Origin of the sequence: Streptomyces sp. IBSBF 3136 (assembly GCF_036815105.1) — a bacterium.
GTDB lineage: Bacteria > Actinomycetota > Actinomycetes > Streptomycetales > Streptomycetaceae > Streptomyces.
The window spans coordinates 1-96570 of record NZ_JAJSZC010000002.1 but is presented as its reverse complement, the minus strand read 5'-3'; the positions used below and the strand labels follow the sequence as shown (position 1 = coordinate 96570).

The 96570-nt window shown below is 72.2% G+C and carries 90 protein-coding genes; 45 read left to right on the top strand and 45 right to left on the bottom strand.

All coding sequences use genetic code 11. The annotated features are described in order from the left end of the window. Positions 1-44: 44 nt before the first annotated feature. Entirely contained in the window at positions 45-818 is a 774-nt protein-coding gene (locus tag V7E45_RS00955) for a SigE family RNA polymerase sigma factor (RefSeq protein WP_333772054.1), read from the bottom strand. Positions 819-1047: 229 nt separating this feature from the next. Here V7E45_RS00955 and afsQ1 (V7E45_RS00950) point away from each other — a divergent pair, with 229 nt between their 5' ends. The 5 genes from afsQ1 (V7E45_RS00950) to V7E45_RS00930 all read left to right on the top strand — a co-directional run bounded on the left by afsQ1 (V7E45_RS00950) (position 1048) and on the right by V7E45_RS00930 (position 4870). Then, the gene (gene afsQ1 / locus V7E45_RS00950) at positions 1048-1725 is read left to right on the top strand and encodes a two-component system response regulator AfsQ1 (protein ID WP_020941848.1); all 678 of its coding nucleotides are present in this window, start codon (positions 1048-1050) and stop codon (positions 1723-1725) included. Beyond that, positions 1722-3323, top strand: a complete 1602-nt coding sequence (locus V7E45_RS00945) for a HAMP domain-containing sensor histidine kinase (RefSeq protein WP_333772055.1) — start codon at positions 1722-1724, stop codon at positions 3321-3323. Before afsQ1 (V7E45_RS00950) ends, V7E45_RS00945 begins: the two co-directional genes overlap by 4 nt. Beyond that, positions 3320-3931, top strand: a complete 612-nt coding sequence (locus tag V7E45_RS00940) for a hypothetical protein (protein ID WP_333772056.1) — start codon at positions 3320-3322, stop codon at positions 3929-3931. The genes V7E45_RS00945 and V7E45_RS00940 overlap by 4 nt, the downstream gene beginning before the upstream one ends. Before the next feature lie 82 nt (positions 3932-4013). Then, positions 4014-4574, top strand: a complete 561-nt coding sequence (locus tag V7E45_RS00935) for a VanZ family protein (RefSeq protein WP_333772057.1) — start codon at positions 4014-4016, stop codon at positions 4572-4574. Between the two features lie 92 nt (positions 4575-4666). Continuing rightward, a complete protein-coding gene (locus tag V7E45_RS00930) occupies positions 4667-4870 on the top strand; it encodes a PspC domain-containing protein (RefSeq protein ID WP_020941844.1) in 204 nt (67 codons plus the stop codon). A gap of 77 nt (positions 4871-4947) precedes the next feature. On the opposite strand, the gene V7E45_RS00925 is transcribed toward V7E45_RS00930, so the two are convergent. Continuing rightward, positions 4948-5310: an ATP-binding protein gene (locus V7E45_RS00925; RefSeq protein ID WP_333772058.1), complete on the bottom strand. Its 363-nt coding sequence runs from the start codon at positions 5308-5310 to the stop codon at positions 4948-4950. Between the two features lie 152 nt (positions 5311-5462). Next, a complete protein-coding gene (locus V7E45_RS00920) occupies positions 5463-6638 on the bottom strand; it encodes an adenosine deaminase (protein ID WP_333772059.1) in 1176 nt (391 codons plus the stop codon). Positions 6639-6759: 121 nt separating this feature from the next. On the opposite strand from V7E45_RS00920, the gene V7E45_RS00915 reads away from it, so the two are divergent. Beyond that, entirely contained in the window at positions 6760-7521 is a 762-nt protein-coding gene (locus V7E45_RS00915) for an alpha/beta hydrolase (protein ID WP_333772060.1), read from the top strand. A 68-nt stretch (positions 7522-7589) separates the two neighbouring features. Here the strand turns inward: V7E45_RS00915 and V7E45_RS00910 are convergent, their stop codons facing one another. Then, positions 7590-8549, bottom strand: a complete 960-nt coding sequence (locus V7E45_RS00910) for a LysR family transcriptional regulator (RefSeq protein WP_333772061.1) — start codon at positions 8547-8549, stop codon at positions 7590-7592. A 63-nt stretch (positions 8550-8612) separates the two neighbouring features. Between V7E45_RS00910 and V7E45_RS00905 the strand changes: the two genes are divergently transcribed. Further along, positions 8613-9890, top strand: a complete 1278-nt coding sequence (locus tag V7E45_RS00905) for an MFS transporter (RefSeq protein WP_333772062.1) — start codon at positions 8613-8615, stop codon at positions 9888-9890. A gap of 144 nt (positions 9891-10034) precedes the next feature. Beyond that, positions 10035-11048, top strand: a complete 1014-nt coding sequence (locus V7E45_RS00900; protein WP_333772063.1) for a sigma-70 family RNA polymerase sigma factor — start codon at positions 10035-10037, stop codon at positions 11046-11048. Here V7E45_RS00900 and V7E45_RS00895 read toward each other — a convergent pair. Next, positions 10932-11318 (bottom strand): STAS domain-containing protein, encoded by a 387-nt coding sequence (locus V7E45_RS00895; RefSeq protein ID WP_333772064.1) that lies wholly within the window; start codon positions 11316-11318, stop codon positions 10932-10934. The genes V7E45_RS00900 and V7E45_RS00895 overlap by 117 nt on opposite strands. 76 nt (positions 11319-11394) lie before the next feature. On the opposite strand from V7E45_RS00895, the gene V7E45_RS00890 reads away from it, so the two are divergent. After that, entirely contained in the window at positions 11395-12315 is a 921-nt protein-coding gene (locus tag V7E45_RS00890) for an AEC family transporter (protein WP_333772065.1), read from the top strand. Between the two features lie 138 nt (positions 12316-12453). Here the strand turns inward: V7E45_RS00890 and V7E45_RS00885 are convergent, their stop codons facing one another. The 12 genes from V7E45_RS00885 to V7E45_RS00830 form a co-directional block, all read right to left on the bottom strand. Next, entirely contained in the window at positions 12454-13737 is a 1284-nt protein-coding gene (locus V7E45_RS00885) for a thymidine phosphorylase (RefSeq protein ID WP_333772066.1), read from the bottom strand. Positions 13738-13803: 66 nt separating this feature from the next. Then, positions 13804-14208, bottom strand: coding sequence for a cytidine deaminase (locus tag V7E45_RS00880; protein ID WP_333772068.1), 405 nt, complete (start codon positions 14206-14208; stop codon positions 13804-13806). Further along, a complete protein-coding gene (locus V7E45_RS00875) occupies positions 14205-15467 on the bottom strand; it encodes an ABC transporter permease (RefSeq protein ID WP_333772069.1) in 1263 nt (420 codons plus the stop codon). The genes V7E45_RS00880 and V7E45_RS00875 overlap by 4 nt, the downstream gene beginning before the upstream one ends. After that, the gene (locus tag V7E45_RS00870) at positions 15467-16588 is read right to left on the bottom strand and encodes an ABC transporter permease (RefSeq protein ID WP_319147889.1); all 1122 of its coding nucleotides are present in this window, start codon (positions 16586-16588) and stop codon (positions 15467-15469) included. The genes V7E45_RS00875 and V7E45_RS00870 overlap by 1 nt, the downstream gene beginning before the upstream one ends. Continuing rightward, positions 16585-18258 carry an ABC transporter ATP-binding protein gene (locus V7E45_RS00865; RefSeq protein ID WP_333772095.1) on the bottom strand — a complete coding sequence of 558 codons (1674 nt, stop codon included), beginning with the start codon at positions 18256-18258 and terminating at the stop codon, positions 16585-16587. The genes V7E45_RS00870 and V7E45_RS00865 overlap by 4 nt, the downstream gene beginning before the upstream one ends. A 235-nt stretch (positions 18259-18493) precedes the next feature. Beyond that, the gene (locus V7E45_RS00860; protein ID WP_333772070.1) at positions 18494-19540 is read right to left on the bottom strand and encodes a BMP family lipoprotein; all 1047 of its coding nucleotides are present in this window, start codon (positions 19538-19540) and stop codon (positions 18494-18496) included. 215 nt (positions 19541-19755) lie between these two features. Beyond that, a complete protein-coding gene (locus tag V7E45_RS00855) occupies positions 19756-20817 on the bottom strand; it encodes a BMP family lipoprotein (protein WP_333772096.1) in 1062 nt (353 codons plus the stop codon). 273 nt (positions 20818-21090) lie between these two features. Further along, complete coding sequence (locus V7E45_RS00850) at positions 21091-22314, bottom strand: amidohydrolase (protein WP_333772071.1); 1224 nt, start codon at positions 22312-22314, stop codon at positions 21091-21093. Positions 22315-22540: 226 nt separating this feature from the next. Continuing rightward, positions 22541-23887, bottom strand: coding sequence for a hypothetical protein (locus tag V7E45_RS00845; protein WP_333772072.1), 1347 nt, complete (start codon positions 23885-23887; stop codon positions 22541-22543). 49 nt (positions 23888-23936) lie between these two features. Continuing rightward, complete coding sequence (locus V7E45_RS00840) at positions 23937-24875, bottom strand: N-acetylneuraminate synthase family protein (protein ID WP_333772073.1); 939 nt, start codon at positions 24873-24875, stop codon at positions 23937-23939. A 12-nt stretch (positions 24876-24887) separates the two neighbouring features. Next, complete coding sequence (locus tag V7E45_RS00835; RefSeq protein ID WP_333772074.1) at positions 24888-26210, bottom strand: N-acylneuraminate cytidylyltransferase; 1323 nt, start codon at positions 26208-26210, stop codon at positions 24888-24890. A gap of 32 nt (positions 26211-26242) precedes the next feature. Next, positions 26243-27562: a DUF6716 putative glycosyltransferase gene (locus V7E45_RS00830; protein WP_333772075.1), complete on the bottom strand. Its 1320-nt coding sequence runs from the start codon at positions 27560-27562 to the stop codon at positions 26243-26245. Between the two features lie 198 nt (positions 27563-27760). On the opposite strand from V7E45_RS00830, the gene V7E45_RS00825 reads away from it, so the two are divergent. Together V7E45_RS00825 and V7E45_RS00820 are read left to right on the top strand one after the other, a co-directional pair. Continuing rightward, positions 27761-28738, top strand: a complete 978-nt coding sequence (locus V7E45_RS00825; RefSeq protein ID WP_333772076.1) for a glycosyltransferase family 2 protein — start codon at positions 27761-27763, stop codon at positions 28736-28738. Beyond that, positions 28735-30069: an alpha-2,8-polysialyltransferase family protein gene (locus V7E45_RS00820; protein ID WP_333772077.1), complete on the top strand. Its 1335-nt coding sequence runs from the start codon at positions 28735-28737 to the stop codon at positions 30067-30069. The genes V7E45_RS00825 and V7E45_RS00820 overlap by 4 nt, the downstream gene beginning before the upstream one ends. 49 nt (positions 30070-30118) lie before the next feature. On the opposite strand, the gene V7E45_RS00815 is transcribed toward V7E45_RS00820, so the two are convergent. Next, positions 30119-32437 (bottom strand): glycosyltransferase, encoded by a 2319-nt coding sequence (locus tag V7E45_RS00815; RefSeq protein ID WP_333772078.1) that lies wholly within the window; start codon positions 32435-32437, stop codon positions 30119-30121. Next, positions 32434-33897 carry a glycosyltransferase family 29 protein gene (locus V7E45_RS00810; RefSeq protein WP_333772079.1) on the bottom strand — a complete coding sequence of 488 codons (1464 nt, stop codon included), beginning with the start codon at positions 33895-33897 and terminating at the stop codon, positions 32434-32436. The genes V7E45_RS00815 and V7E45_RS00810 overlap by 4 nt, the downstream gene beginning before the upstream one ends. A gap of 262 nt (positions 33898-34159) precedes the next feature. Here V7E45_RS00810 and V7E45_RS00805 point away from each other — a divergent pair, with 262 nt between their 5' ends. Then, positions 34160-35377: an acyltransferase family protein gene (locus V7E45_RS00805; RefSeq protein WP_333772080.1), complete on the top strand. Its 1218-nt coding sequence runs from the start codon at positions 34160-34162 to the stop codon at positions 35375-35377. 1 nt (position 35378) lies between these two features. Here the strand turns inward: V7E45_RS00805 and V7E45_RS00800 are convergent, their stop codons facing one another. After that, positions 35379-36029 (bottom strand): TetR/AcrR family transcriptional regulator C-terminal domain-containing protein, encoded by a 651-nt coding sequence (locus V7E45_RS00800; protein ID WP_333772081.1) that lies wholly within the window; start codon positions 36027-36029, stop codon positions 35379-35381. Positions 36030-36098: 69 nt separating this feature from the next. On the opposite strand from V7E45_RS00800, the gene V7E45_RS00795 reads away from it, so the two are divergent. Further along, positions 36099-37475 (top strand): FAD-dependent monooxygenase, encoded by a 1377-nt coding sequence (locus V7E45_RS00795; RefSeq protein WP_443055887.1) that lies wholly within the window; start codon positions 36099-36101, stop codon positions 37473-37475. A 62-nt stretch (positions 37476-37537) separates the two neighbouring features. On the opposite strand, the gene leuE (V7E45_RS00790) is transcribed toward V7E45_RS00795, so the two are convergent. Further along, positions 37538-38197, bottom strand: a complete 660-nt coding sequence (gene leuE / locus V7E45_RS00790; RefSeq protein ID WP_333772082.1) for a leucine efflux protein LeuE — start codon at positions 38195-38197, stop codon at positions 37538-37540. Between the two features lie 72 nt (positions 38198-38269). Then, on the bottom strand, positions 38270-39850 hold the full coding sequence (locus tag V7E45_RS00785; RefSeq protein WP_333772083.1) for an acyl-CoA mutase large subunit family protein: 1581 nt from the start codon (positions 39848-39850) through the stop codon (positions 38270-38272). An 82-nt stretch (positions 39851-39932) separates the two neighbouring features. Between V7E45_RS00785 and V7E45_RS00780 the strand changes: the two genes are divergently transcribed. Continuing rightward, the gene (locus tag V7E45_RS00780; protein ID WP_333772084.1) at positions 39933-40763 is read left to right on the top strand and encodes a L,D-transpeptidase family protein; all 831 of its coding nucleotides are present in this window, start codon (positions 39933-39935) and stop codon (positions 40761-40763) included. Positions 40764-41055: 292 nt separating this feature from the next. On the opposite strand, the gene V7E45_RS00775 is transcribed toward V7E45_RS00780, so the two are convergent. From V7E45_RS00775 to V7E45_RS00735, 9 genes are all read right to left on the bottom strand, one after another. Further along, positions 41056-42165 (bottom strand): hypothetical protein, encoded by a 1110-nt coding sequence (locus V7E45_RS00775; RefSeq protein WP_333772085.1) that lies wholly within the window; start codon positions 42163-42165, stop codon positions 41056-41058. Then, a complete protein-coding gene (locus V7E45_RS00770) occupies positions 42165-42827 on the bottom strand; it encodes an RNA polymerase sigma factor (RefSeq protein ID WP_333772086.1) in 663 nt (220 codons plus the stop codon). The genes V7E45_RS00775 and V7E45_RS00770 overlap by 1 nt, the downstream gene beginning before the upstream one ends. Before the next feature lie 294 nt (positions 42828-43121). Next, positions 43122-43940, bottom strand: coding sequence for a hypothetical protein (locus V7E45_RS00765; RefSeq protein WP_333772087.1), 819 nt, complete (start codon positions 43938-43940; stop codon positions 43122-43124). A gap of 102 nt (positions 43941-44042) precedes the next feature. Beyond that, positions 44043-44675 (bottom strand): RNA polymerase sigma factor, encoded by a 633-nt coding sequence (locus tag V7E45_RS00760; protein ID WP_333772088.1) that lies wholly within the window; start codon positions 44673-44675, stop codon positions 44043-44045. Positions 44676-44837: 162 nt separating this feature from the next. Continuing rightward, entirely contained in the window at positions 44838-45734 is an 897-nt protein-coding gene (locus V7E45_RS00755; protein ID WP_333772089.1) for a L,D-transpeptidase family protein, read from the bottom strand. A gap of 179 nt (positions 45735-45913) precedes the next feature. After that, a complete protein-coding gene (locus V7E45_RS00750) occupies positions 45914-46339 on the bottom strand; it encodes a hypothetical protein (RefSeq protein WP_333772090.1) in 426 nt (141 codons plus the stop codon). Next, positions 46336-46731, bottom strand: a complete 396-nt coding sequence (locus tag V7E45_RS00745; protein ID WP_443055889.1) for a hypothetical protein — start codon at positions 46729-46731, stop codon at positions 46336-46338. Before V7E45_RS00745 ends, V7E45_RS00750 begins: the two co-directional genes overlap by 4 nt. A gap of 216 nt (positions 46732-46947) precedes the next feature. Next, a complete protein-coding gene (locus V7E45_RS00740) occupies positions 46948-47529 on the bottom strand; it encodes a hypothetical protein (protein WP_333772092.1) in 582 nt (193 codons plus the stop codon). A 73-nt stretch (positions 47530-47602) separates the two neighbouring features. Continuing rightward, positions 47603-47926 (bottom strand): hypothetical protein, encoded by a 324-nt coding sequence (locus V7E45_RS00735; protein ID WP_333772094.1) that lies wholly within the window; start codon positions 47924-47926, stop codon positions 47603-47605. A 718-nt stretch (positions 47927-48644) separates the two neighbouring features. Here V7E45_RS00735 and V7E45_RS00730 point away from each other — a divergent pair. The 9 genes from V7E45_RS00730 (at position 48645) to V7E45_RS00690 (ending at position 55515) form a co-directional block, all read left to right on the top strand. Further along, positions 48645-48968 carry a hypothetical protein gene (locus V7E45_RS00730; RefSeq protein ID WP_333772094.1) on the top strand — a complete coding sequence of 108 codons (324 nt, stop codon included), beginning with the start codon at positions 48645-48647 and terminating at the stop codon, positions 48966-48968. A 73-nt stretch (positions 48969-49041) separates the two neighbouring features. Beyond that, positions 49042-49623 (top strand): hypothetical protein, encoded by a 582-nt coding sequence (locus tag V7E45_RS00725; RefSeq protein ID WP_333772092.1) that lies wholly within the window; start codon positions 49042-49044, stop codon positions 49621-49623. A gap of 216 nt (positions 49624-49839) precedes the next feature. Beyond that, the gene (locus tag V7E45_RS00720) at positions 49840-50235 is read left to right on the top strand and encodes a hypothetical protein (RefSeq protein WP_443055889.1); all 396 of its coding nucleotides are present in this window, start codon (positions 49840-49842) and stop codon (positions 50233-50235) included. Then, positions 50232-50657, top strand: a complete 426-nt coding sequence (locus tag V7E45_RS00715; protein ID WP_333772090.1) for a hypothetical protein — start codon at positions 50232-50234, stop codon at positions 50655-50657. The genes V7E45_RS00720 and V7E45_RS00715 overlap by 4 nt, the downstream gene beginning before the upstream one ends. A gap of 179 nt (positions 50658-50836) precedes the next feature. Continuing rightward, positions 50837-51733 (top strand): L,D-transpeptidase family protein, encoded by an 897-nt coding sequence (locus V7E45_RS00710; protein WP_333772089.1) that lies wholly within the window; start codon positions 50837-50839, stop codon positions 51731-51733. 162 nt (positions 51734-51895) lie between these two features. Continuing rightward, positions 51896-52528 carry an RNA polymerase sigma factor gene (locus V7E45_RS00705; RefSeq protein ID WP_333772088.1) on the top strand — a complete coding sequence of 211 codons (633 nt, stop codon included), beginning with the start codon at positions 51896-51898 and terminating at the stop codon, positions 52526-52528. 102 nt (positions 52529-52630) lie between these two features. Beyond that, the gene (locus V7E45_RS00700; protein ID WP_333772087.1) at positions 52631-53449 is read left to right on the top strand and encodes a hypothetical protein; all 819 of its coding nucleotides are present in this window, start codon (positions 52631-52633) and stop codon (positions 53447-53449) included. Positions 53450-53743: 294 nt separating this feature from the next. Further along, a complete protein-coding gene (locus V7E45_RS00695) occupies positions 53744-54406 on the top strand; it encodes an RNA polymerase sigma factor (RefSeq protein WP_333772086.1) in 663 nt (220 codons plus the stop codon). Then, a complete protein-coding gene (locus tag V7E45_RS00690) occupies positions 54406-55515 on the top strand; it encodes a hypothetical protein (RefSeq protein WP_333772085.1) in 1110 nt (369 codons plus the stop codon). The genes V7E45_RS00695 and V7E45_RS00690 overlap by 1 nt, the downstream gene beginning before the upstream one ends. Before the next feature lie 292 nt (positions 55516-55807). Here the strand turns inward: V7E45_RS00690 and V7E45_RS00685 are convergent, their stop codons facing one another. Next, complete coding sequence (locus V7E45_RS00685; RefSeq protein ID WP_333772084.1) at positions 55808-56638, bottom strand: L,D-transpeptidase family protein; 831 nt, start codon at positions 56636-56638, stop codon at positions 55808-55810. Between the two features lie 82 nt (positions 56639-56720). Here V7E45_RS00685 and V7E45_RS00680 point away from each other — a divergent pair, with 82 nt between their 5' ends. Both V7E45_RS00680 and leuE (V7E45_RS00675) read left to right on the top strand, forming a co-directional pair. Further along, positions 56721-58301, top strand: a complete 1581-nt coding sequence (locus V7E45_RS00680) for an acyl-CoA mutase large subunit family protein (RefSeq protein WP_333772083.1) — start codon at positions 56721-56723, stop codon at positions 58299-58301. A 72-nt stretch (positions 58302-58373) separates the two neighbouring features. Next, entirely contained in the window at positions 58374-59033 is a 660-nt protein-coding gene (gene leuE / locus V7E45_RS00675; protein WP_333772082.1) for a leucine efflux protein LeuE, read from the top strand. A gap of 62 nt (positions 59034-59095) precedes the next feature. Here leuE (V7E45_RS00675) and V7E45_RS00670 read toward each other — a convergent pair whose 3' ends face one another. Beyond that, positions 59096-60472: an FAD-dependent monooxygenase gene (locus V7E45_RS00670; protein WP_443055887.1), complete on the bottom strand. Its 1377-nt coding sequence runs from the start codon at positions 60470-60472 to the stop codon at positions 59096-59098. Between the two features lie 69 nt (positions 60473-60541). Here V7E45_RS00670 and V7E45_RS00665 point away from each other — a divergent pair, with 69 nt between their 5' ends. Next, positions 60542-61192, top strand: a complete 651-nt coding sequence (locus tag V7E45_RS00665; protein ID WP_333772081.1) for a TetR/AcrR family transcriptional regulator C-terminal domain-containing protein — start codon at positions 60542-60544, stop codon at positions 61190-61192. 1 nt (position 61193) lies between these two features. Here the strand turns inward: V7E45_RS00665 and V7E45_RS00660 are convergent, their stop codons facing one another. After that, positions 61194-62411 carry an acyltransferase family protein gene (locus tag V7E45_RS00660; protein ID WP_333772080.1) on the bottom strand — a complete coding sequence of 406 codons (1218 nt, stop codon included), beginning with the start codon at positions 62409-62411 and terminating at the stop codon, positions 61194-61196. Between the two features lie 262 nt (positions 62412-62673). On the opposite strand from V7E45_RS00660, the gene V7E45_RS00655 reads away from it, so the two are divergent. Both V7E45_RS00655 and V7E45_RS00650 read left to right on the top strand, forming a co-directional pair. Further along, positions 62674-64137: a glycosyltransferase family 29 protein gene (locus V7E45_RS00655; protein WP_333772079.1), complete on the top strand. Its 1464-nt coding sequence runs from the start codon at positions 62674-62676 to the stop codon at positions 64135-64137. Next, positions 64134-66452, top strand: a complete 2319-nt coding sequence (locus V7E45_RS00650; RefSeq protein WP_333772078.1) for a glycosyltransferase — start codon at positions 64134-64136, stop codon at positions 66450-66452. The genes V7E45_RS00655 and V7E45_RS00650 overlap by 4 nt, the downstream gene beginning before the upstream one ends. Positions 66453-66501: 49 nt before the next feature. Here the strand turns inward: V7E45_RS00650 and V7E45_RS00645 are convergent, their stop codons facing one another. Both V7E45_RS00645 and V7E45_RS00640 read right to left on the bottom strand, forming a co-directional pair. After that, positions 66502-67836, bottom strand: a complete 1335-nt coding sequence (locus V7E45_RS00645; RefSeq protein WP_333772077.1) for an alpha-2,8-polysialyltransferase family protein — start codon at positions 67834-67836, stop codon at positions 66502-66504. Continuing rightward, positions 67833-68810, bottom strand: a complete 978-nt coding sequence (locus V7E45_RS00640) for a glycosyltransferase family 2 protein (protein WP_333772076.1) — start codon at positions 68808-68810, stop codon at positions 67833-67835. The genes V7E45_RS00645 and V7E45_RS00640 overlap by 4 nt, the downstream gene beginning before the upstream one ends. A 198-nt stretch (positions 68811-69008) precedes the next feature. Here V7E45_RS00640 and V7E45_RS00635 point away from each other — a divergent pair, with 198 nt between their 5' ends. The 12 genes from V7E45_RS00635 (at position 69009) to V7E45_RS00580 (ending at position 84117) form a co-directional block, all read left to right on the top strand. Beyond that, positions 69009-70328: a DUF6716 putative glycosyltransferase gene (locus V7E45_RS00635; RefSeq protein WP_333772075.1), complete on the top strand. Its 1320-nt coding sequence runs from the start codon at positions 69009-69011 to the stop codon at positions 70326-70328. Positions 70329-70360: 32 nt separating this feature from the next. Next, positions 70361-71683 (top strand): N-acylneuraminate cytidylyltransferase, encoded by a 1323-nt coding sequence (locus tag V7E45_RS00630; RefSeq protein ID WP_333772074.1) that lies wholly within the window; start codon positions 70361-70363, stop codon positions 71681-71683. 12 nt (positions 71684-71695) lie between these two features. Beyond that, positions 71696-72634 carry an N-acetylneuraminate synthase family protein gene (locus V7E45_RS00625; protein ID WP_333772073.1) on the top strand — a complete coding sequence of 313 codons (939 nt, stop codon included), beginning with the start codon at positions 71696-71698 and terminating at the stop codon, positions 72632-72634. Positions 72635-72683: 49 nt separating this feature from the next. Further along, positions 72684-74030 (top strand): hypothetical protein, encoded by a 1347-nt coding sequence (locus V7E45_RS00620; RefSeq protein WP_333772072.1) that lies wholly within the window; start codon positions 72684-72686, stop codon positions 74028-74030. Between the two features lie 226 nt (positions 74031-74256). Next, positions 74257-75480, top strand: a complete 1224-nt coding sequence (locus tag V7E45_RS00615; protein ID WP_333772071.1) for an amidohydrolase — start codon at positions 74257-74259, stop codon at positions 75478-75480. A 273-nt stretch (positions 75481-75753) separates the two neighbouring features. After that, positions 75754-76815, top strand: coding sequence for a BMP family lipoprotein (locus V7E45_RS00610; RefSeq protein WP_333772096.1), 1062 nt, complete (start codon positions 75754-75756; stop codon positions 76813-76815). Positions 76816-77030: 215 nt separating this feature from the next. Continuing rightward, positions 77031-78077 carry a BMP family lipoprotein gene (locus V7E45_RS00605; protein ID WP_333772070.1) on the top strand — a complete coding sequence of 349 codons (1047 nt, stop codon included), beginning with the start codon at positions 77031-77033 and terminating at the stop codon, positions 78075-78077. Positions 78078-78312: 235 nt separating this feature from the next. Continuing rightward, on the top strand, positions 78313-79986 hold the full coding sequence (locus V7E45_RS00600) for an ABC transporter ATP-binding protein (protein WP_333772095.1): 1674 nt from the start codon (positions 78313-78315) through the stop codon (positions 79984-79986). Continuing rightward, complete coding sequence (locus V7E45_RS00595; protein WP_319147889.1) at positions 79983-81104, top strand: ABC transporter permease; 1122 nt, start codon at positions 79983-79985, stop codon at positions 81102-81104. The genes V7E45_RS00600 and V7E45_RS00595 overlap by 4 nt, the downstream gene beginning before the upstream one ends. Then, positions 81104-82366, top strand: a complete 1263-nt coding sequence (locus V7E45_RS00590; protein WP_333772069.1) for an ABC transporter permease — start codon at positions 81104-81106, stop codon at positions 82364-82366. The genes V7E45_RS00595 and V7E45_RS00590 overlap by 1 nt, the downstream gene beginning before the upstream one ends. Beyond that, positions 82363-82767 (top strand): cytidine deaminase, encoded by a 405-nt coding sequence (locus V7E45_RS00585; RefSeq protein ID WP_333772068.1) that lies wholly within the window; start codon positions 82363-82365, stop codon positions 82765-82767. Before V7E45_RS00590 ends, V7E45_RS00585 begins: the two co-directional genes overlap by 4 nt. A 66-nt stretch (positions 82768-82833) precedes the next feature. After that, positions 82834-84117, top strand: a complete 1284-nt coding sequence (locus V7E45_RS00580) for a thymidine phosphorylase (RefSeq protein ID WP_333772066.1) — start codon at positions 82834-82836, stop codon at positions 84115-84117. Between the two features lie 138 nt (positions 84118-84255). Here V7E45_RS00580 and V7E45_RS00575 read toward each other — a convergent pair whose 3' ends face one another. After that, positions 84256-85176 (bottom strand): AEC family transporter, encoded by a 921-nt coding sequence (locus V7E45_RS00575; protein WP_333772065.1) that lies wholly within the window; start codon positions 85174-85176, stop codon positions 84256-84258. A 76-nt stretch (positions 85177-85252) separates the two neighbouring features. Here V7E45_RS00575 and V7E45_RS00570 point away from each other — a divergent pair, with 76 nt between their 5' ends. Further along, positions 85253-85639 carry an STAS domain-containing protein gene (locus V7E45_RS00570; RefSeq protein WP_333772064.1) on the top strand — a complete coding sequence of 129 codons (387 nt, stop codon included), beginning with the start codon at positions 85253-85255 and terminating at the stop codon, positions 85637-85639. On the opposite strand, the gene V7E45_RS00565 is transcribed toward V7E45_RS00570, so the two are convergent. Both V7E45_RS00565 and V7E45_RS00560 read right to left on the bottom strand, forming a co-directional pair. After that, positions 85523-86536 (bottom strand): sigma-70 family RNA polymerase sigma factor, encoded by a 1014-nt coding sequence (locus V7E45_RS00565; RefSeq protein WP_333772063.1) that lies wholly within the window; start codon positions 86534-86536, stop codon positions 85523-85525. The two genes, V7E45_RS00570 and V7E45_RS00565, sit on opposite strands and share 117 nt — an antisense overlap. 144 nt (positions 86537-86680) lie before the next feature. Then, positions 86681-87958, bottom strand: a complete 1278-nt coding sequence (locus V7E45_RS00560) for an MFS transporter (protein ID WP_333772062.1) — start codon at positions 87956-87958, stop codon at positions 86681-86683. 63 nt (positions 87959-88021) lie between these two features. Here V7E45_RS00560 and V7E45_RS00555 point away from each other — a divergent pair, with 63 nt between their 5' ends. Beyond that, positions 88022-88981, top strand: coding sequence for a LysR family transcriptional regulator (locus V7E45_RS00555; protein WP_333772061.1), 960 nt, complete (start codon positions 88022-88024; stop codon positions 88979-88981). Positions 88982-89049: 68 nt separating this feature from the next. Here V7E45_RS00555 and V7E45_RS00550 read toward each other — a convergent pair whose 3' ends face one another. Then, entirely contained in the window at positions 89050-89811 is a 762-nt protein-coding gene (locus tag V7E45_RS00550) for an alpha/beta hydrolase (protein WP_333772060.1), read from the bottom strand. Between the two features lie 121 nt (positions 89812-89932). On the opposite strand from V7E45_RS00550, the gene V7E45_RS00545 reads away from it, so the two are divergent. Further along, on the top strand, positions 89933-91108 hold the full coding sequence (locus V7E45_RS00545; RefSeq protein ID WP_333772059.1) for an adenosine deaminase: 1176 nt from the start codon (positions 89933-89935) through the stop codon (positions 91106-91108). 152 nt (positions 91109-91260) lie between these two features. Next, a complete protein-coding gene (locus V7E45_RS00540) occupies positions 91261-91623 on the top strand; it encodes an ATP-binding protein (protein ID WP_333772058.1) in 363 nt (120 codons plus the stop codon). A 77-nt stretch (positions 91624-91700) separates the two neighbouring features. On the opposite strand, the gene V7E45_RS00535 is transcribed toward V7E45_RS00540, so the two are convergent. The 5 genes from V7E45_RS00535 to afsQ1 (V7E45_RS00515) all read right to left on the bottom strand — a co-directional run bounded on the left by V7E45_RS00535 (position 91701) and on the right by afsQ1 (V7E45_RS00515) (position 95523). Continuing rightward, positions 91701-91904 (bottom strand): PspC domain-containing protein, encoded by a 204-nt coding sequence (locus V7E45_RS00535; protein ID WP_020941844.1) that lies wholly within the window; start codon positions 91902-91904, stop codon positions 91701-91703. A 92-nt stretch (positions 91905-91996) separates the two neighbouring features. Continuing rightward, on the bottom strand, positions 91997-92557 hold the full coding sequence (locus V7E45_RS00530; RefSeq protein WP_333772057.1) for a VanZ family protein: 561 nt from the start codon (positions 92555-92557) through the stop codon (positions 91997-91999). 82 nt (positions 92558-92639) lie between these two features. Continuing rightward, complete coding sequence (locus tag V7E45_RS00525; RefSeq protein ID WP_333772056.1) at positions 92640-93251, bottom strand: hypothetical protein; 612 nt, start codon at positions 93249-93251, stop codon at positions 92640-92642. After that, on the bottom strand, positions 93248-94849 hold the full coding sequence (locus V7E45_RS00520; RefSeq protein WP_333772055.1) for a HAMP domain-containing sensor histidine kinase: 1602 nt from the start codon (positions 94847-94849) through the stop codon (positions 93248-93250). Before V7E45_RS00520 ends, V7E45_RS00525 begins: the two co-directional genes overlap by 4 nt. Next, the gene (gene afsQ1, locus V7E45_RS00515; protein ID WP_020941848.1) at positions 94846-95523 is read right to left on the bottom strand and encodes a two-component system response regulator AfsQ1; all 678 of its coding nucleotides are present in this window, start codon (positions 95521-95523) and stop codon (positions 94846-94848) included. Before afsQ1 (V7E45_RS00515) ends, V7E45_RS00520 begins: the two co-directional genes overlap by 4 nt. Before the next feature lie 229 nt (positions 95524-95752). Between afsQ1 (V7E45_RS00515) and V7E45_RS00510 the strand changes: the two genes are divergently transcribed. After that, positions 95753-96526: a SigE family RNA polymerase sigma factor gene (locus tag V7E45_RS00510; RefSeq protein ID WP_333772054.1), complete on the top strand. Its 774-nt coding sequence runs from the start codon at positions 95753-95755 to the stop codon at positions 96524-96526. The last annotated feature ends 44 nt before the right edge of the window (positions 96527-96570 follow it).

Sequence of the window (96570 nt, the reverse complement as noted above, 5' to 3'; positions counted from 1 at the left end):
CCCCGGTGGTCCCCCGTGTCTCCCCCGTTGTTTCCCCCGAACCTTCAGGCGACCAACTCGCCGAAGGCGTCCTCCTCGTCACGGCCGAAGCTGAGGACCTCGTCGTCGCGCAGCCGGCGGAGCGACCGCCAGATGCTGGACTTGACCGTGCCGACACTGATGTCGAGGATCTCCGCGATCTCCGGGTCCGTGCGGCCCTCGTAGTAGCGCAGGACCAGCATGGTGCGCTGGAGTTCGGGCAGCCGGGCCAGCGCCTGCCACAGGACCGCGCGCAGCTCGGTGCCGCGCATCGCGTCCGTCTCGCCGGGCGTCTCCGGCAGTTCCTCGGTCGGGTACTCGTTGAGCTTGCGGCGCCGCCAGGCGCTGATGTGCAGGTTGGTCATGGTGCGGCGCAGGTAGCCGCCGACCGCCGCCTTGTCGCTGATCCGCTCCCACGCCCGGTACGTCGAGAACAGCGCGCTCTGCAGCAGGTCCTCGGCCTCGAAGCGGTCGCCGGTCAGGTGGTAGGCGGTGGCGTACAGGGAGGCGCGGCGCTCCTGGACGTAGGCGGTGAACTCCGCCTCCGTCAGCGAACGGCGCTCCCCCGAGTCCTCCCTGTACGCGGATCCCCCGTGCGTCTCCCCCGTGTGAGCGTCAACCACCGTCATGTAACCGGTGTGCTGACGCCCGGTGCCGCGAGCGCACCCCCGCCCTCCCCCACGCTCGAATCCGCTCGCGCGGGAGGGCCCCCCATCGGCACCGGACTTCTCGGAACCCCGGTGCACGTCGTGCAGACGCGTGACCACTGCGCTGGTGCTCATCCCGTGCAGCGTGTTCATCTCGCGCTCCCCCGTCGTGGACTTCCGGTGTCCGGCTTGCCGGTGTTGCTTCCTTGCCTGTGCCGAGAAGCTTGCCGAGCGACCTTCATGGACGTGTCAGCCGACTGTCACAGACCTGTCACAGGGGTCCCTCACAAGGTCGTCACGGAGTGCGCACAGCCGGTGGCGCTGGGGACGGCATGGTGTCGGCAGGTCGTACGAGAGCCCGTCCATGGGCCAGAATGAGCGCGTGCCTTCCCTGTTGCTGATCGAGGACGACGACGCCATCCGTACGGCCCTGGAGCTGTCCCTGACGCGCCAGGGACACCGGGTGGCCACCGCTGCCAGTGGTGAGGACGGTCTGAAACTGCTGCGCGAGCAGCGGCCGGACCTGATCGTGCTGGACGTGATGCTGCCCGGCATCGACGGGTTCGAGGTGTGCCGGCGCATCCGGCGCACCGACCAGTTGCCGATCATCCTGCTGACCGCGCGGAGTGACGACATCGACGTGGTCGTCGGGCTGGAGTCCGGCGCCGACGACTACGTGGTCAAGCCCGTGCAGGGCCGGGTGCTGGACGCCCGCATCCGGGCGGTGCTGCGGCGCGGGGAGCGTGAGTCCAGCGACTCGGCCACGTTCGGCAGCGTCGTCATCGACCGCTCGGCGATGACCGTGACCAAGAACGGCGAGGACCTCCAGCTCACGCCGACCGAGCTGCGGCTGCTGCTGGAGCTGAGCCGGCGGCCCGGCCAGGCGCTGTCCCGGCAGCAGTTGCTGCGCCTGGTCTGGGAGCACGACTACCTGGGCGACTCCCGCCTGGTGGACGCGTGTGTGCAGCGGCTGCGCGCCAAGGTGGAGGACGTGCCCTCCTCCCCGACCCTGATCCGCACCGTCCGTGGTGTCGGCTACCGCCTGGACGTTCCTCAGTGACCGACACGCAGGGGGGGCTGCGCGGCTGGGCCGCGCGGCGCAGGGGAAGTCTGTCGCGACTGCGGTTCACCAGCCTCCGGCTGCGGCTGGTCGTGGTGTTCGGCCTGGTCGCGCTCACCGCCGCGGTGTCGGCGTCGGGCATCGCGTACTGGCTGAACCGGGAGGCCGTGCTCACCCGGGCGCAGGACGCGGTGCTGCGGGACTTCCAGCAGGAGATGCAGAACCGCACCGGCGCGCTGCCGGTGCACCCCACCCAGGACGAACTCCAGCGGGCGGCGGGCCAGATGGCCGGCAGCAGCCAGCGGTTCAGCGTGCTGCTGGTCGCCCAGGACACCGACGGCAAGACGGTGTACGGCAACTCGGGCGGCATCAACGGGTTCTCGCTGGAGGACGTGCCCCGGTCGCTGCGGGCCGCGGTGAACAAGCGGCAGAAGGTGGCGGACGGCAACAAGTCGCCGTACCACCTGTACTGGCAGCGGGTGGACCAGCACGGCACCCCGTACCTGGTGGCCGGCACGAAGCTGGTCGGCGGCGGGCCCACGGGCTACATGGCGAAGTCGCTGGAGCCGGAGGCCAAGGACCTCAACTCGCTCGCCTGGTCGCTGGGGATCGCCACGGGTCTGGCGCTGATCGGCTCGGCGCTGCTCGCGCAGGCCGCCGCCACGACCGTGCTGAAGCCGGTGCACCGGCTCGGGGTGGCCGCCCGGCGGCTCGGCGAAGGCCGGCTCGACACCCGTCTTCAGGTGTCGGGCACGGACGAACTCGCCGACCTGTCACGGACGTTCAACAACGCGGCCGAGGCGCTGGAGAAACGGGTGGCGGACATGGCCGCCCGGGACGACGCCTCGCGCCGGTTCGTCGCCGACATGTCGCACGAGCTGCGCACCCCGCTGACCGCCATCACCGCCGTCACGGAGGTGCTGGAGGAGGAGCTTGAGTCCGAGGCCGGCGGCATCGACCCGATGGTCGAACCCGCCGTGCGGCTGGTGGTCAGCGAGACCCGGCGACTGAACGACCTGGTCGAGAACCTGATGGAGGTGACCCGCTTCGACGCGGGCACCGCCCGGCTGGTCCTGGACGACGTCGACATCGCCGACCAGATCACCGCCTGCATCGACGCGCGTGCCTGGCTGGACGCCGTCGAACTGGACGCCGAGCGCGGTGCCCACGCCCGGCTCGACCCGCGCCGCCTGGACGTCATACTCGCGAACCTGATCGGCAACGCGCTCAAGCACGGCGGTTCGCCGGTTCGCGTGTCGGTGCGGATCGACGGGGAGGACCTGGTCATCGCGGTGCGCGACCACGGGCCCGGCATCCCGCAGGACGTCCTGCCGCACGTCTTCGACCGCTTCTACAAGGCCAGCGCCTCCCGGCCGCGTTCGGAGGGCAGCGGTCTCGGCCTGTCCATCGCCCTGGAGAACGCCCACATCCACGGCGGTGAGATCACCGCCGCGAACTCCCCCGACGGCGGCGCGGTGTTCACCCTGCGGCTGCCGCGGGACGCCTCACGGCTGACGGAGGAGGACGGCGAGAACGGCGACGCGGACGCGAGCGGCGGGGTTCACGGGCCGGCGGAGCACGGGAAGGAGGGGGCATGAGAGCGGGGACGACACGACTCCTGCTGGCCGCCCCCCTGCTGGCCGCGCTGCTCGCCGGGTGCGGGATCCGTCCCACCGAGGTGCCGACGGACTTCGGCGCGGCGCCCTCCCGGGTGCCGTGCTCGCTGGCCGGCCCCGATGCCGCCACCCAGTCCTCGCGCGGGGTGCCCGTCCAGGTGTTCCTGCTCTGCGGCTCCTCCCTGGTCGCCGTCGACCGGGCGGTGCGGGTGCCGGACGGCACGCCGGACGCGCGGCGCCGGGTGATCGTGGCGCAGGGCCTGCTGGACCAGCTCGCCGCGTCCCCGACGGCCGCGGAGAAGTCCGCGGGCTACACGACGTACGTGCCGGGCGGCGTGAGCGTGGCCGGGCCGGGCCCGAAGGACCCGGAGGACGCGCTGCGGCTGAGCACCGCGCCGGACCGGCTCACCTCCTACGCCCTGGGCCAGCTCGTGTGCACGCTGTCCGACTCGGCGGCGACCGAGGGCGACGGCTCGGTGATCCTGGGCGGCCCGCGCCCCGGCCCGCTGCGCCGCTACGAGTGCACCGACGACGTCCGCAACCGCCCGGGCACGGTCCAGCCGCCGACGGGCGCGGTCGACGCGGGCTGAGCGTGCGGTGTGGCCCGTGCCTCACGCGCATCGGCGCGCCGGTCGCGGAACCGATCGTGCACGGGGGCGCGTCTAGGGGGTCGTGCAGCGTCAAGGCTCCATCGGCGGCAGCGCCGCGATCCGCATCCGGGTGACGGGAGGTGTCCTCCTCGTCGCCCATCTCGGGCTCGTCGCCTGGCTGATGCTGCGGCCCCTGGACGTCCCCTGGGTGATGCCCGCCAATCTGCGTCCGCTGGCCGGCATCCGTGCCGACCTGGCGCTGGGCTGGCCGGAGGCCGCCAGACGCCTCGGCGAGGGGCTCGCGCTGCTCGCGCCGCTGGGTGTGCTGCTGCCGATGGTCCACGGCAGACTCATCGTCTCCCCGCTCTCGTCCCTGGTGCGTACGGCGACCGCGGGTGCCCTGCTCTCGCTGGGCATCGCCCTGCTCCAGACCGGCGTGCCCGGCCGTGTCGTGGACGTCGACTCGCTGCTGCTGAACACCGTGGGGGTGGTGCTGGCGCACCTGGCCGTGGTGCCGGCGGGCCGGGCCCGGCTGCGGCGGCGGGACGGGCACGGCGCCCGCGCGGCCGGGACGGTCACCGTCCAGGAGGAGCTGTCTCAGGGGCGGACCCCGACGATTCCCAGGGTCGGGATCGCCCCGTAGAGCGACGCTTCGTCCCCTTCGGTTCCGTACCGTGGAGTCAAGTTGAGGCAACCGACCGGGATGCCTCGTCCACGCTCACGAAGGAGCCGCGGATGTCCAGCCTCGCCCGCCCCACCCACGGCCGCATGATCGGCGGAGTGTGCGCCGCGCTGGCACGGCGCTTCGGCACCTCCGCGACGACGATGCGGATCGTCTTCGTGCTGTCCTGCCTGCTGCCGGGGCCGCAGTTCCTGCTCTACATAGCGCTCTGGATCCTGCTGCCCTCCGAGGACCGGGCCGGGACCACCGCCTGGTGAGTCCACGCAGGCGAACGCCGCCGGTGCGCCCCGAACGGTTCCGGGGCGCGCCGGCGGCGCCGTGCGTGCGGGAGCGGTCAGCCGAGCGGCAGGCCGTTCACCGGGGCGCCGTGCGTGGGCAGGCCCTTCAGCGGCAGCCCGCCGAGCAGTCCGGCGACCGGCGCGGTCGGTCCCCCGGTGAGGACCTTCTGCACGGCCGGCTGCGCGGCGGCCACCCCGGTGCCGACGGCACCCTGCCCCTGGGTGAGCGCCTGGCCGGCACCCGGCAGCGCCTTGCCGACGTTCCCGGCCGGCAGCGCCCCGGTCACGGAGTCCAGGGCGTGGGTGGCCTGCGTCGCGTCGGGAACGGCCGGGGCCGCGTTGGCCGCGCCCGCGCCTACGGCGGCGAAGGCGGCGCCGAGGGCGGCGACACCGAGGGTCTTGGCAGCAGACTGCTTCATGGTGAATGCGTCCTTGAAAGCGGGAGACGGGTGATCACAAACGATCTGAGCGGTCCACGACCGTAAACATGCCGAGCCGCCCGCCGCAAACACCGAAATGCGGACGGCTGGTGAAAGTCCGTCCGCATTCCGTGCCGCCCGGTGAACCCCCGTTACCCGACCGGACCGGAAGACCCGCTGGTGGAGGCGGTCTGCTGGAACAGCCATTCGGACTTCAGTTCCGCATATCCGGGCTTGATCACGTCATTGATCATCGCGAGTCGTTCATCGAAAGGAATGAACGCTGATTTCATCGCATTGACGGAGAACCATTGAAGGTCGTCGAGCGTATAAGCGAAGGCGTCGACGAGATGCTCGAATTCCCGGCTCATGCTCGTGTTCGACATCAGCCGGTTGTCGGTGTTGACCGTCGCCCTGAAGTGCAGCCGCCGCAGCAGCCCGATCGGGTGCTCGGCGTAGGAGTGCGCGGCGCCCGTCTGGAGGTTGGAGCTCGGGCACAGCTCCAACGGGACGCGCTTGTCCCGGACGTAGGACGCCAGCCGTCCGAGCCGCACCGAGCCGTCGTCGCGGACCTCGATGTCGTCGATGATCCGCACGCCGTGCCCGAGCCGGTCGGCGCCGCACCACTGCAGCGCCTGCCAGATGGACGGCAGCCCGAACGCCTCGCCGGCGTGGATGGTGAAGTGATTGTTCTCGCGCTTGAGGTACTCGAACGCGTCCAGGTGCCGGGTGGGCGGGTAGCCGGCCTCGGCGCCGGCGATGTCGAAGCCGACCACGCCGAGATCCCGGTAGCGGTTGGCGAGTTCGGCGATCTCCAGGGCGCGGGCCGCGTGCCGCATCGCGGTCAGCAGGGCGCCGATCCGGATGCGACGGCCGTTCTCCCGGGCGAGCCGCTCCCCCTCGCGGAAGCCCTCGTTGACCGCCTCGACGACCTCTTCGAGGCGCAGCCCGCCCGCCAGGTGCTGCTCGGGCGCGTACCGCACCTCCGCGTAGACGACCCCGTCCTCGGCGAGGTCCTCGGCGCACTCCCGGGCCACCCGGACCAGCGCCTCGCGGGTCTGCATCACGCCGACGGTGTGGGAGAAGGTCTCCAGATAACGCTCCAGCGAGCCGGAGTCGGCGGCCTCGCGGAACCAGATGCCGAGCTTGTCGGAATCGGTCTCCGGGAGCTGGGAGTACCCGGTCGCCCGGGCGAGTTCGACGACGGTCCCGGGCCGGAGCCCACCGTCGAGGTGATCGTGCAGCAGAACCTTGGGCGCCCGGCGGATCTGGTCCGGCGTCGGCACGTGCGTCGGGACGGTCCCAGTCGGTGGAGTCTGGCTCGTCATCTCCGCACTGTAACGCCTACGCGCGTAGAGGACCCCTCGGACGCCTTTACTTTTCCGTCGATATGTAACGGTGACCGCACGGACGGGTTTCGTACACCGCGGCTTCTGACACTGTTCTGTCATGGGACAGCAAGCGACGCCGGTCCGAACGGCCGGGCTGGGCAAGGCAGTCGGTCCGGTGCCGACGGCGGTGAGCGGGGCGGTGCTGCTGCTCCCCGGCGGCGAGGAGGTGTCCGCCCGCCGGCCGTCCCTCGTCCGGTCGCCGGCGCTCGTCCGCTCGCTCGGCCGCAGGTTCGCCCGCGCGGGCCGGGCGGAGGGGCTGGCCGTCCACACCGTCCACTACCGCTACCGGGGCTGGAACGGCAGCCAGGCGCATCTGGCCGCCGACGCCGAGTGGGCCGCCGACGAGGTCGTCCGGCGCTACGGGGACGTCCCGGTGTGCCTGGCCGGGCTCGACATGGGCGGCCGGGCGGCGCTGCGGGCCGGCGGTCACGAGGCCGTGACCTCCGTGGTGGCGCTGGCCCCCTGGCTGCCCGACGAGGACGTGGCCGCGCCCGCCGAGCCGGTGCGGCAGTTGGTGGGGCGGCGGGTGCTGATCGTGCACGGCACCAACGACGAGCGGACCGACCCGGAGCTGTCGTTCCGGCTGGCGGAGCGGGCGAAGAAGGCGAACCGGGACGTGTGCCGGTTCGAAGTGCACTCCGACGGCCACGCGTTGCACCAGCACCGGGACGAGGTGCTCAGCCTGGCGGTGGACTTCGCGATGGGCGCGCTGTTCGGGTCGCCGGTGTCCCGGCCGGTGGAGGACGCGCTGGCGGCCCCGCCGCCCATAGGACTGCGGATGCCGCTGGCCGCCGGGTTCGGCAGATCGCTGCGGCGCTAGGTGTATCGACCCGCAGCGTTGTTGACACGGCTGATGGGTGGGTGGCCGCCCTCGGCCCTGGGCGTGCCTCAGGGAAGCAGGCTCCCCCTCCTGGAGAGCAGGAATTTCTTGAAGGCGGCCACCGGCGGGGTGTCCGGGCGGTCCGCCAGCCAGGCGACGCCGATCTCCCGCGCCGCCCGGGGCGCCGTGACCGTCAGCTCCACGACCCCCGGCCTGGGCACGGTGGGCGGCGGCAGCAGCGCGACCCCCAGGCCCGCCGCCACCAGGCCCCGCAGGGTCTCCGCCTCCTCGCCCTCGAAGGCGATGCGGGGTTTGAAGCCGGCCTCGCGGCACAGGTCGTCGGTGATCCGCCGGAGGCCGTAGCCGGGCTCCAGGGTCACGAACGTCTCGTCGGACGCCTCGGCCAGCCGGATCCGGCGGCGGCCGGCGAGACGGTGGTCGGCGGGAACGACGAGCCGCAGCTTCTGCTCGTCCAGGCGGCGCGCCACCAGGTCGGGGGCGTCGGGCACCGGCGAGGTCAGGCACAGATCGAGCTCGCCCGCCCGCAGCCGCTCCAGCATCGCCTCGCCGTAGTTCTGGACCAGGCTGAACCGGATGCGCGGGTGGTCGGCGCGGAAGGCGTGCAGCAAGCCCGGGACGGTCTCGGCGCCCATGGTGTGCAGGAAGCCGAAGGCGACCTTGCCGGTGGCCGGGTCGGCGTCGGCGCGGACCTCCTCGGCGGCGCGCTCCACCTCGGCGAGGGCGCGCTCGACGGAGGCGAGGAAGGTGCGGCCTGCGGGGGTGAGGGAGACCGTGCGGCCGTGCCGGGTGAACAGGTCGACGCCGAGGTCCTGTTCCAGCCGGGCCATCGCGCGGGAGAGGGTCGACTGCGGCACGTTCATCTCCAGGGCGGCCCTGGTGACGTGCTCCGTGCGGGCGACACCGGCGAAGTACGCGAGCCGGGGCGCGAGCAGCAGTGACATCGACGAGATGTCTTCTGTGTCACTGGACGGTGACAGCCGGGCCTGTGAGCTGTGCTGATGCGCCATGGGAACGATTATGGCGAATCCATGCATTGGACGGATGAGTAAGGCCGTCCGTAGTTTCGAGGCATGTCTCCCGCCAGTACCGGGGCGTCCACCGCCATGGGCGCCGCTGTCCCCGTCCGTTCCGCCGATTCCCGCCTGGCCCCGGGCGGCCCCGGCTACCGCCGGATGAGCTTCGCCCTCTTCCTCGCCGGGGTCGCGACCTTCGCCCTCCTCTACTCCACGCAGGCCCTGCTGCCGCTGATCTCCGGGGAGTTCGGGGTCGCCGCGAGCGAGGCGAGCTGGACGGTCGCGGCCGCGACCGGCGGGCTGGCGCTGTTCGTGCTGCCGATGAGCGCCCTGTCGGAGCGCTTCGGCCGCCGTACGGTCATGACGGCGTCGCTGGCGGTCGCGGTGGGCGTCGGGCTGCTGGTGCCCTTCGCCCCCTCCATCGGCGCCCTCGTGGTGCTGCGTGCGGTGCAGGGCGCGGCGCTGGCCGGCCTGCCCGCCTCGGCGACGGCCTATCTGGCGGAGGAGGTCAGGCCCAAGGCCCTGGTCACGGCGATCGGCCTGTTCGTCGCCGGCAACAGCGTCGGCGGGATGAGCGGCCGGGTCATCACCGGCTGGGTCGCGCAGGAGTGGGGCTGGCGGGTGGCCGTCGGGGTGATCGGCGCGATCGCCGTGGTCTGCGCGGTGGCGTTCCGGCTACTGCTGCCCGCCCCGCGCCACTTCACGCCCGGCTCGCTGCGGCCCCGGGTCCTGCTCGGCACGGTCCGCGACCACCTCTCCGACCCGCTGCTGCGGCGCCTGTACGCGATCGGCGCGCTGTTCATGACGGTGTTCGGCGGCGTCTACACGGTGATCGGCTACCGCCTGACGGAGGCGCCGTTCGCACTGCCGCAGGGCATCGTCGGCTCGATCTTCCTGGTGTACCTGGTGGGCACCGTGTCGGCGTCGACGGCGGGCCGGCTGGTGGGCCGCCTCGGCCGCCGGGGCGCGCTCTACCTGGCGGGCGGTACGACGGCGGCCGGCCTGCTGGTGTCGCTGGCCGCCTCGCTGCCCCTGGTGCTGCTGGGCCTGGTCCTCGTCACGGCGGGCTTCTTCGCCGGGCACGCGGTCGCCTCCTCGGCGGTCAGCAAGACGGCCACCCACGGCCGCGCCCAGGCCTCGGCCCTCTACCAGTCGGCGTACTACATCGGCTCCAGCGTCGGCAGCACGGTGGGCGCCATGGCCTTCCACGCGGACGGCTGGGGCGGCACGGTCACGGTGGGCCTGCTCGCCGTCCTCGGCGTCGTGACGATCACCGTGCTCGGGTCCCGGGCGGCCCGGGTCACGGCCCGCCGGGAGCCGGTGCCGGCGCACTGACCCCCGCCGGTCAGGTCCCGGAAGCAACCGGTCCGAGCTGGGCATTTTCGTACTCGGGGGGCCGTTGTCAGTGGGCTGCGGTAGCTTCCGGAGTGCTGGGGCGCGAAGGCGCGCCGACAGGACGGCCACAGGGGTGGGTGGACGATGGGCGACGGCACGGCGACGGCGGACCTCGAGGTCGCGCTGGAGAAGCACCGGACCGAACTGACCGGGTACTGCTACCGCATGCTCGGCTCCTCCTTCGAGGCCGAGGACGCGGTGCAGGACACCCTGGTGCGCGCCTGGCGGAGCCACGACAAGTTCGAGGGGCGTTCCAGCCTGCGCTCGTGGCTGTACCGGATCGCGACCAACGTCTGCCTGGACATGCTGACGGCCGGGAACAAGCGGGCCCGCCCGATGGACCTGACCGAGGCGACCCCGCTCGCCCGGGCCGCCCTCGCCCCACGCCCCGACCACACCTGGCTCGAACCGGTGCCCGACGCGCGTGTGCTGCCCACGGGCGACGACCCGGCGGAGGCGGCCGTCGCCAAGGAGTCGATCCGGCTGGCGTTCATGGCGGCGCTGCAGCAGCTGCCGCCCAAGCAGCGGGCGGTGCTGATCCTGCGCGAGGTGCTGGCCTGGCGGGCGAGCGAGGTCGCCGAGCTGCTGGACACCACGGTCGCCTCCGTCAACAGCGCGCTGCAGCGGGCCCGTGCCACGCTCGCCGAGCGCGCGAAGACGGGTGCCGAGGGCTCGGTCTCCGACCCGCTGGACGAGGAGCAGCAAAAGCTCCTGGAGCGCTACGTGAAGGCCTTCGAGGGGTACGACATGACGGCGCTCACGGCGCTGCTCCACGAGGACGCCGTCATGACGATGCCGCCGTTCGACCTGTGGCTGCGCGGCCCGGAGGACATCACCGGCTTCATGACCACCCTGGGCGCCTCCTGCGCCGGTTCGCGCCTGCTGCCGGTCCAGGCCAACGGGCTGCCCGGCTTCGCGCACTACAAGCCGGACGAGGAGAAGGGCGGGTTCACCCCCTGGGCGGTGCAGGTGCTGGAGATCTCAGACGGCCGGATCACGGGGTTCCACTGCTTCCTCGACACCCAGCGCTGGTTCCCCTTGTTCGGTCTGCCCCTCCACCTGGAAGCGGAGCCCGACCAGGTCCAGCAGGGCGAGTAGCGCGGGGTCGGGATCGCGCAGCCGTATCCGCCCGCCGGCCCGGCGGGCGGCCAGCTGCAGCCGGGCCAGCAGGTCGACGGCACCGAGGCCCGGCGGTCCGAGCCCGCCGACGTCGCACACGACGACCCGCGCACCGGTCCTCCGCAGCAGCGACCGCACGTCGTCGCACCACCCCGGCACCTGACCGCGGGTGACCGGACCGGCGAGCATGAGCACGGGGGGTGTCTTGGCATCCACGTGCGGTAGACCGGCGGCCGGGCGGTAACTCATCGCGGTGCGTGGGTCCCGGACGTGCCGACGAAGATCACATTGACCCGGCCGCCCCGGCGCCCGAGGGTGGTTCCCCGTGCAGGGGGTGCTGAGCGGGTTCGCGGTGATCGCGGTCGTCATCGGGGTGGGCTATGTGCTCGGGCGGCGCGGCACGCTGGGCGAGCAGGGCGCCGCGGTGCTGACCGGGCTGGCGTTCACGGTGGCGGGTCCGGCGCTGTTGTTCACCACGCTGGCGAAGGCCGACCTGTCGGTCCTCTTCTCGGCGCGGCTGCTCGTCACGGCCCTGAGCACGGCCGTGGTCTGCGGGTTGTTCGTGGCGGTCGGCGCGCTCAGGCGCTGGGGCGTGGGCCGCACCACCATCGGCGCCCTGTGCTCGGGCTATGTGAACTCCGGCAACCTCGGCATCCCGATCGCGGCGTACGTCCTGGGCGACGCGTCGCTGGTGGCGCCGGTCCTGCTCTTCCAGGTCGTCCTCGTCACCCCCGTCGCCCTCACCGTCCTCGACCTGTCCGGCACGGGCGGGAAGGGCACGGTGTGGCGGCGCCTGCTGACCCCGCTGCGCAACCCGATCGCCGTGGGCTCGCTGTCCGGGGTCCTGGTGTCGGCGGCGGGGTGGCGGCTCCCGGGCCCGCTGATGAGCCCGCTCACCCTGATCGGCAACATGTCCGTCCCGGCGGCCCTGCTGGCCTTCGGCATGTCCCTGCACGGCAAAGCGCTCCCCGGCCGCGGCCGGGACCGGCGGCCGGTCCTGCTGTCGGTGACGCTGAAGTCGCTCGGCCAGCCCCTGGTGGCATGGCTGCTGGCGCAGGGCGTCTTCGCCCTGCACGGCGCCACCCTGCTGGACGTGGTGGTCACCTCGGCCCTCCCGGCCGCCCAGAACCTGTTCACGTACGCCAGCCGCTACCGGGTGGCCGAGTCCCTGGCCCGCGAGTCGATCCTGCTGTCGACGGTGGTGTCGGTACCGGTGCTGGTGGGGGTGGCGGCGGTGCTGGGGTGAGGTCGTTCCGGCCGGGGGCCCGGGTGACGGTGGATGCGCTCACGGCGGTCTCCTGTCGGGGCGTCACCGATCCCGGCAGGCCGAAGGGGACCGGTGCGGCTCCACCGATCCCCTTCACCCGAACTCGAAAACTGCTGATCAGGCGATACGCTCCAGCACCACCGGGGAGGCCGTGAAGTCGGTGCCCGCGGCCGCGATGTCGTAGGAGCCCTCGATCGCCTGGAGGGCGTAGTCGAAGCGCTCCGGGGTGTCGGTGTGCAGGGTCAGCAGGGGCTGGCCCGCGGTCACCGTGTCGCCCGGCTTGGCGTGCATCTCGACGCCCGCGGCGGCCTGCACCGGGTCCTCCTTGCGGGCGCGGCCCGCGCCGAGACGCCAGGCGGCGACGCCGATGTCGTAGGCGTCCAGGCGGGTCAGCACGCCGGCGGACGGCGCCTTGATGACGTGCTGCTCCTTCGACGTGGGCAGCTCGGCGTCCGGGTCGCCGCCCTGGGCCGCGATCATCCGCCGCCAGACGTCCATCGCGGAGCCGTCGGCCAGCGCCTTCGCCGGGTCGGCGTCCTTGACCCCGGCCGCGTCCAGCATCTCGCGGGCCAGCGCCACCGTCAGCTCGACGACGTCCGCGGGACCGCCGCCGGCCAGGACCTCGACCGACTCGCGGACCTCCAGGGCGTTGCCCGCGGTCAGGCCGAGGGGGGTGGCCATGTCCGTCAGGAGCGCGACCGTCTTCACGCCGTGGTCGGTGCCGAGGCCGACCATCGTGGAGGCCAGCTCCCGCGCGTCCTCGATCGTCTTCATGAAGGCGCCGCTGCCGACCTTCACGTCCAGGACCAGCGAGCCGGTGCCCTCGGCGATCTTCTTCGACATGATCGAGGAGGCGATCAGCGGGATCGCCTCGACGGTGCCGGTGACGTCGCGCAGGGCGTACAGCTTCTTGTCGGCGGGGGCGAGGCCGTCGCCCGCCGCGCAGATCACCGCGCCCGTGGTGTCCAGGACGTGCAGCATCTCCTCGTTGGAGAGCAGCGCGCGCCAGCCAGGGATGGACTCCAGCTTGTCCAGGGTTCCGCCGGTGTGGCCGAGGCCGCGGCCCGAGAGCTGGGGAACGGCCGCGCCGCAGGCCGCGACGAGCGGGGCCAGCGGGAGGGTGATCTTGTCGCCGACGCCGCCGGTGGAGTGCTTGTCCGCCGTCGGGCGGGACAGCGAGGAGAAGTCCATGCGCTCGCCGGAGGCGATCATGGCCGCGGTCCAGCGGGAGATCTCGCGGCGGTTCATGCCGTTGAGCAGGATCGCCATGTTGAGCGCGGCCATCTGGTAGTCGGCGACCTCGCCGCGGGTGTACGCGTCGATGACCCAGTCGATCTGCTCGTCGGTCAGCTCACCGCGGTCCCGCTTGCTGCGGATGACGGAGATGGCGTCCATGGCCATGACTTTCCTTCCGGGAGGTGCGAAGTGCACGGCCCCCCTGAACGGGTCAGGGGGGCCGTACGGGAGTTACTTGGTGAGATGGTCCGGGCCGAAGGCCTGGGGCAGCATCTCGGCGAGCGGGAGAACGCCCGCCGGGGTGTCGAGCAGCAGCTCGGGCCCGCCGAACTCGTACAGCAGCTGGCGGCAGCGGCCGCACGGGACGAGCAGCGCGCCCGTGCCGTCCACGCAGGTGAAGTGCGTGAGGCGGCCGCCGCCCGTGCGCTGGAGCTGCGAGACCAGCCCGCACTCGGCGCACAGGCCGAGCCCGTAGGAGGCGTTCTCCACGTTGCAGCCGGTGACCGTGCGCCCGTCGTCGACCAGGGCGGCCACGCCGACCGGGTAGCCCGAGTAGGGGGCGTAGGCGTGGGACATGGCCTCCCGCGCCTCGGCCCGCAACGCCTCCCAGTCGAAGCCGGCCGGCGCGGGGGTCACTTGCCCTGCCCCTTCCGGTACGGCAGGCCGTCCGCCTTCGGCATGCGCAGCTTCTGCGCGGACAGCGACAGGACGAGCAGCGTGACGATGTACGGGGTCGCCGTCACGAGCTGCCGCGGGACCTCGTTGGTGGAGCTGTACCAGAGGAACATCAGGGCCGCGACGACGACGGTGACGACGGCCGGGACGTACTTCTTGCGCCAGGCCAGGTAGGCGGCGCCGACCACCAGCAGGATCGCCACCAGCAGGATCAGGGCGTGCACGTTGGTGGTGCCGCCGCGCAGGTTGAGGCTGTCGGTGTAGCCGAACAGGCCGGCGCCGAGGGCGAGGCCGCCCGGCATCCAGTTGCCGAAGATCATCGCGGCGAGACCGATGTAGCCGCGGCCGGCCGTCTGGCCGTCGAGGTACACGTTGGACGCGACGATCGACAGGAACGCGCCGCCGAGGCCGGCGAAGCCACCGGAGATGATCACGGCGATGTACTTGTACTTGTACACGTTGACGCCGAGGGACTCGGCCGCCACCGGGTTCTCACCGCAGGAGCGCAGGCGCAGGCCGAACGCGGTGCGCCACAGCACCCACCAGGTCAGCGGGACGAGCGCGACCGCGATGACGGTCAGCGGCGACAGGTCGGTGACCAGGCCGCCGAGCAGGCCGGCGATGTCGGAGACCAGGAACCAGTGCTTGCCGTTCAGCGTGTTCAGCCAGTCCGACAGGCCCGGGATGCTGAACTCGCCGAGCGAGTCGATCGGCGGTGACTGCTTGGTGGAGCCCTGGGGGGCGTCGGCGAAGGTGAACTTCGACAGGTAGCGGGTCACGCCGAGGGCCAGGATGTTCAGCGCCACACCGGAGACGATGTGGTTGACGTTGAACGTGACGGTGGCGATGGCGTGCAGGACGGCGCCGAGCGCGCCGCCGATGATGCCGAAGGCGATGCCGGCCCAGGGCCCCCACTGGTAGCCGGCCCAGGCGCCGAACCAGGTGCCGAGGATCATCATGCCCTCGAGGCCGATGTTGACGACGCCCGCGCGCTCGGCCCACAGGCCGCCGAGGCCCGCGAGGCCGATCGGCACGGCGAGCTGCAGCGCGGTCGACATCTGCCCGACCGAGGTGATGCCGTCCGCACCGGTGATCAGACGGACGATCGAGGTCAGCACCAGCACGCCCGCGATGACCAGCAGGAGTACCGGGAGCGACATTCGGCGGCCGCCCTTGCCGGGCTGCTTCGCCTGCGGCTTGGCGATGGTCGCGGTGGACATCAGGCCGCCACCTCCTTCTTGGTGTTCTGAGCGGCGGCCGCGGCCAGCTCCGCGCCGACCCGCTTCTGCTGGCGGCGCAGGCCCCACTGCCGTACGGCCTCGTACGAGATGACGACCGCGAAGACGATCAGGCCCTGCATGATCGTGGCGATCTCCTTGTCGTACGCCACGGGGGTCGCGTAGTCCAGGGCGGGCGAGGCCTTGTCGAGGAAGGCCCACAGCAGGGCGGCGAGCGCGATGCCGCCGGGGTTGTTGCGGCCGAGCAGGGCGATGCCGATGGCGGTGAAGCCGAGGCCGGCGGGGAAGCTCAGGCTGTAGGTGTGGGTGTCACCGAGCAGCAGCGGCAGGCCGGCCAGGCCCGCGATGGCGCCGGAGATCAGCATGGAGACCAGCACCATGCGCTTGGCGTCGACACCGGAGGCCGCGGCGGCGGTCTCCGAGGCGCCGGTGGCGCGCAGGTCGAAGCCGAAGCGGGTGCGGTTGAGCACCACCCAGTAGCCGATGCCGAGCACGACGGCGAGGAAGACCAGGCCGTAGATCTCGCCGACGTCCGAGCCGAGGTTGATGCCCGGGAACCAGCCGGACTTCTTCATCACGCCGGTCGTCACGTTGTCGCCGACCTGCACGCCCCACACGTCGGTGAGGGTGACGTAGCCGATGACGGCGGTGGCGATCGAGTTCAGCATGATCGTCGCGACGACCTCGCTGACGCCGCGGGTGACCTTCAGGACACCGGCGATGCCGGCCCAGAAGGCGCCGGTGGCCATGGCGACGATCAGCAGCAGCGGGATCTGGAGGACGCCGGGCAGGGCCACGTGCGCGCCGACGACGGCGGTCATCACCGCGGCGAGGCGGTACTGGCCGTCGACACCGATGTTGAACAGGTTCATGCGGAAGCCGAGGGCGACCGCGATGGCGGCGATGTAGTACAGCGACGCCTGGTTGATGATCAGCACCTGGATGTCCGAGTACGGCAGCTGCTGCAGCATCAGGACATAGGGCTCGATCGGGTTCTTGCCCGAGGCGAGCAGGACCACCGAGGTCAGCACGATCGCCAGGACGATCGCGATGACCGGTCCGGCCACCGCGACGAGCACCCGCTCCTTGTCGAACTTCTTCATCGGGCCTCGTCCTCCGGACCGGCGTTGTCGGCGCCCTCGGGGGCGGTCTCTTCGTGCTCCAGGTGACCGGACGCGGCACCCGTCATGGCCGTGCCGAGCTCCTCCGGCGTGATGGTGGCCGGGTCGGCGTCGGCGACCAGCCTGCCGTCGTAGATGACGCGCAGGGTGTCCGACAGGCCGATCAGCTCGTCGAGGTCGGCGGAGATCAGCAGCACGGCCAGGCCCTCGCGGCGGGCCTCGCGGATGCGGTCCCAGATCTGCGCCTGGGCACCGACGTCCACACCGCGGGTGGGGTGGGCGGCGATCAGGAACTTGGGGTCGTGGCTCATCTCGCGGCCGACGATCAGCTTCTGCTGGTTGCCGCCGGACAGGGAGGCCGCGGTGACGTCGATGCCGGGGGTGCGGACGTCGTACTCCTCGACGATCCGGCGGGTGTCGGCCTGGGCGCCCTTGGGGTTCAGCCAGAAGCCCTTGGCGTTGGGCTTCTCGGTGACGTGGCCGAGGATGCGGTTCTCCCAGAGCGGGGACTCCAGCAGCAGACCCTGGCGGTGACGGTCCTCGGGGATGTAGCCGACGCCGGACTCCCGGCGCTTTCGGGTGGCCCAGGGGGTGATGTCCTCGCCGAGGAAGACGATCTGCCCGGAGTCGGCGTGCTTGGTGCCGATCAGCGCGTCGATCAGCTCGGTCTGGCCGTTGCCCTCGACGCCGGCGATGCCCATGACCTCACCGGCGTGGATGGTGAAGGTGACGTCGTCGAGGACCTTCTTGACCGCGCCGGCCGGCGCGAACTCGGTGAGGCCCCCGGCGGACGGCTCCTCCTCGGTGCCCATGGAGACGGCGCCGCGGGCGTGCACGGTGAGGTTCCTGACCTCCAGCACCGCACGCTCGGTGACCGTGGACTCGGCGGTCTCCGGGGTGGGCAGCTCGCTGCCGACCATCAGCTCGGCGAGCTGGCGCGGGGTGGTCTCGGCGGGGACCGCGGTCCCGACGGTCGTGCCGCGCCGGATGACGGTGATGTCGTCGGCGACGGACAGCACCTCGCCCAGCTTGTGGGAGATGAAGATGACCGACAGGCCCTCGGCCTTCAGCTCGCGCAGGTTGTCGAAGAGCGCGTCGACCTCCTGCGGGACGAGCACGGCGGTCGGCTCGTCGAGGATCAGGGTGCGCGCGCCGCGGAAGAGGACCTTGAGGATCTCCACGCGCTGGCGGTCGGCCACGCCGAGGTCCTCGACCAGGGCGTCCGGGCGGATGCCGAGGCCGTAGCGGTCGGAGATCTCCTTGATCTTCTTGCGGGCGCCGCCGCCGATGCCGTGCAGCTTCTCGCTGCCGAGCACCACGTTCTCCAGCACGGTCAGGTTGTCGGCCAGCATGAAGTGCTGGTGGACCATGCCGATGCCGCGGACGATGGCGTCGGCCGGGCTGGAGAAGCTGACCTGCTCGCCGTCGACGGCGATGGTGCCCTCGTCCGGCTTCTGCATGCCGTAGAGGATCTTCATCAGGGTCGACTTGCCGGCGCCGTTCTCGCCGACGAGGGCGTGCACGGTGCCCTTGCGGACCGTCAGATGGATGTCGTGGTTGGCCACCACACCCGGAAATCGCTTCGTGATGCCCGCGAGCTCTACCGCGACGGTCGACTGAGCGGTGAGCGGAGGGCTGCTGGACGCGTCGATGGCGCACTCTCCTCGGGAAAGGGGCCGCTCTACGCGCGTAGCGCCCCTGCTTTAAATAGTGCCCGGACCTGACCGGTCTTGATCAGGGACAGTCGTCCCGCGCAAGTATCCGATCCGTTCCGAGCATTCTGCCGCGCGAACGGGGTGCGGGCAGGTCATCCTCTCCGCACCCCGTTCCGTGGCCGTAACGCTGCCATTACAGCGCTCTGTTGGCCAAGGCTTCTGACCTAGATCGTCAGGAGGTCTTCACCTTGATGCTGCCGTCCTTGATGCCGGCCTCGGCCTTCTTGATCGCGGCCTGCATGTCGGCGTTGTTCTTGAAGGTCGGGTTGGAGTCGGCCAGGCCGACACCGCCGTTCTCCAGGGAGCCGCGGATCTCACCGGCGAGCGGCTTCTTGTCCTTGATGACGGACTTGGACAGGTCGTAGACCGCGCCCTCGACGTTCTTCAGGGCCGAGGTCAGGATGTAGTCCTTGTACTTGGCCAGCGCCTGCTGGTTGTACTGGTCGGAGTCGACGCCGATGGCCCACACCTTGTGCTCGGCGGCGGACTTGATCACGCCCTGGCCGGAGAGGCCGGCGGCGGCGTACAGCACGTCGGCGCCCGCGTCGATCTGGCCGTTGGCGGCGTTCTCACCCTTGTCCGGGCTGGAGAAGCCACCCTCCTGGGCGGTCTGGGTCAGGTACTGCGACTCGACCTTGATCTTCGGGTTGACCGACTTGGCACCCTCGATGTAGCCGGCCTCGAACTTGTGGATCAGCGGGACGTCCACGCCGCCGATGAAGCCGATGTGGTTCTTCTTGGTCGCCTTGGCGGCCGCGACACCGGCGAGGTACGAGGACTGCTCCTCGTGGAAGACCATGTCGGCGACGTTCTTGGCCTGGGTCTGGTTGTCGTCGATGATGCCGAAGGTGACCTTCGGGAACTTCGTCGCGGCCTCCTTCACGGCGCCCGCGTAGGCGAAGCCGACACCGATGACCGGGTTGTAGCCGGCCTTGGCCAGGGTCTCCAGGCGCTGGGTCTTGTCCGCGTCCGTCTCGTTGTCCTGCGGCTCGACGTCCCGGGCGCCGACCCCGAAGTCCTTCTGGGCCTTCTGCAGGCCCGCGTAGGCGGCGTCGTTGAAGGACTGGTCACCCTTGCCGCCGACGTCGTACGCCAGGCCGATGCCCTTGGACTTGCCCTCGGTGGAGGACGAGGAGGACGAGCTGCCACAAGCAGAGACGGTGACGGCCAGCGCTGCGGTCGCAACGCCTGCAATCGTGATACGGGACACCCGGCGCATGGAACGAGACTCCTTTGTGCAAGCGCCCAAACCAGGCGCTGGTTCCGCCGCAGCGTAACGCGCGTAGACCTGTCGGAAAACCCCCAATGTCCGGTCCGTTATCGAGCTGTGGCCACAGTCACTGCCCAAGGTTACGTACAGCAGTACGCCCCTTGCAGGAGGCAAGGGGCGTACCTGGAACGACGGCGCCGGGCGGGCGCTCGGGCGGGGTCAGATCACTTGGTGTTCACCGTGATCTTGCCGCTGATGATGTCCTGCTTGGCCTTGTCCACGGCCGCGGCCACGCCGGGCAGCGCCTTGTACTTCGGGTTGGAGTCGGCGAAGCCCACCCCGCCGGACTTCAGGTCGCCGCGGACCTCGCCGCTGAGCGGCTTGCCGTCGTAGACCGACTTGGCCACGTCGTAGACCGCGCCGCCCACGTTCTTCAGGGCCGAGCCGAGGATGTAGTCCTTGTACTTGGCCAGCGCGCTCTGCTGGTACTGGTCGGAGTCGACGCCGACGGCCCACACCTTGTGCTCGGCGGCTGACTTGATCACGCCCTGGCCGGAGAGGCCGGCCGCGTGGTAGATCACGTCGGCGCCCGCGTCGATCTGGCCGTTGGCCGCGTTCTCACCCTTGTCCGGGCTGGAGAAGCCACCCTCGGCCGGGGTCTGGGTCAGGTACTGCGACTCGATCTTGATCTTCGGGTCGACCGACTTGGCGCCCTGGTCGAAGCCGGCCTCGAACTTGTGGATCAGCGGGATGTCCACGCCGCCGATGAAGCCGATGTGGTGCTTCTTGGTGGCCTTGGCGGCGGCCACGCCCGCCAGGTACGAGGCCTGCTCCTCGTGGAAGACCATGTCGGCGACGTTCTTCGCCTGGATGGTGTTGTCGTCGATGATGCCGAAGGTGACCTTCGGGTACTTGGTGGCGACCTGCTTCACGGCCGGCGCGTACGCGAAGCCGACACCGATGACGGGGTTGTAGCCGGCCTTGGCCAGGGTCTCCAGGCGCTGGATCTTGTCCGCGTCGGACTCGTTGGCCTGCGGCTCGATGTCCCGGCCGCCGATCTTGAACTCGTCCTGGGCCTTCTTGAAACCGGCGTAGGCGGCGTCGTTGAAGGACTGGTCGCCCTTGCCGCCGATGTCGTAGGCGAGACCGATGCCCTTGCCGGAGTACTTGCCGTCCTTGGAGGACGAGGTGGCGGAGTCGGTGCTGGACTTGCCGCACCCGGCGGCCGCGAGGGCGACGACCGTGACGGCCACCGCAGCTTGGGAGAACCTCGTTCTCCGGGACATCTTCCGAGAGAGCAGACGCACAGCAAGCACTCCTTCATCCCCACGGCGCCGTCACGGGCCGCTGTCCCCAATGTGCCGCCAGTGGTGGCGATTCGGCGCACAGTAACGCGCGTAGAAGGGGAGGGGAACGGTGTTCCTCCCGGCCGTTATCGATTCGTGCCGACTCCGGGCCGGAGCCGGCCGCCGCGGGTTACAGCGGGGTGACACGAAGGGACGAAGGGCACCTGACGGCACCCCTCCGCCCCGCGCTCCGCCGTGGCGGAGGCCGCCCGTCTACGGGGCCTCCAGCATCGCGGCGGCCGTGAACATCTCCACGCCGACCGTGATCGCGTGCTCGTCGGCGTCGAAGTCGCCCTGGTGCAGATCGCGCCCCACCCGGTCGCCGGGAACCCGGACGCCGAGGCGGGCCATGGCGCCGGGCACGTTCTCCAGGTACCAGGAGAAGTCCTCGCCGCCCAGGCTCTGCGCCGTGCTCTCCACCGAGCGCATCCCGCGCCGGGCGACCATGGCCCGGCGCAGCAGTTCGGTGGACTCCCGGTCGTTGACCACCGGCGGCACGCCCCGGACGTAGTTGATCTCCGACTTGGCCCGGTGCAGGGTGGCGACCTCGTCGATGGCCGCGTGCACGATGTCGGGGGCCTCGCGCCAGGCGTCGAGGTCCAGGCAGCGGACGGTGCCGGACAGCTCGGCGTGCTGCGGGACGACGTTCGGGGCGTGGCCCGACTCGATCCGCCCCCAGGTCAGGGCGAGACCGGCCCGGGTGTCGACGCGCCGGGCGACGATCGCGGGCACGTCGACGGCGACCCGGGCGACCGCGGTGACCAGGTCGGTGGTGAGGTGCGGGCGGGCGGTGTGGCCGCCGGGGCCGTCGAGGGCGACCTCGAGGCGGTCGCAGGCGCTGGTGATCGGCCCGTGCCTGAGTCCGATCCGGCCGGCGTCGACCTTGGGGTCGCAGTGCACGGCGAGGATCCGGCCGACGTCGTCGAGCGCGCCGTCGCCGATGGCGCCGAGCGCGCCGCCGGGCAGCACCTCCTCGGCGGGCTGGAAGACCAGCCGCACCGGGCGCGACAGCAGCCCCTTGGCGTGCAGGTCGGCGAGGACGAGCCCGGCGCCGAGCACCACGGTGGTGTGCACGTCGTGGCCGCAGGCGTGGGCGCGGTCGGGCACGGTGGACCGGTACGGGCAGTCCGCCTTGGTGTCCGGGATGGGCAGGGCGTCGATGTCGGCCCGCAGGGCGAGCATCGGCACTGAGGGGCGGGTGCCCTCCGGGAGCCCGATGTCACAGAGGAGGCCGGTTCCGGTGGCCAGGACGCGGGGGCGCAGCCCGGCCTGCTCCAGCCGCTCCTTGATCGCGGCGGTGGTGCGGAACTCCTGGTTTCCCAGTTCGGGGTGCATGTGCAAGTCGCGTCGGAACGCGACCAGTTCGGCGTGCAGGGACTCGCTGAGCACGCCGGGGAGCACGTCTCCGGGGATATCGGCCTCGGACTCTCGGGACATCACTTGGTTCACCCTCTGAAGGGTAGGACGCCCGGGCGGTCAACTGACCCTCGATCAACAAAAGTTCAACCTGTTAGGGGAAGAAAATCTGGCCGTCGGGCGCATGGCGGCAAACTTCGATGGGTAAAACCTCTGTTTCCTCTTCCACGCATACCATGCCTACCCCGGTTCCCGCTCGGCGTGTCCACCGACCGGACCCGGCTTCCTGAGGTCCGGCCGGGCGGTCTCAGGCCAGGGCCACCGCCGCCAGCCGGTGGACGTCCCGCGCCGTGCCCGTGACCCCCGACAGGAAGCCCTGGGCCCGCGGGGAGGCGTTCTGGGTGAGCCAGCCGGGGTCGATGTCGCACACCGCGACGCGGACGCCGGTGCCGGCCAGGGCGAGGGGCAGGGTGTGGACGACGGTGGAGGGGAAGCTGAGGATGGTGCGGCCGATGGGGCCCCGGCGGGCGATCAGCTCCAGGGGGAGGTCCGGGCGGACGATCTCCAGACCCGTCTCGGCGGCCAGCCGGTGCAGTTTGCCGGTGTTCTCGCGGCGGTGCGCGAAGTAGCGGGTGGCGCCGTGCGCCTTGGCCAGGTCGCGGACGGCCTCCAGATAGCGGTCGCCGTCCACCACCCCGGTCTCCACCAGGGAGGTGCCGACCATGTCGGCGCCCCGGGTGATGCGGGGCGGCCCGAAGCGGGCCCGGGTCCAGGCGAAGTCGTTGGCGGTGACCGTGACCCCTTCGGGGGTCTCCGTCACCGGCATGGAGGAGAAGACCTCGACCCTGCGGCGGCCGCTCGGGGTGAGGCGGCGGCGGGCCGAGGAGGAGACGGGGGCGAAGAGCAGGTCGCGGGGGCCGGGGCGGCCGCCCTTGCGGTGCCAGCGCACCAGCCGCTCCCCGCGGGCGAGCTGGGCGACGAACTCCATCGTCGCGGTTCCGTCGTCCACGACCACCAGGTCGCGGGCGCGGGTGATGGTGAGCAGCAGCTGCACGTAGCGGGAGAAGGGATCGCCCATGACGATCCGGTCGGCGCGGCGCAGCGGGCCGGCCAGACCGCCGATGGTGTGGAAGGGTGCGGTCGTGCCGCCCCGCGCCTCCTCCCAGCGCACCCGGTACCCCTCGTCACGGGCCAGGTCGGCCATGCGGCGCAGCTGGCCCCGGGTCATGGGGTCGGTCGGGGCCAGTACGACGACGGTCAGCTCCGAGCCCTCGCCCGGCAGCCCGCCGCGTGCCCCCGCCGTGCGCCGCACCTGCGGGGGCACGGCGGCCGTGGCCGGGGCCGCGTGGCCGGACGGGACCGCCGGGGCCGCAGCCCCGGGGCCGGACGGGACCGCCGAGTCCGCGGAGTCAGCCGAGTCCGCGCCCGCGGGACCGGACGGGACGGCCGAGCCGGACGGGACCGCCGCCGCGTCCGCGCCCGCGGGGCCGGACGGGGCCGTCGGCCGCGGGCGCGGGGCCGGTGGTCCGGCCGGGTCGGCGCCGCGCAGGCCGCGCAGGTGTGCCCACTCCAGTACGTTCAGCAGCTGTACCGGGCTCTCCACGAAAGCGAGCGTGCGGGCGGGGTGGCCGGCGTGACCGGCGCGGGGGCTCATCGGCGTGCGACCGTCCCGTCGTAGGGCATCCGTCAGGCGATGGGGGCGCTCAGACCGTGACCGGCTCGCCCGCGGCCGCCGCGATCTCCGCCTCGGCGACGACACCGCTGACGCGGCGCAGCTTCTTCATCGGGCCGAGCTCGGAGTCGTAGACCTTCTTGACGCCGTCGCCGAGGGAGGCCTCGATCGTGCGGATGTCGCGCACCAGGCGCGTGAGGCCCTGCGGCTCCACGGACGCGGCCTGGTCGGAGCCCCACATGGCGCGGTCGAGGGTGATGTGGCGCTCGACGAAGGTGGCGCCGAGGGCGACCGCGGCGAGCGTGGTCTGCAGGCCGGTCTCGTGGCCGGAGTAGCCGATCGGGACGTTCGGGAACTCCTTCTCCAGCGTGTTGATCACGCGGAGGTTCAGCTCCTCGGCCTTGGCCGGGTAGGTCGAGGTGGCGTGGCACATGAGGATGTTGTCGCTGCCGAGGACCTCGACCGCGTGGCGGATCTGCTTCGGGGTGGACATGCCGGTGGAGAGGATGACCGCGCGGCCGGTGGCGCGCAGGGCGCGCAGCAGCTCGTCGTCGGTCAGGGAGGCGGAGGCCACCTTGTGGGCGGGGACGTCGAACTTCTCCAGGAAGGCGACGGCCTCGGTGTCCCACGGGGAGGCGAACCAGTCGATCCCCTTCTCCTTGCAGTACTCGTCGATCTGGCGGTACTCGTCCTCGCCGAACTCGACGCGGTGGCGGTAGTCGATGTAGGTCATCCGGCCCCAGGGGGTGTCGCGCTCGATGTCCCACTGGTCGCGCGGGGTGCAGATCTCCGGGGTGCGCTTCTGGAACTTCACGGCGTCGCAGCCGGCCTCGGCGGCCACGTCGATCAGCTTGAACGCGTTCTCCAGCTCACCGTTGTGGTTGATGCCGATCTCGCCGCAGATGTAGACGGGGCGGCCGGGGCCGACCTCGCGCGAACCGAACGTACGCAGACGGGAGTTGGTGCTCATCAGGGGATGTCCTTACTTGGGGAGGGAATCGAGAGAGGGGCCGAGGATCCAGCTGGCGATCTCTCGGATCGCGCCGTCACCGCCGGGGAGGGTGGTGACCGCGCGTGCGGCGCCGCGTACGACGTCGTGGGCGCTTCCGACCGCCACGGGCCAGCCGACGAGGGCGAAGCACGGGAGGTCGTTGACGTCGTTGCCGACGTAGAGCACGCGCTCCGGCGCGATGCCCTGCTCCTCGCACCACTGCTTGAGGGCGAGGTCCTTGCGGTCGATGCCGTGCAGCACCGGGAGCTTCAGCTTCCGGGCGCGGGCGGCGACCACCGGGTTCTGTTCCGTGGACAGGATCAGCATCTTCAGGCCGCTCCGGCGGAGGGCCGCGATGCCGAGTCCGTCGCCGCGGTGCACGGAGACGAACTCCCGTCCGTCGGAGTCGATCAGCACCCGGTCGTCGGTCTGGGTGCCGTCGAAGTCGAGGACGACGGCGTCGATGTCGTCGTAGGTGGGGAGCGAACCGGGCCGGTCCGCGTCGAACAGGGGCGCGAGCGCGCGGGCGCGGGCCAGGTCGTGCGGGTCGTCGATCTCCAGCACCCGGGCGGGGTCGGTGCGGACCGGCTCGGTGCGGCCGAAGAAGCGGTGCCGGTGCTCGCGGAAGCCTGCCGCGTCCATCGCGTAGGCGGCGCCGGTCTCCAGCAGGTCCTGGGGGCGGTCCTGGCGGCGGGGGCGGAAGGACTTGTCGTGGTTCACGCCGTAGCCGCCGCCGGCCGGCGCGGCTCCGGGGCCGTCCGCCGCCGCGACCGCGGCGGCGGTGCCGGACGCGGTGACCGGGCGGGCCGCGTCCGCCGCGGGGCGCGCCGGGAGCTCGTCGGCGCAGTCGCGCCAGACGAAGCCGTGGAACGGCGCGACGGTGAGCGCGGTGTCCGCGCCGTGTTCGATCACCGCGGCGGCGACGGCGTCTATGTCCTCGCGCAGGAGGAACGGGCTGGTGCACTGCACCAGCAGCACCGCGTGGACGGCCGCGCCGTGCAGGGCCTCGTGCGCGTCCATGGCGTGCAGGACGGCGGCCTCGGAGGTGGCGGTGTCGCCGGCGATGGCGGCGGGGCGCAGCACGACCTCGGCGCCGGCCTGCCGGGCTGCGGCGGCGATGGCCGGGTCGTCGGTGGAGACGACCACGTCGGTCACCAGCCGGGCGGCGCGGCACTCGCGGACCGCGCGGGCCACCAGCGGGACGCCGCCGACGGGGGCGAGGTTCTTGGCGGGGACGCCCTTGGAGCCGCCGCGTGCCGGGATCACCGCGAGCACGCGGCGCACCGCGGGGGCGTCGTGGTCGGCGTCGGTCATGAGGTCCACTCCTTGCCGTGGGATCCGGTCGCTCACAGCTCTCCCATTCGTCGGATCACGGGGGCCACGCGCTGCACGCCGTGGCGGTAGGCGCCGCGCGCGGCCCGGCGCACGATCTGGCGGACGGGGCCGGGTGCCTTGTCGGCGGCGGGTGCGCCGGGCAGCGGGGCGCCGTCGGGGCCGAGGTGGTGGCGGGCGAGGATGCCGGGCAGGTAGCCGGGCGCGGTCTCGGGTGTGTAGTAGGGGTTCAGCGGCGGCAGGCCGCCCGGCCGTTCGAGCAGCCCGGCGATGCGTGCGCGGGCCGCGTCGAAGGCGGTGGCGTACGAGCCCTCCCCGCCGGGCGCGACGCCCTGCCGGGCCACCCAGGTCGCGTCCGGCGCGGGGCGGTGCCCGGCGTCGAGCTGGTCCCAGGAGGCGAGGCACCCGGAGCCGGTGAAGTGGTGGTTGCCGAGCACCTCGCGCACCCCCAGGTCGGTCAGGACGGCCGTCGGGATGCGGCGGTGGAGTGCTTCGAGTGCGGCCGTGGAGCTGACCGTGACCAGCAGGTCGGTGCGGTCCAGCACCTCGCCCATGTGGCCGTACACCAGGCGCAGGTTGGCGGGCAGGTCCTTGCCCTGGACCAGCTTCTGGTAGGGCAGTTCCTCGATGTGGGTGGTGTGCTCGCCGGGCCGGGAGCGCAGCTTCAGCAGCACCTCGCGCTCGGGGTGCCTGCGGGCGTGCTGGATCAGCCGGTCGAGCAGGTACGCGCGGTCCTTGCGGCTGTCCGGGACGGAGGGCTGGGCGGCGAACACGACGGTGTAGGGGTCGTGTTCGCCGGTGTACGGCTCCCCGCCGAGGAACGGCAGCGCGACCTCGGTGACGGCCGTGGCGTCGGCGCCCACTCCCTCGTACACGGTCCGGAAACGCTCCGCGTCGGCACGGGAGTTGGCGAGGACGAGGTCGGCGCCGTGCCGCAGCAGCAGCCCGTCGGCGAGCTTCTCGTAGACGACGCCGACGTAGCCGGTGACGACCACGGGACGCCGGCCCGAGCCGCCCCACACGTTCCGCAGCCCGTGCAGCATGGCCTGCACCCCGCCGCCGACCAGCGCGAGGACGAGCACGTCGTAGGACTCCTCGTCCATGACGCGCAGGAACTCGGCGCCGGTGACCTCGCGGAGCGAGTCCGGCTGAACGCCGACTTCCGTCAACTGGCGGGCGGTGGGCGTGGCTCGGCCCCGCAGGAGGTAGCCGTCGAGCCGGAGACCGTCGCCCGTGGGAGTGACGCGCTGCGCGGTGAGCGCGCCCCACTTCCACCGGGTGTCGGAATCCGCGAGGACGGCGACCCGCAGGGACTTCGTTGCACTGACTGGCACGCCGAAGACGCTAGGAAGGCATTCCGAGGTTCCGCCCAACCTGAATGCAACAAACGGTTAACAGCACATCGCCGAATGGCGAATCGGCTCGTGAAGGCGCCGGAAAAAGACCCGGTTCACAGCTTCGCCACGCGTCGTTCACCTGGCATCAAGGAGAGCGTCAAGACACATGACGGGCTTCCCCCTAACGTCCCTGACGTGGTCAAGCTCTCCGTCATCGTGCCGTTCTACAACGTGCAGCAATACGCGCCCGACACCCTGAGGAGTCTCGGCGCGAACGCGCGTGAGGACTTCGAATTCATTCTCGTCGACGACTGTTCGCGCGACGGGACACCAGAGATCCTCGCGCGCGCGGAGCGCGAGCTGCCGGGCGCCGTCCTCGTCCGCCACGAACGGAACGGGGGGCTGGCGACCGCCCGCAACACCGGGATCGACCGGGCGCGCGGCCAGTACCTGACGTTCCTGGACGGCGACGACTGGCTCGCCGCCGGCCACTACCCGCGGCTGGTCGCGGCCATGGACGAGTTGGGCTGCGACTTCCTGCGCACCGACCACGTGCAGTGCACGGCACGGGCGAGGACCGTGCACCGGGTGCCGGTCGGCCGGCGGAACACGGTGCTGGACCCGCGCGCGGCGATCCTGCCCGCCGACCGGTCCACCTCCGTGGACTACGCCTACGCCTGGGCGGGGATCTACCACCGCCGCCTGGTGGACAGGGGCCTGCTGCACTTCACGGACGGGCTGCGCACGGCCGAGGACCGGCCGTGGATCTGGAAACTGCACCGGGAGGCGGAATCCTTCGCCGCGGTGAGTCTGCTCGGCGTGTTCTACCGGCGCGGAGTCGCCTCGTCACTCACCCAGATCGGTGATGTCCGGCAACTCGATTTCATTCGCGCGTTCGACCAGGTGGTCGCGGAAACCGCCGAGGACCCGGAGGCCGGGGCCCTGCTGCCGAAGGCCGTGCGCACCTATTGCGCCATCATTTCCCATCACCTGGGATCCATCGAAAGGTTCGAGCCGGCGGTGGCGAAGAAACTGAAATCCCTGAGCGCCGCGGCCCTGCGGCGCATGCCGCAGGACGTGCTGGACGAGGCGCTGGACTCCATGGACCTCCAGCGCGCCACCCGGCTGCGCCGGCTGCGCCGCCGGCCCGCCCCCGCGGGGGTCGCCGCGTGACCACCCAGATCTTCCAGGCGTCGACGCTGTACGGCACGGCCACGCTCGCCGCCGCCCTGGACTCCGGCTGCTTCCGCCCCGCCGACCGCCGGATCCTGCTGGTCTGCAACAACGCGGCCACCCCGGAGACCACTCCGGGGCTCGATGCGATGCCCGGCTTCGAGCGGCTGCGCGACCGGTTCGACGACGTGCTGTCGTACAACGAGGCGATCTTCCCCTTCCACCCCGGCGGCTGGGCGCCCCGGCCGGACGACCTGCCGCTGTGGGAGCGGTATCTGCGCCACGAGTGGCGACTCGGCGACGACGACGTCGAGCTGGCCGTCGAGTCGATCCAGGTCAACCCCTCGCTCGCGCTCGCCCAGATCTTCACCGGCGCCCCCGTCACCGTCTACGCCGACGGCCTGATGAGCTACGGGCCCACCCGCAACAAGATCGACCCGCTGGTCGGCACCCGGGTGGACCGGGTGCTCCACCTCGACCTGGTGCCGGGCCTCGAACCGCTGCTGCTCACCGAGTTCGGCGTCCCGGGGGAGATCGTGCCCACCGCGGCCTTCACCAAGGTGCTGGCCGAACTCGCCCCCCTCGGCGACGGCCTGCCCGAGGCGGAGGAGCCCGCGCTGCTGCTCGGCCAGTACCTGTCCGCGCTGGACATCCTCACCGCCGAGCAGGAGGAGGACCTGCACGTACGGATGCTCAAGGGGGCCGTCGGGCTCGGGCACCGCACCGTGGTGTTCAAGCCGCACCCCACCGCGCCGGCCCGCTTCACCCGCACCCTGGAGCAGGAGGCCGAGAAGCTCGGGGTGGACCTGACCGTCCTCGACACCCCGGTCCTCGCCGAGGTGCTGTACCAGCGGATGCGTCCCGCGCTGGTCGTCGGCTGCTTCTCCACCGCCCTGCTCACCGCCTCCGCCCTGTACGGCCTCCCCGTCGCCCGGGTCGGCACCGATCTGCTGCTGGAGCGGCTGACGCCGTTCGAGAACAGCAACCGGATCCCGGTCACCGTGGTGGACGCGCTGCTGCCCGACCTGGCCGACACGGCCGCGGTGACCGCGCAGCGCCGGGGCACGGACGTGGAGGCGCTCGGCGCACTGGTGCGTGCCGTCGGCTTCGCGATGCAGCCCAAGATCCTGCCCGGCCTGCGCGAGGAGACCGAGCGGTTCCTCGCGGGCAACCTCGACCAGCGGACCCTGCGCTACTTCAAGCGCAGGCGCCTGACCTCGCTGGCGCTGCCGGGCGGGGTGCCCGCCCAGCTCGCCTTCATCCCGCGCAACGCCACGGTCCGCCGGATGGCCCGCAAGGCGCGCGGTCTGCGCCGGGTCGTCCGCCGCTGACCTCACCCCCCGGAGGGCGGGCCCGGCACGGGCCCGCCCTCCTCGGCGTTCACCGGCCCAGGACCGTCCGGATCCGGGCGGCGTTCTCCTGGGTGACCTTCCACAGCAGTTCCTGCCGGTCGTGCACGTCGGCGACCGTGCGGCTGTGGTGGTCCAGGATGTCCAGGGCGCGCTCGGTGAGCACCGCGCCGAGGTTCTTCTCGTGCACGGAGACACCCCATTCGGGGCGCTCGATGTCCCGGAGGAAGTACGCCATCTTCGGGTGCGATATGAGGCTGAGGATGGGCGTGCCGACCCCGAACGGGATCATGCCGGCGTGCCCGCGCATGCCGATGACCAGCCGGGTCTTCGCGTACGTCGCGCGGATCTCGTCGTTGGAGAAGTCGTACATCGGGATCACCGGCAGCGAGATGCCGTGTTCGCGGCGCAGGTCGAAGGCGATGCGCTCGTCGTCCAGGGAGTGGGCGACGCAGCGGACCTCGGTGTGGGCGCCGATCGCGCGCACGGCCTTCGCCGTCTCGTTCAGGAAGTGCCCGTAGTCGTGGCCGAAGCGCAGACCGGCGCGGTCGTAGGCCGCGTTCAGCAGGACGGTGTCCTCGCGGTGGGACGGGTCCGTCCAGCCGGCGACGAGCCGGCGCGTCACCGTGGTCGGGCAGGGCTGGAAGACGACCTTGTCGTGCAGCTCGGGCGGGAGCAGTGAGCGGACCTTGGCGATGGAGCCGTGGTTGCGCAGGCCGAAGAAGGCGGACTTCTCCACCAGCAGGCGCAGGCTCTCGTTGAACCGGCGGGCGCGGTAGGACTGCCCGTCGAAGGCGTTGAAGCCCACCGCGAGCACCATGATCGGCACGTCGATCGCGCGCAGCCGCTCGTCCGGGACGTTCCACTGCCAGGCGCTGTTGCCGTTGGGCATGGTGTCCGGGATGAACAGCCCGCCGCCGCCGATGACCAGCCCGCGCCGGGCGTTGACGCGCTCCAGTGCGGCTTCGTCGAACAGCCGGTGGGCGTGGACGGGGTGCCAGCGCCGGGAGGTGGTGTCGGCGCCGAAGGCGAGCCGGACGGTCTCGGGCAGCAGTTTGTCGCCGGCGTTGCCCTGCCGGTCCATGTAGAAGGCGACGTGCGCGAGCTGGTCCTCGGCCGCGCCCCGCTCCTGGGCCGGTACGGCCGCCGCGCGCTGCGCCCACAGGCGGCTGGAGCGGTGGGTGGGGTCGACGGTGAGGCCGGCGGTGGCGTACTTCAGCGCCTCGGCGTTGTCACCCTGCACCCAGGCGAGCTGGGCGAGGCGGGCGTAGGCGGTCGCGGCCCGGTTGGGGGCGGCGGTGGCCAGCAGCAGCTGGGTGCGGGCCTCCTCGTGCCGGGAGACGCTCATCAGGGCGTGCCCGTACACCTCGTGCGGCCAGGCCTCGTCCAGCGGGATGCGGACGCTGCCCAGGATCTCCACGGCGTCCTGGTACTCACCGGCCGCGAGGTGGGCGGCGGCGACCCGGCGGGCGACCTCGACGTTCCCGGTCCTGGCCACGTACGGGGTGCCGTAGTGCACGAGCAGATCGTGGTGGAGGCTGCCGCCCGGGGCCAGGCAGGCGGCCTGGAACTCGGCGTCGGTCAGCTCGAACTCGCGCCAGCGCTCCTCGGCCTGCGCGTACCCGGCCTCACCGCCCTGCCAGGGCTTGTGCCGGCCGGTGAAGTGCAGGATCGCGGTGTCCTCGGGGACCGGCAGGTCACCGGAGAGGCGCCGCTTGACGAAGTTGTAGCGGGCGTCGAGGCGGACGAAGTCGCCGTCCAGGACGGCGTTGAGGATGCCCTGGTCGTGCTTGTCGAGCTCGTAGGTGCCGGCCCGGCCGACCTGGTCGATCCGCGCGCAGAACGCGTCGGACAGGTACTCCCGCTGGATCACCAGCAGCCCGGAGTTGAGCTTGTGCTGCCCGTAGAAGAACTGGGGCACGGCCGCGAGGCCCTCGCGCAGCCGGAGGAGCTCGCCGAGGTCGCCGAGGACGACCATGTCGGTGTCCAGGGTGATGACGGTGTCGTAGTCGCGCAGCCGGAAGACGTCGAGGATGAAGTACGCCTTGCGGACCAGGTAGTTGTCCTGGTCGCCCTTGACGTAGGAGTCGTAGCGCGCGGCGTCGACGCGGCGCAGCACGATCCGCGGGTGCAGGGCGCGGATGCGGGCGATCGAGGAGGGCTTGAGGTCGTCGTGCAGGACGACGAAGTCCTCGCAGACGCCCGGGTTGGACAGGGCGAGGCTGCGCAGCAGGGCCAGGAAGCCGGGCAGGTAGTTCTCGTCGACGAAGGCGGCGAAGGCGACGCGGCGCTTGCCGGTGAGGTCGCCGGCCGAGGTGTCCGGGGTCGCGGGGCTCAGGGTGGTGGTCATCGCAGGGAGATCCTCATGTCGGTCACGCTCTGGGCCCGCTCCATGACCCATGCCTTCTCGCTGGTGTACTCGTGCGCGGAGGTGATCGCGAGCTTCATCGCCTCGGGCACCCGGTAGGCGCCGCTCTCGTAGAAGTCGAAGCCGATCAGGTCGAGGGTGGGGCTGACGTCCAGGAAGTCCAGCAGCCACAGCATGTTGAAGCCGGTGGTGGGGATGCCGGACCAGACGTCGTTGCCGAGCCGGCCGATGTTGCGGACGGGCCAGCGCAGCGACTCGTCGCCGAGGTACCGCTGGGCGCCGGACACCAGGCGGTTGCGCAGCGAGTGCTTCCAGTCGCCGGAGACCCCGCCGAAGACCAGCCGGGTGGTCACCGGCTTGTCCCAGTTGAAGCCGTGCTTGTGGATGGTGGCGTGGATGTCGGTGCGGCTTCCGGTGTGCCGGGCGTCGATCCGGTACGAGTTGAAGCGGACGACGAGGTCGTAGTCGTCGATGCGGGCGCCGAGACCGCTCTCGCCCACCCGGCCGGAGTTGGCGATCAGGCAGATCGACCGGCCGGCGATCAGGTTGCGGAACTCGCCGAGGCTGACCCAGTCGACCCCGCCGACGGTGGGGTCGGCGACCGGGCCGCGCATACGGACGCGGCGCTGCTCGGCGTAGAGGGCGACGGCCTCGGTGAGGGCGCCGGGGTCGGCCGCGACGCCGGTGCGCAGGTCGAGGTACTGGCTGAGCAGTTCCTGCCGGTCGGCGACCGGGGCCTCGTCGGCGGCGAGGGAGAGCAGCGCGCCGACCAGGCGGGGCTCGGCCGCCGCCCAGTCCCCGAGGGCGTGCAGGGCCAGGCCCTCGGCCCACACGTCGGTGGCGGGGCCGCCGGCGAAGCCGTCGGCGCCCGGGCACTGGCGGCGCAGCAGCGCGAGCAGTTCGCGCTCGCGCTCGGCGGCCCGGCGCAGTCCGGTGATCCGGGCGGCGACGCCGAACCCGTCCTCGGTGGTGAGTTCGAGGTAGCGCTCGTACGCCTCGACGGCCTCCCGCTCCTCGCCGAGCGCCTCCAGGGTGCGGGCGCGCAGCCGCCAGCCGGCGCGGGAGTTCTTCCGCTGGGCGAGGACGGTGTCGCCGATCCGCAGGGCGAGGTGCAGCTCGTCGTCGTAGCCGCACTCCAGCGCCTTGTTGGCGACGGCCAGCAGGGCGTCGAGCAGGTCCTCGGGTATGCCGCCGGTGGGGACGGCGGGTCCTTTGACGGCCCGCTTGAGCAGGGCGGTGGCGCCGCCGGCCGGGGCGGGCGCGGGGGCCGCGGTGCCGGTCGTGCTGAAGACCACGAGCAACTTGCGCAGCCGCTCGGCGAGTTCCGTCCGGCGGCGGTCGAGGCTGCCCACGAGTTTGCCGCTGTGCACGGCGCAGGCGCGCAGGCAGTCCTCCAGTCCCCCGCCACGCACGGCCGGCCGCCGGTTCTGGACCCTCGTCATAGCTCTCCTGATTTTTACCAAGCAAATACGGACTTTACGGCCGTATTCCATGTGTTTACCGAAGCGTGGGGGTGGATGGAGAAACTAGGAAGGCAAAACGACGTCCGGGTGAACGAACTCGAACGGCGGGGCGAATGGTTGGACTGTCAACCAAGGCATTTCCGTGATTCGCCCAGGTGCAGGCGAAACAGTCGCTCAGGGCCGCAGATTTTCACCGGAAAAGCGAGATGATCAGGATTGTTTCGGGTAGGGGCCGGGCACCATGTCTGCTTCCTCTCCCGCTCTCGCCGCGGGTTCGGCGTCCGCCGCGCCGGATCCGTCCGCCGCCCCCGCCACTCCGCCCGGCCCCGCCGGCCCGGCCGCTCCCGGCCCGCGCCGGGGCCGGCTGCTCGCCCTGGACGGCCTGCGGCTGGTGGCCGCCCTGATGGTCTGCCTCTACCACTACGCCGGGCGCGGCGGCACGGTGTCGGCCTCCTGGCACCAGTCGCCCGCGCACGTCTTCCCGGCTCTGTCCCAGGTGGCCGCGTACGGCTGTCTGGGCGTCCAGTTCTTCTTCGTCATCAGCGGTTTCGTCATCTGCATGAGCGGCTGGGGCCGTACGCTCGGCGACTTCGCGCGCTCCCGCATCGCCCGCCTCTACCCCGCCTACTGGGTCGCCCTGGTGCTGGTCACCGGCGCCGCGCTCGCCCTGCCGGCCGTCGTGCACGCGGTCCGACCGGACGAGTTCCTGGTCAACCTGACGATGCTCCAGCAGCCCATGGGCGCGCCGCGCGTGCTGGGCGTGTGCTGGACGCTCTGGGTGGAGGTCCGCTTCTACGCGCTGTTCGCCCTGTTCGTCGTCGCGCGCGGGGTCACCTACCGCCGGGTGGTGCTGTTCGCCTGCGCGTGGACGCTGGCCGCGGCGGTGTGCCGCACCTCGGGCAACGAGTTGACGGACCAGCTGGTCATGCCGGAGTACGCGCCGTTCTTCGTCGGCGGGCTCGCCCTCTACCTGATCCACCGCTTCGGCGGCGACCTGCTGCTGTGGGGCATCGTGGCCGCCTCCTGGCTGCTCGGGCAGAGCACCGCCACGCGCGCGCTGTGGCACCCGGGCGCGCACGGGGACCTCGTCCGCGACCCGCTGGTCATCCTGTTGGTCGTCACCCTGGCCTTCGCCGCCGTGGCGGCCGTGGCGCTCGGCTGGACCGGCCGGGCGAACTGGCCCTGGCTGGCCACGGCCGGGGCGCTGACCTACCCGTTCTACCTGGTCCACGAGCACCTGGGCTGGTTCGTCATCCGGGTGCTGCACCGGGGCCTCGGCCTGCCCGCGTGGCCGACGCTGGTGGCGACGGTGCTGGGCATGCTGCTGCTCGCCTATCTGATGCACCGGTTCGTGGAGAAACCATTCGGCCCGCGCCTGAGGAAGGCGCTGAAGAATTCCCGTACACCGGGAATTCAGGCCAGGTTCACCCTGACGAAAGACGGAAAACGGAGCGACTGAATCAGGTGATTCCGTAGCGCGCCTGGATACCGGCGATCACCAGCGCGAGACCCTCCTCGAACTGCTGGTCCCAGTCGTCGAAAAGCATCTTTCCCGCCTCGGCCGCGAGCGGGAACTCGGCCAGGCGCCGGGCCCGCTCCTCGATGCCGTACCCCTCCCGGCGCTCACCCGGGAGGGGCCGCACACCCTGCTCCTCGGTGACGAACCCGATGGTGAACATGGCGGCGGTCCGGGCCGCGTTGACCGCCTGCGGCAGGGTGAGGCCGGCCGCCGTCAGGACGCGCAGGTGCGCCTCCAGCTCATGTCCGTGGTCCGTGCCCGTGAAGCGTGAGCCGCTGAAGACCTTGGCGCCGTCGCGATAGCCGAGCAGGGCGGCGCGCAGCCCGCGGCTGACCGCGAGGAGCCGCTCCCGCCAGGTGTCCGCGGGATCGAGCGCCGTGCGCGCGACCATCCGCCGGTACATCTGCGTCGCCATCTCGTCGAGCAGCGCCTGCTTGTCCTTGAAGTGCCAGTACAGCGCCGGGGCCTTGACGTCCAGCTCCTTGGCGATGGCGCGCAGGGTCAGGCCGTCGAGGCCGACCTCGTTCAGCAGCCGCAGAGCCGTGTCCGCGACCCGGCCGCGGTCCAGGGGGGTGCGTCGTTCCGTACTCACGCTTGACAGCTTAACAGCGTTAAGGGCAGCCTTGCGGACGACAGCACTTAACGACGTTAAGGAGAAATCATGCTGGATGTCCTGATCGTGGGGGCCGGTCCCACCGGCCTGGCCCTCGGCGTCGACCTGGCCCGGCGCGGGGTGGACGCGCTGGTGGTGGAGCGGGCGGCGGAGCTGTTCCCCGGCTCGCGCGGCAAGGGGGTCCAGCCGCGCACCCAGGAGGTCTTCGACGACCTCGGCGTGCTGGACGCGGTCCGCGCGGCCGGTGGCCCCTACCCCGTGCGGATGGTCTGGAAGGACGGTGAACGAGTCGGTGAGCAGCCGATGTTCGAGCCCGTGCCGGCCGACGAGGGGTCGCCGTACACCGAGCCGTTGCTGGTCCCGCAGTGGCGGACCCAGGAGATCCTGCACGCGCGGCTCGTGGAGCTGGGCGGCCGGGTCGTCTTCGGACGCGAGGCGACGGGGCTCGAACAGGACGCGGAGGGCGTCGAGGTGCGCTTCGCCGACGGCACGGCCGTCCGGGCCCGGTACGTGGTCGCGGCGGACGGCGGGCGCTCGGCGGTGCGCCGGGCGGTGGGCGTCGGCATGAGCGGGGAGAGCGTCGACCCCAGCCCGTTCGTGGTGGCGGACGTCCGGGTGCGGGGCATCGACCGGGAGCACTGGCACACCTTCCCGGGGGCCGACGACACCGGCGTGATGCTCTGCCCGCTCGCCGGCACGGAGGACTTCCAGCTGACCGGGAAGCTGCCGGAGGGCACCGAGCCCGAACTGACCCTCGACGGCGTCCGGGAACTGGTCGCCGCGTACACGCACCTCGGCGCGGACGCCGTCACCGAGCTGCACTGGGCCTCGGACTTCCGGCCGCGTGCCGCGCTCGCGGACCGCTTCCGGGCGGGCCGGGTGTTCCTCGCGGGCGACGCGGCGCACGTCCACTCGCCGGCGGGCGGGCAGGGACTGAACACCAGCGTCCAGGACGCCTACAACCTGGGCTGGAAGCTCGGCGCCGTGCTGCGGGACGGAGCGCCCGGGGCGCTGCTGGACACCTACGAGGAGGAGCGCCGTCCGAACGCGGCGGCCATGCTGGGCCTGTCGACGGGCGTGCACCGCGGGCAGGTGCGGCGGGGCGCGGCGACGGTGCAGCTCGGGCTCGGGTATCCGCAGTCGTCGCTGAGCGAGGAGCGGCGTGCCGCCCCGGCCGGGGTCCGGGCCGGCGACCGGGCGCCGGACGGCGTGGTGGACGGCGCTCGGCTGTTCGACGCCTTCCGGGGCCCGCACTGGACCCTGCTGGGCGCGACGACGACCGCCGCGGGGGTGCGGTCGCTCCCGGCCGCGCCCGCCTCGTACGGCCCGGGGATCTTCCTGGTCCGCCCGGACGGCTACGTCGCCTGGGCGGGCGACACGGCGGCCGGCCTGGACGAGTACCTCGCCCGGGTCGGCCGCCGCTAGGACCCCGCGCGACAGGCGCCGCCAGAGCCCCGCGCGACCGGCGGCCGGCCCCGGGCTTCACGTCACGTGCTGGCGAGCGAGAGCTTCACCGCGAAGCCGAGGAACAGCGCGCCCGCCGCCGAGGTGGCCGTCGCCGAGAGCCGCCTGCGGCGGCGGAAGGCGGCGGCGAGGCGGGTGCCGCCGAAGATCAGGGCGCTCAGGTAGAGGAAGCTGGCGAGCTGCGCGAAGGCGCCGAGGACGACGAAGGACAGGGCGGGATAGGCGTAGCCCGGGTCCACGAACTGCACGAAGAAGGCGACGAAGAACAGGATCGCCTTGGGGTTGAAGAGACTGACGACGAACGCCCGGCGCAGTGGCCGCTCGACGGCGGGCGCCGGGTCCTCCTCGCTCGCCGCGTTCTCCAGCACCCGCTCACGCCGCGTCCGCCACATCTCCCGGGCGGCCCGCAGCATCCCGATCGCCAGCCAGGTCAGATAGCCGGCACCGGCGTACTTCACGATGCCGAACAGCACCGCGTTGGCCTGGAGCAGGGAGGCGACCCCGGCGGCGGACAGCGTCATCAGCACGGTGTCGCCGCACCAGACGCCGGCGGCGGCCGTGTAGCCGGCCCGGACCCCGCGCCGGGCGGCCACGGACAGCACGTAGAGGGAGTTGGGGCCGGGCAGCAGGACGATCAGGACGAGACCGGCCAGATAGGTGGGGAGATCGATGACGCCGAACATGGCAAGGAGTGTCGCACGGGCGTGCGACAGCGCCCACGGCGCAGGTGGTCGGAAGGCGCCTCGGGAAGCGGCCTAGAAGGCGTCGGACGGCACGTACGCCCCCCACACCTCACGCAGCGCCCCGCACACCTCCCCCACGGTCGCGCGCGCCCGCAGCGCCTCCTTCATCGGATAGAGCACGTTGTCCTTCCCCTCGGCCGCCTTCCTCAGGGCGTCCAGCGCGGTGTCCACCGCCGCCTGGTCCCGTTCGGCGCGCAGTTGGGCCAGCCGCTCCGCCTGCCGGGCCTCGATCGCGGGGTCGACCCGCAACGGCTCGTAGGGTTCCTCCTCCGCCAGCCCGAAGCGGTTGACGCCGACGACCACCCGCTCGGCCGCGTCCGTCTCCAGCGCGATGCGGTAGGCGTTCCGCTCGATCTCCGCCTTCTGGAAGCCGCGCTCGATCGCCGCCTCCGCGCCGCCGAGGTCCTCGACCTTGCCCATCAGCTCCAGGGCGGCCGCCTCGACGTCGTCCGTCATCCGCTCCATCGCGTAGGAACCGGCGAACGGGTCCACGGTCGCCGGTACGTCCGTCTCGTACGCCAGCACCTGCTGGGTGCGCAGCGCCAGCCGCGCGCTCTTGTCCGTCGGCAGCGCGATGGCCTCGTCGAAGGAGTTGGTGTGCAGGGACTGGGTGCCGCCGAGCACGGCGGCGAGCGCCTGGACGGCGACCCGGACGAGGTTCACCTCCGGCTGCTGGGCCGTCAGCTGCACGCCCGCCGTCTGGGTGTGGAACCGCAGCATCCAGGACTTCGGGTTCCTCGCGCCGAAGTCCTCCCGCATCACCCGCGCCCAGATCCTGCGCGCCGCGCGGAACTTGGCGACCTCCTCGAGCAGCGTCGTACGGGCCACGAAGAAGAAGGACAGGCGGGGGGCGAAGTCGTCCACCTCCATGCCGGCCGCCACCGCGGTGCGGACGTACTCGATGCCGTCGGCGAGCGTGAAGGCGATCTCCTGCGCGGGGGACGCGCCCGCCTCCGCCATGTGGTACCCGGAGATCGAGATGGTGTTCCACTTCGGGATCTCGGCGGTGCAGTACTTGAAGATGTCGGCGGTGAGCCGCAGGGAGGGCTTGGGCGGGAAGATGTACGTGCCCCGCGCGATGTACTCCTTGAGGACGTCGTTCTGGACGGTGCCGGTCAGCCGGTCCGCCGGTACGCCCTGCTCCTCCGCCACCAGCTGGTAGAGCAGGAGCAGCAGCGCGGCCGGGGCGTTGATCGTCATCGAGGTGGAGACCCGGTCCAGCGGGATGCCGTCGAACAGCACCCGCATGTCCTCGATCGAGTCGATCGCCACGCCCACCTTGCCGACCTCGCCGTGCGCCAGGGGGGCGTCGGAGTCGTGGCCCATCTGGGTGGGCAGGTCGAAGGCGACGGACAGACCGGTGGTGCCGTGCGCGATGAGCTGCCGGTAGCGGGCGTTGGACTCCGCGGCGGTGCCGAAGCCCGCGTACTGGCGCATGGTCCAGGGGCGGCCGGTGTACATCGTCGGGTACACCCCGCGGGTGTAGGGGTACGTGCCCGGTTCGCCCAGCTTCCCGTCCGGGTCCCAGCCGGTCAGGTCGCCCGGCCCGTAGACCGGCTCGATCGGCAGCCCCGACTCCGATTCACGCGCCATGGATGCCTCCGGAAGTACGTTCTGTCACCTCCTCACCATGCCCCGTAGTTCGGCGGCGGTCACGCGGGGAAGCATCCCCGGCATGAGGATCCCGGGCAGACCCGCCGCCGTACTCGTCTCGGTCGCCGCCCTCGCCGCGCTCAGCGGCTGCACCGTGCAGCCCCCGGACGGGGACGGCAAGCAGCGCTCGCCGGTGCACGTCCTGCTGCCCTCCGGCAAGGCCCCCGGCCCCGCCGGGACGCGCTCGCACCGGCCCGCCGCCCAGCCGGCCCGGCCCTCGGGCCGGGTGCTGTGGTCGCGCGGGGACAGCGGCACGGGGGTGCGCGAGCTGCAGGCCCGGCTCCGCCAGGTCGACTGGCTGTTCGACGGGCCGACGGGCAGCTACGACGATCTGACCGAACGGGCCGTCGCCGGCTTCCAGGGCAAGCGCGGGCTGCCCCGCACGGGCGAGCTGGACACGGCCACCTGGCAGCGGCTGCTGGCCATGACGCACCGGCCGGGCCGGTGGGAGCTGTACCTGATGGGCGGTCAGCCGGCCGACCCGCCCGATCCGCGCTGTCTGACCGGCCGGGTGCTGTGCATCAGCAAGACCAGCCGGACGCTGCGCTGGATGATCGACGGACGCACGGTCGAGACGATGTCGGTCCGCTTCGGCGCCCTGTACAGCCCGACCCGCGAGGGTGTGTTCCGCGTCTACTGGAAGTCACGGCACCATGTGTCGACGCTCTACGACTCCCCGATGCCGTACGCGATGTTCTTCAGCGGCGGCCAGGCGGTGCACTACTCCTACGACTTCGCGGCACGCGGGTACGCGGGCGGTTCGCACGGATGCGTCAACGTGCGCGACGAGGCGGCGATCTCTGAGCTGTTCGCCCAGGTGAGGGTGGGCGACAAGGTCGTCGTCCACTGGTGAGGGATGCGGGGGGGGGGGGGGGGGGGGGGGGGGGGGGGGGGGGGGCGCGGCGCGGGCGGGCCCGCCCCCCCCCCCCCCCCCCCCCCCCCCCCCCCCCCCCCCCGCCAGGTGCACGAGCCGTGGGTACGGGGGGAACCCCGGCTCAGTGCGACGGCCGATGACCAGTCGGCTCACTCATTACTGCGTCGCGGCCGCCGAAAACGTCACACCCTTCGTGAAAAATCTTTCCGGAGTGGACGGAAGCGCAGGTCAGCGGCGTGATCGAAGATCCGGTCCGGCTGCCACGGAAGGCTCAGAGCGCGCTGTAGGACGGGCTCGGCGAGGGGGCCGGCGCGGTCGGCCGCCGGCCCGGGGTCACGGGCGCGAAGGCCGAGGGAGCGGGAGAGACGACGCTCCCCCGGTGACGGCCGCCATGACCGCCCTGGTCACGGCCGGGGCCCCGGCCCGGGTGGCCGTCGTCGTCGCCCTGGCCGTTGCCGTCGCCGTTGCCTCCCCCTTTGCCGTCTCCTTTGCCGTTCCCGTCACCTTTGCCGCTGCCGCCGCCCTGGCCCTTGCCCGCACCGGCGGAGCCGTTCCGCTCCGCGAGGACGGCCCGGCAGTACCGGGTGACCCGCACCGGCCCGCCCGCCAGGTTCTCCAGGACTCGCCTGCGGTCGGTGCCCAGCTCCTTGCCGTCGCGCAGGTCGCGGCAGGCCGCGGCGGCGTCCCGCCACCAGGTGCCGGAGGTAGGGGACGGGTCGCCGGAACCCGGCGTCACCTGTGCGCCGGCGTCCCGGCCCGGCCCGGCGGCCGAGCCGGAGGGGCTGCCGCCGAGGGACGGGGCGGCGCTGCCGTCGGGCGTGCCCGGGGCGATGTTCAGCGGGGGCCGCGGCGAGGACGTGGCGGTCGGGCGGCCCGAGGACTGCGCGGTGGACACGGAGGTGACCGGTCCCGGCCGCTCGTCGCGGAACGGGTTCGGCAGCACTCCGCCGCCGGCGGCCACGGCGACCCCGCCGAGCGTGCCCGCGGCCACGGCGGCGGCGAGCGCGAAGCGCACCGGACGGGCCCAGCGCGGGCGCCGGCACCGGCTTCCGCTACGGGCCGGCCGGCCGATCCGGACCAGGCCGGCGTCCGCGTCGCGCGCGCCCGTGCCGGAGCCGCCGCCGGTGCCGCCGGCGCCGAACGCGGCGGCGGCCCGCTCGGCCTCGGCCTCCTCACGGACCTTGCGGAACGCGGCCAGCGCACCCTGCTCACCGGGGAGTTCACCGGTCGCGGGTGCCGCCTCGGCGGCGAGCGCGCCCAGTGCCTCGGCGAGCTTGCGGGCCTGGTCAGGGGCAGCGACGTCGACGGCTTCCAGCGACTCACCGCGCAGCAGACGTTCCGCCATGTCACCGGTAAGCCACTCGTACTGCTCGTCGGCCATCACATGTCCTTCTGCGTCCGCGCACGTGTATGCGTCACAGTGGCGGACGTCACCGCGCGACGGCGCGGTTCTCGCTGGGGCGGGAGGGCGTCGAGGCCGGCTCCCGATTCCGGATCGTCGCCGAGCAGCTCTGCCAGCCGCTTCAGGCCACGGTGTGCCGCGGTGCGCACGGCGCCCGCGCGCTTGCCGAGCGTCTCGGCCGCGGACTTGGCGTCGAGGCCCACCACCACGCGGAGCACGACCGCCTCGGCCTGGTCCTGCGGGAGCCGCGCGATGAGCGACAGGGTGCGGTCGGTGGTCAGGGCCTCGATGGCCTCGCCGGCCGTGTCGGACTCGGCGGCCCGGCCGGTCAGCTCCGTCTCGTCGCCGCCTATCGCGGGGCGGCGGCCGCGCATCCGTATGTGGTCGAGGGCGCGGTTGCGGGCGATCCGGGCGGCCCAGCCGCGGAACCGGTCCGCGTCGCCGCTGAACCGTTCGAGGTCCCGGGCTATCTGGAGCCATGCCTCGGAGGCCACGTCCTCGGCGTCCGGGTCGCCGACCAGCGTGCGTACGTATCCGAGCAGCCTCGGGTGCACCGCGCGGTACACGGCACGGAACGCGGTCTCGTCCCCGTCCTGTGCCGCACGCACCGCGGTGGTCAGCTCCGCGTCGTCCCCCAGCACCGCACTCCCTTTACGCCTTTGTTCGGTCCGGCGCGAAAGGCACGTTACGGCGTGAAACCGCTCCTCGTCCATGTCCGTAGAAGATGCAACTAACTCGTGACTCAGTGCGGGACGACAGGGTGTGACAGAAACCGCACTCATGGCGCTGAAGGAAGTACGGGCCGCCGAGCGGTCCGCGAGCGCGACGGCCGGGGCCTCTCCTGTGGGGGGTGGCGGCCCCGGCCGTTGCCCCGGTCCCCGGCTCCCGCCTGCTTCGCGCGGGTTCCGCGACCCCCCTGGCGGGGGTGCCCGGACTCACTTCTTCGCGCCGGCCTTGCCGTTCCCGCCACTGCTGGCGTTGTCGCCGCTGTTGGCCTTGTCGCCGCCGGGGCTCTTTCCGTTGCCGCTGCCGCTGCCGCCGTTGCCGGTGCTGCCGCTGCCGGCCCTGCCGCTGCCGCCGCCGTTGTGCGAGGCGTCGCCCCTGCCCGCCGCGGACGCGTCCGCGTGCGCGAGCCGTTCGGCGCAGTAGGCCGGGACGCTCGCCTCGCCGCCCGCGGCCGCGACCAGCCGCCGCCAGGCCGTCGACGCGAGCGCCTTGCCGTGGCCCTCGACCTGCTCGTAGGCGCGGCAGTGGGCCAGGGTGTCCTCGGCGGTGGCCGGGTGGTCCCGGCGCGCCGACGGCGCCCCCGGCCCGGGGGCGTGCGGTGCCGCGCCGGGCTGTCGCGAGGCGCTCGCCGAGGGGCGGGCCGGGTGCCGGTCGCCGTCGTGCTCGCCGGACCCGGCGGAGCCGATCGCCGCGAAGGCGACGCCGCCCATCGTGAGGCTCGCGACGAACACGGAGAGCGCGGCCTTCGGCGAGAGCCGTCCGAGGAACCGCGGCCGGGGCCGCCAGTCGTCGCGGCGCCGGGTCCGGGTCCGGTGCGCACCGGAGTCCCGGGCGGTGCGGAACGCGGCCACGGCGCGCTCCTCGGCACCGGCGGCGAACGCGTCCCGGCGCAGCACGGCGGCGAACCGGGCCTCGAACTCGCTGTCGGCGGCCGCGTCGCCGCCGGACGGGACCGGTCCGTCGACGAGGCCGGCCGGGTGCGCGTGCCGGCGCCGGGGCGGCCCGTCGCCGCTGTGCCGTTCACCCATGTCCGTTCCCGTTCCTGGTCCGTCCGGCCCGGCCGCGCGGATCCGCCGCGCGCCTCGCTCCACTTGCTCCCGTGGAGGTATACGGCCGATGGCCGTCGCCGTTCATTTCGACTCCCCCAGCGTGCTGGGACCGTCATCCGTCACACCCGCGTCCGCGGCGTCCTGGGCGCCCAGCTGGCGGGCGAGCCGTTTCAGCCCCCGGTAGGCGGCCGTGCGCACCGCGCCGGGGCGCTTGCCGAGGACGCGGGCGGCGGCGGGGCCGTCCAGGCCGACGACCACCCGCAGCAGGACCGCCTCGGCCTGGTCACTGGGCAGCCCGCGCAGCAGGGCCAGGGCGCGCTCGGTGGACATGGCCTCCAACGCCTGCTCGTACGTGCTGTGCGGTCCCGGCAGGTCGAGCACGTCCTGCTCCAGCGCCGTCCCCCGGGGCCGTACCCGCTGTCTGCGCAGGTGGTCCAGGGCCCGGTGCCGGGCGATGGTCGCGGTCCAGCCGCGGAAACCGGCGCCGTCCCCCTTGAACCGACCCAGGTCGCGGGCTATCTCCAGCCAGGCGTCGGAGGCCACGTCCTCGGCGTCCTCGCCGACGAGCCCGCGCAGATAACCGAGCAGCCCCGGCTGCACGATCCGGTAGGCCACCGCGAAAGCGCTCTCGTCACCGTCCTGGGCCCGCGCGACGGCCGCGCCCAGCTCCCCGTCGCGCGCCTGCTGGCGACGGGGCTCTTTTCCCTGGCCCAAGAACCGTCCCCGTCCGTACCCCGCCCGGGCCCCTGCCCGCGCTCGCACCGAATCCGCATCGTGCGACACGGCCGCCCGTGTCCTCACCGTGATCAGCGTCGGAGCTCACAGATTTGTCACAGCCCTCAGCGGTCGCGCCGGTCACACACGGCGGCGGCTCCGTCAGCCGATGGCGATACGCGGATGCGCACCGGGCCGTATCCATCCCATGATCAGGTCCATCGTGGCGCGCGGCACGGACACGCAACCGGCGGTCGCGCCCTGACCGTTGACGTGCAGGAAGATCCCGGCACCCCGGCCGGGCACGGCGGGCCACCGGTTGAAGTCGATGACGAGCGCCTTGGCGTACTGCACGGGGTGGTCGACGAGGTGCTCGCTGCCCCGGTCACCGCTCTCGGTGAGCGGGAAGTCCGCGCCGGCGGTGGCGTGCATCGAGTTGTAGTACTTCGACTCCGGGTCCTCGACCCACCAGTGTGCCGAGTTCACCCGCGTGTACGGCATGCTCGTCCCGCCCGCCTCGACGCCGAAGCCCTCGGTGAGGGTGTAGGTCCCGGTGGGAGTGGTGTACGTGCCCTGCCGCCGGGTCGACCCGGCCACGACCCCGTTGGACCCGACGCGCCCGGCAGTCGTGCTGAACTGCGCCTTCCATCCCGAGGCCCCCTTGGACCAGGCGGTGACCGTGGCGTACGAGCCGCTGGCCTTTACGGTGATGAGCTGGGTGGCGTTGCCGGGGGTGGCGGGGACGGGGAAGTGGGGCGTGCTGACGGCGGCGGGAGCCTCGGGGCTCTGGCGCGTGCCGACGGCGGCCGGCGAGCCGGTGCGCGAAACGGAGGCGCTCGGCTTGGCCTTCGCCGAGGCGGACGCGGAGGCGGAGGCGGAGGCGGACGTGGAGGCCGAGGGTGTGGCGGAGGCGGAGGCAGACGCACTGGGCGCGCCGGAGGCCGCCGACGCTTCGACGGCAACGCTCCCGGCCGCGTCACCGGACTCAGCCCCTGGACCGTCGCCTCCTCCCTGTCCACAGGCCGACACCAGCAGCAGGGCGCCGGCGACGGTCAACACGGCGGAGCACGTACGGGCACGGGAGCGCGAAGAGGGCAGCACGAAGAGACCCTTCGATGGGCGGCAACGGAGGCAAGCGGAGGCGCGGCCGAGAACGGCGGGCCGGAACGAGCGCCGGTTATACAGGAGTTGGAATCGTCACCGCGAACGGCCGAACAAAGGAGACTATTCGCCGACTGTCAGTGCCGCCTCCTACGCTGCCCCGCACCGACCGAAGAGCACGGAGGGAAGGCATCGGTATGGGCGGACTCCGAGCGGCTGGCCTTCCCGAGGCGGGCACAGGGCAGGTGCACGGTGCTCTGCACGGACGGCGAGCCGACCCACATCAGCTCCTGGGGAGTCCCAGCTGACTGACACGCCCGCGCGTTCTCGAGGAACCGGCGCCCCTGGGCGTCGTACGCCCACAGCCCGAGGTAGTGACTCTCCCAGGCCACATGCGCGACGATCAGGCCCGGGGCGTTCGCCTGCCGGAGAACCACCGCGTAGGGCAGCCCCGCGGCATCACGCGCCGCCGCCACCGAGGCGTCGATCGGGCCGAGAACGGCTCCGCGCCCGGAGTCCCACCCCTCGCCGTACGCGACGTCGATGATCCGCCGGCCGGTCACCGGGCCGCAACCCTCCGCGCCCGTCCGTGCAGGGTCAGGTAGAAGGTCTGCAGGGACTCCTCGGGGCCGCCCACCTCGAAGCGGTTGACGACCTTGCCGAGGGGGTTCCAGACCCGCCCGTCCGGCATGCGCACACCGACCGGCTGCCCGAAGTAGCTGCGCTGGTCCGCGTCGAAGTCCACCCACACCGCCCCCGCGCGGCGCACGAGCACCTCACCGACGTACGCCCCGAGGCCGAGCAGAGCGTTCCGGGCACCTTCCCGGTCGGCACCGCCCTTGCGGAGCCCGTCGACGAGGAAGTCGACGACCCGCAGACTGCGCTCGGAGTAGTCCAGGGGCAGCCGGTTGCGGGTGGTGACGCGTGCGAGGAAACCCGCCGCGCGGGACCGCATCTCGACCGCGCACGGTACCCGTTCGTCAACTTCAGCCACGGTTTCGCTCCCCCTCTGATCGACGAGGGAACTCAGGAGCGCGTTCCCCCTCGTTGATCAAGCGGATACCTGGCCTTGAACATCACAGGGACACATGCGTGTCATGTACCACACAAGAAAGTCACGAGGCTCGTACAACCTTTTGACCGACGGTGTGTCGGCGTCATACGTGGCGGGTCACTCCGCCCCGGACGGCAGGGCCACGGTCCCGCCGAACACCCCCCGGTTGTCGGCCCGCACCTCCTGGCTCACCGTGATGTCGCCGCCTCGGAACGGCACGAGGAACGTGAACGTGTAGCGGTGTGACGTGACCCGGTGCCCCTGCGCCTCGTCACCCAGGTCCCACGTCTCGGTGAGGCTCTTGAGCGTGATCTCGCTGTCGGTCGCCGTCACCCCCGCCTTGCGCAACTGAGCCAGCGTGGGCTCCACTTCGCGCACGCCCCGCTTGAGCGCGGGGCGGTTCCGTGCGGCGGGCAACTGCCATCCGGACGCGCTGACCCGAAGCCGCAAGCCCGCCCCCGTACGGCTCACCGTCGCGCTCTTGGCGTACCCCGCGAACGCGTCCAGTTCGGCCAGGGGATCCTCGACCTCATTGGCGATGTCAGGGTCGGAGAGCGGCCCCTGCTTCCACCCCTCGGCGCCCTCCTTGACGTAACCCGTGCCGCCGACGACGTACACCGCCTCGGGCTTGTACTCGCCCTTGCCGGTGGTGACGGTGCCGGTCTGGTGGAGCGCGACCGGGGCGGTGGTCCGATGCACGGTCGCGGCGTACGTCGCGCTGGACGGCGCCTGCCCCTGCATGACGGCGGGGGAGACCCGGTCAGCGTCCGATTCAGGCGTACACGCGCTTCACCACGGCCTCGCCGTCAGCATCCGCGAGAGCGTAGAAACGCTTCAGGTCACTCAGACGACGACGCAGGTCGGTCGCGACATACCCGGCGTCACCGAAGAACTCGAGCTTCTTGCGGTGCCGCTCGAGGTGCTCGTCGAAGTCGATCCCTCCCAAGTACGCGTGCGCGCCGCGAACGCCGTCGGCGTCCAACCAGATCATCACGTCCACGGGGGTCTGGAAGCTGGCCACGTGGACGCCGCCAAGAACGGGCAGGGACTCGGGATCGGTGGCGGGAAATGCCTCTCCGGTGAGCAGCACATTCATAGGGCGCCATTCCTCAGCGAGGCTGCAAAGCCTCCCGGACTCGATCTCGCGAGCGAAGACCTCATTCTGGCGAGTCGCAGTGAATCCGCCCTCCAGAACGGGGATCCCGCGATGCAGTTCGTCCGCCGGAACCCTGCGCATGCGCAGCGAATTCCCCATCATCACTCCGTAACTCGATATACGTTCACGATTCCACCGCCGAAGCCGCGGCCTTGGCATGATCAGGGTACGGCAGGGGCCGCACGGCACCCATGCACCGCATGGAACTCCTTTCTCCGTGCGGCCCTCCGCCCACTCCTCGGGGTGGGGGGGGGGGGGGGGGGGGGGGGGGGGGGGGGGGGGGGGGGGGGGGGGGGGGCGCCCCCCCCCCCCCCCCCCCCCCCCCCCCCCCCCCCCCCCCCCCCCCCCCCCCCACCCCGAGGAGTGGGCGGAGGGCCGCACGGAGAAAGGAGTTCCATGCGGTGCATGGGTGCCGTGCGGCCCCTGCCGTACCCTGATCATGCCAAGGCCGCGGCTTCGGCGGTGGAATCGTGAACGTATATCGAGTTACGGAGTGATGATGGGGAATTCGCTGCGCATGCGCAGGGTTCCGGCGGACGAACTGCATCGCGGGATCCCCGTTCTGGAGGGCGGATTCACTGCGACTCGCCAGAATGAGGTCTTCGCTCGCGAGATCGAGTCCGGGAGGCTTTGCAGCCTCGCTGAGGAATGGCGCCCTATGAATGTGCTGCTCACCGGAGAGGCATTTCCCGCCACCGATCCCGAGTCCCTGCCCGTTCTTGGCGGCGTCCACGTGGCCAGCTTCCAGACCCCCGTGGACGTGATGATCTGGTTGGACGCCGACGGCGTTCGCGGCGCGCACGCGTACTTGGGAGGGATCGACTTCGACGAGCACCTCGAGCGGCACCGCAAGAAGCTCGAGTTCTTCGGTGACGCCGGGTATGTCGCGACCGACCTGCGTCGTCGTCTGAGTGACCTGAAGCGTTTCTACGCTCTCGCGGATGCTGACGGCGAGGCCGTGGTGAAGCGCGTGTACGCCTGAATCGGACGCTGACCGGGTCTCCCCCGCCGTCATGCAGGGGCAGGCGCCGTCCAGCGCGACGTACGCCGCGACCGTGCATCGGACCACCGCCCCGGTCGCGCTCCACCAGACCGGCACCGTCACCACCGGCAAGGGCGAGTACAAGCCCGAGGCGGTGTACGTCGTCGGCGGCACGGGTTACGTCAAGGAGGGCGCCGAGGGGTGGAAGCAGGGGCCGCTCTCCGACCCTGACATCGCCAATGAGGTCGAGGATCCCCTGGCCGAACTGGACGCGTTCGCGGGGTACGCCAAGAGCGCGACGGTGAGCCGTACGGGGGCGGGCTTGCGGCTTCGGGTCAGCGCGTCCGGATGGCAGTTGCCCGCCGCACGGAACCGCCCCGCGCTCAAGCGGGGCGTGCGCGAAGTGGAGCCCACGCTGGCTCAGTTGCGCAAGGCGGGGGTGACGGCGACCGACAGCGAGATCACGCTCAAGAGCCTCACCGAGACGTGGGACCTGGGTGACGAGGCGCAGGGGCACCGGGTCACGTCACACCGCTACACGTTCACGTTCCTCGTGCCGTTCCGAGGCGGCGACATCACGGTGAGCCAGGAGGTGCGGGCCGACAACCGGGGGGTGTTCGGCGGGACCGTGGCCCTGCCGTCCGGGGCGGAGTGACCCGCCACGTATGACGCCGACACACCGTCGGTCAAAAGGTTGTACGAGCCTCGTGACTTTCTTGTGTGGTACATGACACGCATGTGTCCCTGTGATGTTCAAGGCCAGGTATCCGCTTGATCAACGAGGGGGAACGCGCTCCTGAGTTCCCTCGTCGATCAGAGGGGGAGCGAAACCGTGGCTGAAGTTGACGAACGGGTACCGTGCGCGGTCGAGATGCGGTCCCGCGCGGCGGGTTTCCTCGCACGCGTCACCACCCGCAACCGGCTGCCCCTGGACTACTCCGAGCGCAGTCTGCGGGTCGTCGACTTCCTCGTCGACGGGCTCCGCAAGGGCGGTGCCGACCGGGAAGGTGCCCGGAACGCTCTGCTCGGCCTCGGGGCGTACGTCGGTGAGGTGCTCGTGCGCCGCGCGGGGGCGGTGTGGGTGGACTTCGACGCGGACCAGCGCAGCTACTTCGGGCAGCCGGTCGGTGTGCGCATGCCGGACGGGCGGGTCTGGAACCCCCTCGGCAAGGTCGTCAACCGCTTCGAGGTGGGCGGCCCCGAGGAGTCCCTGCAGACCTTCTACCTGACCCTGCACGGACGGGCGCGGAGGGTTGCGGCCCGGTGACCGGCCGGCGGATCATCGACGTCGCGTACGGCGAGGGGTGGGACTCCGGGCGCGGAGCCGTTCTCGGCCCGATCGACGCCTCGGTGGCGGCGGCGCGTGATGCCGCGGGGCTGCCCTACGCGGTGGTTCTCCGGCAGGCGAACGCCCCGGGCCTGATCGTCGCGCATGTGGCCTGGGAGAGTCACTACCTCGGGCTGTGGGCGTACGACGCCCAGGGGCGCCGGTTCCTCGAGAACGCGCGGGCGTGTCAGTCAGCTGGGACTCCCCAGGAGCTGATGTGGGTCGGCTCGCCGTCCGTGCAGAGCACCGTGCACCTGCCCTGTGCCCGCCTCGGGAAGGCCAGCCGCTCGGAGTCCGCCCATACCGATGCCTTCCCTCCGTGCTCTTCGGTCGGTGCGGGGCAGCGTAGGAGGCGGCACTGACAGTCGGCGAATAGTCTCCTTTGTTCGGCCGTTCGCGGTGACGATTCCAACTCCTGTATAACCGGCGCTCGTTCCGGCCCGCCGTTCTCGGCCGCGCCTCCGCTTGCCTCCGTTGCCGCCCATCGAAGGGTCTCTTCGTGCTGCCCTCTTCGCGCTCCCGTGCCCGTACGTGCTCCGCCGTGTTGACCGTCGCCGGCGCCCTGCTGCTGGTGTCGGCCTGTGGACAGGGAGGAGGCGACGGTCCAGGGGCTGAGTCCGGTGACGCGGCCGGGAGCGTTGCCGTCGAAGCGTCGGCGGCCTCCGGCGCGCCCAGTGCGTCTGCCTCCGCCTCCGCCACACCCTCGGCCTCCACGTCCGCCTCCGCCTCCGCCTCCGCGTCCGCCTCGGCGAAGGCCAAGCCGAGCGCCTCCGTTTCGCGCACCGGCTCGCCGGCCGCCGTCGGCACGCGCCAGAGCCCCGAGGCTCCCGCCGCCGTCAGCACGCCCCACTTCCCCGTCCCCGCCACCCCCGGCAACGCCACCCAGCTCATCACCGTAAAGGCCAGCGGCTCGTACGCCACGGTCACCGCCTGGTCCAAGGGGGCCTCGGGATGGAAGGCGCAGTTCAGCACGACTGCCGGGCGCGTCGGGTCCAACGGGGTCGTGGCCGGGTCGACCCGGCGGCAGGGCACGTACACCACTCCCACCGGGACCTACACCCTCACCGAGGGCTTCGGCGTCGAGGCGGGCGGGACGAGCATGCCGTACACGCGGGTGAACTCGGCACACTGGTGGGTCGAGGACCCGGAGTCGAAGTACTACAACTCGATGCACGCCACCGCCGGCGCGGACTTCCCGCTCACCGAGAGCGGTGACCGGGGCAGCGAGCACCTCGTCGACCACCCCGTGCAGTACGCCAAGGCGCTCGTCATCGACTTCAACCGGTGGCCCGCCGTGCCCGGCCGGGGTGCCGGGATCTTCCTGCACGTCAACGGTCAGGGCGCGACCGCCGGTTGCGTGTCCGTGCCGCGCGCCACGATGGACCTGATCATGGGATGGATACGGCCCGGTGCGCATCCGCGTATCGCCATCGGCTGACGGAGCCGCCGCCGTGTGTGACCGGCGCGACCGCTGAGGGCTGTGACAAATCTGTGAGCTCCGACGCTGATCACGGTGAGGACACGGGCGGCCGTGTCGCACGATGCGGATTCGGTGCGAGCGCGGGCAGGGGCCCGGGCGGGGTACGGACGGGGACGGTTCTTGGGCCAGGGAAAAGAGCCCCGTCGCCAGCAGGCGCGCGACGGGGAGCTGGGCGCGGCCGTCGCGCGGGCCCAGGACGGTGACGAGAGCGCTTTCGCGGTGGCCTACCGGATCGTGCAGCCGGGGCTGCTCGGTTATCTGCGCGGGCTCGTCGGCGAGGACGCCGAGGACGTGGCCTCCGACGCCTGGCTGGAGATAGCCCGCGACCTGGGTCGGTTCAAGGGGGACGGCGCCGGTTTCCGCGGCTGGACCGCGACCATCGCCCGGCACCGGGCCCTGGACCACCTGCGCAGACAGCGGGTACGGCCCCGGGGGACGGCGCTGGAGCAGGACGTGCTCGACCTGCCGGGACCGCACAGCACGTACGAGCAGGCGTTGGAGGCCATGTCCACCGAGCGCGCCCTGGCCCTGCTGCGCGGGCTGCCCAGTGACCAGGCCGAGGCGGTCCTGCTGCGGGTGGTCGTCGGCCTGGACGGCCCCGCCGCCGCCCGCGTCCTCGGCAAGCGCCCCGGCGCGGTGCGCACGGCCGCCTACCGGGGGCTGAAACGGCTCGCCCGCCAGCTGGGCGCCCAGGACGCCGCGGACGCGGGTGTGACGGATGACGGTCCCAGCACGCTGGGGGAGTCGAAATGAACGGCGACGGCCATCGGCCGTATACCTCCACGGGAGCAAGTGGAGCGAGGCGCGCGGCGGATCCGCGCGGCCGGGCCGGACGGACCAGGAACGGGAACGGACATGGGTGAACGGCACAGCGGCGACGGGCCGCCCCGGCGCCGGCACGCGCACCCGGCCGGCCTCGTCGACGGACCGGTCCCGTCCGGCGGCGACGCGGCCGCCGACAGCGAGTTCGAGGCCCGGTTCGCCGCCGTGCTGCGCCGGGACGCGTTCGCCGCCGGTGCCGAGGAGCGCGCCGTGGCCGCGTTCCGCACCGCCCGGGACTCCGGTGCGCACCGGACCCGGACCCGGCGCCGCGACGACTGGCGGCCCCGGCCGCGGTTCCTCGGACGGCTCTCGCCGAAGGCCGCGCTCTCCGTGTTCGTCGCGAGCCTCACGATGGGCGGCGTCGCCTTCGCGGCGATCGGCTCCGCCGGGTCCGGCGAGCACGACGGCGACCGGCACCCGGCCCGCCCCTCGGCGAGCGCCTCGCGACAGCCCGGCGCGGCACCGCACGCCCCCGGGCCGGGGGCGCCGTCGGCGCGCCGGGACCACCCGGCCACCGCCGAGGACACCCTGGCCCACTGCCGCGCCTACGAGCAGGTCGAGGGCCACGGCAAGGCGCTCGCGTCGACGGCCTGGCGGCGGCTGGTCGCGGCCGCGGGCGGCGAGGCGAGCGTCCCGGCCTACTGCGCCGAACGGCTCGCGCACGCGGACGCGTCCGCGGCGGGCAGGGGCGACGCCTCGCACAACGGCGGCGGCAGCGGCAGGGCCGGCAGCGGCAGCACCGGCAACGGCGGCAGCGGCAGCGGCAACGGAAAGAGCCCCGGCGGCGACAAGGCCAACAGCGGCGACAACGCCAGCAGTGGCGGGAACGGCAAGGCCGGCGCGAAGAAGTGAGTCCGGGCACCCCCGCCAGGGGGGTCGCGGAACCCGCGCGAAGCAGGCGGGAGCCGGGGACCGGGGCAACGGCCGGGGCCGCCACCCCCCACAGGAGAGGCCCCGGCCGTCGCGCTCGCGGACCGCTCGGCGGCCCGTACTTCCTTCAGCGCCATGAGTGCGGTTTCTGTCACACCCTGTCGTCCCGCACTGAGTCACGAGTTAGTTGCATCTTCTACGGACATGGACGAGGAGCGGTTTCACGCCGTAACGTGCCTTTCGCGCCGGACCGAACAAAGGCGTAAAGGGAGTGCGGTGCTGGGGGACGACGCGGAGCTGACCACCGCGGTGCGTGCGGCACAGGACGGGGACGAGACCGCGTTCCGTGCCGTGTACCGCGCGGTGCACCCGAGGCTGCTCGGATACGTACGCACGCTGGTCGGCGACCCGGACGCCGAGGACGTGGCCTCCGAGGCATGGCTCCAGATAGCCCGGGACCTCGAACGGTTCAGCGGCGACGCGGACCGGTTCCGCGGCTGGGCCGCCCGGATCGCCCGCAACCGCGCCCTCGACCACATACGGATGCGCGGCCGCCGCCCCGCGATAGGCGGCGACGAGACGGAGCTGACCGGCCGGGCCGCCGAGTCCGACACGGCCGGCGAGGCCATCGAGGCCCTGACCACCGACCGCACCCTGTCGCTCATCGCGCGGCTCCCGCAGGACCAGGCCGAGGCGGTCGTGCTCCGCGTGGTGGTGGGCCTCGACGCCAAGTCCGCGGCCGAGACGCTCGGCAAGCGCGCGGGCGCCGTGCGCACCGCGGCACACCGTGGCCTGAAGCGGCTGGCAGAGCTGCTCGGCGACGATCCGGAATCGGGAGCCGGCCTCGACGCCCTCCCGCCCCAGCGAGAACCGCGCCGTCGCGCGGTGACGTCCGCCACTGTGACGCATACACGTGCGCGGACGCAGAAGGACATGTGATGGCCGACGAGCAGTACGAGTGGCTTACCGGTGACATGGCGGAACGTCTGCTGCGCGGTGAGTCGCTGGAAGCCGTCGACGTCGCTGCCCCTGACCAGGCCCGCAAGCTCGCCGAGGCACTGGGCGCGCTCGCCGCCGAGGCGGCACCCGCGACCGGTGAACTCCCCGGTGAGCAGGGTGCGCTGGCCGCGTTCCGCAAGGTCCGTGAGGAGGCCGAGGCCGAGCGGGCCGCCGCCGCGTTCGGCGCCGGCGGCACCGGCGGCGGCTCCGGCACGGGCGCGCGCGACGCGGACGCCGGCCTGGTCCGGATCGGCCGGCCGGCCCGTAGCGGAAGCCGGTGCCGGCGCCCGCGCTGGGCCCGTCCGGTGCGCTTCGCGCTCGCCGCCGCCGTGGCCGCGGGCACGCTCGGCGGGGTCGCCGTGGCCGCCGGCGGCGGAGTGCTGCCGAACCCGTTCCGCGACGAGCGGCCGGGACCGGTCACCTCCGTGTCCACCGCGCAGTCCTCGGGCCGCCCGACCGCCACGTCCTCGCCGCGGCCCCCGCTGAACATCGCCCCGGGCACGCCCGACGGCAGCGCCGCCCCGTCCCTCGGCGGCAGCCCCTCCGGCTCGGCCGCCGGGCCGGGCCGGGACGCCGGCGCACAGGTGACGCCGGGTTCCGGCGACCCGTCCCCTACCTCCGGCACCTGGTGGCGGGACGCCGCCGCGGCCTGCCGCGACCTGCGCGACGGCAAGGAGCTGGGCACCGACCGCAGGCGAGTCCTGGAGAACCTGGCGGGCGGGCCGGTGCGGGTCACCCGGTACTGCCGGGCCGTCCTCGCGGAGCGGAACGGCTCCGCCGGTGCGGGCAAGGGCCAGGGCGGCGGCAGCGGCAAAGGTGACGGGAACGGCAAAGGAGACGGCAAAGGGGGAGGCAACGGCGACGGCAACGGCCAGGGCGACGACGACGGCCACCCGGGCCGGGGCCCCGGCCGTGACCAGGGCGGTCATGGCGGCCGTCACCGGGGGAGCGTCGTCTCTCCCGCTCCCTCGGCCTTCGCGCCCGTGACCCCGGGCCGGCGGCCGACCGCGCCGGCCCCCTCGCCGAGCCCGTCCTACAGCGCGCTCTGAGCCTTCCGTGGCAGCCGGACCGGATCTTCGATCACGCCGCTGACCTGCGCTTCCGTCCACTCCGGAAAGATTTTTCACGAAGGGTGTGACGTTTTCGGCGGCCGCGACGCAGTAATGAGTGAGCCGACTGGTCATCGGCCGTCGCACTGAGCCGGGGTTCCCCCCGTACCCACGGCTCGTGCACCTGGCGGGGGGGGGGGGGGGGGGGGGGGGGGGGGGGGGGGGGGGCGGGCCCGCCCGCGCCGCGCCCCCCCCCCCCCCCCCCCCCCCCCCCCCCCCCCCCCCGCATCCCTCACCAGTGGACGACGACCTTGTCGCCCACCCTCACCTGGGCGAACAGCTCAGAGATCGCCGCCTCGTCGCGCACGTTGACGCATCCGTGCGAACCGCCCGCGTACCCGCGTGCCGCGAAGTCGTAGGAGTAGTGCACCGCCTGGCCGCCGCTGAAGAACATCGCGTACGGCATCGGGGAGTCGTAGAGCGTCGACACATGGTGCCGTGACTTCCAGTAGACGCGGAACACACCCTCGCGGGTCGGGCTGTACAGGGCGCCGAAGCGGACCGACATCGTCTCGACCGTGCGTCCGTCGATCATCCAGCGCAGCGTCCGGCTGGTCTTGCTGATGCACAGCACCCGGCCGGTCAGACAGCGCGGATCGGGCGGGTCGGCCGGCTGACCGCCCATCAGGTACAGCTCCCACCGGCCCGGCCGGTGCGTCATGGCCAGCAGCCGCTGCCAGGTGGCCGTGTCCAGCTCGCCCGTGCGGGGCAGCCCGCGCTTGCCCTGGAAGCCGGCGACGGCCCGTTCGGTCAGATCGTCGTAGCTGCCCGTCGGCCCGTCGAACAGCCAGTCGACCTGGCGGAGCCGGGCCTGCAGCTCGCGCACCCCCGTGCCGCTGTCCCCGCGCGACCACAGCACCCGGCCCGAGGGCCGGGCCGGCTGGGCGGCGGGCCGGTGCGAGCGCGTCCCGGCGGGGCCGGGGGCCTTGCCGGAGGGCAGCAGGACGTGCACCGGCGAGCGCTGCTTGCCGTCCCCGTCCGGGGGCTGCACGGTGCAGCCGCTGAGCGCGGCGAGGGCGGCGACCGAGACGAGTACGGCGGCGGGTCTGCCCGGGATCCTCATGCCGGGGATGCTTCCCCGCGTGACCGCCGCCGAACTACGGGGCATGGTGAGGAGGTGACAGAACGTACTTCCGGAGGCATCCATGGCGCGTGAATCGGAGTCGGGGCTGCCGATCGAGCCGGTCTACGGGCCGGGCGACCTGACCGGCTGGGACCCGGACGGGAAGCTGGGCGAACCGGGCACGTACCCCTACACCCGCGGGGTGTACCCGACGATGTACACCGGCCGCCCCTGGACCATGCGCCAGTACGCGGGCTTCGGCACCGCCGCGGAGTCCAACGCCCGCTACCGGCAGCTCATCGCGCACGGCACCACCGGTCTGTCCGTCGCCTTCGACCTGCCCACCCAGATGGGCCACGACTCCGACGCCCCCCTGGCGCACGGCGAGGTCGGCAAGGTGGGCGTGGCGATCGACTCGATCGAGGACATGCGGGTGCTGTTCGACGGCATCCCGCTGGACCGGGTCTCCACCTCGATGACGATCAACGCCCCGGCCGCGCTGCTGCTCCTGCTCTACCAGCTGGTGGCGGAGGAGCAGGGCGTACCGGCGGACCGGCTGACCGGCACCGTCCAGAACGACGTCCTCAAGGAGTACATCGCGCGGGGCACGTACATCTTCCCGCCCAAGCCCTCCCTGCGGCTCACCGCCGACATCTTCAAGTACTGCACCGCCGAGATCCCGAAGTGGAACACCATCTCGATCTCCGGGTACCACATGGCGGAGGCGGGCGCGTCCCCCGCGCAGGAGATCGCCTTCACGCTCGCCGACGGCATCGAGTACGTCCGCACCGCGGTGGCGGCCGGCATGGAGGTGGACGACTTCGCCCCCCGCCTGTCCTTCTTCTTCGTGGCCCGTACGACGCTGCTCGAGGAGGTCGCCAAGTTCCGCGCGGCGCGCAGGATCTGGGCGCGGGTGATGCGGGAGGACTTCGGCGCGAGGAACCCGAAGTCCTGGATGCTGCGGTTCCACACCCAGACGGCGGGCGTGCAGCTGACGGCCCAGCAGCCGGAGGTGAACCTCGTCCGGGTCGCCGTCCAGGCGCTCGCCGCCGTGCTCGGCGGCACCCAGTCCCTGCACACCAACTCCTTCGACGAGGCCATCGCGCTGCCGACGGACAAGAGCGCGCGGCTGGCGCTGCGCACCCAGCAGGTGCTGGCGTACGAGACGGACGTACCGGCGACCGTGGACCCGTTCGCCGGTTCCTACGCGATGGAGCGGATGACGGACGACGTCGAGGCGGCCGCCCTGGAGCTGATGGGCAAGGTCGAGGACCTCGGCGGCGCGGAGGCGGCGATCGAGCGCGGCTTCCAGAAGGCGGAGATCGAGCGGAACGCCTACCGCATCGCGCTGGAGACGGACGCGGCCGAGCGGGTGGTCGTCGGCGTCAACCGCTTCGGGCTGGCGGAGGAGGAACCCTACGAGCCGTTGCGGGTCGACCCCGCGATCGAGGCCCGGCAGGCGGAGCGGCTGGCCCAACTGCGCGCCGAACGGGACCAGGCGGCGGTGGACACCGCGCTGGACGCCCTGAGGAAGGCGGCCGAGGGGAAGGACAACGTGCTCTATCCGATGAAGGAGGCGCTGCGGGCGCGCGCGACCGTGGGGGAGGTGTGCGGGGCGCTGCGTGAGGTGTGGGGGGCGTACGTGCCGTCCGACGCCTTCTAGGCCGCTTCCCGAGGCGCCTTCCGACCACCTGCGCCGTGGGCGCTGTCGCACGCCCGTGCGACACTCCTTGCCATGTTCGGCGTCATCGATCTCCCCACCTATCTGGCCGGTCTCGTCCTGATCGTCCTGCTGCCCGGCCCCAACTCCCTCTACGTGCTGTCCGTGGCCGCCCGGCGCGGGGTCCGGGCCGGCTACACGGCCGCCGCCGGCGTCTGGTGCGGCGACACCGTGCTGATGACGCTGTCCGCCGCCGGGGTCGCCTCCCTGCTCCAGGCCAACGCGGTGCTGTTCGGCATCGTGAAGTACGCCGGTGCCGGCTATCTGACCTGGCTGGCGATCGGGATGCTGCGGGCCGCCCGGGAGATGTGGCGGACGCGGCGTGAGCGGGTGCTGGAGAACGCGGCGAGCGAGGAGGACCCGGCGCCCGCCGTCGAGCGGCCACTGCGCCGGGCGTTCGTCGTCAGTCTCTTCAACCCCAAGGCGATCCTGTTCTTCGTCGCCTTCTTCGTGCAGTTCGTGGACCCGGGCTACGCCTATCCCGCCCTGTCCTTCGTCGTCCTCGGCGCCTTCGCGCAGCTCGCCAGCTTCCTCTACCTGAGCGCCCTGATCTTCGGCGGCACCCGCCTCGCCGCCGCCTTCCGCCGCCGCAGGCGGCTCTCGGCGACGGCCACCTCGGCGGCGGGCGCGCTGTTCCTCGGCTTCGCGGTGAAGCTCTCGCTCGCCAGCACGTGACGTGAAGCCCGGGGCCGGCCGCCGGTCGCGCGGGGCTCTGGCGGCGCCTGTCGCGCGGGGTCCTAGCGGCGGCCGACCCGGGCGAGGTACTCGTCCAGGCCGGCCGCCGTGTCGCCCGCCCAGGCGACGTAGCCGTCCGGGCGGACCAGGAAGATCCCCGGGCCGTACGAGGCGGGCGCGGCCGGGAGCGACCGCACCCCCGCGGCGGTCGTCGTCGCGCCCAGCAGGGTCCAGTGCGGGCCCCGGAAGGCGTCGAACAGCCGAGCGCCGTCCACCACGCCGTCCGGCGCCCGGTCGCCGGCCCGGACCCCGGCCGGGGCGGCACGCCGCTCCTCGCTCAGCGACGACTGCGGATACCCGAGCCCGAGCTGCACCGTCGCCGCGCCCCGCCGCACCTGCCCGCGGTGCACGCCCGTCGACAGGCCCAGCATGGCCGCCGCGTTCGGACGGCGCTCCTCCTCGTAGGTGTCCAGCAGCGCCCCGGGCGCTCCGTCCCGCAGCACGGCGCCGAGCTTCCAGCCCAGGTTGTAGGCGTCCTGGACGCTGGTGTTCAGTCCCTGCCCGCCCGCCGGCGAGTGGACGTGCGCCGCGTCGCCCGCGAGGAACACCCGGCCCGCCCGGAAGCGGTCCGCGAGCGCGGCACGCGGCCGGAAGTCCGAGGCCCAGTGCAGCTCGGTGACGGCGTCCGCGCCGAGGTGCGTGTACGCGGCGACCAGTTCCCGGACGCCGTCGAGGGTCAGTTCGGGCTCGGTGCCCTCCGGCAGCTTCCCGGTCAGCTGGAAGTCCTCCGTGCCGGCGAGCGGGCAGAGCATCACGCCGGTGTCGTCGGCCCCCGGGAAGGTGTGCCAGTGCTCCCGGTCGATGCCCCGCACCCGGACGTCCGCCACCACGAACGGGCTGGGGTCGACGCTCTCCCCGCTCATGCCGACGCCCACCGCCCGGCGCACCGCCGAGCGCCCGCCGTCCGCCGCGACCACGTACCGGGCCCGGACGGCCGTGCCGTCGGCGAAGCGCACCTCGACGCCCTCCGCGTCCTGTTCGAGCCCCGTCGCCTCGCGTCCGAAGACGACCCGGCCGCCCAGCTCCACGAGCCGCGCGTGCAGGATCTCCTGGGTCCGCCACTGCGGGACCAGCAACGGCTCGGTGTACGGCGACCCCTCGTCGGCCGGCACGGGCTCGAACATCGGCTGCTCACCGACTCGTTCACCGTCCTTCCAGACCATCCGCACGGGGTAGGGGCCACCGGCCGCGCGGACCGCGTCCAGCACGCCGAGGTCGTCGAAGACCTCCTGGGTGCGCGGCTGGACCCCCTTGCCGCGCGAGCCGGGGAACAGCTCCGCCGCCCGCTCCACCACCAGCGCGTCCACCCCGCGCCGGGCCAGGTCGACGCCGAGGGCCAGGCCGGTGGGACCGGCCCCCACGATCAGGACATCCAGCATGATTTCTCCTTAACGTCGTTAAGTGCTGTCGTCCGCAAGGCTGCCCTTAACGCTGTTAAGCTGTCAAGCGTGAGTACGGAACGACGCACCCCCCTGGACCGCGGCCGGGTCGCGGACACGGCTCTGCGGCTGCTGAACGAGGTCGGCCTCGACGGCCTGACCCTGCGCGCCATCGCCAAGGAGCTGGACGTCAAGGCCCCGGCGCTGTACTGGCACTTCAAGGACAAGCAGGCGCTGCTCGACGAGATGGCGACGCAGATGTACCGGCGGATGGTCGCGCGCACGGCGCTCGATCCCGCGGACACCTGGCGGGAGCGGCTCCTCGCGGTCAGCCGCGGGCTGCGCGCCGCCCTGCTCGGCTATCGCGACGGCGCCAAGGTCTTCAGCGGCTCACGCTTCACGGGCACGGACCACGGACATGAGCTGGAGGCGCACCTGCGCGTCCTGACGGCGGCCGGCCTCACCCTGCCGCAGGCGGTCAACGCGGCCCGGACCGCCGCCATGTTCACCATCGGGTTCGTCACCGAGGAGCAGGGTGTGCGGCCCCTCCCGGGTGAGCGCCGGGAGGGGTACGGCATCGAGGAGCGGGCCCGGCGCCTGGCCGAGTTCCCGCTCGCGGCCGAGGCGGGAAAGATGCTTTTCGACGACTGGGACCAGCAGTTCGAGGAGGGTCTCGCGCTGGTGATCGCCGGTATCCAGGCGCGCTACGGAATCACCTGATTCAGTCGCTCCGTTTTCCGTCTTTCGTCAGGGTGAACCTGGCCTGAATTCCCGGTGTACGGGAATTCTTCAGCGCCTTCCTCAGGCGCGGGCCGAATGGTTTCTCCACGAACCGGTGCATCAGATAGGCGAGCAGCAGCATGCCCAGCACCGTCGCCACCAGCGTCGGCCACGCGGGCAGGCCGAGGCCCCGGTGCAGCACCCGGATGACGAACCAGCCCAGGTGCTCGTGGACCAGGTAGAACGGGTAGGTCAGCGCCCCGGCCGTGGCCAGCCAGGGCCAGTTCGCCCGGCCGGTCCAGCCGAGCGCCACGGCCGCCACGGCGGCGAAGGCCAGGGTGACGACCAACAGGATGACCAGCGGGTCGCGGACGAGGTCCCCGTGCGCGCCCGGGTGCCACAGCGCGCGCGTGGCGGTGCTCTGCCCGAGCAGCCAGGAGGCGGCCACGATGCCCCACAGCAGCAGGTCGCCGCCGAAGCGGTGGATCAGGTAGAGGGCGAGCCCGCCGACGAAGAACGGCGCGTACTCCGGCATGACCAGCTGGTCCGTCAACTCGTTGCCCGAGGTGCGGCACACCGCCGCGGCCAGCGTCCACGCGCAGGCGAACAGCACCACCCGGCGGTAGGTGACCCCGCGCGCGACGACGAACAGGGCGAACAGCGCGTAGAAGCGGACCTCCACCCAGAGCGTCCAGCACACGCCCAGCACGCGCGGCGCGCCCATGGGCTGCTGGAGCATCGTCAGGTTGACCAGGAACTCGTCCGGTCGGACCGCGTGCACGACGGCCGGCAGGGCGAGCGCGGCGCCGGTGACCAGCACCAGGGCGACCCAGTAGGCGGGGTAGAGGCGGGCGATGCGGGAGCGCGCGAAGTCGCCGAGCGTACGGCCCCAGCCGCTCATGCAGATGACGAAACCGCTGATGACGAAGAAGAACTGGACGCCCAGACAGCCGTACGCGGCCACCTGGGACAGAGCCGGGAAGACGTGCGCGGGCGACTGGTGCCAGGAGGCCGACACCGTGCCGCCGCGCCCGGCGTAGTGGTAGAGGCAGACCATCAGGGCGGCCACCAGCCGCAGGCCGTCCAGGGCGAGCAGCCGGCCCCGGCGCGGGCCGGGAGCGGCCGGGCCGGCGGGGCCGGGCGGAGTGGCGGGGGCGGCGGACGGATCCGGCGCGGCGGACGCCGAACCCGCGGCGAGAGCGGGAGAGGAAGCAGACATGGTGCCCGGCCCCTACCCGAAACAATCCTGATCATCTCGCTTTTCCGGTGAAAATCTGCGGCCCTGAGCGACTGTTTCGCCTGCACCTGGGCGAATCACGGAAATGCCTTGGTTGACAGTCCAACCATTCGCCCCGCCGTTCGAGTTCGTTCACCCGGACGTCGTTTTGCCTTCCTAGTTTCTCCATCCACCCCCACGCTTCGGTAAACACATGGAATACGGCCGTAAAGTCCGTATTTGCTTGGTAAAAATCAGGAGAGCTATGACGAGGGTCCAGAACCGGCGGCCGGCCGTGCGTGGCGGGGGACTGGAGGACTGCCTGCGCGCCTGCGCCGTGCACAGCGGCAAACTCGTGGGCAGCCTCGACCGCCGCCGGACGGAACTCGCCGAGCGGCTGCGCAAGTTGCTCGTGGTCTTCAGCACGACCGGCACCGCGGCCCCCGCGCCCGCCCCGGCCGGCGGCGCCACCGCCCTGCTCAAGCGGGCCGTCAAAGGACCCGCCGTCCCCACCGGCGGCATACCCGAGGACCTGCTCGACGCCCTGCTGGCCGTCGCCAACAAGGCGCTGGAGTGCGGCTACGACGACGAGCTGCACCTCGCCCTGCGGATCGGCGACACCGTCCTCGCCCAGCGGAAGAACTCCCGCGCCGGCTGGCGGCTGCGCGCCCGCACCCTGGAGGCGCTCGGCGAGGAGCGGGAGGCCGTCGAGGCGTACGAGCGCTACCTCGAACTCACCACCGAGGACGGGTTCGGCGTCGCCGCCCGGATCACCGGACTGCGCCGGGCCGCCGAGCGCGAGCGCGAACTGCTCGCGCTGCTGCGCCGCCAGTGCCCGGGCGCCGACGGCTTCGCCGGCGGCCCCGCCACCGACGTGTGGGCCGAGGGCCTGGCCCTGCACGCCCTCGGGGACTGGGCGGCGGCCGAGCCCCGCCTGGTCGGCGCGCTGCTCTCCCTCGCCGCCGACGAGGCCCCGGTCGCCGACCGGCAGGAACTGCTCAGCCAGTACCTCGACCTGCGCACCGGCGTCGCGGCCGACCCCGGCGCCCTCACCGAGGCCGTCGCCCTCTACGCCGAGCAGCGCCGCGTCCGTATGCGCGGCCCGGTCGCCGACCCCACCGTCGGCGGGGTCGACTGGGTCAGCCTCGGCGAGTTCCGCAACCTGATCGCCGGCCGGTCGATCTGCCTGATCGCCAACTCCGGCCGGGTGGGCGAGAGCGGTCTCGGCGCCCGCATCGACGACTACGACCTCGTCGTCCGCTTCAACTCGTACCGGATCGACGCCCGGCACACCGGAAGCCGCACCGACATCCACGCCACCATCCACAAGCACGGCTTCAACTGGGACAAGCCGGTGACCACCCGGCTGGTCTTCGGCGGGGTCTCCGGCGACTGGAAGCACTCGCTGCGCAACCGCCTGGTGTCCGGCGCCCAGCGGTACCTCGGCGACGAGTCGCTGCGCTGGCCCGTCCGCAACATCGGCCGGCTCGGCAACGACGTCTGGTCCGGCATCCCCACCACCGGCTTCAACATGCTGTGGCTGCTGGACTTCCTGGACGTCAGCCCCACCCTCGACCTGATCGGCTTCGACTTCTACGAGAGCGGCGCCTACCGGGTGCCCGAGGCGATGAAGCTCGCGATCACCTCCGCGCACGAGTACACCAGCGAGAAGGCATGGGTCATGGAGCGGGCCCAGAGCGTGACCGACATGAGGATCTCCCTGCGATGACCACCACCCTGAGCCCCGCGACCCCGGACACCTCGGCCGGCGACCTCACCGGCAAGCGCCGCGTCGCCTTCGCCGCCTTCGTCGACGAGAACTACCTGCCCGGCTTCCTGGCCCTGCTGCGCAGCCTCGCCCTGTCCAACCCGGGCGTCTGCGAGGACTTCGTCGTCCTGCACGACGACCTCAAGCCCTCCTCGATCGCCCGCATCCGCGCCCTGCACCCGCGGATCGTGCTGCGCCGCGTCGACGCCGCGCGCTACGACTCCTACGTCAAGGGCGACCAGGACAACTACCTGGTCCGCAAGGCGTACTTCATCCTCGACGTCTTCCGGCTGCGCGACTACGACACCGTCATCACCCTGGACACCGACATGGTCGTCCTCGGCGACCTCGGCGAGCTCCTCCGGCTGCGCGAGGGCCTCGCGGCCGTGCCCCAGTTCTTCTACGGGCAGCACAAGCTCAACTCCGGGCTGCTGGTGATCCAGCGGGAGTACCTGTCCGACGCGTTCTGCGCGCGGATCGACCAGGTCGGCCGGGCCGGCACCTACGAGCTCGACAAGCACGACCAGGGCATCCTCAACGCCGTCCTGGACGGCGACTTCGTCCGCCTCGACGCCCGCTACAACTTCGTCAAGCGGCGCCTCTCCGGTGACCTGCCGGTCCCCGAGGACACCGCGATCCTGCACTTCACCGGCCGGCACAAGCCCTGGCAGGGCGGTGAGGCCGGGTACGCGCAGGCCGAGGAGCGCTGGCGCGAGTTCGAGCTGACCGACGCCGAGTTCCAGGCCGCCTGCCTGGCCCCGGGCGGCAGCCTCCACCACGATCTGCTCGTGCACTACGGCACCCCGTACGTGGCCAGGACCGGGAACGTCGAGGTCGCCCGCCGGGTCGCCGCCGCCCACCTCGCGGCCGGTGAGTACCAGGACGCCGTGGAGATCCTGGGCAGCGTCCGCATCCCGCTGGACGAGGCCTGGCCGCACGAGGTGTACGGGCACGCCCTGATGAGCGTCTCCCGGCACGAGGAGGCCCGCACCCAGCTGCTGCTGGCCACCGCCGCCCCCAACCGGGCCGCGACCGCCTACGCCCGCCTCGCCCAGCTCGCCTGGGTGCAGGGTGACAACGCCGAGGCGCTGAAGTACGCCACCGCCGGCCTCACCGTCGACCCCACCCACCGCTCCAGCCGCCTGTGGGCGCAGCGCGCGGCGGCCGTACCGGCCCAGGAGCGGGGCGCGGCCGAGGACCAGCTCGCGCACGTCGCCTTCTACATGGACCGGCAGGGCAACGCCGGCGACAAACTGCTGCCCGAGACCGTCCGGCTCGCCTTCGGCGCCGACACCACCTCCCGGCGCTGGCACCCCGTCCACGCCCACCGGCTGTTCGACGAAGCCGCACTGGAGCGCGTCAACGCCCGGCGCGGGCTGGTCATCGGCGGCGGCGGGCTGTTCATCCCGGACACCATGCCCAACGGCAACAGCGCCTGGCAGTGGAACGTCCCGGACGAGCGGCTGCGCGCGATCGACGTGCCGATCATGGTGCTCGCGGTGGGCTTCAACGCCTTCGACGGGCAGTCCTACCGCGCCCGCCGGTTCAACGAGAGCCTGCGCCTGCTGGTGGAGAAGTCCGCCTTCTTCGGCCTGCGCAACCACGGCTCCATCGCCAAGGTCCGCTCACTGCTCCCGCCCGAGCTGCACGACAAGGTCGTCTTCCAGCCCTGCCCGACCACGGTGACGCGCCGGCTCGTCGCCGGCTGGACGGACCCGTCCCACCGCGAGGACACCGTCCTGCTGAACGCGGCCTACGACCGCGCCGGTCTGCGCTTCGGCCACGACTACGGGCACTTCCTGAACGAGACGGCGAAGGCCGTGCGCGCGATCGGCGCCCACACCGAGGTCCGCTGCGTCGCCCACTCCCTGGACGACGAGCGCATCGCCTTCGACCTGCGCCGCGAACACGGCATCTCGCTGCCGGTGATCCCGATGTACGACTTCTCCAACGACGAGATCCGCGCGACGTACGCGAAGACCCGGCTGGTCATCGGCATGCGCGGGCACGCCGGCATGATCCCGTTCGGGGTCGGCACGCCCATCCTCAGCCTCATATCGCACCCGAAGATGGCGTACTTCCTCCGGGACATCGAGCGCCCCGAATGGGGTGTCTCCGTGCACGAGAAGAACCTCGGCGCGGTGCTCACCGAGCGCGCCCTGGACATCCTGGACCACCACAGCCGCACGGTCGCCGACGTGCACGACCGGCAGGAACTGCTGTGGAAGGTCACCCAGGAGAACGCCGCCCGGATCCGGACGGTCCTGGGCCGGTGAACGCCGAGGAGGGCGGGCCCGTGCCGGGCCCGCCCTCCGGGGGGTGAGGTCAGCGGCGGACGACCCGGCGCAGACCGCGCGCCTTGCGGGCCATCCGGCGGACCGTGGCGTTGCGCGGGATGAAGGCGAGCTGGGCGGGCACCCCGCCCGGCAGCGCCAGCGAGGTCAGGCGCCTGCGCTTGAAGTAGCGCAGGGTCCGCTGGTCGAGGTTGCCCGCGAGGAACCGCTCGGTCTCCTCGCGCAGGCCGGGCAGGATCTTGGGCTGCATCGCGAAGCCGACGGCACGCACCAGTGCGCCGAGCGCCTCCACGTCCGTGCCCCGGCGCTGCGCGGTCACCGCGGCCGTGTCGGCCAGGTCGGGCAGCAGCGCGTCCACCACGGTGACCGGGATCCGGTTGCTGTTCTCGAACGGCGTCAGCCGCTCCAGCAGCAGATCGGTGCCGACCCGGGCGACGGGGAGGCCGTACAGGGCGGAGGCGGTGAGCAGGGCGGTGGAGAAGCAGCCGACGACCAGCGCGGGACGCATCCGCTGGTACAGCACCTCGGCGAGGACCGGGGTGTCGAGGACGGTCAGGTCCACCCCGAGCTTCTCGGCCTCCTGCTCCAGGGTGCGGGTGAAGCGGGCCGGCGCGGTGGGGTGCGGCTTGAACACCACGGTGCGGTGCCCGAGCCCGACGGCCCCCTTGAGCATCCGTACGTGCAGGTCCTCCTCCTGCTCGGCGGTGAGGATGTCCAGCGCGGACAGGTACTGGCCGAGCAGCAGCGCGGGCTCCTCCGCCTCGGGCAGGCCGTCGCCGAGGGGGGCGAGTTCGGCCAGCACCTTGGTGAAGGCCGCGGTGGGCACGATCTCCCCCGGGACGCCGAACTCGGTGAGCAGCAGCGGTTCGAGGCCCGGCACCAGGTCGAGGTGGAGCACCCGGTCCACCCGGGTGCCGACCAGCGGGTCGATCTTGTTGCGGGTGGGCCCGTAGCTCATCAGGCCGTCGGCGTAGACGGTGACGGGGGCGCCGGTGAAGATCTGGGCGAGCGCGAGCGAGGGGTTGACCTGGATCGACTCGACGGCCAGCTCGACGTCGTCGTCGCCGAGTCGCCACTCGTGGCGCAGATACCGCTCCCACAGCGGCAGGTCGTCCGGCCGGGGCGCCCAGCCGCCGGGGTGGAAGGGGAAGATCGCCTCGTTGTACGACAGCACGTCGTCGAACCGGTCGCGCAGCCGCTCGAAGCCGGGCATCGCATCGAGCCCCGGAGTGGTCTCCGGGGTGGCCGCGTTGTTGCAGACCAGCAGGATCCGGCGGTCGGCGGGGCGGAAGCAGCCGGAGTCCAGGGCGGCGGCGAGCGTGGCCGTGCCGTACAGCGTCGACGCCTGGAAGATCTGGGTGGTCACGCGGCGACCCCCGCGGGGGCGGGCCGGCGGCGCAGCCGGCGCAGCCGGGTGGCGCGCTGGAGGTCCATGGAGTCCAGCGCCTCGTCCAGCACGTCCTGCGGCATGCGCCGCAGGGCCGCGGCGCTCAGGGATTTCAGTTTCTTCGCCACCGCCGGCTCGAACCTTTCGATGGATCCCAGGTGATGGGAAATGATGGCGCAATAGGTGCGCACGGCCTTCGGCAGCAGGGCCCCGGCCTCCGGGTCCTCGGCGGTTTCCGCGACCACCTGGTCGAACGCGCGAATGAAATCGAGTTGCCGGACATCACCGATCTGGGTGAGTGACGAGGCGACTCCGCGCCGGTAGAACACGCCGAGCAGACTCACCGCGGCGAAGGATTCCGCCTCCCGGTGCAGTTTCCAGATCCACGGCCGGTCCTCGGCCGTGCGCAGCCCGTCCGTGAAGTGCAGCAGGCCCCTGTCCACCAGGCGGCGGTGGTAGATCCCCGCCCAGGCGTAGGCGTAGTCCACGGAGGTGGACCGGTCGGCGGGCAGGATCGCCGCGCGCGGGTCCAGCACCGTGTTCCGCCGGCCGACCGGCACCCGGTGCACGGTCCTCGCCCGTGCCGTGCACTGCACGTGGTCGGTGCGCAGGAAGTCGCAGCCCAACTCGTCCATGGCCGCGACCAGCCGCGGGTAGTGGCCGGCGGCGAGCCAGTCGTCGCCGTCCAGGAACGTCAGGTACTGGCCGCGCGCCCGGTCGATCCCGGTGTTGCGGGCGGTCGCCAGCCCCCCGTTCCGTTCGTGGCGGACGAGGACGGCGCCCGGCAGCTCGCGCTCCGCGCGCGCGAGGATCTCTGGTGTCCCGTCGCGCGAACAGTCGTCGACGAGAATGAATTCGAAGTCCTCACGCGCGTTCGCGCCGAGACTCCTCAGGGTGTCGGGCGCGTATTGCTGCACGTTGTAGAACGGCACGATGACGGAGAGCTTGACCACGTCAGGGACGTTAGGGGGAAGCCCGTCATGTGTCTTGACGCTCTCCTTGATGCCAGGTGAACGACGCGTGGCGAAGCTGTGAACCGGGTCTTTTTCCGGCGCCTTCACGAGCCGATTCGCCATTCGGCGATGTGCTGTTAACCGTTTGTTGCATTCAGGTTGGGCGGAACCTCGGAATGCCTTCCTAGCGTCTTCGGCGTGCCAGTCAGTGCAACGAAGTCCCTGCGGGTCGCCGTCCTCGCGGATTCCGACACCCGGTGGAAGTGGGGCGCGCTCACCGCGCAGCGCGTCACTCCCACGGGCGACGGTCTCCGGCTCGACGGCTACCTCCTGCGGGGCCGAGCCACGCCCACCGCCCGCCAGTTGACGGAAGTCGGCGTTCAGCCGGACTCGCTCCGCGAGGTCACCGGCGCCGAGTTCCTGCGCGTCATGGACGAGGAGTCCTACGACGTGCTCGTCCTCGCGCTGGTCGGCGGCGGGGTGCAGGCCATGCTGCACGGGCTGCGGAACGTGTGGGGCGGCTCGGGCCGGCGTCCCGTGGTCGTCACCGGCTACGTCGGCGTCGTCTACGAGAAGCTCGCCGACGGGCTGCTGCTGCGGCACGGCGCCGACCTCGTCCTCGCCAACTCCCGTGCCGACGCGGAGCGTTTCCGGACCGTGTACGAGGGAGTGGGCGCCGACGCCACGGCCGTCACCGAGGTCGCGCTGCCGTTCCTCGGCGGGGAGCCGTACACCGGCGAACACGACCCCTACACCGTCGTGTTCGCCGCCCAGCCCTCCGTCCCGGACAGCCGCAAGGACCGCGCGTACCTGCTCGACCGGCTGATCCAGCACGCCCGCAGGCACCCCGAGCGCGAGGTGCTGCTGAAGCTGCGCTCCCGGCCCGGCGAGCACACCACCCACATCGAGGAACTGCCCTACCAGAAGCTGGTCCAGGGCAAGGACCTGCCCGCCAACCTGCGCCTGGTGTACGGCCACATGGGCGAGGTGCTGGACCGCACCGACCTGCTGGTCACGGTCAGCTCCACGGCCGCACTCGAAGCACTCCACCGCCGCATCCCGACGGCCGTCCTGACCGACCTGGGGGTGCGCGAGGTGCTCGGCAACCACCACTTCACCGGCTCCGGGTGCCTCGCCTCCTGGGACCAGCTCGACGCCGGGCACCGCCCCGCGCCGGACGCGACCTGGGTGGCCCGGCAGGGCGTCGCGCCCGGCGGGGAGGGCTCGTACGCCACCGCCTTCGACGCGGCCCGCGCACGCATCGCCGGGCTGCTCGAACGGCCGGGCGGCCTGCCGCCGCTGAACCCCTACTACACACCCGAGACCGCGCCCGGCTACCTGCCCGGCATCCTCGCCCGCCACCACCTCGGCCCCGACGGCGCCCCGCTGCCCGGCGCACCCGCCGCCGACAAGGCACCCGGCCCCGTCCGCCAGATCGTGCGCCGGGCCGCGCGCGGCGCCTACCGCCACGGCGTGCAGCGCGTGGCCCCCGTGATCCGACGAATGGGAGAGCTGTGAGCGACCGGATCCCACGGCAAGGAGTGGACCTCATGACCGACGCCGACCACGACGCCCCCGCGGTGCGCCGCGTGCTCGCGGTGATCCCGGCACGCGGCGGCTCCAAGGGCGTCCCCGCCAAGAACCTCGCCCCCGTCGGCGGCGTCCCGCTGGTGGCCCGCGCGGTCCGCGAGTGCCGCGCCGCCCGGCTGGTGACCGACGTGGTCGTCTCCACCGACGACCCGGCCATCGCCGCCGCAGCCCGGCAGGCCGGCGCCGAGGTCGTGCTGCGCCCCGCCGCCATCGCCGGCGACACCGCCACCTCCGAGGCCGCCGTCCTGCACGCCATGGACGCGCACGAGGCCCTGCACGGCGCGGCCGTCCACGCGGTGCTGCTGGTGCAGTGCACCAGCCCGTTCCTCCTGCGCGAGGACATAGACGCCGTCGCCGCCGCGGTGATCGAACACGGCGCGGACACCGCGCTCACCGTCGCGCCGTTCCACGGCTTCGTCTGGCGCGACTGCGCCGACGAGCTCCCGGCGCGCCCCGCGGCGGACGCGGCCCGCCCGGTCACCGCGTCCGGCACCGCCGCCGCGGTCGCGGCGGCGGACGGCCCCGGAGCCGCGCCGGCCGGCGGCGGCTACGGCGTGAACCACGACAAGTCCTTCCGCCCCCGCCGCCAGGACCGCCCCCAGGACCTGCTGGAGACCGGCGCCGCCTACGCGATGGACGCGGCAGGCTTCCGCGAGCACCGGCACCGCTTCTTCGGCCGCACCGAGCCGGTCCGCACCGACCCCGCCCGGGTGCTGGAGATCGACGACCCGCACGACCTGGCCCGCGCCCGCGCGCTCGCGCCCCTGTTCGACGCGGACCGGCCCGGTTCGCTCCCCACCTACGACGACATCGACGCCGTCGTCCTCGACTTCGACGGCACCCAGACCGACGACCGGGTGCTGATCGACTCCGACGGACGGGAGTTCGTCTCCGTGCACCGCGGCGACGGACTCGGCATCGCGGCCCTCCGCCGGAGCGGCCTGAAGATGCTGATCCTGTCCACGGAACAGAACCCGGTGGTCGCCGCCCGCGCCCGGAAGCTGAAGCTCCCGGTGCTGCACGGCATCGACCGCAAGGACCTCGCCCTCAAGCAGTGGTGCGAGGAGCAGGGCATCGCGCCGGAGCGCGTGCTCTACGTCGGCAACGACGTCAACGACCTCCCGTGCTTCGCCCTCGTCGGCTGGCCCGTGGCGGTCGGAAGCGCCCACGACGTCGTACGCGGCGCCGCACGCGCGGTCACCACCCTCCCCGGCGGTGACGGCGCGATCCGAGAGATCGCCAGCTGGATCCTCGGCCCCTCTCTCGATTCCCTCCCCAAGTAAGGACATCCCCTGATGAGCACCAACTCCCGTCTGCGTACGTTCGGTTCGCGCGAGGTCGGCCCCGGCCGCCCCGTCTACATCTGCGGCGAGATCGGCATCAACCACAACGGTGAGCTGGAGAACGCGTTCAAGCTGATCGACGTGGCCGCCGAGGCCGGCTGCGACGCCGTGAAGTTCCAGAAGCGCACCCCGGAGATCTGCACCCCGCGCGACCAGTGGGACATCGAGCGCGACACCCCCTGGGGCCGGATGACCTACATCGACTACCGCCACCGCGTCGAGTTCGGCGAGGACGAGTACCGCCAGATCGACGAGTACTGCAAGGAGAAGGGGATCGACTGGTTCGCCTCCCCGTGGGACACCGAGGCCGTCGCCTTCCTGGAGAAGTTCGACGTCCCCGCCCACAAGGTGGCCTCCGCCTCCCTGACCGACGACGAGCTGCTGCGCGCCCTGCGCGCCACCGGCCGCGCGGTCATCCTCTCCACCGGCATGTCCACCCCGAAGCAGATCCGCCACGCGGTCGAGGTCCTCGGCAGCGACAACATCCTCATGTGCCACGCCACCTCGACCTACCCGGCCAAGGCCGAGGAGCTGAACCTCCGCGTGATCAACACGCTGGAGAAGGAGTTCCCGAACGTCCCGATCGGCTACTCCGGCCACGAGACCGGCCTGCAGACCACGCTCGCCGCGGTCGCCCTCGGCGCCACCTTCGTCGAGCGCCACATCACCCTCGACCGCGCCATGTGGGGCTCCGACCAGGCCGCGTCCGTGGAGCCGCAGGGCCTCACGCGCCTGGTGCGCGACATCCGCACGATCGAGGCCTCCCTCGGCGACGGCGTCAAGAAGGTCTACGACTCCGAGCTCGGCCCGATGAAGAAGCTGCGCCGCGTCAGCGGTGTCGTCGCCGAGGCGGAGATCGCGGCGGCCGCGGGCGAGCCGGTCACGGTCTGAGCGCCCCCATCGCCTGACGGATGCCCTACGACGGGACGGTCGCACGCCGATGAGCCCCCGCGCCGGTCACGCCGGCCACCCCGCCCGCACGCTCGCTTTCGTGGAGAGCCCGGTACAGCTGCTGAACGTACTGGAGTGGGCACACCTGCGCGGCCTGCGCGGCGCCGACCCGGCCGGACCACCGGCCCCGCGCCCGCGGCCGACGGCCCCGTCCGGCCCCGCGGGCGCGGACGCGGCGGCGGTCCCGTCCGGCTCGGCCGTCCCGTCCGGTCCCGCGGGCGCGGACTCGGCTGACTCCGCGGACTCGGCGGTCCCGTCCGGCCCCGGGGCTGCGGCCCCGGCGGTCCCGTCCGGCCACGCGGCCCCGGCCACGGCCGCCGTGCCCCCGCAGGTGCGGCGCACGGCGGGGGCACGCGGCGGGCTGCCGGGCGAGGGCTCGGAGCTGACCGTCGTCGTACTGGCCCCGACCGACCCCATGACCCGGGGCCAGCTGCGCCGCATGGCCGACCTGGCCCGTGACGAGGGGTACCGGGTGCGCTGGGAGGAGGCGCGGGGCGGCACGACCGCACCCTTCCACACCATCGGCGGTCTGGCCGGCCCGCTGCGCCGCGCCGACCGGATCGTCATGGGCGATCCCTTCTCCCGCTACGTGCAGCTGCTGCTCACCATCACCCGCGCCCGCGACCTGGTGGTCGTGGACGACGGAACCGCGACGATGGAGTTCGTCGCCCAGCTCGCCCGCGGGGAGCGGCTGGTGCGCTGGCACCGCAAGGGCGGCCGCCCCGGCCCCCGCGACCTGCTCTTCGCCCCCGTCTCCTCCTCGGCCCGCCGCCGCCTCACCCCGAGCGGCCGCCGCAGGGTCGAGGTCTTCTCCTCCATGCCGGTGACGGAGACCCCCGAAGGGGTCACGGTCACCGCCAACGACTTCGCCTGGACCCGGGCCCGCTTCGGGCCGCCCCGCATCACCCGGGGCGCCGACATGGTCGGCACCTCCCTGGTGGAGACCGGGGTGGTGGACGGCGACCGCTATCTGGAGGCCGTCCGCGACCTGGCCAAGGCGCACGGCGCCACCCGCTACTTCGCGCACCGCCGCGAGAACACCGGCAAACTGCACCGGCTGGCCGCCGAGACGGGTCTGGAGATCGTCCGCCCGGACCTCCCCCTGGAGCTGATCGCCCGCCGGGGCCCCATCGGCCGCACCATCCTCAGCTTCCCCTCCACCGTCGTCCACACCCTGCCCCTCGCCCTGGCCGGCACCGGCGTCCGCGTCGCGGTGTGCGACATCGACCCCGGCTGGCTCACCCAGAACGCCTCCCCGCGGGCCCAGGGCTTCCTGTCGGGGGTCACGGGCACGGCGCGGGACGTCCACCGGCTGGCGGCGGTGGCCCTGGCCTGAGACCGCCCGGCCGGACCTCAGGAAGCCGGGTCCGGTCGGTGGACACGCCGAGCGGGAACCGGGGTAGGCATGGTATGCGTGGAAGAGGAAACAGAGGTTTTACCCATCGAAGTTTGCCGCCATGCGCCCGACGGCCAGATTTTCTTCCCCTAACAGGTTGAACTTTTGTTGATCGAGGGTCAGTTGACCGCCCGGGCGTCCTACCCTTCAGAGGGTGAACCAAGTGATGTCCCGAGAGTCCGAGGCCGATATCCCCGGAGACGTGCTCCCCGGCGTGCTCAGCGAGTCCCTGCACGCCGAACTGGTCGCGTTCCGACGCGACTTGCACATGCACCCCGAACTGGGAAACCAGGAGTTCCGCACCACCGCCGCGATCAAGGAGCGGCTGGAGCAGGCCGGGCTGCGCCCCCGCGTCCTGGCCACCGGAACCGGCCTCCTCTGTGACATCGGGCTCCCGGAGGGCACCCGCCCCTCAGTGCCGATGCTCGCCCTGCGGGCCGACATCGACGCCCTGCCCATCCCGGACACCAAGGCGGACTGCCCGTACCGGTCCACCGTGCCCGACCGCGCCCACGCCTGCGGCCACGACGTGCACACCACCGTGGTGCTCGGCGCCGGGCTCGTCCTCGCCGACCTGCACGCCAAGGGGCTGCTGTCGCGCCCGGTGCGGCTGGTCTTCCAGCCCGCCGAGGAGGTGCTGCCCGGCGGCGCGCTCGGCGCCATCGGCGACGGCGCGCTCGACGACGTCGGCCGGATCCTCGCCGTGCACTGCGACCCCAAGGTCGACGCCGGCCGGATCGGACTCAGGCACGGGCCGATCACCAGCGCCTGCGACCGCCTCGAGGTCGCCCTCGACGGCCCCGGCGGCCACACCGCCCGCCCGCACCTCACCACCGACCTGGTCACCGCGGTCGCCCGGGTCGCCGTCGACGTGCCCGCGATCGTCGCCCGGCGCGTCGACACCCGGGCCGGTCTCGCCCTGACCTGGGGGCGGATCGAGTCGGGCCACGCCCCGAACGTCGTCCCGCAGCACGCCGAGCTGTCCGGCACCGTCCGCTGCCTGGACCTCGACGCCTGGCGCGAGGCCCCCGACATCGTGCACGCGGCCATCGACGAGGTCGCCACCCTGCACCGGGCCAAGTCGGAGATCAACTACGTCCGGGGCGTGCCGCCGGTGGTCAACGACCGGGAGTCCACCGAACTGCTGCGCCGGGCCATGGTCGCCCGGCGCGGGATGCGCTCGGTGGAGAGCACGGCGCAGAGCCTGGGCGGCGAGGACTTCTCCTGGTACCTGGAGAACGTGCCCGGCGCCATGGCCCGCCTCGGCGTCCGGGTTCCCGGCGACCGGGTGGGGCGCGATCTGCACCAGGGCGACTTCGACGCCGACGAGCACGCGATCACGGTCGGCGTGGAGATGTTCACGGCCGCCGCGATGCTGGAGGCCCCGTAGACGGGCGGCCTCCGCCACGGCGGAGCGCGGGGCGGAGGGGTGCCGTCAGGTGCCCTTCGTCCCTTCGTGTCACCCCGCTGTAACCCGCGGCGGCCGGCTCCGGCCCGGAGTCGGCACGAATCGATAACGGCCGGGAGGAACACCGTTCCCCTCCCCTTCTACGCGCGTTACTGTGCGCCGAATCGCCACCACTGGCGGCACATTGGGGACAGCGGCCCGTGACGGCGCCGTGGGGATGAAGGAGTGCTTGCTGTGCGTCTGCTCTCTCGGAAGATGTCCCGGAGAACGAGGTTCTCCCAAGCTGCGGTGGCCGTCACGGTCGTCGCCCTCGCGGCCGCCGGGTGCGGCAAGTCCAGCACCGACTCCGCCACCTCGTCCTCCAAGGACGGCAAGTACTCCGGCAAGGGCATCGGTCTCGCCTACGACATCGGCGGCAAGGGCGACCAGTCCTTCAACGACGCCGCCTACGCCGGTTTCAAGAAGGCCCAGGACGAGTTCAAGATCGGCGGCCGGGACATCGAGCCGCAGGCCAACGAGTCCGACGCGGACAAGATCCAGCGCCTGGAGACCCTGGCCAAGGCCGGCTACAACCCCGTCATCGGTGTCGGCTTCGCGTACGCGCCGGCCGTGAAGCAGGTCGCCACCAAGTACCCGAAGGTCACCTTCGGCATCATCGACGACAACACCATCCAGGCGAAGAACGTCGCCGACATGGTCTTCCACGAGGAGCAGGCCTCGTACCTGGCGGGCGTGGCCGCCGCCAAGGCCACCAAGAAGCACCACATCGGCTTCATCGGCGGCGTGGACATCCCGCTGATCCACAAGTTCGAGGCCGGCTTCGACCAGGGCGCCAAGTCGGTCGACCCGAAGATCAAGATCGAGTCGCAGTACCTGACCCAGACCCCGGCCGAGGGTGGCTTCTCCAGCCCGGACAAGGGTGAGAACGCGGCCAACGGCCAGATCGACGCGGGCGCCGACGTGATCTACCACGCGGCCGGCCTCTCCGGCCAGGGCGTGATCAAGTCAGCCGCCGAGCACAAGGTGTGGGCCGTCGGCGTCGACTCCGACCAGTACCAGCAGAGCGCGCTGGCCAAGTACAAGGACTACATCCTCGGCTCGGCCCTGAAGAACGTGGGCGGCGCGGTCTACGACGTGGCCAAGTCGGTCTACGACGGCAAGCCGCTCAGCGGCGAGGTCCGCGGCGACCTGAAGTCCGGCGGGGTGGGCTTCGCCGACTCCAACCCGAAGTACAAGGCGCTGCCCGGCGTGGCCGCGGCCGTGGACAAGGCCAAGCAGGACATCATCAGCGGCAAGATCACGGTGAACACCAAGTGATCTGACCCCGCCCGAGCGCCCGCCCGGCGCCGTCGTTCCAGGTACGCCCCTTGCCTCCTGCAAGGGGCGTACTGCTGTACGTAACCTTGGGCAGTGACTGTGGCCACAGCTCGATAACGGACCGGACATTGGGGGTTTTCCGACAGGTCTACGCGCGTTACGCTGCGGCGGAACCAGCGCCTGGTTTGGGCGCTTGCACAAAGGAGTCTCGTTCCATGCGCCGGGTGTCCCGTATCACGATTGCAGGCGTTGCGACCGCAGCGCTGGCCGTCACCGTCTCTGCTTGTGGCAGCTCGTCCTCCTCGTCCTCCACCGAGGGCAAGTCCAAGGGCATCGGCCTGGCGTACGACGTCGGCGGCAAGGGTGACCAGTCCTTCAACGACGCCGCCTACGCGGGCCTGCAGAAGGCCCAGAAGGACTTCGGGGTCGGCGCCCGGGACGTCGAGCCGCAGGACAACGAGACGGACGCGGACAAGACCCAGCGCCTGGAGACCCTGGCCAAGGCCGGCTACAACCCGGTCATCGGTGTCGGCTTCGCCTACGCGGGCGCCGTGAAGGAGGCCGCGACGAAGTTCCCGAAGGTCACCTTCGGCATCATCGACGACAACCAGACCCAGGCCAAGAACGTCGCCGACATGGTCTTCCACGAGGAGCAGTCCTCGTACCTCGCCGGTGTCGCGGCCGCCAAGGCGACCAAGAAGAACCACATCGGCTTCATCGGCGGCGTGGACGTCCCGCTGATCCACAAGTTCGAGGCCGGCTACATCGAGGGTGCCAAGTCGGTCAACCCGAAGATCAAGGTCGAGTCGCAGTACCTGACCCAGACCGCCCAGGAGGGTGGCTTCTCCAGCCCGGACAAGGGTGAGAACGCCGCCAACGGCCAGATCGACGCGGGCGCCGACGTGCTGTACGCCGCCGCCGGCCTCTCCGGCCAGGGCGTGATCAAGTCCGCCGCCGAGCACAAGGTGTGGGCCATCGGCGTCGACTCCGACCAGTACAACCAGCAGGCGCTGGCCAAGTACAAGGACTACATCCTGACCTCGGCCCTGAAGAACGTCGAGGGCGCGGTCTACGACCTGTCCAAGTCCGTCATCAAGGACAAGAAGCCGCTCGCCGGTGAGATCCGCGGCTCCCTGGAGAACGGCGGTGTCGGCCTGGCCGACTCCAACCCGACCTTCAAGAACAACGCCGACATGCAGGCCGCGATCAAGAAGGCCGAGGCCGGCATCAAGGACGGCAGCATCAAGGTGAAGACCTCCTGACGATCTAGGTCAGAAGCCTTGGCCAACAGAGCGCTGTAATGGCAGCGTTACGGCCACGGAACGGGGTGCGGAGAGGATGACCTGCCCGCACCCCGTTCGCGCGGCAGAATGCTCGGAACGGATCGGATACTTGCGCGGGACGACTGTCCCTGATCAAGACCGGTCAGGTCCGGGCACTATTTAAAGCAGGGGCGCTACGCGCGTAGAGCGGCCCCTTTCCCGAGGAGAGTGCGCCATCGACGCGTCCAGCAGCCCTCCGCTCACCGCTCAGTCGACCGTCGCGGTAGAGCTCGCGGGCATCACGAAGCGATTTCCGGGTGTGGTGGCCAACCACGACATCCATCTGACGGTCCGCAAGGGCACCGTGCACGCCCTCGTCGGCGAGAACGGCGCCGGCAAGTCGACCCTGATGAAGATCCTCTACGGCATGCAGAAGCCGGACGAGGGCACCATCGCCGTCGACGGCGAGCAGGTCAGCTTCTCCAGCCCGGCCGACGCCATCGTCCGCGGCATCGGCATGGTCCACCAGCACTTCATGCTGGCCGACAACCTGACCGTGCTGGAGAACGTGGTGCTCGGCAGCGAGAAGCTGCACGGCATCGGCGGCGGCGCCCGCAAGAAGATCAAGGAGATCTCCGACCGCTACGGCCTCGGCATCCGCCCGGACGCCCTGGTCGAGGACCTCGGCGTGGCCGACCGCCAGCGCGTGGAGATCCTCAAGGTCCTCTTCCGCGGCGCGCGCACCCTGATCCTCGACGAGCCGACCGCCGTGCTCGTCCCGCAGGAGGTCGACGCGCTCTTCGACAACCTGCGCGAGCTGAAGGCCGAGGGCCTGTCGGTCATCTTCATCTCCCACAAGCTGGGCGAGGTGCTGTCCGTCGCCGACGACATCACCGTCATCCGGCGCGGCACGACCGTCGGGACCGCGGTCCCCGCCGAGACCACCCCGCGCCAGCTCGCCGAGCTGATGGTCGGCAGCGAGCTGCCCACCCCGGAGACCGCCGAGTCCACGGTCACCGAGCGTGCGGTGCTGGAGGTCAGGAACCTCACCGTGCACGCCCGCGGCGCCGTCTCCATGGGCACCGAGGAGGAGCCGTCCGCCGGGGGCCTCACCGAGTTCGCGCCGGCCGGCGCGGTCAAGAAGGTCCTCGACGACGTCACCTTCACCATCCACGCCGGTGAGGTCATGGGCATCGCCGGCGTCGAGGGCAACGGCCAGACCGAGCTGATCGACGCGCTGATCGGCACCAAGCACGCCGACTCCGGGCAGATCGTCTTCCTCGGCGAGGACATCACCCCCTGGGCCACCCGAAAGCGCCGGGAGTCCGGCGTCGGCTACATCCCCGAGGACCGTCACCGCCAGGGTCTGCTGCTGGAGTCCCCGCTCTGGGAGAACCGCATCCTCGGCCACGTCACCGAGAAGCCCAACGCCAAGGGCTTCTGGCTGAACCCCAAGGGCGCCCAGGCCGACACCCGCCGGATCGTCGAGGAGTACGACGTCCGCACCCCCGGCATCGACGTCACCGCGGCCTCCCTGTCCGGCGGCAACCAGCAGAAGCTGATCGTCGGCCGCGAGATGAGCCACGACCCCAAGTTCCTGATCGCCGCCCACCCCACCCGCGGTGTGGACGTCGGTGCCCAGGCGCAGATCTGGGACCGCATCCGCGAGGCCCGCCGCGAGGGCCTGGCCGTGCTGCTGATCTCCGCCGACCTCGACGAGCTGATCGGCCTGTCGGACACCCTGCGCGTCATCTACGACGGCAGGCTGGTCGCCGACGCCGACCCGGCCACCATCACGCCGGAGGAGCTCGGCACGGCCATGACGGGTGCCGCGTCCGGTCACCTGGAGCACGAAGAGACCGCCCCCGAGGGCGCCGACAACGCCGGTCCGGAGGACGAGGCCCGATGAAGAAGTTCGACAAGGAGCGGGTGCTCGTCGCGGTGGCCGGACCGGTCATCGCGATCGTCCTGGCGATCGTGCTGACCTCGGTGGTCCTGCTCGCCTCGGGCAAGAACCCGATCGAGCCCTATGTCCTGATGCTGCAGCAGCTGCCGTACTCGGACATCCAGGTGCTGATCATCAACCAGGCGTCGCTGTACTACATCGCCGCCATCGCGGTCGCCCTCGGCTTCCGCATGAACCTGTTCAACATCGGTGTCGACGGCCAGTACCGCCTCGCCGCGGTGATGACCGCCGTCGTCGGCGCGCACGTGGCCCTGCCCGGCGTCCTCCAGATCCCGCTGCTGCTGATCGTCGCCATGGCCACCGGCGCCTTCTGGGCCGGCATCGCCGGTGTCCTGAAGGTCACCCGCGGCGTCAGCGAGGTCGTCGCGACGATCATGCTGAACTCGATCGCCACCGCCGTCATCGGCTACGTCACCCTCACCGACGTGTGGGGCGTGCAGGTCGGCGACAACGTGACGACCGGCGTGATGAAGAAGTCCGGCTGGTTCCCGGGCATCAACCTCGGCTCGGACGTCGGCGAGATCTACGGCCTGGTCTTCCTCGCCGTCGTGCTCGGCATCGGCTACTGGGTGGTGCTCAACCGCACCCGCTTCGGCTTCGACCTGCGCGCCACCGGCGCCTCGGAGACCGCCGCCGCGGCCTCCGGTGTCGACGCCAAGCGCATGGTGCTGGTCTCCATGCTGATCTCCGGCGCCATCGCGGGCCTGGCCGGCCTGCCGCTGCTGCTCGGTGACACCCACACCTACAGCCTGAGCTTCCCCGCCGGCCTCGGCTTCACCGCCATCGGCATCGCCCTGCTCGGCCGCAACAACCCCGGCGGCATCGCGCTCGCCGCCCTGCTGTGGGCCTTCCTCGACAAGGCCTCGCCCGCCCTGGACTACGCGACCCCCGTGGCGTACGACAAGGAGATCGCCACGATCATGCAGGGCCTGATCGTCTTCGCGGTCGTCATCTCGTACGAGGCCGTACGGCAGTGGGGCCTGCGCCGCCAGCAGAAGCGGGTCGGCGCGGAGCTGGCCGCGGCCGCCGCTCAGAACACCAAGAAGGAGGTGGCGGCCTGATGTCCACCGCGACCATCGCCAAGCCGCAGGCGAAGCAGCCCGGCAAGGGCGGCCGCCGAATGTCGCTCCCGGTACTCCTGCTGGTCATCGCGGGCGTGCTGGTGCTGACCTCGATCGTCCGTCTGATCACCGGTGCGGACGGCATCACCTCGGTCGGGCAGATGTCGACCGCGCTGCAGCTCGCCGTGCCGATCGGCCTCGCGGGCCTCGGCGGCCTGTGGGCCGAGCGCGCGGGCGTCGTCAACATCGGCCTCGAGGGCATGATGATCCTCGGCACCTGGTTCGGCGCCTGGGCCGGCTACCAGTGGGGGCCCTGGGCCGGCATCGCCTTCGGCATCATCGGCGGCGCGCTCGGCGCCGTCCTGCACGCCATCGCCACCGTCACGTTCAACGTCAACCACATCGTCTCCGGTGTGGCGCTGAACATCCTGGCCCTCGGCGTGACCCGCTACCTGTCGAAGTTCACCTTCGCCGACGCCCCCCAGGGCTCCACCAAGCAGTCACCGCCGATCGACTCGCTCGGCGAGTTCAGCATCCCGGGCCTGTCGGACTGGCTGAACACGCTGAACGGCAAGCACTGGTTCCTGGTCTCCGACATCGCCGGCCTGCTCGGCGGCCTGGTCACCGACCTGTCGCCGCTGACCGTCATCGCGGTCGCGCTCGTCCCGCTGACCTGGTGGGTGCTGTGGCGCACCGCGTTCGGCCTGCGCCTGCGCTCCTGCGGTGAGAACCCGGTGGCGGCCGAGTCCCTCGGCGTCAACGTGTACAAGTACAAGTACATCGCCGTGATCATCTCCGGTGGCTTCGCCGGCCTCGGCGGCGCGTTCCTGTCGATCGTCGCGTCCAACGTGTACCTCGACGGCCAGACGGCCGGCCGCGGCTACATCGGTCTCGCCGCGATGATCTTCGGCAACTGGATGCCGGGCGGCCTCGCCCTCGGCGCCGGCCTGTTCGGCTACACCGACAGCCTCAACCTGCGCGGCGGCACCACCAACGTGCACGCCCTGATCCTGCTGGTGGCGATCCTGCTGGTGGTCGGCGCCGCCTACCTGGCCTGGCGCAAGAAGTACGTCCCGGCCGTCGTCACCGTCGTCGTCGCGGCCCTGATGTTCCTCTGGTACAGCTCCACCAACGAGGTCCCGCGGCAGCTCGTGACGGCGACCCCGTACATCGTCACGCTGCTCGTCCTGTCGCTGTCCGCGCAGAAGCTGCGCATGCCGAAGGCGGACGGCCTGCCGTACCGGAAGGGGCAGGGCAAGTGACCCCCGCGCCGGCCGGCTTCGACTGGGAGGCGTTGCGGGCCGAGGCGCGGGAGGCCATGTCCCACGCCTACGCCCCCTACTCGGGCTACCCGGTCGGCGTGGCCGCCCTGGTCGACGACGGGCGCACGGTCACCGGCTGCAACGTGGAGAACGCCTCCTACGGGCTCGGCCTGTGCGCCGAGTGCGGGCTGGTCTCGCAGCTCCAGCGCACGGGCGGCGGCCGCCTCACGCACTTCACCTGCGTGGACGGCACGGGCGCGCTGCTCGTCCCGTGCGGCCGCTGCCGCCAGCTGCTGTACGAGTTCGGCGGGCCCGAGCTGCTGCTCGACACCCCGGCGGGCGTTCTCCCGCTCGCCGAGATGCTGCCCCAGGCCTTCGGCCCGGACCATCTCACCAAGTAACTCCCGTACGGCCCCCCTGACCCGTTCAGGGGGGCCGTGCACTTCGCACCTCCCGGAAGGAAAGTCATGGCCATGGACGCCATCTCCGTCATCCGCAGCAAGCGGGACCGCGGTGAGCTGACCGACGAGCAGATCGACTGGGTCATCGACGCGTACACCCGCGGCGAGGTCGCCGACTACCAGATGGCCGCGCTCAACATGGCGATCCTGCTCAACGGCATGAACCGCCGCGAGATCTCCCGCTGGACCGCGGCCATGATCGCCTCCGGCGAGCGCATGGACTTCTCCTCGCTGTCCCGCCCGACGGCGGACAAGCACTCCACCGGCGGCGTCGGCGACAAGATCACCCTCCCGCTGGCCCCGCTCGTCGCGGCCTGCGGCGCGGCCGTTCCCCAGCTCTCGGGCCGCGGCCTCGGCCACACCGGCGGAACCCTGGACAAGCTGGAGTCCATCCCTGGCTGGCGCGCGCTGCTCTCCAACGAGGAGATGCTGCACGTCCTGGACACCACGGGCGCGGTGATCTGCGCGGCGGGCGACGGCCTCGCCCCCGCCGACAAGAAGCTGTACGCCCTGCGCGACGTCACCGGCACCGTCGAGGCGATCCCGCTGATCGCCTCCTCGATCATGTCGAAGAAGATCGCCGAGGGCACCGGCTCGCTGGTCCTGGACGTGAAGGTCGGCAGCGGCGCCTTCATGAAGACGATCGAGGACGCGCGGGAGCTGGCCTCCACGATGGTCGGCCTCGGCACCGACCACGGCGTGAAGACGGTCGCGCTCCTGACGGACATGGCCACCCCCCTCGGCCTGACCGCGGGCAACGCCCTGGAGGTCCGCGAGTCGGTCGAGGTCCTGGCCGGCGGCGGTCCCGCGGACGTCGTCGAGCTGACGGTGGCGCTGGCCCGCGAGATGCTGGACGCGGCCGGGGTCAAGGACGCCGACCCGGCGAAGGCGCTGGCCGACGGCTCCGCGATGGACGTCTGGCGGCGGATGATCGCGGCCCAGGGCGGCGACCCGGACGCCGAGCTGCCCACGTCGAAGGAGCAGCACGTCATCAAGGCGCCGTCCGCCGGCGTGCTGACCCGCCTGGACGCCTACGACATCGGCGTCGCCGCCTGGCGTCTCGGCGCGGGCCGCGCCCGCAAGGAGGACCCGGTGCAGGCCGCCGCGGGCGTCGAGATGCACGCCAAGCCGGGCGACACGGTGACCGCGGGCCAGCCCCTGCTGACCCTGCACACCGACACCCCGGAGCGCTTCGACTACGCCCTCCAGGCGATCGAGGGCTCCTACGACATCGCGGCCGCGGGCACCGACTTCACGGCCTCCCCGGTGGTGCTGGAGCGTATCGCCTGATCAGCAGTTTTCGAGTTCGGGTGAAGGGGATCGGTGGAGCCGCACCGGTCCCCTTCGGCCTGCCGGGATCGGTGACGCCCCGACAGGAGACCGCCGTGAGCGCATCCACCGTCACCCGGGCCCCCGGCCGGAACGACCTCACCCCAGCACCGCCGCCACCCCCACCAGCACCGGTACCGACACCACCGTCGACAGCAGGATCGACTCGCGGGCCAGGGACTCGGCCACCCGGTAGCGGCTGGCGTACGTGAACAGGTTCTGGGCGGCCGGGAGGGCCGAGGTGACCACCACGTCCAGCAGGGTGGCGCCGTGCAGGGCGAAGACGCCCTGCGCCAGCAGCCATGCCACCAGGGGCTGGCCGAGCGACTTCAGCGTCACCGACAGCAGGACCGGCCGCCGGTCCCGGCCGCGGCCGGGGAGCGCTTTGCCGTGCAGGGACATGCCGAAGGCCAGCAGGGCCGCCGGGACGGACATGTTGCCGATCAGGGTGAGCGGGCTCATCAGCGGGCCCGGGAGCCGCCACCCCGCCGCCGACACCAGGACCCCGGACAGCGAGCCCACGGCGATCGGGTTGCGCAGCGGGGTCAGCAGGCGCCGCCACACCGTGCCCTTCCCGCCCGTGCCGGACAGGTCGAGGACGGTGAGGGCGACGGGGGTGACGAGGACGACCTGGAAGAGCAGGACCGGCGCCACCAGCGACGCGTCGCCCAGGACGTACGCCGCGATCGGGATGCCGAGGTTGCCGGAGTTCACATAGCCCGAGCACAGGGCGCCGATGGTGGTGCGGCCCACGCCCCAGCGCCTGAGCGCGCCGACCGCCACGAACAACCCGCAGACCACGGCCGTGCTCAGGGCCGTGACGAGCAGCCGCGCCGAGAAGAGGACCGACAGGTCGGCCTTCGCCAGCGTGGTGAACAACAGCGCCGGACCCGCCACCGTGAACGCCAGCCCGGTCAGCACCGCGGCGCCCTGCTCGCCCAGCGTGCCGCGCCGCCCGAGCACATAGCCCACCCCGATGACGACCGCGATCACCGCGAACCCGCTCAGCACCCCCTGCACGGGGAACCACCCTCGGGCGCCGGGGCGGCCGGGTCAATGTGATCTTCGTCGGCACGTCCGGGACCCACGCACCGCGATGAGTTACCGCCCGGCCGCCGGTCTACCGCACGTGGATGCCAAGACACCCCCCGTGCTCATGCTCGCCGGTCCGGTCACCCGCGGTCAGGTGCCGGGGTGGTGCGACGACGTGCGGTCGCTGCTGCGGAGGACCGGTGCGCGGGTCGTCGTGTGCGACGTCGGCGGGCTCGGACCGCCGGGCCTCGGTGCCGTCGACCTGCTGGCCCGGCTGCAGCTGGCCGCCCGCCGGGCCGGCGGGCGGATACGGCTGCGCGATCCCGACCCCGCGCTACTCGCCCTGCTGGACCTGGTCGGGCTCCGCTTCCAGGTGGAGGGGCAGACCGAACAAGGGGAACCAGCGCTGGGTGTCGAGGAAGCAGTGGAACCCCGTGATCCGGCCGTCTGAGATCTCCAGCACCTGCACCGCCCAGGGGGTGAACCCGCCCTTCTCCTCGTCCGGCTTGTAGTGCGCGAAGCCGGGCAGCCCGTTGGCCTGGACCGGCAGCAGGCGCGAACCGGCGCAGGAGGCGCCCAGGGTGGTCATGAAGCCGGTGATGTCCTCCGGGCCGCGCAGCCACAGGTCGAACGGCGGCATCGTCATGACGGCGTCCTCGTGGAGCAGCGCCGTGAGCGCCGTCATGTCGTACCCCTCGAAGGCCTTCACGTAGCGCTCCAGGAGCTTTTGCTGCTCCTCGTCCAGCGGGTCGGAGACCGAGCCCTCGGCACCCGTCTTCGCGCGCTCGGCGAGCGTGGCACGGGCCCGCTGCAGCGCGCTGTTGACGGAGGCGACCGTGGTGTCCAGCAGCTCGGCGACCTCGCTCGCCCGCCAGGCCAGCACCTCGCGCAGGATCAGCACCGCCCGCTGCTTGGGCGGCAGCTGCTGCAGCGCCGCCATGAACGCCAGCCGGATCGACTCCTTGGCGACGGCCGCCTCCGCCGGGTCGTCGCCCGTGGGCAGCACACGCGCGTCGGGCACCGGTTCGAGCCAGGTGTGGTCGGGGCGTGGGGCGAGGGCGGCCCGGGCGAGCGGGGTCGCCTCGGTCAGGTCCATCGGGCGGGCCCGCTTGTTCCCGGCCGTCAGCATGTCCAGGCAGACGTTGGTCGCGATCCGGTACAGCCACGAGCGCAGGCTGGAACGCCCCTCGAACTTGTCGTGGCTCCGCCAGGCGCGCACCAGGGTGTCCTGCACCGCGTCCTCGGCCTCGAAGGAGGAGCCGAGCATGCGGTAGCAGTACCCGGTCAGTTCGGTCCGGTGCTTCTCCAGCGCGACCTCGAGGTCCGCCGTCGCCGTGCCGTCGCCCATCGTCCACCCACCCCTGTGGCCGTCCTGTCGGCGCGCCTTCGCGCCCCAGCACTCCGGAAGCTACCGCAGCCCACTGACAACGGCCCCCCGAGTACGAAAATGCCCAGCTCGGACCGGTTGCTTCCGGGACCTGACCGGCGGGGGTCAGTGCGCCGGCACCGGCTCCCGGCGGGCCGTGACCCGGGCCGCCCGGGACCCGAGCACGGTGATCGTCACGACGCCGAGGACGGCGAGCAGGCCCACCGTGACCGTGCCGCCCCAGCCGTCCGCGTGGAAGGCCATGGCGCCCACCGTGCTGCCGACGCTGGAGCCGATGTAGTACGCCGACTGGTAGAGGGCCGAGGCCTGGGCGCGGCCGTGGGTGGCCGTCTTGCTGACCGCCGAGGAGGCGACCGCGTGCCCGGCGAAGAAGCCCGCCGTGACGAGGACCAGGCCCAGCAGCACCAGGGGCAGCGAGGCGGCCAGCGACACCAGCAGGCCGGCCGCCGTCGTACCGCCCGCCAGGTAGAGCGCGCCCCGGCGGCCGAGGCGGCCCACCAGCCGGCCCGCCGTCGACGCCGACACGGTGCCCACCAGGTACACCAGGAAGATCGAGCCGACGATGCCCTGCGGCAGTGCGAACGGCGCCTCCGTCAGGCGGTAGCCGATCACCGTGTAGACGCCGCCGAACACCGTCATGAACAGCGCGCCGATCGCGTACAGGCGCCGCAGCAGCGGGTCGGAGAGGTGGTCGCGGACCGTGCCGAGCAGGACCCGGGGCCGCAGCGAGCCGGGCGTGAAGTGGCGCGGGGCGGGCAGCAGTAGCCGGAACGCCACCGCGCAGACCACGGCGATCGCGCCGATCACCCCGACGGCCACCCGCCAGCCCCACTCCTGCGCGACCCAGCCGGTGATGACCCGGCCGCTCATCCCGCCGACGCTGTTGCCGGCGACGAACAGGCCGATCGCCGTGACCAGGGCCTTGGGCCTGACCTCCTCCGCCAGATAGGCCGTCGCCGAGGCGGGCAGGCCGGCCAGCGCCGCGCCCTGCACCGCACGCAGCACCACGAGGGCGCCGATGGAGGGGGCGAAGGGCACCAGCAGCCCGACGCCCACCGCGACCGCCAGCGACGCCGTCATGACCGTACGGCGGCCGAAGCGCTCCGACAGGGCGCTCATCGGCAGCACGAACAGCGCCAGCCCGCCGGTCGCGGCCGCGACCGTCCAGCTCGCCTCGCTCGCGGCGACCCCGAACTCCCCGGAGATCAGCGGCAGCAGGGCCTGCGTGGAGTAGAGGAGGGCGAAGGTCGCGACCCCGGCGAGGAAGAGGGCGAAGCTCATCCGGCGGTAGCCGGGGCCGCCCGGGGCCAGGCGGGAATCGGCGGAACGGACGGGGACAGCGGCGCCCATGGCGGTGGACGCCCCGGTACTGGCGGGAGACATGCCTCGAAACTACGGACGGCCTTACTCATCCGTCCAATGCATGGATTCGCCATAATCGTTCCCATGGCGCATCAGCACAGCTCACAGGCCCGGCTGTCACCGTCCAGTGACACAGAAGACATCTCGTCGATGTCACTGCTGCTCGCGCCCCGGCTCGCGTACTTCGCCGGTGTCGCCCGCACGGAGCACGTCACCAGGGCCGCCCTGGAGATGAACGTGCCGCAGTCGACCCTCTCCCGCGCGATGGCCCGGCTGGAACAGGACCTCGGCGTCGACCTGTTCACCCGGCACGGCCGCACGGTCTCCCTCACCCCCGCAGGCCGCACCTTCCTCGCCTCCGTCGAGCGCGCCCTCGCCGAGGTGGAGCGCGCCGCCGAGGAGGTCCGCGCCGACGCCGACCCGGCCACCGGCAAGGTCGCCTTCGGCTTCCTGCACACCATGGGCGCCGAGACCGTCCCGGGCTTGCTGCACGCCTTCCGCGCCGACCACCCGCGCATCCGGTTCAGCCTGGTCCAGAACTACGGCGAGGCGATGCTGGAGCGGCTGCGGGCGGGCGAGCTCGATCTGTGCCTGACCTCGCCGGTGCCCGACGCCCCCGACCTGGTGGCGCGCCGCCTGGACGAGCAGAAGCTGCGGCTCGTCGTTCCCGCCGACCACCGTCTCGCCGGCCGCCGCCGGATCCGGCTGGCCGAGGCGTCCGACGAGACGTTCGTGACCCTGGAGCCCGGCTACGGCCTCCGGCGGATCACCGACGACCTGTGCCGCGAGGCCGGCTTCAAACCCCGCATCGCCTTCGAGGGCGAGGAGGCGGAGACCCTGCGGGGCCTGGTGGCGGCGGGCCTGGGGGTCGCGCTGCTGCCGCCGCCCACCGTGCCCAGGCCGGGGGTCGTGGAGCTGACGGTCACGGCGCCCCGGGCGGCGCGGGAGATCGGCGTCGCCTGGCTGGCGGACCGCCCGGACACCCCGCCGGTGGCCGCCTTCAAGAAATTCCTGCTCTCCAGGAGGGGGAGCCTGCTTCCCTGAGGCACGCCCAGGGCCGAGGGCGGCCACCCACCCATCAGCCGTGTCAACAACGCTGCGGGTCGATACACCTAGCGCCGCAGCGATCTGCCGAACCCGGCGGCCAGCGGCATCCGCAGTCCTATGGGCGGCGGGGCCGCCAGCGCGTCCTCCACCGGCCGGGACACCGGCGACCCGAACAGCGCGCCCATCGCGAAGTCCACCGCCAGGCTGAGCACCTCGTCCCGGTGCTGGTGCAACGCGTGGCCGTCGGAGTGCACTTCGAACCGGCACACGTCCCGGTTCGCCTTCTTCGCCCGCTCCGCCAGCCGGAACGACAGCTCCGGGTCGGTCCGCTCGTCGTTGGTGCCGTGCACGATCAGCACCCGCCGCCCCACCAACTGCCGCACCGGCTCGGCGGGCGCGGCCACGTCCTCGTCGGGCAGCCAGGGGGCCAGCGCCACCACGGAGGTCACGGCCTCGTGACCGCCGGCCCGCAGCGCCGCCCGGCCGCCCATGTCGAGCCCGGCCAGGCACACCGGGACGTCCCCGTAGCGCCGGACGACCTCGTCGGCGGCCCACTCGGCGTCGGCGGCCAGATGCGCCTGGCTGCCGTTCCAGCCCCGGTAGCGGTAGTGGACGGTGTGGACGGCCAGCCCCTCCGCCCGGCCCGCGCGGGCGAACCTGCGGCCGAGCGAGCGGACGAGCGCCGGCGACCGGACGAGGGACGGCCGGCGGGCGGACACCTCCTCGCCGCCGGGGAGCAGCAGCACCGCCCCGCTCACCGCCGTCGGCACCGGACCGACTGCCTTGCCCAGCCCGGCCGTTCGGACCGGCGTCGCTTGCTGTCCCATGACAGAACAGTGTCAGAAGCCGCGGTGTACGAAACCCGTCCGTGCGGTCACCGTTACATATCGACGGAAAAGTAAAGGCGTCCGAGGGGTCCTCTACGCGCGTAGGCGTTACAGTGCGGAGATGACGAGCCAGACTCCACCGACTGGGACCGTCCCGACGCACGTGCCGACGCCGGACCAGATCCGCCGGGCGCCCAAGGTTCTGCTGCACGATCACCTCGACGGTGGGCTCCGGCCCGGGACCGTCGTCGAACTCGCCCGGGCGACCGGGTACTCCCAGCTCCCGGAGACCGATTCCGACAAGCTCGGCATCTGGTTCCGCGAGGCCGCCGACTCCGGCTCGCTGGAGCGTTATCTGGAGACCTTCTCCCACACCGTCGGCGTGATGCAGACCCGCGAGGCGCTGGTCCGGGTGGCCCGGGAGTGCGCCGAGGACCTCGCCGAGGACGGGGTCGTCTACGCGGAGGTGCGGTACGCGCCCGAGCAGCACCTGGCGGGCGGGCTGCGCCTCGAAGAGGTCGTCGAGGCGGTCAACGAGGGCTTCCGCGAGGGGGAGCGGCTCGCCCGGGAGAACGGCCGTCGCATCCGGATCGGCGCCCTGCTGACCGCGATGCGGCACGCGGCCCGCGCCCTGGAGATCGCCGAACTCGCCAACCGCTACCGGGATCTCGGCGTGGTCGGCTTCGACATCGCCGGCGCCGAGGCCGGCTACCCGCCCACCCGGCACCTGGACGCGTTCGAGTACCTCAAGCGCGAGAACAATCACTTCACCATCCACGCCGGCGAGGCGTTCGGGCTGCCGTCCATCTGGCAGGCGCTGCAGTGGTGCGGCGCCGACCGGCTCGGGCACGGCGTGCGGATCATCGACGACATCGAGGTCCGCGACGACGGCTCGGTGCGGCTCGGACGGCTGGCGTCCTACGTCCGGGACAAGCGCGTCCCGTTGGAGCTGTGCCCGAGCTCCAACCTCCAGACGGGCGCCGCGCACTCCTACGCCGAGCACCCGATCGGGCTGCTGCGGCGGCTGCACTTCAGGGCGACGGTCAACACCGACAACCGGCTGATGTCGAACACGAGCATGAGCCGGGAATTCGAGCATCTCGTCGACGCCTTCGCTTATACGCTCGACGACCTTCAATGGTTCTCCGTCAATGCGATGAAATCAGCGTTCATTCCTTTCGATGAACGACTCGCGATGATCAATGACGTGATCAAGCCCGGATATGCGGAACTGAAGTCCGAATGGCTGTTCCAGCAGACCGCCTCCACCAGCGGGTCTTCCGGTCCGGTCGGGTAACGGGGGTTCACCGGGCGGCACGGAATGCGGACGGACTTTCACCAGCCGTCCGCATTTCGGTGTTTGCGGCGGGCGGCTCGGCATGTTTACGGTCGTGGACCGCTCAGATCGTTTGTGATCACCCGTCTCCCGCTTTCAAGGACGCATTCACCATGAAGCAGTCTGCTGCCAAGACCCTCGGTGTCGCCGCCCTCGGCGCCGCCTTCGCCGCCGTAGGCGCGGGCGCGGCCAACGCGGCCCCGGCCGTTCCCGACGCGACGCAGGCCACCCACGCCCTGGACTCCGTGACCGGGGCGCTGCCGGCCGGGAACGTCGGCAAGGCGCTGCCGGGTGCCGGCCAGGCGCTCACCCAGGGGCAGGGTGCCGTCGGCACCGGGGTGGCCGCCGCGCAGCCGGCCGTGCAGAAGGTCCTCACCGGGGGACCGACCGCGCCGGTCGCCGGACTGCTCGGCGGGCTGCCGCTGAAGGGCCTGCCCACGCACGGCGCCCCGGTGAACGGCCTGCCGCTCGGCTGACCGCTCCCGCACGCACGGCGCCGCCGGCGCGCCCCGGAACCGTTCGGGGCGCACCGGCGGCGTTCGCCTGCGTGGACTCACCAGGCGGTGGTCCCGGCCCGGTCCTCGGAGGGCAGCAGGATCCAGAGCGCTATGTAGAGCAGGAACTGCGGCCCCGGCAGCAGGCAGGACAGCACGAAGACGATCCGCATCGTCGTCGCGGAGGTGCCGAAGCGCCGTGCCAGCGCGGCGCACACTCCGCCGATCATGCGGCCGTGGGTGGGGCGGGCGAGGCTGGACATCCGCGGCTCCTTCGTGAGCGTGGACGAGGCATCCCGGTCGGTTGCCTCAACTTGACTCCACGGTACGGAACCGAAGGGGACGAAGCGTCGCTCTACGGGGCGATCCCGACCCTGGGAATCGTCGGGGTCCGCCCCTGAGACAGCTCCTCCTGGACGGTGACCGTCCCGGCCGCGCGGGCGCCGTGCCCGTCCCGCCGCCGCAGCCGGGCCCGGCCCGCCGGCACCACGGCCAGGTGCGCCAGCACCACCCCCACGGTGTTCAGCAGCAGCGAGTCGACGTCCACGACACGGCCGGGCACGCCGGTCTGGAGCAGGGCGATGCCCAGCGAGAGCAGGGCACCCGCGGTCGCCGTACGCACCAGGGACGAGAGCGGGGAGACGATGAGTCTGCCGTGGACCATCGGCAGCAGCACACCCAGCGGCGCGAGCAGCGCGAGCCCCTCGCCGAGGCGTCTGGCGGCCTCCGGCCAGCCCAGCGCCAGGTCGGCACGGATGCCGGCCAGCGGACGCAGATTGGCGGGCATCACCCAGGGGACGTCCAGGGGCCGCAGCATCAGCCAGGCGACGAGCCCGAGATGGGCGACGAGGAGGACACCTCCCGTCACCCGGATGCGGATCGCGGCGCTGCCGCCGATGGAGCCTTGACGCTGCACGACCCCCTAGACGCGCCCCCGTGCACGATCGGTTCCGCGACCGGCGCGCCGATGCGCGTGAGGCACGGGCCACACCGCACGCTCAGCCCGCGTCGACCGCGCCCGTCGGCGGCTGGACCGTGCCCGGGCGGTTGCGGACGTCGTCGGTGCACTCGTAGCGGCGCAGCGGGCCGGGGCGCGGGCCGCCCAGGATCACCGAGCCGTCGCCCTCGGTCGCCGCCGAGTCGGACAGCGTGCACACGAGCTGGCCCAGGGCGTAGGAGGTGAGCCGGTCCGGCGCGGTGCTCAGCCGCAGCGCGTCCTCCGGGTCCTTCGGGCCCGGCCCGGCCACGCTCACGCCGCCCGGCACGTACGTCGTGTAGCCCGCGGACTTCTCCGCGGCCGTCGGGGACGCGGCGAGCTGGTCCAGCAGGCCCTGCGCCACGATCACCCGGCGCCGCGCGTCCGGCGTGCCGTCCGGCACCCGCACCGCCCGGTCGACGGCGACCAGGGAGGAGCCGCAGAGCAGGAACACCTGGACGGGCACCCCGCGCGAGGACTGGGTGGCGGCATCGGGGCCGGCCAGCGAGCACGGCACCCGGGAGGGCGCCGCGCCGAAGTCCGTCGGCACCTCGGTGGGACGGATCCCGCACCCGGCGAGCAGCGCGGCCAGCAGGGGGGCGGCCAGCAGGAGTCGTGTCGTCCCCGCTCTCATGCCCCCTCCTTCCCGTGCTCCGCCGGCCCGTGAACCCCGCCGCTCGCGTCCGCGTCGCCGTTCTCGCCGTCCTCCTCCGTCAGCCGTGAGGCGTCCCGCGGCAGCCGCAGGGTGAACACCGCGCCGCCGTCGGGGGAGTTCGCGGCGGTGATCTCACCGCCGTGGATGTGGGCGTTCTCCAGGGCGATGGACAGGCCGAGACCGCTGCCCTCCGAACGCGGCCGGGAGGCGCTGGCCTTGTAGAAGCGGTCGAAGACGTGCGGCAGGACGTCCTGCGGGATGCCGGGCCCGTGGTCGCGCACCGCGATGACCAGGTCCTCCCCGTCGATCCGCACCGACACGCGAACCGGCGAACCGCCGTGCTTGAGCGCGTTGCCGATCAGGTTCGCGAGTATGACGTCCAGGCGGCGCGGGTCGAGCCGGGCGTGGGCACCGCGCTCGGCGTCCAGTTCGACGGCGTCCAGCCAGGCACGCGCGTCGATGCAGGCGGTGATCTGGTCGGCGATGTCGACGTCGTCCAGGACCAGCCGGGCGGTGCCCGCGTCGAAGCGGGTCACCTCCATCAGGTTCTCGACCAGGTCGTTCAGTCGCCGGGTCTCGCTGACCACCAGCCGCACGGCGGGTTCGACCATCGGGTCGATGCCGCCGGCCTCGGACTCAAGCTCCTCCTCCAGCACCTCCGTGACGGCGGTGATGGCGGTCAGCGGGGTGCGCAGCTCGTGCGACATGTCGGCGACGAACCGGCGCGAGGCGTCGTCCCGGGCGGCCATGTCCGCCACCCGTTTCTCCAGCGCCTCGGCCGCGTTGTTGAACGTCCGTGACAGGTCGGCGAGTTCGTCCGTGCCCGACACCTGAAGACGGGTGTCGAGCCGGCCTTCGCCGAGCCGCCGGGCGGCCACCCCGAGCCGGTGCACCGGCTTCAGCACGGTCGTGGCGGCGGCCTGCGCGAGCAGCGCCGAGCCGATCAGCGCCAGACCCGTGGCGATCCCCAGCGACCAGGCGAGCGAGTTGAGGTCCTTGGCCTCCGGCTCCAGCGACTTCGCCATGTAGCCCGTGGGCCCGCCGCCGACCAGCTTCGTGCCGGCCACCAGGTACGGGGTGCCGTGCTGGTCCACCCGCTGCCAGTACAGGTGGTACGGCGACTTGTTGCCGTCCGCCACCTTCTGCCGCTTGTTCACCGCGGCCCGCAGCGACCGGGGCACGTCCTCCAGCGAGAACCCGTTGATGCCGCCCGAGTTGCCGTACACCGTCTTGCCGTCGGTGTCCTGGGCGACCAGCAGCACGCTGAACCGCTGGCTGCTGCCGGCCATCTGGCCCGCCGCCCGCTGGAGTTCGTCCTGGGTGGGGTGCACCGGCAGCGCGCCGGTGCGGTTCTGCATCTCCTGCTGGAAGTCCCGCAGCACCGCGTCCTGCGCCCGGGTGAGCACGGCCTCCCGGTTCAGCCAGTACGCGATGCCCGACGCCGACACCGCGGCGGTGAGCGCGACCAGGCCGAACACCACGACCAGCCGCAGCCGGAGGCTGGTGAACCGCAGTCGCGACAGACTTCCCCTGCGCCGCGCGGCCCAGCCGCGCAGCCCCCCCTGCGTGTCGGTCACTGAGGAACGTCCAGGCGGTAGCCGACACCACGGACGGTGCGGATCAGGGTCGGGGAGGAGGGCACGTCCTCCACCTTGGCGCGCAGCCGCTGCACACACGCGTCCACCAGGCGGGAGTCGCCCAGGTAGTCGTGCTCCCAGACCAGGCGCAGCAACTGCTGCCGGGACAGCGCCTGGCCGGGCCGCCGGCTCAGCTCCAGCAGCAGCCGCAGCTCGGTCGGCGTGAGCTGGAGGTCCTCGCCGTTCTTGGTCACGGTCATCGCCGAGCGGTCGATGACGACGCTGCCGAACGTGGCCGAGTCGCTGGACTCACGCTCCCCGCGCCGCAGCACCGCCCGGATGCGGGCGTCCAGCACCCGGCCCTGCACGGGCTTGACCACGTAGTCGTCGGCGCCGGACTCCAGCCCGACGACCACGTCGATGTCGTCACTCCGCGCGGTCAGCAGGATGATCGGCAACTGGTCGGTGCGCCGGATGCGCCGGCACACCTCGAACCCGTCGATGCCGGGCAGCATCACGTCCAGCACGATCAGGTCCGGCCGCTGCTCGCGCAGCAGTTTCAGACCGTCCTCACCACTGGCAGCGGTGGCCACCCGGTGTCCCTGGCGCGTCAGGGACAGCTCCAGGGCCGTACGGATGGCGTCGTCGTCCTCGATCAGCAACAGGGAAGGCACGCGCTCATTCTGGCCCATGGACGGGCTCTCGTACGACCTGCCGACACCATGCCGTCCCCAGCGCCACCGGCTGTGCGCACTCCGTGACGACCTTGTGAGGGACCCCTGTGACAGGTCTGTGACAGTCGGCTGACACGTCCATGAAGGTCGCTCGGCAAGCTTCTCGGCACAGGCAAGGAAGCAACACCGGCAAGCCGGACACCGGAAGTCCACGACGGGGGAGCGCGAGATGAACACGCTGCACGGGATGAGCACCAGCGCAGTGGTCACGCGTCTGCACGACGTGCACCGGGGTTCCGAGAAGTCCGGTGCCGATGGGGGGCCCTCCCGCGCGAGCGGATTCGAGCGTGGGGGAGGGCGGGGGTGCGCTCGCGGCACCGGGCGTCAGCACACCGGTTACATGACGGTGGTTGACGCTCACACGGGGGAGACGCACGGGGGATCCGCGTACAGGGAGGACTCGGGGGAGCGCCGTTCGCTGACGGAGGCGGAGTTCACCGCCTACGTCCAGGAGCGCCGCGCCTCCCTGTACGCCACCGCCTACCACCTGACCGGCGACCGCTTCGAGGCCGAGGACCTGCTGCAGAGCGCGCTGTTCTCGACGTACCGGGCGTGGGAGCGGATCAGCGACAAGGCGGCGGTCGGCGGCTACCTGCGCCGCACCATGACCAACCTGCACATCAGCGCCTGGCGGCGCCGCAAGCTCAACGAGTACCCGACCGAGGAACTGCCGGAGACGCCCGGCGAGACGGACGCGATGCGCGGCACCGAGCTGCGCGCGGTCCTGTGGCAGGCGCTGGCCCGGCTGCCCGAACTCCAGCGCACCATGCTGGTCCTGCGCTACTACGAGGGCCGCACGGACCCGGAGATCGCGGAGATCCTCGACATCAGTGTCGGCACGGTCAAGTCCAGCATCTGGCGGTCGCTCCGCCGGCTGCGCGACGACGAGGTCCTCAGCTTCGGCCGTGACGAGGAGGACGCCTTCGGCGAGTTGGTCGCCTGAAGGTTCGGGGGAAACAACGGGGGAGACACGGGGGACCACCGGGG

What these genes read in the sequence shown, in the direction of transcription:
- V7E45_RS00955 (WP_333772054.1), bottom strand. Translation starts at nt 818, where the DNA reads ATGAACACGCTGCACGGGATGAGCACCAGCGCAGTGGTCACGCGTCTG.
- V7E45_RS00940 (WP_333772056.1), top strand. Translation starts at nt 3,320, where the DNA reads ATGAGAGCGGGGACGACACGACTCCTGCTGGCCGCCCCCCTGCTGGCC.
- V7E45_RS00930 (WP_020941844.1), top strand. Translation starts at nt 4,667, where the DNA reads ATGTCCAGCCTCGCCCGCCCCACCCACGGCCGCATGATCGGCGGAGTG.
- V7E45_RS00925 (WP_333772058.1), bottom strand. Translation starts at nt 5,310, where the DNA reads ATGAAGCAGTCTGCTGCCAAGACCCTCGGTGTCGCCGCCCTCGGCGCC.
- V7E45_RS00920 (WP_333772059.1), bottom strand. Translation starts at nt 6,638, where the DNA reads ATGACGAGCCAGACTCCACCGACTGGGACCGTCCCGACGCACGTGCCG.
- V7E45_RS00915 (WP_333772060.1), top strand. Translation starts at nt 6,760, where the DNA reads ATGGGACAGCAAGCGACGCCGGTCCGAACGGCCGGGCTGGGCAAGGCA.
- V7E45_RS00910 (WP_333772061.1), bottom strand. Translation starts at nt 8,549, where the DNA reads ATGGCGCATCAGCACAGCTCACAGGCCCGGCTGTCACCGTCCAGTGAC.
- V7E45_RS00905 (WP_333772062.1), top strand. Translation starts at nt 8,613, where the DNA reads ATGTCTCCCGCCAGTACCGGGGCGTCCACCGCCATGGGCGCCGCTGTC.
- V7E45_RS00900 (WP_333772063.1), top strand. Translation starts at nt 10,035, where the DNA reads ATGGGCGACGGCACGGCGACGGCGGACCTCGAGGTCGCGCTGGAGAAG.
- V7E45_RS00895 (WP_333772064.1), bottom strand. Translation starts at nt 11,318, where the DNA reads ATGAGTTACCGCCCGGCCGCCGGTCTACCGCACGTGGATGCCAAGACA.
- V7E45_RS00885 (WP_333772066.1), bottom strand. Translation starts at nt 13,737, where the DNA reads ATGGCCATGGACGCCATCTCCGTCATCCGCAGCAAGCGGGACCGCGGT.
- V7E45_RS00875 (WP_333772069.1), bottom strand. Translation starts at nt 15,467, where the DNA reads ATGTCCACCGCGACCATCGCCAAGCCGCAGGCGAAGCAGCCCGGCAAG.
- V7E45_RS00870 (WP_319147889.1), bottom strand. Translation starts at nt 16,588, where the DNA reads ATGAAGAAGTTCGACAAGGAGCGGGTGCTCGTCGCGGTGGCCGGACCG.
- V7E45_RS00860 (WP_333772070.1), bottom strand. Translation starts at nt 19,540, where the DNA reads ATGCGCCGGGTGTCCCGTATCACGATTGCAGGCGTTGCGACCGCAGCG.
- V7E45_RS00855 (WP_333772096.1), bottom strand. Translation starts at nt 20,817, where the DNA reads ATGTCCCGGAGAACGAGGTTCTCCCAAGCTGCGGTGGCCGTCACGGTC.
- V7E45_RS00850 (WP_333772071.1), bottom strand. Translation starts at nt 22,314, where the DNA reads ATGTCCCGAGAGTCCGAGGCCGATATCCCCGGAGACGTGCTCCCCGGC.
- V7E45_RS00845 (WP_333772072.1), bottom strand. Translation starts at nt 23,887, where the DNA reads ATGAGCCCCCGCGCCGGTCACGCCGGCCACCCCGCCCGCACGCTCGCT.
- V7E45_RS00840 (WP_333772073.1), bottom strand. Translation starts at nt 24,875, where the DNA reads ATGAGCACCAACTCCCGTCTGCGTACGTTCGGTTCGCGCGAGGTCGGC.
- V7E45_RS00835 (WP_333772074.1), bottom strand. Translation starts at nt 26,210, where the DNA reads ATGACCGACGCCGACCACGACGCCCCCGCGGTGCGCCGCGTGCTCGCG.
- V7E45_RS00815 (WP_333772078.1), bottom strand. Translation starts at nt 32,437, where the DNA reads ATGACCACCACCCTGAGCCCCGCGACCCCGGACACCTCGGCCGGCGAC.
- V7E45_RS00810 (WP_333772079.1), bottom strand. Translation starts at nt 33,897, where the DNA reads ATGACGAGGGTCCAGAACCGGCGGCCGGCCGTGCGTGGCGGGGGACTG.
- V7E45_RS00805 (WP_333772080.1), top strand. Translation starts at nt 34,160, where the DNA reads ATGTCTGCTTCCTCTCCCGCTCTCGCCGCGGGTTCGGCGTCCGCCGCG.
- V7E45_RS00795 (WP_443055887.1), top strand. Translation starts at nt 36,099, where the DNA reads ATGCTGGATGTCCTGATCGTGGGGGCCGGTCCCACCGGCCTGGCCCTC.
- leuE (WP_333772082.1), bottom strand. Translation starts at nt 38,197, where the DNA reads ATGTTCGGCGTCATCGATCTCCCCACCTATCTGGCCGGTCTCGTCCTG.
- V7E45_RS00785 (WP_333772083.1), bottom strand. Translation starts at nt 39,850, where the DNA reads ATGGCGCGTGAATCGGAGTCGGGGCTGCCGATCGAGCCGGTCTACGGG.
- V7E45_RS00780 (WP_333772084.1), top strand. Translation starts at nt 39,933, where the DNA reads ATGAGGATCCCGGGCAGACCCGCCGCCGTACTCGTCTCGGTCGCCGCC.
- V7E45_RS00775 (WP_333772085.1), bottom strand. Translation starts at nt 42,165, where the DNA reads ATGGCCGACGAGCAGTACGAGTGGCTTACCGGTGACATGGCGGAACGT.
- V7E45_RS00765 (WP_333772087.1), bottom strand. Translation starts at nt 43,940, where the DNA reads ATGGGTGAACGGCACAGCGGCGACGGGCCGCCCCGGCGCCGGCACGCG.
- V7E45_RS00745 (WP_443055889.1), bottom strand. Translation starts at nt 46,731, where the DNA reads ATGCGGTCCCGCGCGGCGGGTTTCCTCGCACGCGTCACCACCCGCAAC.
- V7E45_RS00735 (WP_333772094.1), bottom strand. Translation starts at nt 47,926, where the DNA reads ATGAATGTGCTGCTCACCGGAGAGGCATTTCCCGCCACCGATCCCGAG.
- V7E45_RS00730 (WP_333772094.1), top strand. Translation starts at nt 48,645, where the DNA reads ATGAATGTGCTGCTCACCGGAGAGGCATTTCCCGCCACCGATCCCGAG.
- V7E45_RS00720 (WP_443055889.1), top strand. Translation starts at nt 49,840, where the DNA reads ATGCGGTCCCGCGCGGCGGGTTTCCTCGCACGCGTCACCACCCGCAAC.
- V7E45_RS00700 (WP_333772087.1), top strand. Translation starts at nt 52,631, where the DNA reads ATGGGTGAACGGCACAGCGGCGACGGGCCGCCCCGGCGCCGGCACGCG.
- V7E45_RS00690 (WP_333772085.1), top strand. Translation starts at nt 54,406, where the DNA reads ATGGCCGACGAGCAGTACGAGTGGCTTACCGGTGACATGGCGGAACGT.
- V7E45_RS00685 (WP_333772084.1), bottom strand. Translation starts at nt 56,638, where the DNA reads ATGAGGATCCCGGGCAGACCCGCCGCCGTACTCGTCTCGGTCGCCGCC.
- V7E45_RS00680 (WP_333772083.1), top strand. Translation starts at nt 56,721, where the DNA reads ATGGCGCGTGAATCGGAGTCGGGGCTGCCGATCGAGCCGGTCTACGGG.
- leuE (WP_333772082.1), top strand. Translation starts at nt 58,374, where the DNA reads ATGTTCGGCGTCATCGATCTCCCCACCTATCTGGCCGGTCTCGTCCTG.
- V7E45_RS00670 (WP_443055887.1), bottom strand. Translation starts at nt 60,472, where the DNA reads ATGCTGGATGTCCTGATCGTGGGGGCCGGTCCCACCGGCCTGGCCCTC.
- V7E45_RS00660 (WP_333772080.1), bottom strand. Translation starts at nt 62,411, where the DNA reads ATGTCTGCTTCCTCTCCCGCTCTCGCCGCGGGTTCGGCGTCCGCCGCG.
- V7E45_RS00655 (WP_333772079.1), top strand. Translation starts at nt 62,674, where the DNA reads ATGACGAGGGTCCAGAACCGGCGGCCGGCCGTGCGTGGCGGGGGACTG.
- V7E45_RS00650 (WP_333772078.1), top strand. Translation starts at nt 64,134, where the DNA reads ATGACCACCACCCTGAGCCCCGCGACCCCGGACACCTCGGCCGGCGAC.
- V7E45_RS00630 (WP_333772074.1), top strand. Translation starts at nt 70,361, where the DNA reads ATGACCGACGCCGACCACGACGCCCCCGCGGTGCGCCGCGTGCTCGCG.
- V7E45_RS00625 (WP_333772073.1), top strand. Translation starts at nt 71,696, where the DNA reads ATGAGCACCAACTCCCGTCTGCGTACGTTCGGTTCGCGCGAGGTCGGC.
- V7E45_RS00620 (WP_333772072.1), top strand. Translation starts at nt 72,684, where the DNA reads ATGAGCCCCCGCGCCGGTCACGCCGGCCACCCCGCCCGCACGCTCGCT.
- V7E45_RS00615 (WP_333772071.1), top strand. Translation starts at nt 74,257, where the DNA reads ATGTCCCGAGAGTCCGAGGCCGATATCCCCGGAGACGTGCTCCCCGGC.
- V7E45_RS00610 (WP_333772096.1), top strand. Translation starts at nt 75,754, where the DNA reads ATGTCCCGGAGAACGAGGTTCTCCCAAGCTGCGGTGGCCGTCACGGTC.
- V7E45_RS00605 (WP_333772070.1), top strand. Translation starts at nt 77,031, where the DNA reads ATGCGCCGGGTGTCCCGTATCACGATTGCAGGCGTTGCGACCGCAGCG.
- V7E45_RS00595 (WP_319147889.1), top strand. Translation starts at nt 79,983, where the DNA reads ATGAAGAAGTTCGACAAGGAGCGGGTGCTCGTCGCGGTGGCCGGACCG.
- V7E45_RS00590 (WP_333772069.1), top strand. Translation starts at nt 81,104, where the DNA reads ATGTCCACCGCGACCATCGCCAAGCCGCAGGCGAAGCAGCCCGGCAAG.
- V7E45_RS00580 (WP_333772066.1), top strand. Translation starts at nt 82,834, where the DNA reads ATGGCCATGGACGCCATCTCCGTCATCCGCAGCAAGCGGGACCGCGGT.
- V7E45_RS00570 (WP_333772064.1), top strand. Translation starts at nt 85,253, where the DNA reads ATGAGTTACCGCCCGGCCGCCGGTCTACCGCACGTGGATGCCAAGACA.
- V7E45_RS00565 (WP_333772063.1), bottom strand. Translation starts at nt 86,536, where the DNA reads ATGGGCGACGGCACGGCGACGGCGGACCTCGAGGTCGCGCTGGAGAAG.
- V7E45_RS00560 (WP_333772062.1), bottom strand. Translation starts at nt 87,958, where the DNA reads ATGTCTCCCGCCAGTACCGGGGCGTCCACCGCCATGGGCGCCGCTGTC.
- V7E45_RS00555 (WP_333772061.1), top strand. Translation starts at nt 88,022, where the DNA reads ATGGCGCATCAGCACAGCTCACAGGCCCGGCTGTCACCGTCCAGTGAC.
- V7E45_RS00550 (WP_333772060.1), bottom strand. Translation starts at nt 89,811, where the DNA reads ATGGGACAGCAAGCGACGCCGGTCCGAACGGCCGGGCTGGGCAAGGCA.
- V7E45_RS00545 (WP_333772059.1), top strand. Translation starts at nt 89,933, where the DNA reads ATGACGAGCCAGACTCCACCGACTGGGACCGTCCCGACGCACGTGCCG.
- V7E45_RS00540 (WP_333772058.1), top strand. Translation starts at nt 91,261, where the DNA reads ATGAAGCAGTCTGCTGCCAAGACCCTCGGTGTCGCCGCCCTCGGCGCC.
- V7E45_RS00535 (WP_020941844.1), bottom strand. Translation starts at nt 91,904, where the DNA reads ATGTCCAGCCTCGCCCGCCCCACCCACGGCCGCATGATCGGCGGAGTG.
- V7E45_RS00525 (WP_333772056.1), bottom strand. Translation starts at nt 93,251, where the DNA reads ATGAGAGCGGGGACGACACGACTCCTGCTGGCCGCCCCCCTGCTGGCC.
- V7E45_RS00510 (WP_333772054.1), top strand. Translation starts at nt 95,753, where the DNA reads ATGAACACGCTGCACGGGATGAGCACCAGCGCAGTGGTCACGCGTCTG.